Consider the following 83,414-nt stretch of genomic DNA (forward strand, 5'->3'; position numbering starts at 1 on the left):
ATTAATGGCTTCCTGTGAGGGCGATCCTTCTTTAATAGGGGAACCTACAACGATATCCGGGAACCCGAATTTTTTCGAATCATAGCGGTAGGCAAAGTCAGTCAGGCTGGTAATAAATAGAGTTGCGCCCTCAGGGAACATCTCGCCTATAAGCGGAGCAAAGTCATTGAAGGCAGCAGCTAAAGGGTGTATGCGTGGAAACATTATAATAGTACTGCCGACTATATCGTCCCCGTCAATTATGGGGTTGGCAATCATAAGCGCACGCGTGCCGTAAACACTGCGGGGGATATTTTCGCGTTCTTCTTTTTTATTTTGCATGCACTGGTATGGGGCTCCGCCGGTCCTTACTTTCACTCCAACTACAAACTTGGGAATGTCAAACGAAGCCGATGCCAGTTTCCAATTAACACATTCCCGGTCAGTGGTAGCAAAAATTACACCGCCAGGGATTAGATCAATCATCGAAGCAGCTAATTGTTTCCAAACTTCAGCTTTTTCCACTGTTATTATCATTGTTGATACCCCCTTAAATATTTATGTAACTAACCGAGAATCTTATCTGCGTTAAGCAGAATAAGAAGTCTGTTATCAAATCTGGCTACGCCTAAAATATATTCGATACGGATGCCGGTGCCGATATTATCTGCGGGTACAATACGTTCATCCGCAATGTTTATGACCTCTGATACCTCGTCTACGATCAGGCCTATCCTTTTGCCTCCTATTTCAATAACTATGATCCTGGTATCATCGGTAATATCAGAATCAATTAACATGAATTTTTTCTTGGTATCGACTACAGGAATTATACAGCCTCGCAAGTTAATGATTCCCAGGATATAATCAGCGGTATTGGGCAGCCTGGTTATGGCCGGCAGCCTGATGATTTCCTGTACCTTGCCTATTTCTATTCCATATTCCTCTTTTCCCAGGGAAAACACTACCGATTGCATATTTTTATTGATACCTGTCTGCATTTCTATTCCTCCCGGCATAAGCATTTTGGATTTATTGCCAAGATTGATTAAATCCTGGATACTAGTTTTTCATTACTTTAAACCACTGCCTTGTCGGACATTTTCTATAAAGCCTGGTTATGGTCTGAACCTCCTTTCAATCAGGGCAATAGGCACTCATAATCTGCAAGGCGTCAGCCTGGCAGTAACCCTGGCTTCCAGCAAAATCTTACCGCTCTTGATCATACAATCATCTTGTTAATACTAAAGAAAAAACCATAAACGTTCTTCTAAACGGTTTATTATTTCTAAAAGCTGTTCTATATTTATAGGTTTACGCAAATAAGCACATATCGTATTGTCAATATCCGAGGTCAATTCTGGTTTGTCATATCCTGAAATCAGGATTGTATTTACGGCTTGACCGCCGGGAGAACGTTTAATCTGGGATATCAGCTCTATTCCCGACATTGCAGGCATTTGAACATCACTGATAACCAGGTGAAATTTCTCCTGGCTGAATCTGTTCAGGGCCTTCATTCCATTGCTGCATTCTATGACATGGTGTCCGTTATTTTTTAGGAAACGGGCTATACTCGACCGGCTTAATTCATCATCATCAACTAAAAGTATTTTCAAATAACTCACCTCTCGATTTCGGCAACCGGTAACAATGTGGAGTGGGGATTTCATTTGTTTTTCATTAATTTAATAAAACTTATTGCAAAAGATATGCCAATAGTCACAAATAATAAAAGATGCCCACAAAATATGCGACCAACAAAAAAGGGACGTTAAATGTCCCCAATGTAATAGGTTTTTTTATGGTATAAAATTAGACAATAGGACAAAAGTTAACACTGTTATAGGCGCTAAGTCCTTAATCCATATGTTTAAGCCGGTAAACAAGAGAACTGCGCGAAATCCCGAGATAACGAGCTGTCTCGGTTTTGTTGCCATTATGCATATCCAGGGCCTTGCGAATAATGCGGTTGATGAACTGTTCCAATGGCAGACCCTGGGAAGGAAGTATAAAATGACTCTCATTAAGATTGAGAACAGCCTCGGACGCAGCTTTAGAATTTTGATGCTGAATACTATCAAGGTGGTGGAGTTTAAGCTTATTATCGTCCCACATTACAACCGCTCTTTCAATAGTATTTTTTAATTCCCTGACGTTGCCCGGCCAATTATACGATAATAGTACTTCACGTGCATCCCTGGAAATTGTCTTAAATCTTTTACATTTTTCACGGGCAAATTTAAACAGAAATGCTTCTGCCAGCGGGATGATTTCTTCTGTCCGTTCGCGCAGGGGAGGTATTATTATTTTTCCCGTATTCAGACGGTAGTAAAGATCTTCCCTAAAAGCTCTTTTAGCAACCATGTTTAGTATGTCACGATTGGTAGAACAAATAATACGCACGTCAGCTTGGATAACCTTCAGACCACCTACCCGGTAGTATTCTTTTTCTTCCAGAACACGCAGCAGTTTTGCCTGGTCTTCTGCCGGTATTTCAGTTATTTCATCGAGAAAAAGGGTTCCTTCTTGTGCCAGGTCCAGCTTGCCTTTATTTCCTTTAGGCAGACCTCCTGTAAAAGCACCCGCTTCATAACCGAACAATTCACTTTCAAACATATTATGGGGAATAGACGCACAATTAAGACCGATAAAAGAGGTAGTAACCCCGCCTTCACCATAATGTATATAACGGGCCACTACTTCCTTGCCAGTTCCAGTCTCGCCCTCGATAAGAACTGGTATGGAGCGGTCCTTATGTAATATGCTGGCCTGTCTGAATACCCTTTTCATAGTATCAGAAAAGACTACGATTTCATTAAGACCTATGGCCTGAGAATAAGCCTTGCGAAGTGTTAACAGTTCCGCTTTCGTTTCACGGGTAGCAACATCCACAGCAGCAGCAAAACGGGTGGTTAAAATTTCATTTTCTCGTTTCATAGACTGGTGTTCGGCTACCCGCCTGGTTAGTATGACCAATTCATTGACATCAATGGGTTTAAGCAGGTAGTCATAAGCCCCGGCCCTCAAAGCCTCAATGGCAGTATCCTGGTCGCTGTAGGCAGTGAACAGAACCACATATACATCAGCCAGGCCCGGTGTGCTGTGGATTTTTCTCATCAGGTCAATCCCTGACATGCCTGGCATACGATTATCAGTAAGAACGAGGTGGAATTCAGCCGTTAGCAAGGTTTCGAGGGCCGCGTATCCGTTTTCCCGATCAATAACCGTGTGTCCTAATCTTCGCAGGAACATAGCCAGATATTCTCTGTTAGTTTGTTCGTCATCAACAAGTAAAATATTCAACTGAAATCACCTTTTGGTTTTCTTTATGACTTATTTGGGGTGAATTCCTCCCAGACTGGCAGTTCGATATGAAATGTTGCTCCTCCTCTGTCATTGTTGAATACCCCGATCCTTCCGCCTATACTTTTTACAATAGATTCAACAATAGCCAATCCTAATCCTGTGTTTTCTCCAATATCTTTTGTACTATAAAAAGGCTGAAATATGCGGTCAATTTGTTCATTACTTATTCCCGTGGCATTATCAACAACCTCGAGAATCACTTTATTCTTTATCAGGCGGGTATTACAATGGATTTCCTTATCGGATTTTTTAACTTTATCCAATGCCTGTATGGCGTTTTCTAAAAGATTTTTAATCATAGTAACAAGCCAGTTAAGATCTCCAGGAACCTGGGGCAGGTTTTCCGACAAATCCAGTTGTACGCAGATTCCATCGGCGGATAACCGAAATTCAAATATGCTCACGGAAATATGTACAGCGTCATTTAAATTACAAGGCCTGAAATCCGCAACCTGCCTCTTGCGTGTAAATGAACGGATTTGAACAATGGTTTTTTCTATACGGTTTACCTCTTTGGAAATATACTGGAGGGTTTTAATTAACTCCATCGCGTCCGCTGAACCTTCAGTATTATAAAAATAAAGCATACTCTCAACCAGAAGCTTTATAGCGTTGACGGGCTGGGTAATCTCATGAATAATACCTGCTGATTCTGAGTTTAACATTAGTAAACGGTATACTTTATCTATTTGATCTTTTAATTCCTGTCTTTCTTCTGCCAGTTTAAATTGTTCGGTAATATCGGTTAGTATGCTTAAGAGACATGTTTCACCATTGATATCGATTTTTTCGGCAGAATATAGTCCCTGTCTTATCTCACCAGACTTTGTTACAAAAAGTATTTCCATATCCCGAACCGTATCGTTCTCTGTAATTATCTTTTTCATTTCAAAACGTTGATTTGGATCATACCAGAATCCCAACTCAGACGATGTTGTGCCTAATATTTCCTCTTTTGAATATCCAACAAAACGACAAAAACTATCGTTCACGCTGATAAATCTGCCCTCTTCAAAAGTTGTTATGCTCATTGTCAGAGGAACAGCATTATATGCCTTTGAGAAGCGGTCTTCGGAAAAAAATAAGGCTTCTTCAACCCTTTTGCGATCAGTCATATTTTCGCTGTCATTCATTGTGCACATCATACATAATCCCTTATTATTTCAATAGTTGGTATACATTTTCGATAATGATCGATTATTTCCTGCAATGTCCAGGTTATATCTTTTTGATTCGCAGCCAATAGAAAAAAATACACCTCTGTAATAAAGCAGAGGTGTATTGAATATGGAAAGACTGCAAGACACGGTTTCAACGCAGCACCAGCTGGTGGCTGCAGCCTGCGACCCTTTTTCGTTAATCAATACTGATACGGTAATTTTGCGGCGGAGTTTCCTCCAGCTTAGGCAGAATAATTTTCAGCACTCCGTCTTTATAGTCTGCCTTAACCCTTTTATCATCCACATTTTCCACATAAAAACTGCGCCGGAAAGTACCCATTCTTCTTTCTCGTCTTACATAATTATCCTTTTCTTCGTTAATTTCTTCTTTCTTTTCAGCAGAAATAGTCAAAGTATTGTCTTTCAGCTCTACTACAATTTCATCTTTTTTCATACCGGGCAATTCAGCTTCAACGATAAATTCCTGGCCGTTTTCCCTAATATCTGCTTTAAAAGAGGGAGCAAAATCAAAAAAATCGTTATCGAAGAACTCCCGTAACAGTGCACGGCCAAAATCTCCGCCAACCAAATCCCCTCTACTCCGTCTGAAAGGTGTCAGATCAAACATCTTATCGTCCTCCTTTTTAATTAATTATGTTTTCAATAATTATTATAAACAAAAGTCAAAGAAAGTCAAATAAAATATCCATAAATATTTCTTGCCTTTGTATAGTTTTTCCCCTGAAAGAAAAGAATATGAAGCAGCAATTTCAGGGAGTGATAGGAATTTGCGCAGAATTGGCAAGATTACGGGTATAATATTGGCCCTATTATTAATAACCACCTGTTTTAATCCCCAGGTTCACGCCTTATTAAGTCTGCCTGATCACCAGCAGATGGTGGTGGGAGAAAGCAGTCATATCAAAATACGGCTCCCTGCTCAGCTGGCAAACAGTCTGGTTATGCAGGTAATCAACCCATCGCGTAACGTATTCGCACCTCAAGAAGAACTGCCTGTTACAATAAATCGGGATGTTTCCGGCTATGAAATCGTTGCCTTGAAACCTGGCAAAGCAATGTACAACTGCGTTTATTAGGATATATTCCGTTAAAATCTATCTCCATAGAAACTTTGCCGCCACGGCGGGTTGTGGTTGGCGGCCACTCTGTGGGAGTGATGCTTCAGTCCCGGGGCATTATGGTAGTTGGATTTGCCCCGGTCATGACTGGCGCTGGAGAAAAGAACTACCCTGCTCGTGACAGCGGCGTTGAAATAGGAGATCTTATTATGAAAGTCGATGGTAAAAACGTAACCAGCGAAAACGACCTGGCCCAAATGATAGATTCCCATTCTGATGATAACCTGACCCTTACTATTAAAAGGCAGCAGCATTATATTTCACTGCCGGTTAAAGCTATACCTTGTAAGGAAACAGGACGCAAACGCATAGGTTTATTCGTCAGAGACGGCATAATGGGGGTGGGAACCTTAAGCTTTTGGGACCCTGAGAGCAATGCTTTCGCAGCCCTGGGTCATATAATAATCGATGCTGATACCAGGCAGGGTGTAGACGTATTACAGGGAAAGATTGTAAGCGCTTCTATCCAAACCGTAAAACCCGGCAAACCTGGACAGCCCGGTGAAAAAATCGGAATTTTTAACAGCTCTGGACCGATAGAAGGTAAAATTGAAAAAAATAGTTATTCCGGTTTGTTTGGAGAGACTACTCGAGAGGTTAATAACCCTCTGTTGAAATATCCCCTTGAAGTGCCTATGCACATCAGGTTAAGGAAGGGAGGGCACAAATCTACACAGTTATCAATGGTGATGATATAGAACGTTTTGACGTTAATATAGAAAAAGTCTATCCGGCCCGTAAGAATGGCAAAGGTATGGTAATCAAGGTTACTGATCCCAGGCTTTTAAGTATTACCGGGGGCATAGTACAGGGTATGAGCGGCAGTCCAATTGTCCAGGATTCACGGATTGTGGGAGCGGTGACTCATGTTTTCCTTAATGATCCCGAACGAGGTTATGGAATATTTATGGATAATATGCTGTCAGAATTAGATGAACGTCATGGTATGTTAAATAACTTTCGACAAATAGATGATAATAATAAACTCCATAAGATAGTCTCTTAAACGAATTTATATATATAAATTAACAAAAAGCTATACATTTCAATGTGTATTTATGTGTATCATTATGGTAAGCACTGAAAAATTATAGGTTAATTTGATAGAAAAAAAAAAGAGGAAAAGCCCGTCCTACCGTCGAAAAGCGTTAACTAATAGAATTTAGAAGCTTTATAAAGCGATGAGGGGGAATTAATCTAGATGTACGGAGAATCAAATCCAATTAAGGTTCTCATTGCCGATGACAACCGGGAATTTTGTGGAATCCTCAAGGACTATTTCTCCAACGACCCTGATTTTGAAATGATCGCAGTATGTGCCAACGGTATGGAGGTGCTTGATGTAATAGAAAAACAACCCGTGGAAGTTCTTGTATTAGACCTGATTATGCCCTATATGGATGGGATAGGGGTTCTGGAGAAAATTAATCAGCTGCACCTGGAAAAACGGCCTAAGATAATTATTCTTACCGCTTTCGGCCAGGAAAACATTACCCAGAGAGCAGTGCAACTGGGAGCGGATTATTACATACTTAAACCGTTTAATCTGCAGGTTCTGGGAGACCGGGTTCGCCAGGTCGCCAGGGATGTACGTCCGCGTACTGAGAATGTGTCTGCGCCTTCCACTTATCATTTGCCGACTATGCCCGCTAAAAACCTGGAAGTTGAAGTTACCAAGGTTATCCATGAAATTGGCGTACCGGCTCATGTTAAGGGCTATCAATATCTGCGTGATGCTATTATGCTGGTGGTAGAAGAGATTAATTACCTGGGGGCAGTAACAAAAGAACTCTATCCTACCATCGCCCAGAAGTACGATACGACCCCCAGCAGGGTGGAAAGAGCTATCCGTCACGCTATTGAACTGGCCTGGGACCGTGGTGACATCGATAAAATCAATAAGGTTTTTGGTTATGCTGTCAGCGGTGAACGCGGCAAACCTACCAATTCTGAATTTATTGCTATCATAGCTGATCGTTTGCGTCTAGAAAGCAAAGTAAGTTAAGGTTTGAATTTAACGGGGATTATTCAGGTTAAAGCTAAATACTGGATGGGTTCAGATTAAGGTTTCAATTTAGCACCATACCTCTTGTTTATTGCAGAAACTGTTATGTGCAATAAGCAAGAGGTTTTTTAATGTTTACTATAAGGCATAGCATACTTATTCATTTTTACGTTGTGCTTAATTGTGGTAATATTAGTTTCGAATAGACTGTTATACGGGTTATATTATCTTAAAAGATACTCTTATCAGTTGGTTATAGGATTTTAGAGGTGAAAACTAATGTTAGCAAAAGGTCGGGTTAAACTTGACCGGCGTACGAAAAATCTGGTTAAACGTTTGCGTAAAAACGACATAGCAGTTATTGATCATGATGATATCGATGAAGTGGCAGCCAATTCTTTGATTGATATAAGGCCGCAGGCATAATAAACGTGCAGCCATCTATTACCGGACGTTACCCGGCTAAAGGCGCATATAAGATATTGAAGGCTGGAATACCCATATTAGATGAGACCGGCCCCGAGGTATTTGAGAATCTGCGTGAGGGAAATTTGATAGAGATACGCGCCAATAAGGTCTATGCGGGTAAACGATGTATTGCAGAAGGACGGGAACTGTGCCTTGACGATGTGCAGTTAAAATTGAGACAAGCCAACGAGAATGCTCAGAGAGAACTGGACCGTTTTGTAGAAAACACCTTGGAATATGCTTTAAAGGAAAAAGATATTTTATTAGGTAATTTGGAAGTTCCGATACTTGATACTCATATCCTTAACCGTCATGTGTTGATTGTAGTTCGCGGCAGCAGTTATAAAGAGGATTTAAAAGCCATTAAGTGGTATATTGAAGATGAAAATCCGGTTTTAATAGGTGTGGATGGAGGCGCTGACGCCCTGATGGAATTTGGGCTCAAGCCCGACATCATCGTTGGCGACATGGATAGTGTTTCGGATGATGCTCTCCGTTCGGGAGCGGAGATAGTGGTTCATGCCTATGCTGATGGAAAGGCTCCTGGTTTGCAGCGGGTTGAGGAAATGGGATTAGAAGCCAGGATTATTCCTATGCCTGGTACCAGCGAAGATGCCGCCATGATCCTGGCGTGGGAATATGGAGCCAGTTTGATAGTGGCGGTAGGCTCACATTCCAATATGATAGATTTTCTGGAAAAAGGCCGCAAAGGCATGGGCAGCACGTTTTTGGTGAGGCTTAAAGTAGGATCAATATTAGTAGATGCCCGGGGGGTTAGCCAATTGTACAAACACAGCCTGCAGACCAGGTATTTGGCGCAATTGTTCGTAGCCGCCCTGGTACCTATTTCTATTATCTTATGGGTATCCCCCGCTACCAAACCATTTTTCCGTCTGCTGTCACTGCAGCTTAAACTGCTGTTTAGTTTATAGAGAACTTAATTTATGTAATTGGTTTGACATAAAATTGTTCTTGGGCGGGAGTGTTTTTATGATTGACCTGAAATATCATATTGCTTCAATTGTAGGTATATTTTTAGCCCTGGGTATGGGTATCCTTATCGGCAGTACCATTGTTGGTGATAATCTGTTGGTAGACCAGCAGAAAAAGGTCATTGACCGCCTCGAAGAACAATTTTATGCGCTAAGGTCTAAAGAAGAAGAAATGACCAGGGATAACCAGTATAAGGGAGAGATAATCAATAAATATGAGAACTACGGACAGGCTATGCTGCCGGTTCTGGTCAAAGGACAACTTAAAGACTACCGGGTTGCGGTTGTGGTCTCTGGCGACAGCGATGTGCCGCCGGGTATGCTGAATGCACTTTCCATGGCCGGAGCGCAGGTGGTTTCTAAGAGTGTTGTCTTATCTGAAATGAATCTTAAGAATGTTGATTTGCGAAACCGCTTAATTGATTATTACCACCTGGAGAAAAAATCGTCTTCTGATACACTGCGTTACCATGTAGCTGCCAGTGTGGGAATACTGGTGACGGGAGAGAAAGACCCTGAGCTCGGCAGTTTTTTACAGCAGAATGACCTGGTTAAGTTCAGCGGTGAAGGCGGTCCGGTTAATGCGGTTATATTGGTAGGGGGAGCCAACAACCTGTCGGCTGTATTTGCGGACAGTTTTGACCGCGGCTTGATTCAATCCCTGCAAAGCCAGCAAATTAAGGTATTCGGGGTGGAAAACTCACGGGTCAGCTATTCCTACATGGAGAGCTACCAGAAGGAAGATATTACTACTATTGATAATGTGGATTTGAGTCCCGGGCAGGTCTCGTTGATAATGGCTATGAACGGTCAGCCGGGACGCTATGGCATGAAAGCCAGTGCTCAGAAATTTATGCCGGCCCTGCCGGTAAATGCTGCTATTGAACAATAAATGGTTATGTACTATACTTTCTCGCTCAAATTTGCATCAAATACGAAAATTGTGTTATGCATAGGTAATGGTAATGAACTATATAATAATGGGGGCTTGTGGTGTCTTCAATAACTGTGGTGATTCCAGCCTATAATGAAGAAGCTAGAATAGCTGCTACCATACGGGCAGTGCAGACCATACCCGGTGTTGAGCAGCTTTTTGTCATAAATGACGGCTCAACTGATGATACTTCACTCATAGCCAGACAGGAGGGGGCTGCAGTAATAGACTTATATCCTAACCGGGGTAAGGGCGGGGCTATGAACGCATCCCTGGACAGGATTGACAGTGATATAGTGGTGTTTTTGGATGCGGATTGGGGAAGGCTGCAGCTGAAGCACATAAAATTATCCAACCGGTTTTAGAAGGCAGATGCGATCTGGCAATAGCCGCTTTTCCTCCTCCAACTAAAAAGGGGGGATTTGGCTTGGTAAAAGGAACTGCAGGCTGGGCCTTAAAACGTGCGGGACTGCCAAATTCTACTGCCCCTTTAAGCGGGCAGCGGGCCATGAACCGTCAGGCCCTGAAAATTTTGGCTCCATTTTATGAGGCTTATGGGGTGGAACTGGGTATGACCTTAAAAGCTTTGCGTTATGGACTGCGGGTGATGGAAGTATCCACAACCATGAGCCATAAAGAAACCGGACGTGATTTGCAGGGTTTTTTACATCGGGGAAAACAGTTTAAGGATGTAATTAAAGTCCTTCTGGCGGTTAGGAGGGATAAAATTTGAACATCTCCATAAACCTTTTATGGGCATTGGCAGCAGGGCTGCTGGTGGAGGTTATCGTCCTGCATTTTTTGATGGGGATGCTGGAACGCAGCGGAGCGGTCAGGGCTAATTATCTGGGTGTGGATATTCCGGTTAGTGCTGGTATGAGTTTCCCTATAACCATAATCGTTGTGTTTATTTTATTTGCTTTGTTTTCATGCTACCAACCGAGATACCATGTTTTTATATTTGGCCTGACAGCCATAAGTTTTTTGGGTTTTATTGATGATATGTTGGGACGTCGTGATACCCTGGGATTTAAGGGACATATCGGCGAACTTTTGCGGGGTCGCATGACTACCGGCGGGCTGAAAGCCACGGGTGGCTTTATAATAGCCTTTTTTATTGCCTTCTTCAGTTCACACGGGATGTTATCCATTTTATTAAATACATTACTGATTGCACTTTTTACTAATCTGCTTAATCTCTTTGATCTTCGGCCGGGCAGAGCGGTAAAGGCATATCTGTTTTTCCTCCTGGTTATTTTATTATCAGCGCACTTTCAAATCGATTACTTAATATATGTTCCCCTGCTGGGGGCGGTGCTCTGGTATTTTCGTTATGATCTTAAGGCTCGCGTAATGATGGGGGATGCGGGGTCAAATGTACTGGGCCTGGCTCTAGGTTATTATGCCATGATAGCATTGCCGTTATCAATGAGAATAGGGATGCTGGTTTTTCTGATTGCCATACACATCTATACGGAAAAATATTCCCTTACATCCACCATAGAGAAAGTATCTTTTTTAAAGTGGTTGGATAATCTGGGAAGGAAAAACTGGGGTTGATTTGAGTCAAGATCTGTATTGATCAAGCGTTAATACCATATTTATTTGGGAGTGATACAGGATGATTAACCAGGACAGACTGTTAAAAAGCTTTATCCAAATGGCGGAAACCGGTTCTCCATCGGGAAAAGAGGGCAGATTCAGGGATTTGTTGATAGAGGAATTTGCCTCCGGGGATTGAAGGCTGAGGAAGATGGGCTGGTAAGGTTTTAAATGGCGAATCCGGCAATTTACTGGTCAGGATAAAAGGCAATACCGATAAGGACCCTCTGCTTTTCGTTGCTCATATGGATACGGTGGAACCGGGTCAGAATATTAAGGTTACAGTTGACGAAGGAATAGTTAGAAGCAGCAAAGACAGTATTTTAGGAGCAGATGACAAAGCCGCGATAGCCGCCTTACTGGAGGTTGTGGACGTGCTCAGGGAAAACGATCTGCAGCATCCTCCCCTGGAGTTGCTTTTCACAGTGGGAGAAGAACAGGGCTTGCAAGGCGCCAGGCTATTTGATTTCAGTCGGCTGCAAGCAAAAATGGCTTATGTGCTTGATTCCGGAGGATCACCTGGAAGCATAGTGATAAAATCACCCTGCCAGAATGAGATAGAATATAGAGTTCACGGGCGAGCCGCTCATGCCGGGATAAACCCGCAAGACGCATAAACGCCATTCAGGCGGCAGCCAGGGCACTGGCTGCTATGCCCTGCGGGCGCATCGATGCTGAAACTACCTGTAATTTTGGCCAGATCGAAGGGGGAACAGCCCGTAATATTGTGGCGCCTTTCTGCCGCATTAAGGGTGAAGCCCGCAGTTTGCAAAGAGACAAACTGGATAAACTGACTGAAGAACTGAAAAGCATTTTTATAAATCAGGTTGAGGAGCTTGGAGGGCAGGCTGAAGTAGAGATAACATTTCTGTATCCCGAGATTCAACTGGACCCAGGTGAAGAGGTAGTTGCCCTGGCGGTTAAGGCCGCCCAGAGCATAGGCCTTAAGCCCCAATTAATCAGCACCGGCGGAGGCAGCGACGCCAGTATAATAAATGGAGTCGGCATACGCTGTGCTAATCTGGGTACGGGCATGAGCGCTGTGCATACCTGTGATGAATACATCAGCATCAAAGATCTGGTTGATAATGCCCGGCTGGTTTTGGCGATATTAGGTGAATTTAACCAGGGTAAACATTAGACAAAGATTAACAATGGTTATAACAGACTTGCAACTGTGGGGTAAGACAAAAAGCAGAATATGAATTGTATTGACATGGAGGCAGAATGATAGAGGTAGGAAAAGGCACAATTATAAAAGAATTATTCAGCCGTCCGGGGATAAGGGCATTTTCTGTTGAAGTCGCAGGGCGGGAAGAAAAGTGCATCTTATATCCGGATTTAACCGGAGAAGTACAGCCGGGAGATACAGTGCTGTTGAATACTTCTGCAGTATCCCTCGGACTGGGAAGCGGAGGCTATCATTATATAATAGCCAATTTAAACGGTCAGACAAAATCTATGCAGGCCGGCGGGCATATAATGAAACTGCGTTATACCCCAATGCAGGTAAAAGTACTAAGCGTAGAGGAGGAAGAGAGCCTCATCACCTTGACATGCTGGCTGCTGACAGTCTCGAATCTACGCCGGTTCTGGTGGCGACGCTTCATTCCATGCTGGCTCCAATGTGCATCCATCTCCATGACCTTGGTTTAAGAGTTGTCTATGTGATGACAGATGGCGCCGCACTGCCGATTTCTTTCAGCCAGAATGTAGATTGGCTGAAGCGGCAAGGAATCCTGGCAGCAGCTGTTACCTGCGGGCATGCTTTCGGCGGGGACCTGGAAGCGGTGAATATTTATTCAGGTTTACTGGCGGCCAGGAAAGTCGCCGGGGCTGATGTAATAATTGTCAGTATGGGCCCGGGAATCGTTGGTACTGGAACCCGCTGGGGATTTACGGGCATCGAACAGGGTGAAATACTGAATGCGGCAGATACCCTGGGAGGAAAGCCTGTAGTTGTGCCGCGTATTAGTTTTGCTGATCCGAGGCCCAGACACCGGGGAATCAGCCATCATACCCTGACGGTGCTCTCCAGGGTGTGCCGAACAAAGGCGGTTTTGCCGCTGCCTGAATTAGAAGAAAACAAGATGAGTATGGTTTTGGGGCAGCTTCTCAATGACAGGCTCTTTGAACGTTATGACGTGTGCCTGGAAAATACGCCGGAGTTGCTGAAACGGCTGGAAACATGCGGCCTGCGCATCACTACCATGGGCCGCAATGTTGAGGAGGAAAAGGAATTCTTCTTATCACTGGGCGCCGCAGCTCAGGCCGCTTATCGTTTATTTAAGGGTGAAAACCTGCGCAAGATCAACCTGGCGTAGGGCCGAATTGCCACTGTTTGCCCTCATCTGTTGTCCATCTGTGGCTGATTAATTCCTAATTCAAAGATAAGCGCAGATATTCGGCCAGGGTTATATGACCGGGCCATTGGGAAATAAAGTCTTTGAATTCCCGGACCGTACCATGAAAGAGTAAGCCCTGCTTTTTAACATAATATACCAATTGTTATCACCTCGATGGCAGTTTATGCAGATCGGGACTATCCTATGCCTGTTTAACTTATCTTTTGTGAAAGGGGTTAGGAGATGAACTTTACCGAAAAAACCAAAGACTCAAAGGACATATTCTCGGGACGAATCATTAAGGTTCGCGTTGATACAGTAGAACTCCCTGACGGAAGAGAAAGCACCCGGGAGATCGTAGAACACAGCGGAGCGGTAGCTGTTCTGGCCGTAGACGATAAGAAAAACCTTATTATGGTGCGGCAGTACCGCAAACCGTTGGAACGGGTGCTTTTGGAAATCCCGGCTGGAACTTTGGAAAGAGATGAAGAACCACTTTTGTGCGCTCAGCGGGAATTGGAAGAAGAAACTGGATTTCTCGCGGAAAAATGGGATTACCTTCTTTCGTATTATAGTGCTCCGGGTTTTTGCGATGAACAACTGCATTTATATATTGCCCAAGGTCTTAAGACAGGTGTGGCCAGGCCGGACGGCGATGAATTCTTGGAAACGGTTGCAGTTCCAATAGAAGAAGCATATGATATGATTTTCCAAGGTCATATTATCGATGGCAAGAGTATTATAGGAATACAATACGTCTATAATTTGATGGTGGAGAGATAAATTGCGGCGTATTTACGGCGATCTTCATATTCATATCGGGCAGGCGGGAGGAAAACCGGTAAAAATAACCGCTTCTCGCAAACTCGATTTGTATTCGATTCTGTTTGTCCATGCTCCCCGCAAGGGATTAGAGATGGTGGGGGTAGTGGATGCTGGCAGCCCCCTGGTTTCCTATGAAATAACACAAATGCTGGCTGACGGAGTTTTGAAAGAACTCCCCGGAGGTGGTTTTTTAGCCAGCAGCGGGGTTTTGCTTATTGCCGGCAGTGAGGTGGAAAGCCGCGAAGGCATACATTCTGTTCTTTATTTCCCTACCCTGGCCAGTATACACAAGTTTCAGCAATATATGCAGTCAAGAATCAAGAACATGAGTTTGTCCACACAGAAAGCCAGGGTTTCATTGCCGGAGCTTATCAACCTGTCTATTGTCTTGGATGCTGCTTTTTGTCCCGCTCATGTTTTTACACCGCACAAAGGAATATATGGCGCCTGGACTGCACGAATAACACAGGAATTAGGCCGGGAGGCCGCCATGATTAAGACTATTGAATTGGGACTGAGCGCTGATACAGATATGGCTGATCTTATTGCAGAAACCAGGGGTTTTACCTTCATATCCAATTCCGATGCTCACTCGGGTGACAAGATTGGGCGTGAATATAACCTTTTTCGTATGGGGGACAAGAATTTCCTGGAATTAAAATACTGCCTGGAAAACCACAATGAGAGGCGGATACTGGCCAACTACGGGATGGATCCGCGTCTAGGCAAGTACCATCGCAGTTATTGCCCGGCTTGTGACTTGATTATGGAATCCCCTCCTCCAGTTTTGACATGTCCGCAGTGTGGCAGACAAGGTTTGGTTACAGGGGTTCTGGACAGGGTTGTCAGTATATCTGATTATGATGAATCCCGCCATCCGGTGGGGCGTCCACAATACAATTACCGGGTGCCGTTGCGCGAACTTCCAGGGGTTGGACCTGGATTGGAGCAGAAGCTGCTTGCATTTGCCGGGAGTGAAATTTCGCTGCTGGAAGAGGCCAGCCTGGATGATATAAAGCGATTGGCCGGAGAAAATGTTGCCGCCATGATAGGTAAAATGCGTCTGGGTCGTTTGGAAATTATTCCGGGAGGAGGAGGCCGGTATGGAAAGGTCAAAAAGGATAATTGTCAGCAGTGATGCCAGCGGAGCCTTTCACGCGGCTCGTGAGGGCTTTCTGGTGGTTGTTGTCGATGTTATTGATATGTCAACTACTCTGGAAAGCGCTCTGGATTCGGGAGCTTATGCGGTATTGGGTGCCAGTCCGGATTTTACCCGTGCTCCGGTTAACGTGGCTCCAGAGAAGATTGGGCGGGAAGCGGCTCAGCTCGCCCGTGAGGCAGGGAGCGGTATTATAGTGATTTCTGAACCCCGGGTTGGAAAAGATAATGAACGCCTGGCCCGCTGTCAGAAGCTTATTCGAGGCATAGAACAGGAAAAGGGATTTGTAGAAGCCGTATTACCCAATCTGGGAGCGGAAACACCACGGCTTTTGGAGATGAAAGGCCGGGTGGTAGTGGCGGTAACGGATACCGGGGGGGTTGCTTATGACGCGGCCTATACAGCCGGAGGCCGGGTTACAACAGGTACCATTGCCCGGACCTTAAAACATAAAGGAACCCAACCTGCTCAGATAGCCGCTCGCCGCGCGCAAGAACTGCTAAGGGATGATGACCCCGGAATTGCAGTAATCGCGGCCAGCAGCAATTCTTTGGAGGACGTTTTGGCAGCTCAATATATAGCCAACCTGCTGCTGCCAAGTTAACAGCCCAATTTAATACAGCCTCAACTACGATTTGACACAGTATGCGGCAAAGCGGAAAGATATACAATTTATATCCGCTGCGAAACTAATAATATAGCGGTAAAACCGGAGTTAAATAAACTCCGGTTTTCTATTTTCTGCATAAATCTAGTGGGATTTAAATATTATTTGGCATAGAAAATTTACGGTTCCATTCGGTAAAAACATTAAATATAACCTACGGCCGGCAAGGAGACAGACTATGAAACTCAAAACCAGGATAAAACAACATCTGAAAGAAAACCGGGTGCAGTATTTCATTGTTCTCTTCTTTTTTATTGCCGGGATTTTTTGCGGGGACTATAGAACTGCAGATCTGGACGGAGGAGTAAGATTACACCTGCTGAAGCTGATTGAAGATTACTTGAAAGGGGGAATACATGGGAGCACAGGCGGGAGCGGGATCTTATGGGCGGCTTATTTGTCTCAGGTTAAAACCCTGCTGGCGGTATGGTTTCTGGGTTTGACTGTGATTGGTCTGCCTTTAATATTGACAGTTATTCTGCTTAGAGGATTTTCCTTGGGATTTACCTGGAGTTTTCTAATACATGAACAGGCCCAAAAAGGAATTGCTATCGGGGTTCTATCTATACTGCCGCAAAACCTGGTGTATATTCCTCTGCTGCTGGTGTGGTCGGTAGCAGCTTTGAATTTTTCAGTATTTATTATCAGAAACCGCAATGCGAACCTTTTGTCTTTGTGGCGAGGGGTGATCGCCTATACCATGCTAATGTTTGTTTTTTCAGGTATTCTTCTGATTGGTTCATTTATCGAAGCCTACCTGTCACCGTGGCTCCTGTCCCTGGTTCTCAGTTAAGCAGGGGAAATGGGCTTCAATTTTTAGAGATGATTAGAAGGGATGATTAGGATGATTATTGTAGTGGGTGAATGGAAAAAGAAAGCTGCCAAAATCCTTGCAGTATTGGTTATTATCGGGGTATTTACCGCTTCCGTGCCTTTTTTAACCGGTAAACTGCATAAACATGTTCCAACTGTTGGGGCCTGGTTCAAGGATGAACACCCCAGCGGCAATCCTATGCGGGTGGAAAAAAAGATTGATAAAAATAACCGGCAAACAAGTGACAAAAAAAAGTTTGATCAAATACTGGATCAGTTTGTTTTTAAACTGCAGGATTTTTATCAGGATAAATAAAAGCAGGAAAATACGCCTCGCCTGTCAAAACTAAAAAAGATACAGGAGGGGCTCATGGATAAAATTATATCAGGCTTTATTGATTATTTGAATTTTGAAAAAGGATTGTCAGCGAATACGCTGGCTGCCTACCGCCGGGATCTGGAGAAATTCGGTCGCTATTTGCAGGCAAATGATGAAAGTATTTCGCTGCATGAAGTGGAAAAAAAAGACGTTATGGCTTTTTTATCCTGGCAGCTTGATCAGCAGGCGTCCTATGCCACTGCGGCCAGAAGCCTTTCCAGTCTCAAAACCTTTTACAAATACCTGCTGATGGAGAACCAAATCAGCAGTAACCCTACGCAGGACCTGGAGACGCCCAAAGTAAAACGCAAGCTTCCCATGGTTCTTTCCATAGAAGAAATAGACAGGTTGATGCAGCAGCCAATGTGGTTCTGCCTTTGGGTTTACGGGATCGGGCCATGCTGGAACTAATGTATGGTACAGGTATAAGGGTTACGGAAATGCTTAACCTGCAGATTGAAGATTTGCATGCTATGGCAGGCTTCCTGCGTTGTTTTGGCAAGGGCAGGAAAGAGCGGATTATCCCGGTTAATCAGACTTCCATAGATTGGATACAAAGATATCTGACGCGGGGGCGAAATCTTATAGTTAAAAACCACCTGGAGAGGACCCTGTTTTTAAATGCCCACGGGCGTCCTATGACCCGCCAGGCTTTTTTAAGATTTTAGCTGCCTATGCCCACAAGGCTGAGTTCACCCAGGAGGTTACACCTCATACCCTGCGGCACTCGTTTGCCACGCACCTGCTGGAAAACGGGGCGGATCTAAGGGCTGTACAGGAAATGCTGGGTCATGCCGACATATCTACCACGCAAATATACACTCATCTCACCAAGTCCCGCCTGCGGGAAGTATACCATCTCTATCATCCCCGAGCGTGAAGGGCCTGGGGAACGATTCAACACAGATGAACACAGATTCAGCCACAGATTCACACAGATGTGATATTAATGGGTTGATTATGCAGTTTTATTGTCTTGTTGTCGTTCCGCTTGCTTGTTTATTTTATCTGTGGTTATCTATAATAAATCCGTAATATCTGTGCCTATCAGCTTTTCTGGAGGTTTAATTATGCGTAGACGGGTAATATTAATTGTCCTGGACAGCGTTGGCATCGGCGCTGGTCCTGATTGTGAATTATACGGCGACAAAGGCTGCAGCACTTTAAAAAATACAGCTTTGGTTGCGGGCGGGCTGAATCTGCCTAACCTGGCTGTATTAGGTTTAGGCAATATCGAGGAAATACCTGGGGTGAAACCCCAAGCCCAGGCCGCGGGAGCTTATGGCAAAATGCAGGAAAGATCTAAAGGCAAGGATACGACTACCGGTCACTGGGAGATGATGGGACTGGTTTTGCAGCAGGCTTTTCCCACCTATCCCAAAGGATTTCCTCTTGAACTGATTCGGGAATATGAACTGCGCATCGGACGCCGCACCCTGGGGAATAAAGTGGCTTCCGGGACGGAGATTATTGCCGAACTTGGCAGTGAACATATGGAAACCGGATACCCTATAGTCTATACTTCGGCTGACAGCGTATTTCAGATAGCTGCCCACGAGGATATTATTCCCCTGGAAAAACTGTATGAGATGTGCCGTGTAGCCCGGGAAATGCTTACTGGTGAACATGCAGTAGGCAGGGTGATTGCCCGTCCCTTTATAGGAGAGCCCGGAAGCTTTGTGCGTACCGCTCATCGCCATGATTTTTCCTTGCAGCCTGATAAAAATGTGCTGGATTTTATTCTGGAAGCGGGGCAGGAGGTTATTGGCATAGGTAAGATAAAGGATATATTCGCGGGATGCGGCGTCAGCCAGAATTATCCCACTGAAAACAACCAGGATGGAATCAATAAGATCCTTAAAGTTATGCAGGAAGAATTCAAAGGGCTGATTTTTGCCAATCTGGTTGATTTCGACCAGCTCTGGGGTCATCGCAACGACGCTCATGGTTATGCCAAAGCCCTGGAGGAATTTGACAGACGCCTGCCTGAAATTTTATTAAAAATGAAAGATGAGGATATTCTAATAATTACCGCTGACCATGGGTGTGATCCCACCACTCCTGGCACCGATCACACCCGCGAATATGTTCCCCTGCTGGTTTATGGGAAGAATCTGCAAAAGGACGTTAATTTAGGAACCAGGGAAAGCTTTGCCGACCTGGGGGCAACTGTAGCGGACTACTTGCAAGTTGCGGTTTCGGGCCTGGCAGGACAAAGCTTTCTGAAGGAGCTGAGCAAATGAATCTGCAGGATCTGATTATTAAAAAACGCGATGGCCTGGCACACAGCCAGGAAGAAATTGAATATTTGGTTAAAAACATAAGTGAAGGTACGATGCCGGATTACCAGGTGGCTGCCTGGGCTATGGCCGTTTTCTTTCAAGGAATGAACAAAGAGGAAACCAGAGATTTAGCTCTGGCTATGGCTTATTCCGGAGAAGTAGCTGATCTGACTTCAGTCGAGGGTATTCCGGTGGATAAACACAGCACCGGCGGAGTAGGCGATAAAACCACCATGGTAGTTATTCCTCTCGTAGCCGCAGCCGGGGTCCCGGTAGCCAAAATGTCAGGGCGGGGCCTGGGACATACCGGCGGGACCATTGACAAGTTTGAATCTATCCCCGGTTTTCAAGTGGAAATGGAACACCGGGCGTTTATAAAACAGGTTAATGATATCAAAGCCGCGGTAGTAGCTCAGAGCGGGCGCCTCGTGCCTGCCGATAAAAGGCTGTACGCTATCCGTGACCTCACCGGCACCGTGGAAAGCCTGCCTTTGATTGCCGCGAGCGTGATGAGCAAGAAAATAGCATCGGGCGCCCAGGGGATAGTACTGGATGTAAAAGTAGGCAGCGGAGCCTTTATGAAAAACGAAACTGAAGCCCGGGCCCTGGCGCAGGCCATGGTGGATATCGGCCGCGGGGCCGGAAGGGAAGTAGCGGCTTTGCTCTCCAATATGCAGCAGCCATTAGGAAGGATGGTGGGCAATGCTCTGGAGGTGCGGGAAGCAATCGATACCTTAAAAGGTGAAGGCCCGGCTGATTTAACCGAAATATCAATTCTTCTGGCTGCATATATGCTAATGATCGGCGGGAAATTTAGCGATCTTCAATCAGCACAGGCCTGCGCCGGTGAGATGCTTAATACAGGACTCGGACTTAAAAAATTCCAAGCCATGGTTGAGGCCCAGGGCGGCATTCTGGACTGCAATATACCAGGCTATGGGCTGAAACAGGCCAGTATGCAGCAGGCCGTTATGGCTGAAGGCGAAGGTTATGTCAGCGGGCTGGATGCGTTGGAAATTGGAAGAATTGTGATGCATCTAGGGGCCGGCCGTGAAAAATTAGGCGATATAATCGACCACGCGGTGGGTATTGAACTGGTTAAAAAATATGGTGATGCCGTTAATATTGGTGATACCCTGGCTGTAATACATGCCAATGACAAGGATAAGCTGGAAATTGCCGCTGTAAACCTGAAACACGCCTTCCAAATCAGTTCCCAGGTTCCCGAACCCAAACCGCTGATACTTGGGGTTATAAAATAAAACCAATAATTTCCGCGTTTGCCCCCTCAAATAAATCTGTAGCAATCTATGGCTATTTTCTGGAATAAATCCTCATGTATGCCAATATAATTCACTAGAAAAGCCTGCTGTCTAAGCATGGCCGTTTATTCTCGTAGATCAAATACGCATCATGGGGAGGTATCGTTTCATGGCCCGAATAAACAGGTTAATTTGGCTTCTACTTATGGTTTTCACTTTTACTGTTACCGCTGCGATCCCTGTTCGGGCGGATACACTGGATCTAAAATCAGAATCCTACGTTTTGATGGATGCAGATTCCGGTAAAATTCTTTTAAGTAAAAACCCGGATAAAAGACTGCCCCCGGCCAGCATGACAAAACTGATGACTTTAATTCTGGCGGCCCGGGATTTGGAATCGGGCAAAATTAGTTTGCAGGACAAGGTTCAGACCAGCGAAGATGCATCCAAAATGGGTGGTTCTCAAGTTTATCTGGAACCAGGTGAACAGATGAGCCTGGAAGATATGCTTATTTCAATAGCTGTAGGTTCCGCCAATGATGCTTCAGTAGCTGTGGCGGAGTACCTGGAAGGCAGTCATAAAAATTTTGTCAACAGGATGAATCAGGAAGCTAAAATGATGGGTTTGAGAAATACACATTTTGTTAATGCTTACGGGCTGCCGGCTCCGGATCATTACAGTTGTGCCCGTGATATGGCAGTGATCGCCCGTTACGCTTTGAAACATCCCAAAGTACTGGAGTATACCTCGATTAAGGAATACAATCTTCGTCAGGGCGCTTTCAAATTATATAACACCAATAAATTGTTGTGGTGGTATCAAGGCGCTGACGGGTTTAAGACCGGGTGGACCAATGAAGCCAAACATTGTCTGACCGCCACCGCAAAACGGGATGGACTGCGTCTCATAGCGGTTGTTATGGCAGCTCCCGAAACGCACGGAAATTTCAGGGATGCGATGAAGCTGTTCAACTATGGTTTCGCCCGTTATGCCTATAAAAACTATTCTCCTCGGGGCAGCTGTGTGGAGTCGTTAAGGTAGGCAAAGGAGTAGTGGATGATGTTGAAGCTGTAGCCGAAGAAGATGTGGGAGCCATCTTCAACAAGGGTGATGAGAAAAAACTGCGGGCAGAAAAGAGCCTGGTAGCTTATATTGACGCGCCCGTTAAAAAAGGTCAAAAGTTAGGAGAATATCAGGTATATAAAAATGGAGAAATATCCAAACAGGTTAATATCGTTGCTGCTAATGATGTTCCCCGTGCCGGTTTAATTAAACAAATCCTGAAGGTATTTGCCGAAACGTATCTCTTATAAATGGAATTTTGTGGAAGGAATTTATCCCCTCCTTGTTGAATCTCTATTGGAGATGACAGGGAGGGGATATTTTTCTATGAACTATGAATTAAAACAGGTCAGGAACACCCTGGTAGTCAAATTAAAGGGCGAGATGGATCTGCTGATCGCGGATAAGCTTCGTAAAGAAATTGACATGCGCCTGGAAGAAAGCAACATTAAAAATCTGATTATTAACCTGGAGAGGGTTAGTTTTATCGACAGCTCCGGGCTGGGGGTTATTTTGGGCCGCTATAAGAAGATTTCTTCCGCCAGCGGGCGCATGTTCATAGTTGGGGCCAATCCTGCTGTGGAAAAAATTCTCGTGTTTTCCGGGATCAACAAACTGGTACCCATTTATACAAATGAACAGGATATAATAAATATTTAAAGGAGGTGAAACCGGCCGGAGGCTGGGTCCTGTTATGAATATTAAGAATTACATTCGATTCGAATTTCCGAGTCTGCCTGAAAATGCAGCACTGGCCCGAACCTGTGTGAGTTCTTTTGCGGCGCAGCTTAATTGCACCCTGGAGGATATCGAAGAAATCAAGCTGGTGGTTTCTGAAGCCGTCTCCAACTGTATTATTCATGGTTATGAAAACCGCAGTGACGGGAAGATAGTAATTGAATGCAGCATAGATGACAATCGCAGCCTGGAAATAAACATAATAGACTATGGGAAAGGCATAGATAATCTGGAACAAGCTATGCAGCCGGCTTATTCCAGTGTTCCATCCAGGATGGGTCTGGGCTTTACCTTCATGAAATCATTTATGGACGAAATGGGGGTTACAAGCAGTCCCCACGAAGGAACCAGCGTAAGACTGAAACGCAGTTTCCTTAAACGGGAACAGGAAGCCTATGCTTGAGAGGGGGCAGGGGCAAGATGAATTCCTATGAGGAAAATGAAGCCCTGCTCATCAAGCTCGTGAAGGGGATAACGAAGCCCGCAATACGTTGTTTGAAAACAACCTGGGACTAGTATATATGGTCCTGGAGAGATTTAAAAACACCTCATATGATTACGAAGACCTTTTTCAAGTAGGGTCAATAGGCTTACTTAAAGCCATAGATAAATTTGATTTCTCATTTAATGTGCGTTTCTCAACCTATGCTGTACCTATGATCATCGGGGAGATTAAGAAATTTCTGCGGGACGATGGGATTTTAAAGGTACAGCGGGGGGTTAAAGAAAACTATTCCCGCATCCGCTGGGCTCAGGAGAAACTGCGCTCCGACCTTGGCAGGGAACCGGTGATTAATGAGATAGCAAGCCTCCTCGAAATGGATCGGGAAGATGTGGTAGTAGCTATAGAAGCGTGTCAGGCTCCGGCTTATATTCATGATATTATGCCCGGAGACGATAAAGAACAGCTTTCGCTAATAGATAAACTGGCTAATGACGAGACCACTGGGTCTATATTAGAAAAAATGGCATTGCGCGAGGCTCTGGAGAAGCTGAGCGTTCGGGAAAGAGAGGTGATAATCGGACGGTTTTTTAAGGATGAAACCCAATCCAGCATTGCAGAACGCCTGGGCGTATCCCAGGTGCAGATTTCTCGTATTGAGAAAGCCGCCATACAGAAAATGCGTGGTGTACTAAACTAAATAAAAAGAAAGGAAGGTTGGTGAAAACAGGAGAACACCGCAGGTGTTCTCCTGTTAGTTTGTGGATAAGCATTAGTTGTGATTCTTTTTAGATGGCTGCGTAGCTAACCATCCTTGCAACGAGCGAAAATAGCTTAGTTGTTATTACGAGGCGACGGCGCGGCAATCTTTAGATAATTTACTTTTTAAAACCCTGATAGGAGGACACTAAAATGTTCTCCTCTTTAATTTGTGGGAGACAGTGTTTATCACCCGGTAACAAAAAAAGGCCATATTCATATATTGGAATTATAACTCTGGCTTAATCTGTGCTAGGAGGCCTTCCATGGATGTCAATAGGCAGGTAAAAGTTCGTGTTAATAGAGCAGGAACTATTAGGGTTAATGCCAATTCGGCCCAGGGCTACAGCAACATAAGTGTTGCGGGCAGACGGGTGTCATTTAAGGTAAACCGCTATGGAGCAGCGGAACAACAAATACCAGGAGTCTCTGTAATCACGTGTACCAACCGTTCTGATAGTTTGGACAGAATTATGGCCAATTACCTGCGCCAGGTTTATCCCCAAAAAGAATTAATAATTATTGTGAACTCTAACAGTGTTGATATAGGTGAATGGCTGCACCGGGCAGGAGGCCACCCGGATATTCGCATATTTCATGTGGATGCCGAAATGCATCTCGGTTATTGCTTAAACTATGCTGTTGACCTGGCCGGATATGAGTATATAGCCAAGTTTGATGATGACGATTATTATGCTCCCAACTATTTAAGCGATGCTTTGCATGTATTTCCATCAGTTTATGCCGGGATTGTGGGCAAATGTGCGATGTTCGTTTACTTTGAGGCCAGCAAAACCCTGGCCATAGCTTTGCCTAACCATGAAAACGTATATGAACACGGAGTAGCGGGCGCGACTATGATAATACGCCGGGAGGTTTTCAAAAAGGTAAGATTCCCGGATGTGACCGAGGGAGAAGATAGCATGTTCCTGAGCAAATGCCGGGAACAGGGGATAGGCATATATGCCACTGACCGCTTCAATTTTGTGGCCATCCGCCGCTCCAATGTGGATTCACATACCTGGAAGGTAGATGAAAACGAGTATCTGAAATACTGTGAATTTGTTGTCAGAACCGCTGATTTTGTTCCGTATATTACGCGGTGACAATCCGGTTCGTAAATTAAGAACCTGGCTGGGGAAGGAACATGAGAATGGCAGGCAAACCTAAAAGAGCTCTGGTTACAGGGATAACCGGTCAAGATGGATCATATTTGGCAGAATTCCTGTTAAACAAAGGATATGAAGTGCATGGAGTTATCCGCCGGGCCTCAACCTTTAACACGGAAAGAATTCAGCATATTTACCGCGATCCCCATGATGATAATTGCGGCTTTTTTCTTCACTACGGTGATTTGAATGACGCAACCGGTTTAAGGCGAATACTGCACCGGGTAAAACCGGATGAAGTATACAACCTGGCCGCACAATCACATGTGAAAGTATCATTTGAACAGGCGGAATATACGGCTGACACGGTGGCCACCGGAACTCTGCGGCTGTTCGAATCCCTGCGTGATTATATTGATGTATCGGGTTGTCAGGTGAAAATATACCAGGCCGGGTCCTCTGAGATGTTTGGGGCTTCGCCCCCGCCTCAAAATGAAGACACACCTTTTTATCCCCGCAGTCCCTATGCCGTTTCCAAGGTGGCAGCTTACTGGTATGGGGTTAACTACCGTGAAGCTTATGGAATGTTTATTGCCAACGGGATTCTCTTCAATCATGAATCACCCCGCCGCGGCGAAACCTTTGTAACCAGAAAAATAACCAGGGCTGCATCCCGCATAAAGCTGGGGCTGCAGAACGAACTCTTTTTAGGGAATTTGGCGGCCTTTCGTGACTGGGGTTTTGCCGGGGATTACGTGGAAGCTATGTGGCTTATGCTGCAGCATGAAAAGCCCGGTGATTATGTTATAGCTACCGGAGAAGCCCATTCCGTACAGGAGTTTGTAGAATTGGTGTTTAATCTGCTGGAGCTTAACTGGCGCGATTACGTCAAAATTGACCCGCGTTATTTCAGACCCAGTGAAGTTGACTATCTCCTGGGAGATTCCACCCGGGCCAGAAATCTTCTGCAGTGGAAGCCCCGGGTGAGTTTTGAACAATTGGTGCGGATGATGCTGAATCACGATCTGGAGATGGCGCGGCAGGAAAAAACTCTGCGGGAAGCCGGACACAAGGTGGAGCCGAGGGGGGTGCCGTTTGGATAAGGAGGCCAGAATATATGTAGCCGGGCATGAAGGCTTGGTGGGTTCTACTATTACCCGGCACTTGCGGGAGCAGGGATTTAACAACCTCATATTAAAACCCCGGGATTCACTGGACTTATGTCGGCAGGAATCCGTCAAAAATTTTTTTGCTTTTGAAAAACCAGAATATGTTTTCCTGGCTGCCGCCCGGGTGGGAGGCATAGCCGCCAACCAGCAGCACCCGGCAGACTTTATCCGTGACAATCTGCAGATTCAGACCAATGTGATCGATTCCGCTTATCGTCATGGGGTAAAAAAACTGCTCTTTTTAGGATCTTCTTGTATTTATCCCCGGCTCGCCTCCCAGCCCATCCATGAAGAATGCTTGATGGGCGGTTATTTGGAATCAACTAACGAACCTTATGCCGTAGCCAAAATTGCCGGTATTAAAATGTGCCAGGCCTATAATCGCCAATACGGCACTGATTTTATATGTGTTATGCCCGCCAATTTATATGGACCCGGCGATAATTTTGATTTGGAAAACGCACATGTTCTGGCGGCCTTGATGCACCGTTTTCACCTGGCCAAATTAAATGGAGAAAAGGAAGTGGCGGTATGGGGAACAGGAAAGCCACGGCGGGAATTTTTGCATGTCGATGACCTGGCAGCAGCTGTCATATTGCTGATGAATATATACTCAGGCAGTGAAATTATAAATATTGGCAGCGGTAAAGATATCAGCATTGCCGAAGCCGCGCAGCTGCTTAAAGAGGTAATCGGCTATTCAGGAGCTATAGTATATGATACCGCCAAACCGGACGGAACTCCCCAAAAACTGCTTGATATAAATAAAATAAAGGCCCTGGGCTGGCAGCCGGTGATAACCCTGGAGGAAGGCTTAAGGTCCACCTATAAATGGTTTACTGAATACTATAGGAGGCATGCCCGTGATTAAAGTCAAATTGAGCACAGATTTACCTTATGAGCCAATTATTCGGCAGACGCCAGGTTCATCAGGAATCTGGGAAAATTTTCAGTTTTTTATTGACCAGGAAGTGGAAGATTGCGATTACTGGGTGGTTTACAATGGTTTGACCCAGCGGGAAAGCTGCTATTGTCCCCCGCAAAACACGATTTTTATTACTGCCGAGCCGCCGGATATTAAGAAGTATAACCCTATTTTTCTCAGGCAGTTTGCACGGATTTTAACATTTCACCGGGATATCATTCATCCCAAGGTTGCCTACGGCCAACCGGGCTTAAACTGGCATGTGGGGCGCATTCTCCTTGACGTTGAGAACAGGCGCAGCATTGTAACCAAAACCTACGATGACTTTAAAGCCATGCGGCACTTTGAAAAACACAGACTCCTATCAGTAGTCAGTTCCAATAAGGATTACAGCGCGGGACACAGAAAAAGGCTGGAAATGGTGCAAAGGCTCAAGGAGCATTTTGGTGACTCCATAGATATATTCGGACACGGTATACGTGACATTGATGACAAATGGGACGCTATCGCCGGTTACAAATATCATGTTGCTATAGAAAATAATTATCTGTCCCATTACTGGACTGAAAAACTGGCTGATACCTATCTGGCTGGAGCCTACCCTATATATTACGGCTGTCCCAATCTGAAACAGTATTTTTCTTCTGATGCATATACGGCGATTGACATAAATAATCCTGAGCAGGTTATTAAGACCATTGAACAATGCATAGACAGCAATCAATATGAGCGGTCCCTTCACGCTATAATGGCTGCCCGGGATAAGGTCCTGGATGAATACAATATGTTCCCTATGATAGCTGATTTTATTAACCGGGGAGGACGCAAAAAGATAACCATCAGACCGGGAGCGCAGTTTACTAGTGTAGTATATCGCCTGCCTATGCCGGGTTCGAAAAGGCGCATCACCATTAGTCCCTAAAAGGGGTTGAATAAACAACTTAAGTTAATAGGCCTGTTGTTCCAGATTTAGAAGCCCATTTAATAGGCGTAAATTTGCGTTCGTTAAATGGGCTTTGTAAATACTGTCACCCTATGCTGCAGGCCACAACCTAAGTAAAAATCTTTGTATTAATACTATAATGCGATTCGAGTCGAACGTGATCGCACATATATTTTGTTGTTAGTGGGGGTAGTGAGGGGTTCACGCTTAGATGGATTAATGCGGGCAGATATAAAGGAAAGGTAATGACTGGTGTGAGCTATCAGATGTGAACGGGACAGAAGTACTTCGTCACTGTCCTGCCAGAGATGGGTGCTTATGTCTCCTCGCCTGATGCCAACGAAATCCTCTTTAGAACTGGAGTAAATCGGGAGACCTTTTTCCTTGCACAGAGACAGGAATTCCACATCTTCTCCCGCGTTGCGTTCCGGGAAAGTGAATTTCTCAAACGTTTCCTTTTTAATTAACAAGGTGGCTCCGGTTACATAATTTACGAAACGGTTTTCCTGATCGGGATTATAAACGGCCAGGCTCCTATTGGCCTCAAAATACAGGTAAAAGCTGGCTTTGCCCACTACTGAGGCATTATTATCCAGGAGCGCCTGCATTTGTCCCTTCAGATATCCGGATGCATAGTAATCATCATCATCGAACTTGGCAATGTAATCATAATGCGCCTTTGAAACGCCGTAATTAAGCGACTTGCCCAGGGACCACGATTCGTCCGCCTGTATTAATTTGATGTCTGGGTATTTTTCGAGGGCTTGCTGCCATTCTTCCAACAGCATCGCATTATTGTTCAATACAATGATCAACTCACGGGGATGATAATCTTGACGCTGGTAGTTGGCCAGGATTCTATCCCTGTAATTTAAACGGTTTGTAACTGTAATTATGGATATGCCCGGCCCGGTATCTTGAATGGGTTCCATCTGTTGGTTAACGTGATGAAACGGTGACCGCTCCGTATACACCTTAATCATGTTTTCTCTCCCCAACGCGAATTTTCATATATTGATGTTTATTTTTATGATATGAACAGGAATTAGTCTTAGTGCCTATAAGTTAAGCGTACAAGTTTGTTTCTTTTGCTGCATAAGGCCGGGTGAAAACGCAATACTAATATTGTTAAATAACATAAAGGAGGTTTTTTATTTGCAGGTAAAGGTAGCTGAATTTGTAGGCGAATCAACTCGCAGCTGGCAGGATGCCATAGAAAATGCGGTTTATGAAGCTTCCAAGAGCTGCGGAAGTGTTACCGGGGTCGAGGTTTACAACTGGACCGCCGGCTGCCGAGACAACAAAATTATTGAATATAAGGCTAATGTGAAGATTGCTTACGTAGAATAGCTTTAAAGACCAATGGGTAAAATGGCACCCTTATGGAGGGTGCCATTTCGTTTTTTGCATAGTACAGTATCTTTTGTCAACGGTTATGGATAAGTGTGGTCAGATCGTTGGCAAGTAGTTTGAAAAGTCATCTTAATTGGAAATATCACCGCCTGTCATTGCAGGCGCAGCGAAGTAAGTTGGAACACCGCAACCGATTGCTCCGCCGGGCGAAATTGTTATCGGCATAGCATAAAAAGACTGTTCAATGCCCATAATATGCTACCAGGAGGACTAAGCATGACGGAAAAAAGCCAGGAACTAAAAAATATCGAAATGCAAGAATACGATGCCATGGTACAGCGCGTGAAACCGAAATCCCAGGTATTTAAACATTGCATTTGGGCATTTATAGTTGGTGGTCTCATTTGCGTGCTGGGCCAGATGCTCACTAATTACTTTTTGAGCCAGGGCTTTAAAATAAACGATGCCGGTTCCGCTACCGCAGTGGTACTGGTGTTTCTGGCAGCGCTTTTTACAGGCCTGGGAATCTATGATGAACTGGGCAAACGGGCCGGAGCCGGTTCCATAGTGCCTATAACCGGTTTTGCCAATGCTATTGTAGCTTCGGCGCTGGAATTCAAACGCGAGGGCTATATCTTCGGGGTAGGGGCGCGCATATTTAGCGTAGCTGGACCTACCTTGCTATTTGGTTTTGTGGTCTCAACCTTAATTGGTTTGATTAAGATTGTGCTGCGGTAGTCTATAAATGTTATAGATTTGATAATGGCAGGGGGGCGGCAGCTTATGGCTGGGGAAAAGAAAAGGGGCATGCAATCAGTATTATTCAGCTATCCTCCGGTATTAACCGCCTGGGCGTCCACAGTTGGTCCCAAGGAGGGGGAAGGCCCCTGGGCTAATGATTTTGACCAGGTTATGCCTGATTATCTTAACCATGAAGATACCTGGGAAAAAGCTGAACATAAAATGCTGCGTGATACCGTCAAAATAGCCCTGGCCAAAAACAGTCTTCTTCCCCGGGATGCAGAACTATTATTAGCCGGAGATTTGTTAAATCAAATTGTATCGTCTAATTTTGCGGCCCGGGAGCTGGAAATACCATTTATGGGTCTATACGGGGCATGTTCGACCATGGCTCAAGCTTTAATTACCGGTGCTATGCTCCTGGATGGCGGGTTTTTTTCTCGTGTGGTCAGCTCAGCCTGCAGCCACCACTTTACGGCGGAACGGCAATTCCGGTTTCCTACCGAGCAGGGTACTCAGCTATTCCCAGTTCCCAATGGACCGCAACCGGCGCGGGTGCTGTTGTTTTGCAGACTATGGGCGAAGGACCGCGTATAACATGTGCCACTGTTGGCAAGGTAGTGGATTTAGGACAGTCAGATACCAATGATATGGGCAGTGCCATGGCTCCTGCCGCTGTAGACACTATAAAAATGCACCTGGCTGATTTGAACCGGCCGGCTGATTATTATGACCTTATTGTTACCGGTGATCTTGGCAAGGTGGGTATGGCAATGGCCGGGCAGCTTTTTGTGAAAGAGGGTATTGTTCCTGTAAACACTTACAGCGACTGCGGAGTATTATTATACGATGGTCAGCAGGACGTTAACTCGGGCGGCAGCGGCTGCGGCTGTTCAGCCGTCATGTTATGCGGTCCCCTCCTGAAAAAAATGATAAATGGTGAAATAAGAAAAATGCTGCTGGTAGCTACCGGTGCGCTTATGAGTCCCACCACTTCTTTTCAAGGCGAGACTATTCCGGGAATAGCACATGCGGTTGCTATTGAGATGTGAGATGTAAAGGTTACAGAGTAAGGAGAAAAGCAGTCCTATTCGGTGTAAATGGTCAAGTAAAATTACCTGAAGGAGGGGTTATAAGTGGGTTCATTATACATGGCGTTTTTAGTTGGGGGAATACTTTGCTTAATAGGACAGTTGATTATGGATTTAACTAAAAACAGCATTACACCCGGCCACATCCTGGTAGGATATATCACCGCCGGCGCAGTTTTAAGCGGTCTGGGACTATATCAACCCCTGGTGAATATCGGGGGGGCTGGGGCTACAGTACCCCTTTCCGGTTTTGGACACCTGCTCACCCAGGGAACCTTAAAAGCCGTAGAACAAAAGGGTTTACTGGGGGCTTTCAGCGGAGGAATCGAAGCGGCTGCAGCGGGCATTGCCGCAGCCATCATTTTTGGATATTTGGTGGCCGTTATATTTAATCCCAAAGGCTGATTATAATTTTTCACAGATTAACAGTGATTAGTGCTGATTTATCCAGAGCGGAGGTAAAAATGAAAGTTGGCATCCCGAGGGGACTTTTTTTCTATTATTACTATCCATTATGGAAAACCTTTTTTAACGACCTGGGGGCCGAAGTTATTGTTTCACGTGAAACATGCCGGTTTACAATGGACCAGGGAATAGAAATGTCTGTAGACGAGATATGTTTGCCGGTAAAGGTATATTTCGGACATGTCAGGGAGCTTTGCGGGCAGAAACTGGATTATCTATTTGCTCCGCGTCTGGTAAGTGTGGAGCCTAAAGCTTATATATGTCCCAAGTTTATGGGAATACCTGATATGCTTGCTGCTTGTATAAAAGGGCTTCCTCCCTTAATAGACATTACCGTTGATGTTAGCAAAACCAACAAGTATTTGCAGCGTGATATAGAAAGGATCGGAGCCTTGTTTAACTGCAGCAAGCGTCAGGCGGAACGGGCTTTTGCACATGGCCGCTTTGAAAATTACCGCTGCCTTAAAATCGCGCAGCAGGGATATACTATGGCAGAGGCCATACGGATATGGGAGGGTCAAGAGCGGCCTGTAAGTCAAAAAGGAGATTTGAATATTTGTGTCCTGGGACACGGTTATTCACTATATGACGACCATATCAGCATGAATCTTATTTCAAGATTAAGGAATATGGGCTGCAATATACACATGGTGGAAACGTTTGCAGCAGATGAAATTGAAAAAGAAGCAGCCCATATGCCCAAACGTGTCTTCTGGACGCTGGGCAGAAAATTAGTCGGTACGGCTCTGCACATGGAAAAAAGACCTGAAATAGATGGCATAGTATACCTGGCTTGTTTTGGATGCGGTCCGGATTCGCTGATTGGAGAAATTATAGAACGCAGAGTGCAAAATAAGCCGTTTATGTTGGTGACAGTGGATGAACACACCGGTGAAGGCGGGGTTTTAACACGCCTGGAGGCCTTTTGTGATATGCTGCGGCGAAGGAGGATGCAGGATGAAGGTAACCTTTCCCCACATGGGGAATGCTTATATTCCCATTAAAGCACTTTTGAAAGGTTTAAAGCTGGATGTGGTTGTGCCTCCTCTGGTCAGCAAAAGGACCCTGGAACTGGGAATGAAATATTCACCGGAATATGCCTGCATGCCATTAAAAATAAACATGGGTAATTTTATCGAGGCCATGGAAAATGGAGCTAACGCGATTGTGATGGCAGGAGGATGGGGGCCTTGCCGTTTCGGTTATTACGCCCAGGTGGAAAGAGATATTCTGCGTGATCTGGGTTATGATTTTAAAATGATCGTTTTGGAAGCCCCTGACTCAAAATTATCAGAACTGCTTAAACAGGTAAAAGCGCTGGGGGAAAACGTCAGTATGCGCCAGGCCTACCAGGCGGTTAAATTTGCCTGGTACAAGCTTAATGCGGTGGAAGCATTGGAACGTAAGTTGGAATATTATCTTCCCAGGGTGATCGATAAAACCACATGTGAAACGATATACGAACAAGGCCTGCGGGATATTGATCAGGTTTCTGCCCGCAAGGAAGTTGATATTTGCCTGCGTGAATCATTAAAGAAGCTGGAAACCCTGCCTCAGCATCATGAACCGGTTTTGCGCCTGGGTTTGATAGGTGAAATATATACCATTTTGGAACCGGGTGCCAACTATCATGTTGCTCGTTCATTAGGGCGTTTAGGGGTTGAAGTAACCAGATCCATTTATTTAAGCGAATGGGTGAATATTCACCTTACGGGCGGATGGCTAAAGAAGAACCGGCATCGCGAGATTATAAAAATGAGCCGTCCTTATCTGAATTACTGGGTTGGGGGCCATGGCAGAGAAACGGTTGCATATGCGGTGGATTTTGCCCGCCAGGGATATGACGGACTAATCCAAATCGGTCCTCTGACCTGTATGCCGGAAATTGTAGCACAATCAGTTTTGGGCCGGGTTAGTGATGTTGAGGGCATTCCCTGTATGACCTTGTACTTTGATGAACACGATGGGGCCGCTGGCATAAACACCCGCCTGGAGGCCTTTGTGGATATGCTGCGCCGTAAAAAGACTGTCCCCGCCTACGATGCCGGCAGATTAAGCGTATCGGTTTAAAACAATTAACCACCGATGAACACAGATGACTATCCATTAATTTATTAAAACTCAACTTTGGCAGTTGACAGGTTAGTGCGGCACAGAAACGCTTGCTGTGCAATTATGTTATTACGAGCGACAGAGCGGCAATCCAGGATACAATTATCTGTATCAATCTGTGTAATATCTGTGGTAAACGTTCCTGGCTCTTTGTTAATCAGTGGCGAATCAAAAAGGAGGAATTTGTTTGCATTATTATTTGGGAGTTGATATTGGCTCGGTAAGCAGTAACTTCGTGCTGATCGATGAAGGCTGTCAGCTTAAAGATAAGGTTTACCTGCGCACCCAGGGCAATCCGGTCAAAGCCTTGCGGGATGGATTTGGCATTATTAATAAATCTCTGGCCGGAAGCGATGTCCAGATCCGGGGAGTAGGCACTACCGGCAGCGGACGCTACCTGGCCGAGGTTTTATTGGGGGCGGATGTAGTAAAGAATGAGATAACCGCTCATGCCGTGGCAGCATCATATTTGTATCCAAATGTTAGGACGGTTATTGAAATTGGCGGGCAGGACTCAAAAATTATATTTATGAAAAACGGCATAGTCAATGATTTCGCCATGAATACAGTTTGTGCTGCCGGTACGGGATCCTTTTTGGATCAGCAGTCAGCCCGTCTCAGTATTCCTATCGAATCATTCGGGGAATATGCACTGAGGTCAAACCAGGCTGTAAGGATAGCGGGGCGCTGCGGCGTATTTGCCGAATCGGATATGATCCATAAACAGCAAATGGGTTATCCCGTGGAAGACATTATTATGGGTTTATGCGAAGCCCTGGTGAGAAATTATTTAAACAATTTGGCCCGGGGCAAAAAACTCGAAGAACCGATTATTTTCCAGGGCGGAGTTGCGGCCAACCGCGGTTTGCGTAAAGCCTTTGAAAAGGTGCTGGATCAGACGGTGCAGGTCCCGGAACATTATGAAGTTATGGGAGCCATGGGGGCGGCGCTGCTTGCCAGGGAACAAACGCGGATGCAGAGCCTTGGCACTAATTTTAAAGGCGAACAATTCATCTTAGAGGGTGAATTTACTACGCGCAGTAATGAGTGCAAAGGTTGTCCCAACTTCTGCGAGGTGGTATGCATTAAAAGGGACAATCAACCCCTGGCTTACTGGGGCGATCGCTGCAAAAAATGGGAAGGTTCTCTGCAGGAAAGACTGGCTTAGTATATTTTGCTTGCTGCGGTTTACATTATCATATATAATGCAAAAAAACATGACACTGGGGGGGCCTCATAATCCGAGGCTGAGATAGCGGCGGTAGCCGCTGACCCTTTGAACCTGATCTGGCTCGTACCAGCGGAGGAAAGTGTTTTACTTGTTTAATTTCAGGTGAACTGCTTGGCTGGTTCACCTGTTTTGCTTTGAGGAAAGTATTGACCACAGATAAAAGCAGATAGACGGTTTGGAGATCATGACATTAAATACACAACACGGGTTTGTGTATAAGGAGTTAGGGGGATAGAGATGAAACATATTCTAACTATTGCGGGGTCGGATTCCTGTGCCGGGGCAGGAATTCAAGCCGATCTGAAAACGATATCGGCTTTGGGAGCGTATGGTCTGAGTGTAATAACCGCCGTAACCGCACAGAACACCAGAGGGGTAACGGGGGTTCAGGAAATAAAACCTGAAATAATAAGGGCGCAATTAGAAGCTGTTTTTGCCGATGTGCGTGTTGATGCGGTTAAAATAGGCATGCTGGGCAGCAGTGCCACCATTCAGGTGGTGGCCGCTTTCTTACGCGATCTTATGGCGGACAAGCTGCAAGACGTGCCCGTTAATTATGAAACAGGCCGGCTGCCGCTGGTCTTAGACCCGGTTATGGTGGCCAAGAGCGGCGACCGGTTACTGGAAGATGAGGCTGTTAACAGCTTGATAAATGACCTGTTGCCAATGGCAATGGTATTAACCCCCAATTTGCCGGAAGCCCAAACCTTGCTGGGGTCGACTATTAAAGACCCGGCGGAAATGGCCGAGGCGGGCAAAAAACTCGTAGAAATGGGGCCTAAATGGGTAGTGGTAAAAGGAGGACACCTGCCGGGCGAACCAATCGATTTGGTTGTCGGACCTGATGAAGTTTACGAATTACCGGGAAGGAGAGTTGCCGGCCATAATAATCATGGCACCGGCTGTACTTATTCTTCGGCTATTGCTACCTATTTGGCTCTGGGGCATCCTGTCTCTGAAGCTATTCGCAAGGCCAAGGGTTATGTTGAAGCTTCGCTGGTAAACGGATTCTCCATTGGACATGGGGTGGGGGTGCTGGATCATTTTACAGGGGTGAGAAGCGCCATGAAATAGATTCAGCGACTCTGTCTTACCCCACAGTTGAAAATCTGTGAATTAGATTTGGGAGGGGATAGGGATGTTAAAACGGTGTGCCGAGATTTGGGATGAAGTGCGAAATAAAAAGCCTCTGGTGCATTGCATGACCAACTATGTAACCATGAATGACGTGGCCAACATAATTTTGGCGGCCGGTGCCTCGCCGGCCATGTGCGACCACCCTGAGGAAGCTCCTGATTTTGCACGCTTGGCCGGTTCGCTCTATTTTAACCTGGGGACCCTGACTTCGGAAAAGAAGGCGGCAATGATAGACGCAGCCGTGGTGGCCCGGGAAACCCAAAAACCAGTCCTGATTGATCCTGTAGCCTGTGGAGTAATTGCTCGAAAAAAGGAGGTCACATATCGACTTCTTTCCATAGGCAGCATAGGTGTTATTAAGGGTAACGGGGCGGAGATCAAAAGCCTGGCCGGGATGGAAAGTCAGGCCCGCGGGGTGGATTCTATCGATAAGGGTGAAGGGACCGAAGAAGCGTGTGCAAAGCTTGCCGCTACTCATGGCCTGGTGGTGACAGCCACTGGTGAAAGAGATGTAGTGGCGGCAGCCGGAAGGGCGGCTTTGCTTGCTAATGGGACTCCGCTTTATCAAGAAATTACCGGCGCGGGCTGTATGGCCGGAGGAGTTATGGCCGCCTGCCTGGCGGTTGCTCCCGGTGAGGCATGGGCTGCCAGCGTCAGCGGGCTGACAGCCTTTAATATAGCCGGTGAAAGGGCTGCCCGCCTGGCTGGTATGAACCCCGGCACTTTTAGGACCCTGGTCTTTGATCAGCTTTATAAGTTGCGGGGGCAGGACCTGGTAAAGGAGGGGCGGGTTGAATGGTAGACCTCGATTATTCACTTTATCTGGTTACCGACCGCGGATTGCTGGAAGGCCGCGATTTAATACAGGAAGTAAAAAAAGCGGTCAATGGCGGGGTAAGCCTGGTGCAGCTGCGGGAAAAAGAGGCCGGCAGCCGTGATTTTTACGAATTGGCCCTGGCTTTAAAAAAAGAACTTGCTGCTCGCCGTGTCCCATTAATTATCAATGACCGATTGGATATAGCCCTGGCTATAGAAGCAGACGGTCTTCATATAGGGCAGGAAGACCTGCCTTTGTCAGCCGTGCGCAAAATTACCGGACCAGATTTTATCGTGGGGATTTCTGTGGGCAACCTGGAACAAGCCCGCCGGGCTGAAAAGGAAGGGGCCAGCTACCTGGGCGCGGGACCGGTTTTTTTAACCGTCACCAAAGCTGATGCCGGGGAAGCCACAGGTCCTGAGTTCATTCAAGTATTGAAACAGGAATGCGCATTGCCCGTCATAGCTATAGGCGGAATAAACGAAGATAACCTGGCCGGGATAAAATCGGCCGGAGCTGATGGAGCAGCGGTAGTCTCCGCTCTAATGGGCCAGAATGACATAGAGGCCGCCGCACGGAGGTTAAGGAATTTATGGGAAAAAACCTGATATTCTTTGTGGACTTCGATGGCACCGTGGTCTCCCAGGATATCTGCGCCAGCATGGTTAAACAATATGCCGGCAAAGGCTGGGAGGAACTCAACCAGCTTTGGGAACAAGGCGAATTGTCTACGGGCGAATGCGCCCAGCAAACCCTTAATCTTATGCAAGTTAAACCAGAAGAACTGCATGCGTTTTTCGGCAGGTTTGAACTTGATCCGGGTTTTAAATCTTTTGCGTCCTGGACTGCAACCAATAATCATCCTGTATATATCTTGAGTGATGGTTATGACAACTATATTGATCTAGTTTTTAGAAAGTACGGGTTGAACATACCCTATTACGCCAATCATCTGGAATTTGAGGACGGATGGCGCTTTGTCGCTCGTCACCAGAACGGCGAATGCGATAAATGCGGGGTTTGCAAAAAACAAATAATAGAAGAAAAAACACCTCTCGGTTGGACCAGGATATATATTGGGGACGGATATTCGGACACCTGCCCGGTCTCGGTCTGCGATATGGTTTTTGCAAAGAACAGCCTGGCGGATTACTGCCGGAGCGAAGGGATTGCTTTTGAGCCCTATCAAGATTTTAACGATATTACCAGGAAACTTGACGAAGTATTTTTGGAGGGGAAGAACGATGAATTACAAGACGCAGCGCGAAGCAGCAAGTAAAGCAATTATCACCCCTGAAATGCAAAGGGTTGCTAAAGAAGAGAAAATGGATCCCGGGGATTTGTGCAGCAGAATGGCGGCAGGGCAGATTGTCATTCCCGCTAACCACAATCACCGCTCCTTGGAGGCCCGTGGCATAGGAGCAGGCCTTAAAACCAAAATCAATGTAAACCTGGGTATCTCCCGGGATTGCTGCGACTGGGCCATGGAATTGCTAAAGGTTGAGACGGCGCTTAAGATGCAAGCTGATGCCATTATGGACCTCAGTTCCTATGGCGACAGCAGTGCTTTCCGGCAAAGACTGATAGCCATTTCGGGAGCGATGATAGGAACGGTGCCCATTTACGATGCCATGGCCGTTTTTGGAAAACCTGTCTTTGACCTGGCCTCTGGTGATTTTTTGCGCCTGGTAGAGATTCATGCCCGTGACGGGGTAGATTTTATGACTATTCATGCCGGTCTAAACCTGGCCGCGGTGGAAAGACTTCACAAAAACCGGAGGCTGACCAGTATAGTATCCCGAGGCGGTTCTATGCTTTATGCCTGGATGAACATAAATCGAGCTGAAAACCCTTTTTATGAACATTTTGATGAGTTGTTGGAGATCTGCCGGGAATATGACGTAACCCTTAGCCTGGGAGACGCCTGCCGTCCGGGATGTCTGCATGACGCAACCGATGCGGCTCAGGTGGAGGAGCTTATAAGTCTGGGCGAATTGACTCTGCGCGCTTGGGAAAAGGATGTGCAGGTAATCATAGAGGGGCCTGGCCACATGGCTATAAATGAGATAGCAGCAAATATGGTTCTGCAGAAGAAATTGTGCCACGGAGCGCCATTTTACGTGCTGGGTCCGCTGGTTACCGACATCGCTCCTGGTTATGACCATATCACCAGCGCCATCGGGGGTGCTATAGCGGCTTATAATGGAGCTGATTTCCTATGTTATGTTACGCCGGCTGAACATTTGAGGCTGCCCAACCTGGAAGATATGGCTGAAGGAATAAATGCTTCACGTATTGCTGCCCATGCTGCGGATATTGCCAAGGGGATTCCCGGAGCAGCGGAATGGGACTATAAAATGAGTGAGGCGAGAAGCAGATTGGACTGGGAAACGATGTTTGCCCTCGCGCTTGATCCCGATAAGGCGAGCCGCTATCGGGCTGAATCAGGCAGCCCCAGTGAAGAAACCTGCACCATGTGCGGCGAACTCTGCGCGGTGCGGACCATGAAAGAATTTGTATAGGGGAACGATTGAATCCAGATTTGATCACTAATTTTATAAGGATATATCCACAGATTTTTAATTAATTTGGCAAGCGACTATTTTCATTTGTGACAGCTGCCTGAGCCGCGTCAGGTTACAAATTTGTAATCAATATCATTTTGAAACAATCTATAAAAATTGTGGCTGTTTATCAATCAAATATAAAAGGCCCGGTTTCGGGTAATATAGGGTTTGAAATTATTGGTGTTGGCCACGAATTCGCATTGAGCCAGGTAAGACATATCGTCAAAATTAAAGGTGTGGGTCTCGGTATCGGGGTGGCGAATAGTAACGTAGTTATATTTATCTATAGAAAATATCTTATAACCATTTGCCAAACAGTCATTTTGAAACTCGCTGTCTTCCCCGGCAGTAATATTTCTAAATCTTACCCGTTTAAAAATGTGCTTCTTAAAAACCATGGTAGCGCCGACCACATATTGTGCTGGCATGTGTTCCAGACCGCTTCCGCACAGAGCCAGGGTGGAGCTGCTTTCAAAATATACGTATCGACACAGTTTACCGATAATGTCCGCATCGCAATCCAGAAAAGCCAGCATGGCATCGGCTAGACATTGCGGGGCATAATAGTCGTCATCATCAAACTTGGCGATATAATTATACTGGCTTTGTTCTACCGCAAAATTATAACACTCGCCCAGAGAAGTATTTCCTTCTAACCTGAAAATCCTGATATCCGCATAAGGGGACGCTTTATACTGCCAGTCTGCAATATCAATATTATCGTTGTTCACCACGATTATCAGTTCTTTTAAAGGATAGATTTGACGCAGGTAATTTTCTAATAATCTATCCAGGTAAACCTGACGATGGGTACAGGTAATAACAGAAACACCATCGCCAGGGAGCTTGGGAACTTTGGTGCGACCTTTCTTAAGGTTAATGCTTGTGCGCCGTTTTGATTTATGGCCGCTTAATGCTTCATGGCCTCCGATACTTATATTTTTCCGCAAATCTATACTGGTGGATGACCTATTATTCACGATTACAGGCATTCCATCACCCCGTGATATAAATTCTATATTCAGTATATTGATGTCTGGCAACGGCTGGTTACTGGAAGATAATGCATTTATAAACGGCAACTCACAGGCAGACAACAAAACCTCGCGCCAGGCATACATATATCAATAAAAGGTCATATGAGCCTGAAAAAAGGAGGATGATTCTGTTTAAGGTATCTGTGCTTATTACCGCATTTCAAAGGCCCCACCTGCTGAAATGGAACCTCTTTTCATTAGCGCGGCAGGAAATTCCCTTTTCTTATGAAATTATCGTATTAAATGACGGGATTGCTGATGAGACGGAAACATTATGCGCTGTATATCAGAAGAGATTAAATATAAAATACGTTTTTACCGGTCAAAGGAACCGGCAGGGTGAAATGAAATACAGGGTGCCGGGTTTCGCTTTAAATATCGGGGCTAAACTTTCCAGCGGAGATGTACTTATTATTTCCTGCGCAGAGATGTTTCATTTAAATGAAACCATAGCACATCTATGCAAACCTGTAGTTATTGATCCTAAATTTTTGGCGACTTCTATAGGTATGGATGATCAGGATGCATCCTTTTTGGATTATGTGGAGAGCAACGGCGGAGATTTTGATTATGAAGATTATCTGCATAATTACCCGCTTTTGAACACAAGCTTGCCTTTTCTCATGGCGGTGAAACGCCGGGAGTTTTTTGCTATCGGCGGTTACGATGAGGACTTTGTCGGTTTTGCCTATGATGATAATGACCTTATTTCCCGCCTGAGCAAAAACGGCTGCCGCCTCTGTCTTACCCAGGCTCAGACTATTCATCTCTACCATCCCGCCATGATGACGACTATGTTCAAAGCCCGGAGATGAAGCTGAATCAAAGTCTATACCGTGACAGGGAAAATCAAGTAGTCCGTAATATCGGACGTGATTGGGGCAGTATCGAAAACGAGTAAAACATAACAACAGGAGGTGACAGGATGAAATTCGACTCCTTGGAATCGGTTCAATTTGCCAGTACCTCAGAGTGGTCTCCTGAGACTAATTTAACCACCGTTGACCCGTCCGCTCTGTACGCTGGCCAGTTTATGCAGCCCGGAGATTCTTTTCGCTCCTATCTGCAATTTGACTTGAGTTACAGGGAGGAAAAAACTGAAATCAAAGGCGTGGAAACATACCTGCAGTTATTTATTTACAGAAACGAAATACCTTCTGGTACAATAGCCCTTAATCTGTATCCGCTGTCTGAACCGTGGAACCAATATACAATTAACTGGAACAATCAAGCAGCTTATAGGAAAGATTTAAATTGCCAGTTTGTTATCCCCAGTATGTGGCAGGGATTTATTATGCTGGATATAACGCCGTTGGCACAACGGTGGCTGCAATACCTCATACCTAATTATGGGCTGGTTTTAATCGGCCATGAATACCATAACCGGGTTTTAGCCTTCGCCAGCCCCGAATATCCCGAAAGGGATAAAATTCCTAAACTTATCGTTGCCTCAAAGGAATAATTCCCAAAGGTTTCAAAAGCCGCAGATTGATTGCCTGTTACCTGCGGTATATCATACGGTTATGTTCTCGTAATACAAAATGCCTATTCATTAATTGAGTAATCTTTACAGGGCGCAATGTTCGAACAGATTGCCCAGGTTTATAAGTTTGAGTTTTGAATCAGTGAAAGCGCTGGTTGGCAGGATGTTTCTGGTGTCAAAAAGCAACGATGTACGCATGTGACTGGCAAGCTTATTATAATCCAGGGATTTGAACTCATCATGATCGGTTAAAATTAAAATCATATCCGCATCTTTTACCACCATATAAATATCGTTTTCCACATCAGGCTGTCAGCATGCGGCTCATAAAGAGACAAAGCATAACCAGCCTCGCGCAGCAGTGTCACTATTTTCAGAGCCGGGCTTTCGCGCAGATCACCCACATTGCCTTTATAACTTAGACCCAGTACCGCTATTTTAGGATGATTTAATCCCGTCAGCAGCCGCTTCACAGCGTTGTATACATATTCCGGCATTTCATTATTAACTATTCGCGCCCTACTAATCAGCCGTGCCAGTTCAGGAGCCTTTTCAATAATAAAATAGGGATCTACAGCCAGGCAGTGCCCGCCGACTCCCGGACCGGGATTTAATATATTGACCCGGGGGTGCTTATTTGCCAATTCGATTGCTTTGAGCGGATTAATGCCCAGACGGTGGCATAGCAGTACAAGTTCGTTTGCGAGAGCAATATTAAGATCACGATAGGTGTTTTCTATTAATTTAGTCATTTCTGCCGTTTTGCTGTCGGTTAACAGTATTTCTCCCTTAACAAAGCTGCGGAATATATCAGCCGCTATTTGAGCACAGGCGGGGGTACAGCCTCCGACAATACGGTTGTTCTCTACTAATTCCTCTACAATGCTGCCGGGCAGAACCCTTTCCGGGCAATGCGCCAGGTATAAATCCCGGCCAATGGTGTAACCAGCAGACTGCAAAAGGGGCTTGATAATTTCCTCACAAGTCCCCGGAGGAACGGTAGATTCAAGGATTACGATATTTCCCGTCTTAATATGAGGGATAATACTGTTTACAGCCTGCAAAACATAAGTCAAATCACAAGATTTGTCGCTTAGAATTGGCGTAGGTACGGCAATAAAAAAGACATCAGCAGCTTTGGGCTCAGCCCTGAAAACCAACTTATTCTCTTTGACAACTTGCTGAAAAACCTCGTTTAGATTGGGTTCCTCAATATGAATGGCGCCCTGGCCAAGCTGCTGTAAAATATTTATATCAATATCTACCCCGGTTACTCGATGCCCGTAAAAAGCCAAAAGCGAAGCAGTGGGAAGCCCGATATATCCAAGTCCCACCACGCATATTCTGGACATGGATTCAACTCCTTCATAGTATATAGGGTACTATCAGGTTATTCATTTTTTATCAGGGGTGTTCCGCATTCGTAGTTCATGTGGAAATAAATATTCCTCAAATGGCACCATTGGAAGGCCTTAATCATAATATGAGTAGAGTAAAATCGTAATTTTCTTATTGGATACCCTCTATAAATAGCGGAGGTGCGGTTCTTGAAAATTTTGGTTACGGGCGGCAAAGGGGTAGTCGGTTCCAGTTTGGTCAGAGAACTCCAAGCAAGAGGCCATGAGGTATGGCTTTGCGACTTGAAACACAGTCACGAAACAAATTACTATCGCTGTGATGTGGCCAAATATAGACCTTTGCATGAGATTTTTCGGCATCACAGCTTTGATTACGTTTATCACTTGGCGGCCGAATTTGGACGCTGGAATGGTGAGGATCACTATGAAGAACTATGGATGAGCAACGCGGTGGGCACGAAAAACCTGTTGCGTCTGCAGGAAGAATTCGGCTTTAAGATGGTTTTTACCAGCAGTTCCGAAGTATACGGGGACTATGATGCGGTAATGCAGGAAGATGTGATGGATAAGCAGGAAATCAGGCAGATGAACGATTATGCCATATCAAAATGGGCCAACGAACTGCAGATTATGAATGCCGAAGCCATGTCAGGCAACCAGGTCGTCAGGGTGAGGATTTTCAATACTTACGGACCTGGTGAATACTATACCCCCTACCGCAGCGCCATTGCCATCTTTTGCTATAAGGCTGTTTATGGTCTGCCTTATACGGTGTATCTTAACCATAAAAGGACTTCAGTATATACTGATGATTGCGCTGTTGCCCTGGCTAATATTGCGGACAATTTTAAGGCCGGTAAGGTTTATAATATCGCCGGTTCTGAACTGCATGACATGAAAAGCGTTTCCGATATGATTTTGCAGTACCTGGGCAAATCCGATAAACAGGTTTTATATGTTGATGAAGAGAGATTCACAACCCGGATCAAAATTCCCGATATATCCCGGGCCATAACGGACCTCAACTATCAACCCTCAGTGTCTTTAAAAGAAGGGATTCCCCGGACGGTTGAATGGATGAAAAAGGTATACGGGCGGTGACAGGTATGTCTAATATTATTAACCTGGATTATTCTTTTTGTTCGCAGCCGCGCTATGGATACGGGAAACCTCGCCACCAGAAGTTAAATGAAATTCTAAACCGCAGCCGCCAAGTATATATAAAATACATGTCCTTATTTATGCAGTATAGTGAATTGTTTATAAAAATACCTCAAAACCTGCCGGAAAGCGACCCTGGCCCCCGGTGGCAAAACGAATGGATATCCGGCTTTGATTTAATTTCGCTTTGCGGGTTCCTGTTAACCAGCAGCCCGCACCGTTACGTGGAGATAGGTTCGGGCAACACCACCAAATTTGCCCGTGCCGCTATAGATTTCGGTGGCTTGAATACTAATATCACGTCCATTGATCCTCATCCACGGTCAGAAATTGATGCGCTTTGTGACAATGTGATAAGAGAACCGCTTGAGACTCTTGATGTTAATGTTTTCAAAATTTTACAAGCAGGGGATATATTATTTGTCGACGGTTCACATCGAGTTTTTATGAACTCCGATGTAAGTGTCGTGTTTCTTGACATAATGCCTGATTTGCCATCCGGTGTCTTGCTCCATTTTCATGACATATTTTTGCCTTGCGATTATCCTCCTGGTTGGGCGGAACGCTACTATTCCGAGCAATATCTATTAGCCGTTCATTTACTGGCGGAGGGGGATAGTTTTGAAATACTGCTGCCTAATTTTTTTATTAGTGAGGATGAAGAGTTAAAACAAGTATTGAACCCGCTTTGGAGTCAATTGCCGCATGTAAGCAGACACGGCGCCTCGTTCTGGTTAAGAAAGAAATAGACGGAGTGGAAGGATTAGAATACAGGATATGATAACTGCCTTGAATAATAAATATATAATCTAGCTCCGGTATTTATAGGTTTTCTCGTCCATTGTCACCCCGCCAGGCTTATAATCGATTTTTACCATCGAAAGAACCCGGTTGGCGCCTGCCGCAACACAAATCAGCTGGGCCCGTTTAACCAGATCCAACAGATCGTCAAGGTTTCCTTCTATAGTGGTTTCCATTGGACCGACCATATAATTCAGTCCCGAACTCTGTATCAAATCAATTACCTGATCTACAACCGCATATACATTTTCTTCAGCCACCAATGGTATGACCTGCAGGCTAAGATTAGCTTCAGGCAAAATAACACCTCCCCAATAAGCGGCTGCTTTTATTGACCTCAGCCGGATGGCTTCAGCTCCTCTATGTTACAGATATTCTATGGTTCTTACTGAAGAAGGTCAAGTTTGATTTATCCTTGTTTCTAAAAACCCTGGAGCTTATTCAGTATTGCCCAACCATAGTCCGTGAGAAATCATTGTGTTATACTATAAAATAAATCGCGACTAACGCAAGGTTTGCTTGCGTTGACGCGCCAAATATTTATCATGGGGAGTTTGGATTTGCAGGCCAACAGATTTTACATAGACATCGCAATCCAACAGGAAATGTTATTCGAAACAGCCCAGGCTAACCTGCAGCGTTTTCAACCTTTCGCTGCGGTTATCATAGGGATTGAGTCGGTTTTATTAATCCTACTGTTAGTATACAGTCAGGTAAGCGCCAGTTTTAAATATAGCTGGTATGCTTTTATGTATTTACTGATGATTATCATCACCGGCCTCACCTGGATATTTTTTTCCCGTTTGCGTCACAAACTGGATCATGGTTTGCCAGAGATTAAAATGCTTGATTTGGCAATAATAATTTACCTGTGTTTCCTAATGACCTGGGGTGCGGTTATTTCTCTTATTGACCAGGATTTGTACGGCAATATTGCCGCATTTCTTATCAACCTTCTGGCCGGTTCTTTTATGTTTTACGTAAATCCCAAACGTATCATGATTCCGCTTTTCCTGTCCGGTCTGGTCCTATTTATTGGCCTCCCTGTTTTTCAGCCTTCGCGTGATGTTTTAGTCGGGCATTATACCAACGCCACCATTTTTATAGTATTATCCTGCTGGTTGCCCGAACTAATTATCAAGCTTTTGTGGAAAATTATACAAACCGTAAAACAATCAAGGGAAAATCACAAGAGTTGATACAAATTAATGAAGACCTATTAAAAGAAATTGCTTCTCGTGAACAAATACAACTGGATTTGGAAGCAGCTAACCAGCAGCTTGCCGCTATTTCTTCACTGGACGCCTTGACAGGTATTCCCAACCGGCGCAGACTGGACGAAGTCCTGCGGGATAAGTGGGATAAGGCTGTGATAGGCCATATACCTGTGGCCATAATAATGATTGATATCGATCTTTTTAAACTTTACAACGATTCCTACGGGCATTTGGAAGGTGATTATTGTTTGCGGCAGGTGGCCCGTGTCATAAATGAATTCCGCCGGGGTGAACAAGACCTGGTGGCCCGCTATGGCGGGGAAGAATTTGTGTTTGTGGCTGTGGATATTGATAAAAATGACGCCCTGCGGCTGGCCGATAAAATCAGGTCGGGAATAGAGTCTTTGTGTTTACAACATAGCCGTTCATTCATAGGGCCATACCTTACCGCCAGTTTGGGCATAAGCTGGCAGATCCCGCAGAGCATCGATTCCCTGACTGAATGTATAAATCGTGCGGACCGGGCCATGTATCAGGCGAAAAATGAAGGCAGAAACCGGGTAATAATGGCAGAATAAATGGGGAACGGCTTGTCTGTCGACTGCGAAAGGGTTATGATTCTAGATAAGCCTGCGTTTAAATAGCGTGCAGCGCTTATTTCTGATACGGAGGTTAACCAATGGGTCCTGGAGATAGATTCTGTAAGGAAAACGTAAAAAACCTGGCGCCTTATGTGCCAGGATACCAGCCCGAGGCTGGGGAACCGATTTTAAAACTGAATTCCAATGAAAATGCTTATCCTCCATCTTCATACGTACTGCAGGCGATGAGAGATCATTTGCATGAAAACCTGCGCCTTTATCCCAATTCGCGCAGCGCGGCTTTAAGACGCAAACTGGCGGAATTTTACGGGATGAAAGAAGAACAAATATTTTGCGGCAACGGCTGCGACGAAATAATATCTTTAATATTCAGAACGTTTGCCGAACGCAGCGATAAGGTAATAATGCCCTATCCCACTTATACGCTGTATAAAACCGCCGCTGAGATTCACGAAGTCCCGTATGAATTTATTGATACCAGTGATGATTTTGAAATAGAGCTTGACGAATATCTTAATCGTTCCGCCAAACTATGTTTCCTGGCCAACCCCAACGCCCAGACCGGTATTCTGTTGCCCCTGGACAAAATAGAAGGTTTTTTGCGGGAATACCCGGGGCTGCTTGCGCTGGACGAAACCTATATAGACTTCGCCCCTGAAGGCAGCAGCGCTTACCGCCTGGTGGATCGTTATGATAACCTTATCGTGATGCGGACCTTTTCCAAGTCCTCTTCACTATGCGGAATCAGAGTAGGTTATGCCTTTGGTCATCCCGAGCTTATCGAAGCCCTGGACAAAACCAAGGATTCGTACAATATTGCTTATCTAAACCAGGTGGCGGCTGTGGCGGCTTTGGAGGATTACAAATACGTCCAAAACAATGCCCGCGAAATAGCAAAGACCAGGGATTGGCTGAGCCATGAACTCAAGGAATTGGATTTTAATGTGATTCCTTCAGCGGGCAACTATATTTTGGCCAGACATTCACTGGTAGCGGCCAGGGATATATATACCCGGCTGCTGGAGCAGAATATCTTGGTGCGTTATTTTAACGACCGGCGCCTGGACGAATACGTGCGCATCAGCATAGGCACCCCGGAACAGATGCGGCGGGTCTTAGCTGCTATTCACAAGATAGTAAAACCAAAATGACTAAGTACAATATAGGCTCAAGGGACCTTTCCTAATCTGTGATAATCAGTGTTAATTTGTGGCTATTTTATAGAAAAGGGGAATAGAAATGATAGCGGAAAAAATACGCAACGACCTGGGAAATTCCTCCTGGATCAGGGCTATGTTTGAAGAAGGCGAGAGATTGCGGCAGATTCACGGTACTGATAAGGTATATGATTTCAGTCTGGGCAATCCCGATTATGAACCGGCGCCCAGGGTACAGCATCTTTTGCGGGAATTGGTCTCTGGAGAAACACCGGGCCTGCATCGTTATACCCCCAATGCTGGAGATGTGGAAGCGCGCGCGCGGATTGCCGCCGCGGTTGCAGAAGATTGCGGCTTACCGTTGGGGCCGGAACATATTGTTATGACATGCGGAGCCGCCGGGGGATTGAATGTGGTCTTAAAGGCCATTCTAAATCCAGGTGATGAAATCATAGTACTATCACCCTTCTTTGTGGAGTACCTTTTTTATATAGACAACCATGGCGGAAAGAGCGTAGTGGCGCCAACGACCACAGGTTTTGAACCCGATCTGGAGACTTTGGATTCCGCGATTGGTCCGCGCTGCCGCGGGATAATCCTGAATTCGCCAAATAACCCTACCGGCGTAGTCTACAGCCAGGAAACCCTGCAAGCCTTGTCTATTTTACTGGAAAAGAAAGAAAAAGAGTTTGGGACGGAAATACTGGTTATTTCCGATGAACCTTACAGCAAACTGGTTTATGATGACGTTAAGGTTACATCGGTGTTAAAAGTATTTAAAAACTCGGTGGCGGTTAATTCGTTCAGCAAGTCCCTGGCCCTGCCTGGGGAACGTATCGGGTATATTGCCGTCAGCCCGGCCATAAATGAAGTGGATATGTTTATTAACGGTCTGGTGTTTGCCAACCGTACCCTGGGTTTTGTTAATGCTCCGTCATTATTTATGAAACTGGTTTCTATGTCGCTTGATGAAGTACCGCCAGTGGAAGAATACAAAAGGCGGCGCGATTACTTCTATGATATGCTGGCAGGACTGGGATTTAAATGTACCAAACCGGACGGAGCCTTCTATCTCTTTCCGCGTTCACCCCTGGCTGACGATGTGGAATTTGTACGGCGGGCTTTAAAGTATAATCTGTTGCTGGTGCCGGGCAAAGGATTTGGCTGTCCTGGATATTTCCGTATTGCTTATTGTGTCAGTTTCGATACCATCAAAAATTCCCAGCCTGCTTTCGAAGCCCTGGCGGCGGAACTCAATATGAGAAATTAAGTCCGATAAAAAGAATATTAGCCACAGATAAAAACACATTGAACACCGATATACACGAAGTTCATTTTGGAGAAACATGGTTTAATAAGATTAGTCTACAGCCTATTCAGTGATGCTGGCGGTTGAAGGGTCCAAGGAAGCGGTCGACCAGTGTTTGGCCTTGGCCCGGACCCTACTGAAAGAAAAACCCCTTAACGTTCCCAGGCAATCATGCAAGGAATGTGGGGCCAGCCCCTACTGAGCATTTAAAAACCAACCGGCCTGATGTCCAACCGGGGGGTGTTCTTTACCCCCGGTTGGGTCTATCATCACAGTTGTTACCGGTTTAATGCAAGTGTTTGACCCGCAATTCCTCGGCGGTTTGTCCCCATTCCAGGGCATAGGCCTCCAGTTTTTTGGCCATCACGTTAACATCCATGTTGTCTTGTTGGGTGCAATGAGCACAACTCTCGTTTACGCATTCCGCCAGCGCCTGTGGGTTGTCGATAAAGGGACAGGGGCGCAGCATGTTCTTGTTAAAGGGGTATTTACGTTGATAGGCCCTGAACAACGGAGTTTTTAAGGCCTCACGCACACTCATTTCATGGATATTGCCGTTGGCATAGTGGATAAACGCACATGGCTCCACCTCTCCCGCAGCATTGATATGGAAGTAACGCCGGCCGCCGGCGATACAGCCGTCAGTAGCCTCCCCGTCGTTCCAGAAGTCAGCAATAAAGATTGGCTTGGTTTGCCGCATCTCATGGATTCTCTCATAGGCGTAGGCCCGCTGGGCGGGGGTAGCATAAAGTCCAGGTCGGAATCGGCACCAATCGGGATGTAGGTAAAATACCAGCCAAAGCGGAAACCTTTTTCGATCAGCATATCGATGTAGGCCTCGGAGCAGACCTCCTCCACATTGTTGCGGTGGTAGGTAGTTGAAAAACCATAAAATAGGCCATACTGCCTGAGTATATCCACCGAGTGCATTACCTTCTGGAAGACCCCCTGGCCGCGGCGGCTATCGGTGGATTCCTCGAAGCCGTCCACACTTATGGCAAAGGTGATATTGCCGGCTTCCACACATTTAGCGGCGAATGGTTCATCGATCAGGGTTCCGTTGGTAAAGATATGGAATACCGAGTCGTGATGTTTCCTGGCCAGCCTGACGATATCATCTCGGCGCACCAGGGGCTCGCCGCCGGACAATACATAAAAGTGAATATGCAGTTCCTCACCTTCAATTATAATTCGGTCCAGTAAGGCATAATCCAAGTCATTTTTATGGGTATACTCACCGGCCCAGCAACCCTTGCAGCGGAGATTGCAGCGATCGGTCGGGTCAATGAGTATGGCCCAGGGAACTCCGTGACCCAGTTTGGCTTCCAGTTCGCGCTGCTGCGGCAAACCCAACAAGGCCGAATGCACCAGGAAGTTTACCATCAGCCGGTTGCGTACCCTGGGATCAACTCCGGTCATGGTGCTGAGATACAGCTCGCGCCAGTTGGAATCAGGGTCCACGAGCAGCCTTTGTACGTCATTGATCTGCCTTTTATGTTCATCGGTTATAGCCAGTTTATAGAGCATATTGGTAACCTTTACAATATTGCGTTCCGGGTTATGACTGAGGTAATGGCTGAGCTGACCCACAAACTTGTCTCCTACTACTTTTTTAGCTCCGTCAAACATAATAAATATCCCCTCCTTAAACGTCGCATTCTCCCCAAATGAATTAAAGCCTGTTGGTTGACCTGCTGACTAACTGGCCATCTGCAGCCAGAAGTTGTTTATAATGGCCTCGGCCTTGGTTTTCAACAGTTCAGTATCAAATATCTCCGACATAAAAAATATTCCTTCAATCATAGTTATCAGGGTCAGGGTCAGGGCTTCGGGGTCCAAATCAGGTTTTATAATACCTTGCTCCTGGGCCTGTGCAAAATTGGCCAAAACCAGTTCATAGAGGTTCTGGTACAGCTTGATTACCCGGTCTTTCAAGTAGTCCATGCGCTTCATGGAATCATACATCAACAACAAGAAGGAACCGTATTCTATCCCTTCCTGCTGATTAAAATCCAGCTTGTTCAAGATAAGAGCGGCCGCGGCCTGTATCTTGTCCCTGATCTCAATCTGCTGTGAGGATATTACCGCGGCAAACTCGTACAGGAAATTAAAACAGTAGGCCTCGATGATTTCAATAAACAGGGCGTCCTTGCTCCTGAAATAGTAATAAAAGGCCCCCTTGGTTATACCCAGTTCCCGTACGATTTCATTAATAGAAACGTCCCGATACCCGGCCCTTAAAAAAGCCTTAAACGCGGTCAGCAGGATCTTTTCCTTGGTGCTTTTGTTTTCCATTTTCCCCTCCTCGAACCATACCGACCGGTAGGTATGTACTTTTGTACTATTTTAGTACCTTTGTACAGAATGTCAATCGATTTTTATTAGCTAGAAAACGATAAAATAAAAAGCCCTGGCCTGAAACGGGCAGAGCTTATGGCAACCATTTAAATACCCAATATATTTTTCGTATTTAACGTCTTTAACCTATTTGGCCATCGCCTGAGCTTTCAATTCCTTCGGCATCTTTTCAATTGCATAGCGCAAGGAGGTCCGAGGCATGATCTGCTTGTTTTTCATTATATAATCAAAAATCTCGGTCTGGTGACAACGACTGGCCTCTTTGAGCATCCAGCCATAACCCTTGCGCACCAGGTCATCACCATCGGTCAAAAGCATATCAGCTATACCCATGACCTCATCCAGAAACTTACCCTGTTTGGCCGGTACGATAAGCGATACGGCAGCGGCGCGGCGCATCCAACGATTATCTGACCTGGCCCATAGTATCAGCTCGGGCAGATAATCGGGGTACATTTGAAGAAAATCACCTACGGTGTGATTGCACAAGGTGTCACAGGTGGCCCAGTTGCTGACATAATTCTCCACCCAGCGCTCGAACACTGCGAAATCCTCAGGTGTATACTCCAAGTGCCGGTAGTAAGACCAGTTGCATGCAATAAAGGCTTCTTCCATATAACCTGATTTCCATAGTTCTTCACAAAGCTGAAAAACTTCGCCTTTGCTCAGAGATTTTATCTTTTTGTAGTAGGCCTTGCCGATCTTGGTGACCAGAGCAGTACTGACACCATAAACACAAATAGCTTCCTTGAAATAGTTCTCTGCCCCAACCTTCTTTTCTTCATCGGCGTTGGTTTGCAGTTCGCTGCGAATCTGCCGGATTATATCGTCCATATTTCAACCTCGCAATTATTTTTCTTAGTTCAAATCCTAACAAATCCAACTATTGGTGTCTATTGGCCGCCCCTGTTTTAGTGTATTAATCTTCGGTATTAAGGAATAATCGGGTTTTCTTTGGCTGTATCGGTTTAACCAGATCGCTCCCGACCGCAACGCTGAACCTTTTTTCCCTATAGCCATAAAACAAGCAACCCGAGATTTAATTCAAATAATCTCGGGTTGTTTTTTCCTAGAATAGGCGCAATTTGGATAAAGTGCGTCTCCATACATATCATTTTCTGATTAGGCCCAAATAAATGTCAGCAAAGCCGCTACCAACGTGAAGATGGCTGCTATTACCACCGCCATTTTGATTACTTCCGATTCTATACCCAGGCTGTCAATTGTCGCCGCGGCGTTCTGTAATTTGGCCGGGGATATGACACTGGCCAATCCCCCCGCTATAGCCGTTCCCGCTGTTACTACCAGTCCATTCACATGCAGCAGGTTTGATGTGAGCAGGTTGTATTTGGTAAACAGAGCGATGGTTGAAGCCTCACTGCCACTGACGAAACCGCCCAGGAGTCCCAGAAAAGCCGCAACCATCGGATAGAGATCTTTGAAGAAGGCGGCTGAACTGCGGCCAGAATCTGAATCATATTGTAATCGGGTATGGATAAGGCCCAAATACCATCTTGAGGGGCAAAACCAGAATACATCATGACATAGGCAATAGCGAAGAATATGGCGGCGGAAAAGGTAGGCCGGGGCGCGCGGGCCAGCCATTTGCGGCCGATTTCTTTCCATTGAGCCGAACTTGGTTTCATGAATGGCACGGCTAAAAAGGTGCTGATTAAAACCCAGGCATAAGCATTCCAAAGCATGCGAGTATTTATAGGCTTGCCGCCAGGAATAATCTGCAAAGACATGGCCAGATCCTTGAAAAGATAATTGTAAAGCGGGGGCCAAAAGTTTATAATCAAACAGCTTATTATCAGTATCAGCCAGGGACCGAGCGCTTTCCAAAGCGACATGGACTGCTCTGTTTTTATGTCATCAGCAGTAAGACCGCCACGGTCGATAATGTTTTCGCTCTTTAGTTTGAGGAAGAGGAGCATCATTATAATAGTTGCCAGTCCGCCGATTACCCCTGTCAATACAATTCCCCGCCCTGCATGAGCTACACCGATGGCTGTCATTCCCATGGTGAGGCCGGCGAGTAAGCAGGGTACGAAACCTTCTTTAATTTTGGCAAAGCCTCCTACTATGTAGAGCATACCAAACCCTATCATGGTTGATATTACCGGCATGAATTGAGAGAAAACCAGGGCAGAAGTATTTAACGGAGTTCCGGTCATGTCTGAGAAAACCACCAGGGGAGCGCCGAGAAGGGCGTAGGTGCAGAGTGAATCAAAACCTAAAGCGGGAAGGGCCACGGCTACAAAAGCCGAGTAACCCAGAGCCAGCATAATGGGAGGAAGAATGGAAACCGGGGTGGCGCCTACTGAAACCAGCAGAGTGCCGATGCCCATATTAATAATCATTATCTGCACGGCATGGTTGCTGCTGGCCAGGGTTTTGACAAAAACAACTATACGTTTTAAAGCTCCGGTAGATTCTAAAAACGTAATCTGCAAAATGGACGCCGCCACCATTAAGGAAACGGGAAAAGAGGCAATAATGCCTGCCAAACTGGCAGTAAGGGAAACCTTAAGCGACGTGTGGAAAAAGAAAAAACTGATAGCGGTCACTAATAACCATCCGGTTAAACCACTCAAATCGGCCGGCATTTTGGCAGGATAAGCAGTAATAACACTGCGATAATCGGCAATAAAGTTAATAATACGTCCATTTCCAACCATCCTTCCGTACTGCCAAGCCAGCAAATACGATATTTTGTCGAAAGACACAAATTGATTTTAACAAATAACAAACGGGAAATGGAAGGGGTAAGAGTTTTTAAAGATATTTAGAGATATATATTGGACAATAATATTAATATCATGAATTGCGCATAAAAAGGATGATAAGACAATGTCAATCGGTTATGCCTGTATAGCGCTGGGCTTGAAAGACAGTGCCATGCGGGGGTGTGTTTTAAAAAACGCCCGGCCCGAGAAACTAAATGAATTAATCGCGATGAACCTTAACACCCTGGGACGCATTCTGGAATACAACCTCTACAACGGCATCAGGCTGTTTCGTATCAGTTCAGGTATTATCCCCTTTGGTTCGCACCCGGTAAATCGAAGTCGCTGGTGGGAGATGTATGAAGAAGATTTACGGCAGCTGGGGGACAAGATTAAAAGATGGGGTATGCGGGTATCGATGCATCCCGGGCAATATACAGTCTTAAATTCTCCTGATAAAGATACGGTACAGAAAGCCATATCTGACCTGGAGTACCATGGCCGCTTCCTTGATTCTCTAGGGCTTGGCCTGCAGCATAAAATTATCCTGCATCTTGGTGGGATATATGGTGATAGAAGCATAGCCATGAAGAATTTTATCAATAACTACGGGCTGCTCTCAGAAAACACTCAAAAAAGATTGGTTTTAGAAAATGACGAGAAATATGATGTGCGAGAAGTATTGACGGCAGCGTCATTCCTTGATATTCCAGTGGTGTTCGATGTATTTCACCATAGCGTCAATCCAGCGCCGGAATGTACAGGAGAATACGAATGGATAAACGCATGCCGAAACACCTGGAAAGCGGAAGACGGGCGGCAGAAACTACACTATTCGCAGCAGGAGCCGGGCCTGAAAGCCGGAGCACATTCCCGCACCATTCAAATAGATGAGTTTATAAATTTTTATAAAGGACTTCCCATACCGCAGCCGGATATTATGCTGGAAGTAAAGGATAAAGATTTGTCGGCCTTAAAGTGTATAGCCGCTATAAACCAAATAAAAGGTGACTAACCGGTATAATCTTGAGGCTTTCAAATAATGGGGGTATCTCGTTGACAAATTACATAGTAAAACTATACACTATACAAATAAACTGATATGGGGGGTGCTGGTAACGAAACAAGCTGAATCTTTAATGAAAATAAGTGAATTAGTTGCCGCTTCAGGGGTTTCCAAGCAAACCATACACTATTACCTGCGCGAAGGGTTGTTGAGTCCGCCGGTAAAAACCAGCCGCAACATGGCTTACTACGATGACAGGCATATTGCAGAGATTTCCTTAATTAAAGAGCTTCAGGAAAAACGCTATTTTCCTCTGGCTGTAATAAAGGTAATCATGGATGGCAGACGCGAGGGCAAAGATATGGATGCTGCCGATCATCTGCGAGCCATTGACGAATTATTTGTTGGTGAAGGGCCTGATAGCTCAGAACGTTGCTTAACTCAGGCTGAATTCATTAACGAAACCGGGCTGACTGAATCAGTTGTGGAGATATTAATAGAACAAGGCTTGATATTGCCTAATTCTAATATGAATCACGGGCTTTTTACGGGGAACGATTTGCTGCTTGGCAAATCGTTTAAATATTTACTGGACCTCGGTTTGAAAAGCGAGGATTTGGTTATATACGGGGAATATCTGAGATTGATCCGTACGGAGGTCTCTTTGGTCCATGATAGAATCATCGATAATCCTCATAAGCAGCCTCATCCGCCCCTTGATGATATTAAGAGGGGACTGGATAATATCAAGCTGCTATTAGTCAAAAAAGCCTACCGCGAACTGATCCTGGAACATCGCCATGCGGAAACAGAGGAGGAAAGGGGGCAAGATGATGATTAACGTTTATCTCGCTCATAAAACAGGATTCTGGTTTATATCCCTGACCATGACAATAGTTTTGTGTGCTGCTCATTATTCTATATTTGTTAAACGTCAGGTTAAACCAGGATCTTCAGCTAAGGAATTGATTACGCGTTTTAATTTCAAGGAGGTAATTTTCCACTGGTTGAGAATCATTATGTTCTTTATTCTGTTTTTTACTGGGATAGAAATGTTATATAAAAGCGAAGCGCATTTGGGACCTCATCATGGATTTATAGGAGTGGCATTTTTAATTATCGCGATTATCAATCTGGCATTATGGCGGCGGGACGTTGCATTTCGCAGCTACGATTGGATATGGATAAAGTCGTGCGGGGGTTATCTCTCGACAAGGTCTATGCATCTGCCCGCAGGGCGTTTTAACGCCGGGCAGAAGATTTATTACTGGCTGATGTTAATTGCAGCTATTGCTTTATTCATTACGGCCACGGCAATGGAACAGGGAGCGCATCATACTCTGGCTGGTCGTCAGAATATCGCCTGGGGTTTACACGGTTTAATAGGCTGTTTTTCAACCATTATGGTAATAGGACACATCTATCTCTCAATACTGGCCAATCCTGAGACCGCACGTGTGGTCATTGACGGCAAAATCAGCCGGGATTACATTGATGAACATCATTCGCAGTGGTTAAATTTGTAAACCACATAAAATCGGGGGAGTGAAGGAAAATGCCATTTATTTATCATCAAAATGGACGTCGTGGGGGCGGCACGCATCAACTCCGCGGCCATTTGAGCACCAAGTATATTACTATCCAAAGCCAGAACTGTACGGCTTGTGGAAGTTGTATCAGCCAATGCCCTAAAAATGTAATTGGCAAGGTCCATTTTTTGAGGCATGAACACGCGCATATCGATAATGCGGATAAATGTGTAGGCTGCAGGAAATGCGTCAAATCCTGCCCGAATCAGGCAATATTTGAACTGCCGCAGATAGATTTTTCGGAGCCGCCGCCCCAAATACCATCTAAAATGGGCAATCTCGGGATGGGTAAAAGAAGGTGCTGTCTAAATCAAAAGGCAAGAAACGAAATCGAATCATTGGTGACTTGTTGATGTAAAGTTTTTTATTCTCTCCAGAATTCAGGCAGGAACAAGACCAGCAGGGGGAAAATCTCCAGACGCCCTACCAGCATTAAGAAACCCAGAGTAAACTTACCCCCGTCAGTAATAAAGGCATAGTTCTGGGTAGGGCCCACCAGACCAAACCCCGGACCTATATTTCCCAGACAGGCCGCGGCAGCGCTCAGGCTGCTCATAACATCCAGCCCCGCTGCATTCAGTATTGCCATACCTGCCGCCAGTAAGAAAATGTAGAGAAAAAAGAACTGCAGTACATTTGTGACCAGTGCTTCTGGAAGGGCTTTGCCTTGATAGCGCAGGGGATACATCGCCCGGGGATGGATCATTTTCTTAACCTCAATTAAGGCTCGTTTAAAAAGGATTATATAACGCCCCGGTTTTATGCAGCCCCCAGTCGAACCGGCACAACCTCCTGTGAAAAACATCAGGAAAATGACTCCGCTTGCCAATGCCGGCCATTTGTCATAATCAGCGGTGGCAAAACCGGTGGTCGTCATTATGGATACTACCTGGAAACAGGCATCCCGGATAGGTTTTTCCCATCCGGGCATAGTTTGGGTGTTATGCAGGCTGATGGCTGCAGCAGCTGCAGCCATCAGCGCTATAGCTGTGTAGAATCTGAACTCCGCATTTTGCCAGTAAACCATGAATTTTCTTTTGCGCAAAGCAATGAAGTGAAGTGAGAAATTTACTCCTGATAAGAACATGAATAAAATGATTATCCAATGAATGGCCGGATTTGTGTAATAGGCTATACTGGCGTTTTTAGTGGAAAAGCCTCCGGTAGCCAGGGTGGCGAAGGAATGACACATAGCATCAAAAGGCTCCATTCCGGCCAGAATCAGAGAAAATACGCAGGCAGCGGTTATTAAAATATAAGTTTTCCAGAGACTTTTGGCTGTTTCTCGTATACGTGGACTTATCTTATCGGCGGTGGGGCCCGGAACTTCCGCTTTGAACAACTGGTTGGCTCTGACCCCAATGCTGATTATAGCTACAAACAGTGCTATAATGCCCATACCGCCTAACCAGTGGGTCATACTGCGCCAGAATAACAGACCCCGGGGCCAGGATTCCACATCAGTAACTACGCTGGCGCCGGTGGTTGTAAAACCTGATACGGTTTCAAACCAAGCATCGGCTAGGGATGGCAAGTATCCGGTAATTATATAAGGCAAACTGCCGAATACAGATGCTACCAGCCAACCCAAACTTACAACTGCCAGGCTTTCTTTATAGCTCATGTCTCCGCTTTGAGAACCAAGCTTAGTGAATATAAATCCTACCACTATGGTAAACAAGGTTGCATAAGCTATACCGAAACCTGATTCTTCCCTGTACAGAACAGACCAGAATAAACAACTTAACATGGCCAGCCCGGTAATCAAAATCATTCGACCCAGGTTGCGCATGAGTACCCTGGGCCTTATCAATACTTCTTACCTCCGTTAAGAAATAGTTTTTCAACTTTGTGTATACTCCGGGCCAAACTGAAGACTATGAGACGATCATGGGGTTTTATGCGAAAACTGCCGTCCGGAATATATACGTTGTTTTCGCGGACTACTGCGCCAATAACAGAACCAGTCGGGAATTTTATATTCTTTAGCTCCTTGTCTACTGCCACAGCACCAGGCTGTGCGAATAATTCCAAGATCTCAGCACGATCTTCATCAAATACCGTTACGGAAATAATATCTCCAACCCTAATATATTTAAGAATTACTCCGGCAGTGAGCAGGCGAGGGCAGAGAATAGTATCAATTCCCAGCTGCTCAATCAGAGGCAGGACATCGGTGCGTTTAACTTGACAGGCGGTTTTTTTCACTCCCAGATTGCGGGCAATAAGAGCGCAAAGCAGGTTTATCTTATCATCATCGGTTACGGCGGCAAAGAAATCTGAGGCGCCAATATTCTCTTCCTCTAAAAGCTGATAGTCGCTTCCGTCCCCATTTATTACCAGACTGTGTTTAAGTTTGTTGGAAATTTGACGAGCACGTTCCCGATCTCTTTCAATAATCTTTATATTAATAGACGGATTCTGCTTCTCCAGAATCTGAGCCAGATAATAACCTGTTCTGCCTCCGCCCATTATAGTAACATTTTCTACCTTGCGGGCATGAAATCCCAGCAGCCTTTCTACTTTGGCCATGTCTACTGACCGGGCCATAACGTTTATATGGTCCCCTTTTTCGAGGCTGTCCTCACCTCCGGGCACCATTATAGAGTGCTGGCGATGGATTGAAACGATATTATAAGGTACACTGCTGTCAAGCTGTTTAATCTTTTTACCCAGTAAAGGTGAATCTGCTCCCACTTCAAGTTCCACCAGCTGGACCTTACCGTCAGCATAAAAATCAACATTCAGGGCTTCGGGGTTTTGAACTATTTGGGCAATTTCCGTAGCGGTTACCCGTTCGGGGTTGATAATCATATCTATGCCCATAGCCTCATTCAAAGAAAAGGCTTTGACTTCCAGGTATTCGGGATTGCGTACCCGGGCTACGGTGGTTTTTACCCCATACTGCTTGCCCAACAAGCAGGAAACCATATTTAATTCGTCAAATTCGGTAACTGCCAGGAGCATATCGGCCTGGCGCACCCCGGCAGCTTCCAGTACCGAGGTGGAAGAACCGCTGCCTGCCACTACCTGAATATCCAGTTCTTCCTCCAGAACCTGCTGTCGGTCTGGATCTTGTTCTACCACGGTTACATCATGATTTTCCCGGGATAGCAGCTGCGCCATGCTAAACCCGACTTTTCCAGCGCCAATGATAATGATTTTCATATTCGTTGATACCTGCCAAATTATGCTTTGATGTGCGGTGTATTAAGCCCTATTTTAGCAATTGTACAATGAAAAAGCTACCTGTAGGCAGGAGTTCTAATAACTTATCTTGGCTGTTGCTGGACTTGAATAGTCACCAGATGTAAAAATATTAACAACAGTGTAAGAATAATAACCTTTTGATTGTCTATATATATGACGAACTTCACAATAGGGGGGAGTCATTTGGGACGCCTCAACCAGGATCAAGCGCTTGAATTCTATAATCAGGAATACCCCGCCCTGTATCGTTATGCCTTGTACCTGTGTTCGCAACGGGAAACGGCGGAAGAAATCTGCCAGGAAACATTCCTGCGCTGGTTCAGGCTGGACAACCAGGGTGAGATAGAGTATCCGCGGGCCTGGTTGAAAAAGGTGGCCGGCCGCCTGGCTATCAATTACGGCAGACGGCACACCTTGATTGCCAGTCATGAGATACTGCAGGATCCTGAAACAATTAGCCGGGAAAATAATACCGAACAGCAGATAGAACGTCTTGAAGTAGAAGATATCCTATCTCGTCTGTCCTGGAGGGATCAGATACTGTTGAAAATGAAGATGGCAGGAGAATCATATCAAAGCATAGCGGAGGCTCTGGATATAGCCCCGGGTTCGGTGGGAACGCTTCTGGCGCGGGCTATGACTAAGTTTAGGGAAGAGTATATGGGAAAGGAGGGGGAGCATAACCATGAAATGTCAGGACGAAGGAAAACTTCTACTATATCTGGAACATGAACTGTCGGCTCAGGAGATGAGGATAGTTCAAATCCATGTAAATAGCTGCCCCCGCTGCGCCCGCAGATTGATGGAAATTCAGCAGGCCCTTGCGTTTGGCCAGGAAAAGCTGCAGCCAATTCTTGAGAGTATGGAAGTAATAGAGCCAAGAGGACAGGATCGGGTGTGGCGTAAGATTCAATCAAGTTTAAAGAAGGATAAAGGAGGATTTTTCAGCATGAAAATGAAACGTTGGTCAGCGGTTGCCGCTTCAATAGTGCTGGTGGGCATGATGGCATTTTTGCCTTCAGTGCGGATGGCAGTGGCCGATTTCTTACAGGTTTTTCGGGTGGAAAAATTGCACAGCATCAGCATCAGTCAAGATGATATCCAGCAAATACAACAGGCCCTGGAAAAGGGTGATCTTAAACTGGACATAGCCAGTCTGGGCGAAATCCGTACAGATGGACCGGGTGAAGAAAAAACCATACAGGCTGCTGAACTAAGCCAGCTTTCTTTTCAGCCCCGCTTGCCGGCTGCCGAAGCCCAGAGTATAGAATTGCAAAAAGTACCGACAATGTATATTACTCCAAAAGTCAAAGAAGTAAACCAGATTCTGACTACCCTGGGAAGTCAGGCATTATTGCCGCAAAAACTAGACGGGCAGACTGTGGTTGTAAAAATGGGTAATTACATCAATGCAACATATTCAGAATATAGGGTATTCGTAGGCCCGGCTCCCGAAGTGCATGTCCCGTCAGGAGTAAATGTACGCGAAGCAGCCGCAGCTCTGGTGAATCTGCCTCTTTGGCCGGAAACAGTCAAACGGCAGCTGCAGGCCGTGGATGACTGGGAACATACTCTGGTAATACCAGGAGAAAGTGTAGAAAAAATCAAAGTTCGCGGGCAGGAAGCAGTTCTGGTTACAAACAACGGTCATCCTTCTCTGATGTGGGAGGAAGAGGGACTTATCTACTCGCTGGAACCTTTGCTGGGTCAGCATCCAGACCTGCGGGAAGTAGCTGAAAGCTTGCAATAGCTGGCAGAAATATCATTACTGGAGATTGGATATGCTGCTTGAAGCCAGAAACATAACCAAATATTACGATTCTATTTTAGCTTGTCATGAAATCTGCCTCTCCCTGGGGGAGGGGCAGGTTTTTGGTTTGCTCGGACCCAATGGCGCCGGGAAAAGCACCCTGGTTAAAATCATGCTGGGTTTGGTTCATCCCAGCAGCGGAGAGGCTGTTATCAAGGGGCGTCCGGTTAGTGAGGTTAAAAATCGCAAAAATATAGGTTACCTGCCCGAATTGTTCCGTTTGTATGGCTGGTTGACAGCCTATGAATGGCTGCGTTTTAATGCGAGGGTTTATGATATACCGGCAAATCAGGAACGTCAGGCTATTGAACGCACTCTGGAACTAGTCGGGCTCAAGGGAAGGGAAAAAGAAAAGGTCGAGGGTTATTCCAAAGGTATGCAGCAGAGATTGGCCCTGGGAGCAGCGTTGATTCACAGACCTGTTCTGGTGTTCTTGGACGAACCCACATCAGCATTGGACCCGGTAGGCAGAATAGAGGTTCGAGATATTATTTCACAGCTTAAAGCAGAAGGCACCAGTGTTTTTTTAAACAGCCATCTTTTAAGTGAAGTGGAGATGACCTGCAGCCATTTGGGATTCATCCGTAAAGGTAAGATGGTGGCCTCAGGAAAGATTGAAGATTTCATGCAGGAAAGCCATGAGATCCAGATCGAGGCTGAGGGGGTTCCGGCAGAACTCCTGCAGCGATGGGAAAAGCAGGGGCGATTGCTGCAGCGAAATGGTTCAAACTTTAACCTGTTGATAGATCACCGCCAGGAAATTCCCGAAATTATTGATGAATTAAAAGGCTGCAAAACGCGGGTTTATCGGGTCGACACTGTTAAAGGCGGTCTGGAACAGGTTTTCCTGGATCTGATGAAGTGAGAAGCATTGGCCTTATAGATTTTGACGGGGGTAAAAATGAAACATATTTTCAGGCTTACTATAAAAGAAATCGCCAGTAAACGCTTGTTTTATTTGGGTTTGGTTTTTACGCTTATGTACCTGGGGCTTATCGCCCTGGGCGAATACTATGCTGCAAGGGATATGAGCCAAGGACCGGTAAGCAGCATGATGGTAACCGTATGTTACCAGTTTATGTGTTTAGGCTGGTATATCTCAACCTTGATGATTGGAACCCTGTGTATTGCATTGGCCAGTGGAAGCCTGTCCCGGGAGATAGAAAGCGGAACCATACTGGGTTTGGCCTCCCGCCCCCTGGGAAGGGGTTCAATACTTATCGGCAAGTTTACTGCTTATTTATCTGTTATGGTTCTCTACAGCGTCATTTTGCTGCTGGCCATCTCCCTAATCAGCAGTTACTATTTTAAAATGCCCCTGGAAACCCTTTCGATGATTAAAGGCATAGGGATATTCATAATGTATCCTATGGTGCTGCTGGCTTTGACTTTTTTTCTTTTCGGCCAGCTTGAGTACTATGGCGGGCGGGGTAACATGTTTTATGCTCCTCATCGTGGCCATTATCGGAGGCTTTATCGAGCAGGTGGCTGCAATTATGCAGAGTAAGAATCTAATTAATGTGGGAATCCTGAGCAGTCTTATTAATCCATCTGATTCGGTTTACCGGCTGGCGATCAGTACGGCCAGCGGCAAACTGGGGCAGGGTGTATTTAATGGATTTGATCCTTTTGGTGCGGCCCTGGTACCCAGCGGCTGGATGACTCTGTATACCGTTATTTATATTACCGCCCTATTGATCCTGGCCTGGCGGAATTTCTCCCGCCGCGATTTCTAAGCAAACAAGAACCCTAAAAGAATATCTGCTTTAACTATATAACTAATAGCTTGTTGTTATTTACATATCATCTGCTGGAACTTATTAAGGATCAAAAAAAATGGACAGGATATTTTAACGTTTGGAAGTCAATATATAAAAAAAGGCCTTGGTTTATAGAAAACCAGGCCTGGCCAGGGAAATTTTTGAGGGGTAATCCCTTAATATCTAAGCATAACAGGCAATCTTGTTGCTGGGCTGCCAGATTTTCATCTCTTCAGCCGCTTTTACCAGCTCATCACGAAAATCAGGGTGGGCGATATTAATTAACGATTCAGTTCTCTCCCATATGGAACGCGCTTTCAAGTTTACCTTTCCATATTCGGTAACAACCCAGCTCACCATGGTGCGGGGAACCGTAACCGCAGCCCCGGGTGTTAAATATGGCTTAATGCGGGAGAGCATTTTGCCGTCTTTGTCGGTAAAAGTAGAAGAAAAAGCCAGGAAACTCAATCCTTCCCGAGATTCAAAAGCGCCGATAACGAAATCAAGCTGGCCGCCAGTACCGGAAATCTGTCTTAAGCCGCTGGATTCCGAGCAGACCTGACTCAACAGGTCAATTTCCAGAATATTATTTATGGAAACCATGCGATCATTGGCTCTGACCCTGGCCGGATCATTTGTATAAACAACCGGACAGGAGGCCAGACGGGGATTGTCGTGCAGAAAATCATAGGTTTCCTTAGTGCCCAGTGAAAAGGTATAGGTTGATTTAAAGCGGTCTACGGCCTTTTTAGCATTTGTGATTTTACCTGCTTCATACATAGCCACATAGGCATCACAGAACATTTCGCTCTGGATACCCAGATCTTTCAAGTCTGATTCAGCCAGCATCATACCGATGGTGTTAGGCAGAGCGCCTATTCCTAACTGAATACAGGATCCATCCTTTATTTCCTCGACAATATATTCAGCAATCTTCTTTTCTGCGGCAGATGGCGCTGGTGATGGAGGGGTGGTAAAAATCGGAGTGTTAGAACCCTCAATGATATAGTCTACCTCACTGATGTGGATGCTTTCCTCAAAACCGCCCAGGCAACGGGGCATATTGTCATTAACTTCAACTATACGGATTTTGGCGTTTTTACCCATTGAGTAATTATGAGAACTAGCCAGACCGAAATTGAAGCACCCGGCTCCATCCATAGGAGAAACCTGTGCTACCCATATATCCACCCAGCGGTGCTGGTAACAGGGATTGTATCCAATATTGTTGGCTTCATGGTAACTAAATGGGTAGTGAATACATAGCCCCAGGTCTGACATTTTACGATCCAGGGCAGTAAAATACCAGCTGCCGTAATAGAATGATTTGTGCTGCGGGTCATTTTTAACTACTTCGGGGATGGGCAATACGCTGCCGGTTGCTCTTATATTAACATTTGTCAAACCCTCTTCTCCGGCTCTTGCCCCCAAGGCGCGGTCAAAGTCTACCGGTTTGGTGGCAAATTGTCCATACTCAATGACATCGTTGGCATGAACTAACTGCGCAGCCTGTTCCGCAGTAATTCGTTTGCTTCTGTATTCATCCAGATACGTCCTCATATTTTTTGAAACCCCCTTTTATTTCTCTGGCTGTTTATTAAGCAATAATGGTGCCAGGCAGGGGCGAAAAGCGTAAAAAAGATAAGAGATGCAGCCAAATAGGTAGTTGGTATATATTGCTGAAGGGATTGAGGGTTAAGATCATCTGCCTATTCTCACAGCAATATGTTGCGTTTAATCAACATTCAAAGAGGGGATGATTAATAGGAAATGAATAATAAACGCGCCTGGGTCGTAAGGAGAGAAAGAACGTGGTTGACAAAACAAGGTGTTGCGATAAGACAACAAAATGTTGATAAAACAAATCCATTATTCGTTTAGCAGGTCATATTTCTTCATTTTGGCCCAAAGAGAAGTGCGATGAATGCCCAGTATCTGTGCTGCCTTATTCCGATTCCAGCGCACAGATTTGAGAACATTGGCGATAAACTCCCGTTCGACTTCATCCAGATGCTCCTGTAAATTCATGCTGGCAGGTTCATGTTTCTGGTTTATGAACCGGGCTGATTCGTTAGGGATATGGTTTATCCTGATGATATCTGATCCCGCATTTAAACAGGCTCTCTGGATAACATTGCGAAGTTCGCGAACATTGCCTGGCCACTCATAATTTGCAAATGCCTGTAATACGCGCGGGTCGATGCCGGATACGGCGGTTCCCAACTCATAGTTGCAGGTATTGATAAAATGCTCGCTTAGCAGGGGAATATCCTCCAACCGTTCTCTTAAAGGAGGTATTCTTAAGAGCAGGGCGTTAATACGATAAAGCAGATCAGGACGGAATTGCTTTTTTGCCACCATTTCTTCCAGATTGGCGCTGGTAGCACTGATAACCCGGGTGTCAACATAACTGACTTCAGTTCCTCCCACACGGTCGATTTCTCCTTCCTGCAGCACCCGCAGCAGTTTAGCTTGAACGTGGTTAGGGAGTTCATTAATTTCATCCAGAAATATGGTGCCGCCATGAGCAAGTTCGAATTTACCAGGACGGCCTCCTTTGCGGGCTCCGGTAAATGCTCCTTCCTCATAGCCAAAGAGTTCTGATTCGCTGAGGTTATCTGGAATACTGGCACAGTTTACCCGAATAAAGGGACGGTCACGCCTGGGGCTGGCCTGGTGTATGGCATGGGCGAATAGCTCCTTGCCGGTGCCGGTTTCACCGGTTATCAGTACCGGGGCCTTGTTCTTGGCCATTTGTTGAGCATGGCTTTTGGCGTTAACAATAGGCAAACTGGTTCCAACCAGAGCGTCAAAGGAATAACGTGCTCCCGAGAGTTTGCGAACCTGCGATTTATAATATTCCAGTTCCTGATCCAGGCTTTTCATACGTTTGGCAAAACTCCGGGCTTCATCCATGTATCTGAAAACGCTTACTGCTGCCGCGCCGATGATCCGTCCATTTGATGTTATCGGTACCCGGGTTACAAATACGGTTTCTTTGCCTGCTTCCCATAACTCGGCGAAAATAGGTTTGCCGGTTGCCAGGACTTCCATCATGCGGCTCTTGGGAAAAACCTCCAGGACATGCTTGCCCTCTACGTCCTCTCTATTAAGCCCGCATACTTCTGCATAGTTTTCCGTAATTGTAATGATCTGTCCCTTTTCATCTACTATTAAGGCCCCGTCAAAACCATTGAATATAGTGCTGATTATGTCAACCGTTTTTTTGGGAATTCTGGCCAGCTTCATCAAGCAATCCCCCTTCATCTATCAGAGGTGTCAGGTTATTACTTAATACATACCATAAAAAAGACTTTGCCGCAAAAGACAAGCAGATGGTAATAAAATAAAGCGCGATCAAGCGATTAACCGAATAAGCCGCTTACGAAGTCACGGGTCCTGGCCTGTTGCGGAGAGGAGAAAATATTTTCTGCAGCTCCTGCTTCGATAAGCTGTCCATTTAGAATGAAAACGATTTCGTTTGCAATCCTGCGTGCCTGTGCCAGGTTATGGGTTACTATTATTACGCACAGTTCCGATGCCAAACCACGCAAAGTGTCCTCCACCTGTTGTGTTGAAGCGGGGTCAAGACTGGAGCAGGGTTCGTCAAGTAAGAGCACCCGCGGTTCTACAGCCAAAACCCGGGCTATAGCCAGTCGCTGTTTTTGCCCGCCTGATAAGTGGGAGGCCGGTCGCTGCAGCCGGTCCTTAACCTCTTCCCAGAGACCCACCTTGCGCAGGCAGCTTTCTACCAGTTGATCCTGTAAAGCCCGGCGGCGCAAACCATAATAACGGGGCGCAAAGAGTATATTTTCACGGATATTGAGCGGCAGAGCCACAGGAGTCTGAAAAACCATACCTGCCTGGCGCCGTACGGTATAAGCATCCAGGGCGAATATGGAAGTCTCGAACAAATGAATATTTCCGGTGCAGCTGTAGCCGGGTTCCAACTCGGCAGTGCGGTTTATACTGCGCAGCAAAGTGGTTTTCCCACAGCCGGAAGGACCAATTATGGCGGTAATTGCCTTGCTGGAAAAAGTTAAAGATATGTTTTGCAGTACGTCCTGCTGGCCGTAGCGGCTGCTGAAGTTTGTGATTTCTATGGCTGTGTTTTTCATCCTGCCTGTTTCCTTTCCTGCCAGCTTCTCAGATAAAGTGCCAGAGCATTTATTAACAACAGTAGTATTAACAGTACCAGAGCTGTGGCATAAGCCTGCTGCATCGATACATGTTCATTAAAAAGGATATAGAGGTGATAAGGCAGAGCCATGACGGGCTGAAATAGACTTTGCGGAGCAGGAGCCACGATAGCGGCGGCGGTTACCATGATGGGAGCGGTAGCTCCGGCGGCATAACCCATCGCCAGGAGAAAAGCGGCCAGGATCCCGGGCACAGCCTGGGGAAGAATAATCCGTCGCAGGCTGTAGGTCTTTGAGACACCGAGAGCAGCAGCTGCCAGGCGGGTTTGAGAATCTACTGCTCCAAGAGCTTCTCGGATAGATACGACTATAACCGGAAAAATCATTAAAGCCAAAGCCATGCTTCCTGCCAGCAGTGATATGCCCCAACCCAGTCTGACCACACATAGGGCATAAATAAACAACCCGGTTATGATGGACGGGACCCCGGCCATACTCTGCAAGAGCAGGTTCATCAACCGGCTGCTTCTTCTCTGCGGACCGTATTCGTTTAAATATATGGCGGCAAAGAGTGCGGGAAGACCTGCTGCCAGCAAAGCTATAGCCACCAGCCACAAGGTGCCCATTAGAGCAGGCAGGATGCCTCCTTCGCTGCCCAGAGGGGAACCCTGGGGACGCCCGGTGAGAAAGTCAAGACTTATAAACGAACCTCCCTTATTGAAAAGGTAAAGGATAATACATCCCAGTATTATTAGTACGATAATTGCAGAAAACCATAGACCGAGAATAAAAAGTTTATCCCGCAAATACATGTTTTTTATCAAAAGGGTTTCACCCCTTTTTCGTCCGGCCCCAATAAGCGGTTTATAAATAGATTTACCAGGATAACAACCATCATCAAGACTAGGCCTGCAGCAAATAGGGCCTGATAATGAAGGGTTCCAGGTGAAGCGCTGCCCAGTTCCAATGCAATCAAAGCCGGCAGCGGTTCTCCTTGATTAAACCAGGAACCAGGCATAAGCATAGTATTGCCTGCCATCATTAAAACCGCCATAGTTTCTCCGGCTGCCCGTCCAAAGGCCAATACCAGCGCAGCATCATACCCCTGCGAGCCGCAGGACACAAAACCTTCACTACATAATAAGGTCTTGATACACCTAAAGCCAGACTGGTATGGCGATACTCGGCAGGAATTGATCGAAGCGCAGCTTCACTGTTTGCGGTTATAAAGGGCAAAACCATGATGGCCAGCACTACCGAAGCGGCAAAAAGCGACTCGCCGCTGGGCAAATCAAAGGAGACTTCAAAAAAGTTTACCAGTATGGAGGCGCCTAGAAAACCATATACAACTGAGGGAATCCCGGTAAGAAGGTTAAGCACCGGGCGTATTACAGCCGCCAGCAACCTGGGAGCGAATTCAACCATAAAAACCGCACAGGCAAAACCAAGCGGCGCAGCCAATAGCAATGCCCCGCCAGACACCCAAATGGTGCTTACCAGCATGGGAGCAACCCCCACCTGTGGAGAAACTGACAGAGGCAGCCAGGTTTGACCGCTGATAAATTTCCAAACTCCAACCTTGGTCCATACCGGCCAACTCTCCAGCAATAGGAAAAGCAACAGAGATGCCAGCAATAAAACACAGAACAAGGCGGTAAGAAAAAAGATCAGCCCCAGACCAGCATCGGTTTTACAGGACTTATGTTTCAGTGCCGTCATACAAGTAACCTCATTTAAAATTAAAAACAAGGGGCAGGAAAACCAACCTGCCCCTTAAGAGAAGGAGTGATTATTTAGCAGCCTTAATATAGCCCATTTCCTCAACTACAGCCTGGCCCTTTTCCGAGCTAAGATAATCTACGAACAATTTCTCGCGGATATCAAACTTATCTTTGCTCAGTACCAGCAGGGGGCGGCCAATAATGTATCGGCCCGATTTGATATTATCCAGGGTGGGAGCTACGCCATCTACGCTAATCGGCACCAGTTTATCTGGGTTCTGATTGACCAGCCCTGACGAAACATAACCGATTACGTCAGCGTTATCCATAATCTTGGCTGCCAGGGCGCCCATGGAGGGAATCTGCTGAGCTTTAGGCGAGATAGGAGTTCCTTTCATAACCGCCTTGTCAAAAACCTCGCTGGCGCCGCCGCCGATATCTCTGACCGCTACTACGATTTCTTTATCCGGCAGTTTGGGGTCCAGCTGCTTCCAGCTCGTTATTTTGCCTGAGAAGATATCTTTTAATTCCGCGCTGGTAAGATTAGGTTTTACCTTTGCCGCAGGGTTCTGCGGGTTGACCGCGATATCCAGAACATCCGAACCTATTTGTACTATTTCTCCTTGAGCAAAGGGGGCTTTTTCATCATCCTTCAAGCTCTTGGAAACCAGGCCGATATCAAAGGTTCCGTCCTGGGCCGATTTTAAACCGAAGCCCGAACCTCCTGTGGAAACAAAGATAACTATAGGTTCTTCTGGCAGACTGGCATCTACCTTGTTCCAGGTCTTGAATTCTTCCGTAAAATTATCAGCGCATTTGGCTACTATAGGAGCGAGGGTGCTGGAACCGCCGATCTTGATCGAAGTTTTCTGAGGCTCGGCTGGCTGCTTGTCAGCTTCGGGTGTTTGTTGGGTGCAGCCGGATACCAGCAACGCAATTAATAAGGATACGAGCAATAAACTGATTAGAGACCTTTTCTTCACTATCATTCCTCCCTAATAAATATTTTCCATTTGTATTATAAATAATAAAATGTCAGATTAAAAATAACATTTAGTAATATATAATTATTGACTCGTATTTTGTTGTTCATTTAATAATTTCTTGCAGTCAGGATATTTATTTTGATAATAATGATCTGCTAGTATAATTTAACATGAAGAAATTCACCATTAGGGAGGGCAATCATAATGAAGAAAGGAAATCTCTCTAAAAATAAGAGACCGATTTTTAAAATTGCCAATTCACCGTTGGACTGGCTGGGTGAATTCCTGGCCCTATTGGGAATTTTGATAATGGCGGGAGCCATAGCCAGGTATTATCCGCAGCTTCCCGCGACTATTCCCACCCATTTTAACGGCGCCGGTCAGGTAGACGGCTGGGGAGGCAAAAATACCCTGTTTATGATGCCCGCTCTTGGCATACTGCTTATTTATCTGCCCATGACCATAATGCAACGCTTTCCCCAAATCTATAACTACATGTGGGCGATTACAGAGGAAAATGCCCGGGTTCAATACCAGATGGCCCGAACGTTTATGATATGGTTAAAGACTGAAACCGTCTGGATGTTCACGGTGATTTCCTGGTACACGATTCAGATGGCCTTGAAAAACTACCATCAACCCAACATCAATTATTTCGTTTTCCCTATGTTGGCGATAATGGCGTTTACCATCGCTTTATATATGTATTTGGGGAATAAAGCGAAATAGGACAGATACGGCACAATCATGCGGTTAATCTGCACCGTTTATTGAAGGCTAGGGATTACAGGCCAGGAGAGATGGTACTGGCTTAATGCGGTCGGTTTTAATCGAGGGCGGAACCAACGCCTCCTTTTAAACATTTGATTTTGAATCTTTGTAATTATATAAAGTGTAATGAATTTGGGGCAAGAACGCCAATTTGCCTACAGTATGGGTGACATTAGCCGGAACAGACCTTCCTTGAATCTGACGCGCAGAGGTCTGGAAAAATAGACTTCGGGGGTAATTTCTACGCAATCATTAATATCGCGCAGGAACTGTTCGGTTAACTGCTGGCCGATATCCTGATCATATATGAAAGCGTTTATTTCGAAATTCAAATCAAAGCTGCGGATATCCAGGTTGGCAGTTCCAACAGTACAAGCAAAACTGTCACATACTATGGTTTTGCTGTGCAGAAACCCGCGCTGGTACATATAGCAGCGTACGCCCGCTTCCAGCAATTCTCCCACGTATGACAATGAAGCCCAATAAACATAGAAATGATCAGGTTTGGCAGGCAACATTAACCTCACATCGACACCAGAGAGGGCGGCGATTTTAAGAGACTCCAATATGCTGTTGTCCGGAACAAAATAAGGTGTTTGAATATAGACCGTTTGGCGAGCTTTGCTTACAAGTTTGATATAGCCGTTTTTGATGGCTGAATAGGTCAAATCGGGACCGCTGGATACTATTTGTACCGCTAAGGTGCCTTCTCCCGGTTCGCGTTCGGGAAAGTACTTAATTATCTGCAGCAAGGGATCTTGAGCAGCATACCGCCAATCCAGCAGGAAGCGCATTTCTATGGCGTCAACTGCGCTGCCCTTAATGAGCACATGACTGTCGCGCCAGTATCCAAAGCGATGTGACAGTCCCAGGTATTCATCCCCGATGTTAAAACCGCCTATATAGGCTTCTTTGCCGTCAACAATGCAGATTTTGCGATGGTTGCGGTAGTTAATGCGCAGGTTAATATAAGGCAAAAATGGTTTGAAGAATACGGCACTTTTTCCTCCGGCCCGATTAAGTTTATGAAAAAAATTGCGCGGCAGGCGTATACAGCCCATTCCGTCATAAAGAAATTTAACTTCTACTCCCTCGCTCGCTTTTTCAGTGAGCAGTTTCATTACTCTCCGCCCCAGTTTGTCATTGCGTATAATAAAAAATTCGATATGAATATAGTTCTGGGCTGTTTTCAGGCTAGCCAGCATCTGTTCGAAGAGTTCGTTGCCATCATCAAAAACCGTTACCTGGTTGTCCTGGGTTAAAAGCGACTGATTGCTGTTTAACTGCAGGTGGATGAGGTCCTGGTATTCCTTAACTCTGGGATCACGGCAGACCAGGCTGTTGGTGTGTATACTGGCTTCCTGCTGGGCCAGGACAGGTAGCAGTTCCTGTTCTTCTTCTTCCTTAAGGTAAAAAATCTTCTTCTTGCGCAGCTTTGCCCCAAAAACACATAAAAAATAAATCCAATTACAGGCATAAAGACGAGCAGGAGAATCCAGGCCAGGGTAGCGGTTGGGTTGCGCCGCTCGAAGACCACTACTGCCAGAACCAAAAACAGGTTTATGAAGAATATTATGTCGACAATTCTCCAGGCAAAATCCGCAGGCATAACATCCTCCGTTACTTGTGAACTGTGGTTATTTTTTTTAATATCTAAAAAAAATGCTAAATTGTAAAGGTAAATTTAATGTTGGGAAAAACGCAGTATTGGATAAAAGTATTCTTCTGAGTATTGGCGGCGCTACAATACACCTACGCTTTAAGATTGCTTGCCATTTAGCAAGTCAGAAAATTTTCTATATAAACACCAGAAACGACACGGTGTAGAGAAAGAAGAACATTATAAATGGGAGGGAACGGAAATGGGAGGCGCCATAACTATATACTAAACGGTTACCTGCTTGTGTGACCGTTTTGCTTGTGTTACAATTTCTTTCAAATAAAAATTTAAAACTAGAGAGGAGATAAGCGGAGATGAGCAGAGATGAGCTCACTAAAATTATGCTTCCCGAAGAGAAAATTCCCAAGTTCTGGTATAATGTCCAGGCAGATATGCCCACCCTTCCGCCTCCAGGACTGAATCCTCAGACCATGCAGCCCCTGGCTCCGTCTGACCTGGAACCGATATTTGCCAAAGAGTTAATTATGCAGGAGGTTTCACAGGAGAGATGGATTGAGATTCCTTCTGAAGTCAGAGATTTGTATAAGCAATACAGACCGTCGCCTTTGTTTCGCGCGCGTCAGTTGGAAAAAGCCCTCGATGTGAACTCCAAGATATATTATAAATACGAAGGCGTAAGCCCTGTAGGCAGTCATAAGTTTAATACTGCTCTGCCGCAGGTTTTTTATAATAAAATCCAAGGCATAAAAAGAATTGCCACCGAAACTGGAGCAGGTCAATGGGGAACGGCCTTATCTCTGGCTTGCAAGCTTTTCGGGTTGGAAGCCATGGTATATATGGTCAAGGTGAGTTTTTATCAAAAACCATACCGGCGTTCTATTATGGAAGTCTATGGCGCCAAATGTGTACCCAGTCCCAGTAATCTAACCGAAGCCGGCCGCAGTCCTGGAGAAGAATCCGGACAGCAATGGCACTCTGGCTATTGCCATCAGTGAAGCGGTAGAAGACGCGATCAAAAGAGATGATACCAATTACTCGCTTGGCAGTGTTCTGAATCATGTATGCCTGCACCAGACAGTTATTGGCCAGGAAGTAAAAATGCAGCTGGAAATGGTGGATGATTATCCTGATGTAGTTATAGCCTGCTGCGGGGGTGGAAGTAATTTTGCAGGGATTACCTTCCCGTTTATCCCTGATAAAATAGCCGGTAAAAATATAAGATTGGTAGCAGTTGAACCTGCTGCCTGTCCTACATTAACCCGGGGCGTGTTTGCTTATGATTATGGCGATGTAGCCGGCATGACTCCAGCTAGTATGATGTATACCCTGGGCCATGATTTTATGCCTTCGGGAATTCATGCGGGAGGTTTGCGTTATCACGGCGATTCGTCCCTGGTTAGCCAGCTTTATCATGATGGCTTGATTGAAGCCGTAGCGGTCATGCAGAATCCTACCTTTGAAGCGGCGATGCTGTTTGCGCAGACCGAATCAATAGTACCGGCTCCTGAATCTGCTCATGCTATCAGAGTGGCTGTTGATGAAGCATTGCAAGCTAAAAAGGAAGGGGTAAGCCGGACTATAGTATTTAACCTGAGCGGGCATGGATTCCTTGACCTAGGTTCGTATGACATGTATCTTTCCGGGAAAACGGAAGACGTGGCACTATCCGATACTGAACTGCAGGAGAGTCTGAAATCTCTTCCCCGGGTTTAACAGAAAATAAATAATATTTGAAACAGGGGGACGTTCTTTGTGCTTGATTTAAAAAGTGAAACACAAAGAACGTCCCCCTGTTCCCTGTTTGTGTCTGCTTGCGATTAAGTTTGTATTCATAGATAATGAGGAAAAGCTTAATCGGGGGATTTCATGTTGACCAAACGCTTATTGGCTGTCAGTCAGTTTGTTTCACGCGATACATCATTGGCGGATATCGGTTCGGATCATGCTTTACTGCCCATTTATCTCCTGCAACAAAATCTGGCGCAGCGAGCATCGTCAGTGAACTGGGGAACGGGCCTTACGAGCGTTTGCGCACCGCGGTTGCCGAGAGTGACTGCAGCAGTTTAATAGAAGTCCGACAAGGAGATGGTCTTCAGGTGTTATCTCCTGGTGAGGTCCATACGGTTGTCCTGGCTGGTATGGGCGGGGATACCATGGCTGCTATTCTGGCTTTTGACAAATCAAAAACCGCTTCATTTGCAGAGTATGTTTTTCAGCCCATGAGTAAACCCTATGTATTGCGCCGGGAAATGGCCCGGCAGGGCTTAACCATAAATCATGAGCTTGTCATAAAGGAAAACCGCAAATATTACGTAATTATTCATGCAAAATATCAAGGCAGGGTCTTTCAGCTCAGCGATTTGGAAGCGGACATCGGGCCAATAATTCTTTATAACAAAGACCGGCTGGATAGAGAGTACCAGATGCAATGGTTAGAAAAATACCGGCGGGTTGTGGATAATGCGAGAAACGCACGGAACAACCCAAAGATAAATATTGAAGCATACTATGCTAAGATTGCGGAATTGGAGGGATTGATAAATGCAGGCCAGGGTTAAGGACATTATAGCCATTTTAGAACAGCATTTCCCGCCTGAATTAGCTGAATCTTGGGATAATGTCGGGCTTCAGATAGGCTCTCGGGAACAGAAGGTCAAACGGCTGATGACAGCTCTGGATATTGATAATGAGGTTTTACATCATGCCCAGGCGGAAAAAATCGATTTGATTGTTACTCATCACCCTCTTTTCTTTAAGCCATTTAAGAAAATTGATCTTGATACTCCATCTGGGCGAATAATAGGCGAGCTGATCAGAAACAAGATAAGTGTTTATTCGGCCCATACCAACCTGGATGCGGCTGAAAACGGCTTGAATCAGATACTGGCAGAGAAACTGGGTCTTATTAATATTGAACCTTTGTTTCCGGCCGTGCGTGATGAATTGTTTAAGATAGTGGTGTTTGTTCCAGTAAGCCATGCAGAGATGGTGCGCGAAGCCATGAGCCGGGCTGGCGCTGGCTATATAGGAAACTATTCCGACTGTAGCTTCCGGGTTCGCGGCACGGGCAGTTTTCGCCCCGGCGCGGATGCACACGCTTATATCGGCACGCCGGGTATTTTAGAAGAGGTGGATGAATATCGGCTTGAAACCATTGCATACCGAAAGGACATAAATACAATATTGAAGGCTATGTTTGACAGTCATCCTTATGAAGAACCCGCTTATGATTTGTACCGTCTGGAAAACGAAGGCCGCAGTTATTGTCCAGGCAGAAAAGGCCTGCTGCCCAGGGCATGCAAGGTGAGCGATTTGGCGGAGATGATTAAAGAGTGTCTGGGTTTGGACAGTGTGCGCTTCACGGGGTTGCCGGAGAAAATAGTGAGAAAAATAGCGGTTGTCAGCGGCGCGGGGGCAAGTTTTACTGGCGAGTGTGTAAAACAGGGGTGCGAAGTGCTGGTTACGGGCGATTTAAAATACCATGAAGCTCAAGATGCGAAGGCTGCAGGTCTTTCTATAATAGATGCCGGACACCAGGGAACAGAACAAATCGTAGTTCCGTTCCTGGATGAATTACTGTCAAATGCCTGCAAACAGCGGGGTTTTGATATAAATATTATTACCGCCAGGTTAACAAATTGTTTTTATAATGTATAACAGCTGTAATTTATTGAGCAATAAATTAAAGGAATAATAAGTATTTTGTAGAATAGAATAGCCATGTGCAAAATCTGAAATATTTGAGGTGTTGGCTGTGCTGAGGATAAATATAGGCAGTCTGAAACCTGGAGTTAAGCTGGGTAAAGATATTTTTACATCAAATGCCCAACTTCTTCTTCCCGCTGGTACAGTAATAAGTAATGAACACCTGCAAAGTTTTAAATCTCGAAATATTACCGAAGTTTTTATTATGGAGGCCAGCCCCAAACTCAAATCAGAGAAGAAATTTGATGATGTCTATAGCGATTCGCTGACGGTTGTAAAATCGTTTATGTTGGAAGCCAAGCTGGGTAAACCGTTAGAGATGGATGAAATAAGCGATACTACCAATTTGCTGTTAGAACAGGTTTTTGACGCTGGTGACCTTTTCCGCCAAATGAGGCTCATGAAGGATAAGGATGATTACCTGTTTACCCACTCTGTAAATGTGGCCCTGCTCTGTATTTTGATAGGCCGCTGGCTAAATTATGACAAGGAAACTATTAAGGAACTTGGTGAAGCGGGACTGGTTCATGATATAGGCAAGGTTTTTATTCCCGATCATGTCTTAAATAAACCAGGCAAATTAACCAATGACGAATACGAAGAAATGAAGAAACATACAGTGATGGGGTACAACCTGCTGATTCAGAGCGAAGCGGTCAGCAATAATATTGCGACTGCTGCTTTAATGCACCATGAAAGGGCTGACGGGTCAGGATATCCAATGGGCAAAAAAGGTTATGATATAGGGCTTTGCAGTTCTGTTGTGGCTGTGGCTGATGTTTATGACGCAGTTACCTCCACGCGGGTTTATTCCACCAAGCGTTCGCCGTATATAGCGGCAGAGATTCTTTGGGAGGAATCCTTTGGCAAGCTGGACCCACGTATAAGCAAAGTTTTTTATGACAAGGTTACGAATTTCTATGTGGGTAATGAGGTGCTGTTGTCAAATAATGAACGGGGATTGGTAATATACGTTGACCCGACTCAACCGACTCGCCCGGTCGTAAAGGTCGGAGAAAAATTCTATGATCTTAACAAAGACCGTTCTCTGACGGTAATGGAGATTATTGATTAGTTACGCTATGAAATGGAGTTTATCTTATAAAAGTCCCGTAAATTAGGGAATCCGATGCATAAAGTCAGACTAAACTGGCAATATATTAGTATAGCAGCCCCAAAAAGAAAAAAAATTCAAAAAAATTTTTTAAATTAGCAGGAATTGCCCTTTTTTTGGGGAATGTAAAATATGGTTAAATTAACTTAAAGGGAGGACTTGTCGTGAACAAATCGGAACTTGTGAAAGCTCTGGCGGAAAAAGCGGAAATTACCCAGAAAGACGCTGCTAAGGCACTGGATGCAATGGTTGACACCATTCAGGCTGCTCTGGCCAAGGGAGATAAGGTCCAGATTATTGGATTTGGCAGCTTCGAAGTTCGTGACCGCAAAGAGAGAAAGGTCATCAGTCCTGCTACCGGACAGGAAATTAAAGTTCCTGCCACCAAAGTACCGGCATTCAAACCTGGCAAATCTCTCAAAGAAGCAGTTGCAGTAGAAGTTAAGGCCGCCAAAGGCAAAGCACCCAAAGCCGCTGCTAAAGGTAAAAAGAAATAAGAATTTGAAAAAAACGCAGGAGGTATGCCTGACGGTATACCTCCTGCTTGGTTTTCTGCTCTAATATAGCGAGATCCAGCACATTTGCGGGTTGGCCTTTCGTTCCTGTGAACGCAGGCGGCCAGCTTCAAATTCCTGTTTTTCCAGTTCATTTTCCAGTATCAATGGCGGGACCTGAGCGGGTTTCATGTCCTGTCCTAAAGCAACAAAAGTAAAATACGCTGTCATACAGCATTGCTTGGTTCCCTGAAGGAGGTCTTCAGCGTCTATGCTAACAGCGATTTCCATAGAATGATTGGAGACATAAGTCAGGTTGGCATGACATGTAGCCAGGTTGCCCATGAAAACGGGGGCATGAAAACAGATATTATCAATGCCGGCCGTAACAACGATACTGCGCGAGTGCTTTGTGGCGCAGGCGCCGGCACAGTTATCCATCATCTTTAACAGTTCGCCTCCATGTGCTGTTCCCGCAGGGTTGGTTTGTGAAGGCAGGATAATCTGGCTTAGCGTGGTAGCGGTTTCTGAGATAGATTTACCTTGTAATTCCATTATAGGGTCACCTCCTATTACAAAATATTCTAAAGAAGTTTTAGAGGGTTTTCAATAAATATCCGTTAAATGGTTAATAAAGAAGAATGATGCCAAAATAATTGATAGACTTGCAAATCCAGAGTGCTATAATAACAGTTTAGAAATGTGAGATTAGCTGACAGGGAGCAATCGATATGAAAAACAAACAGTTTGCCGTTATTGGCATAGGCCGTTTTGGAGAAAGTCTTACCAGGGAACTGACCCGCATGGGTTATGAAGTCCTGGCCATTGATGTGGATGCTGAAAGGGTAAATGATGCGATTGAATATGCTACACATGCTGTCCAGGCCGATACCATGGATGAAGCGACCTTAAAAGCTTTGGGTATACGCAATTTTGACGTGGTAGTGGTTTCCATCGGCAGCAATGTGCAGGCTAATATTTTAACCACAATAATGCTGAAGGAAATGGGCGTTAAAAAAATTATAGCTAAAGCTCAAAATGCGCTCCATGGCAAGGTTTTGGAAAAAATCGGGCTGATTTGGTCATCTATCCTGAACGGGATATGGCCATAAAGCTGGCGCGTTCTCTGGTATCCGCCAACTTCCTGGAGCAGATTAGTTTGTCGCCTGATTATGGCATCATTGAATTTTTTACTCCCCAGGCTTTTGTAAATAAAACCCTGGCAGACATCGGTCTCCGTAAACGTTTGCGTGTTACCATTTTGGCAATCCGGCGCGGCAAAGATATCATCGTAGCTCCAGCCCCCGAAGAAAAACTGCTGAATGGAGATGTTCTGGTTGCATTGGGCAGCAATAGCGGATTGGAACAACTCCGTGCCATAGAATAGATTAGTGTGACGAGAGGGTTTAATCCATGGGGTCTAAAAAGATAAGCGCCGCCCAATGGCTGACTTTAAGCTTTCTCATATTAATATTGTCCGGAAGCATATTACTTTATCTCCCCTGGGCTTCGGCTGATGGTCATACCAACTATATCGACTGCCTTTTTGTGGCTGCTTCCGCTACCTGTGTCACCGGTTTGGTGCCTGTAGACACAAGTACGAACTGGACCCTCTTCGGTCATATAGTCATCCTGCTGCTTATTCAGGTGGGAGGACTGGGGGTAATGGCCTTCGCGGCCTTTTTTGCCTTGCTGTTAGGACAGAAGATCCAGCTCCGTCAAAGGCTGGTTATGCAGCAGGCTATAAATGTATCAGCAGTAGGTGGTGTAGTCAGGGTTTTCAGGTATCTTCTCAGGTTCACTTTTCTGGCTGAAGGTTTAGGCGCATTGATACTGACATTACGCTGGTCTGGTGATTTTGGCTGGGCCAAAGCTGCCTGGTTCGGCGTATTCCATGCCATTTCTGCCTTTAATAATGCAGGATTTGATTTAATGGGAGGATTTAAAAGCTTGACCGATTACAGCGGCGATGTAACTATTAATTTGGTCATTTCGGCACTGATTATCCTTGGCGGCCTGGGTTTTTATGTTACATATGAACTGTACAATTACCCCCGAAAACGATGCTTATCTATTCATTCCAAGGTTGTGCTGATCATGACCGCGGTACTAATTCTTGTCGGTACATTGCTTCTGTTTATAGGTGAATATAACCATGCCCTGAAAGGAATGCCGCTAAACACCAAAATTCTGGCATCTTATTTCCAGAGCGTTACACCGCGTACAGCCGGGTTTAACACAATAGATATCACCAAATTATATCTAACTTCCAACCTGGTTATTATTTTACTAATGTTTGTGGGGGCCTCGCCTGGTTCAACCGGGGGAGGCATCAAAACATCAACATTTGCGATCATATGGCTGGCTATTTACAGCCAGCTGCGCGGGAAAAAAGACACCGAGATTTTCGAACGCAGACTGGAAAACCAGGATGTTATGCAAGCCTTAACTGTGTTTATGTTGTTTACGTTTACCCTGGTAATAATGACTTTCCTGGTTTCTCTGAGTCATCAGCATGACCTGGTGAAGGTGCTTTTTGAGGTTGCTTCTGCGTTAGGCACAGTTGGTTTGACCCTGGGCCTGACTCCTGACCTCACTGTCATGGCAAAGGTGTGGATAATAATAACCATGTTCTTAGGAAGGGTAGGACCGCTGACTTTGGGATTTGCCCTGGCATATAAGGAAAAACAACCTGAAATACATTATCCTATAGGCAAGATTATGATTGGATAAAACAACTGAGACAGGTAAATTATATCTACATTGCTGAAGCCGATTCGATTTTTTCGAGTTCGCTGCGCGGACCGACCAGAATCAAGGTATCGCCGGCACGAATATGATCGTCTCCGCGTATATTCATCAGAACTTCATTCGCCCGGATTATGGCTATGATAGTAACCTTCCTGTCATTTCCGAATGCAGACCTGATCGGATGGTCAACAAGCGAAGAAGAAGAAGTAATGTGCATTTCCTCCAGCTGCAGCTGCTGGTTGCTGGAAGTAAACAGCGTGTCTACCATATCAACCGTAACGGGTTTGACCATAGCCATGGCCAGTTGATATCCGCCGATTTGCGTGGGGGAAATAACCTTATCAGCCCCGGCTCGAAGGAGCTTCTGGATAGTTTCGGGTCTTTCTGCGCGGGATACAATTTTTAGACCTGGGTTCATGTCACGTGCACTCAGGGTGATAAAGAGGTTAAAGGCATCTTCTGGCAGAGCACATACGATACCTCGTGCCCTTTTTAACCCCAAGCTCAGCAGGACTTCATCCTGAGTGGCATCACCGTGTACCACCAGGTAATTTTCACTTTCTAAAGCATCAATTATCTCCTGATCATGATCTATGAGAACAAACGGAATGCGTTCTCCTTTTAGAACCTGAGCGACACTGGCCCCAACCCGTCCTGCACCGCATACAATAATATGATTTTCAAGTTTTGCTATTTCTTTCATTACCTTGTCACGTTCCATAACTCTTCTTACCTGTCCTTCCACCAGAATTGTAATAATGGTCATAAGGGAATAGGTTACTATCCCCACTCCTGCCAGTAAAATCGTGAGCAAAAAAGCCCTGCCCCCGGCAGTCATCGGCACAATGTCGCCGTAACCGGTGGTAGTAATGCTTACCAGGGTTACCCACAGGGCATCAAACATGGACCAGTGTTCAAAATAAGCCAGTCCCATTGTGCTTATTAATGTTACCGCCATTAGTGAAACAACAGCGGTAATCAGTTTAAGTTTTGCTTCCAAACCAGGACCCCATCTACTTTCGTAATAGTTTATTGTCGTTTTTTGCTTTTAAATTCAATTATATCAAAATACTAAAAATGTGCCATTAATATGGTTAATGCTTGGGGATATTTTAACGATAAAATATTGGAACCATAAAAAACGGGATTATTGATGAAAATTATGACATTATGCCCAATCTTAATGATATAATTATGGAAAAGCGTGTTGTATAATGTAAAAATGACATACAACATGCTAAATAGTGTAGCAAATCCATACACAGGCAGTTATTAACAAATACACTGAACTCAGAAAAACAGGCAATTATTGTGTTTGGCAAGTAGAAAATGCAACAAACGGCAAAAAATAAATGCAGCACCCGGGATGGTATTACTGTTTAATTATGGAATGCTCCAGTCGGTAACTTTTGCCGCTGAATACTAATAAGTGACTGTAATGGACCAGACGGTCAATAATAGCACTGGTCAGCTTTTCATCAAA

Annotated in this window: 91 protein-coding genes, 7 pseudogenes and 1 riboswitch (1 of these 99 cut by a window edge); of the genes and pseudogenes, 67 read left to right on the forward strand and 31 right to left on the reverse strand. The window is 45.4% G+C overall.

Annotated elements, in window-relative coordinates:
• The 6 genes from JCM14374_RS01865 to JCM14374_RS01895 form a co-directional block, all read right to left on the reverse strand.
• Positions 1 to 516 carry the beginning of a methyl-accepting chemotaxis protein gene (locus tag JCM14374_RS01865; RefSeq protein WP_054692736.1) on the reverse strand. The gene continues 627 nt to the left of window position 1, outside the view, so 516 of the gene's 1,143 nt are visible here — the first part of the coding sequence; the start codon lies at positions 514 to 516; its stop codon lies beyond the left edge, outside the window.
• A gap of 29 nt (positions 517 to 545) precedes the next feature.
• Complete coding sequence (locus JCM14374_RS01870; RefSeq protein WP_054692740.1) at positions 546 to 980, reverse strand: chemotaxis protein CheW; 435 nt, start codon at positions 978 to 980, stop codon at positions 546 to 548.
• A 243-nt stretch (positions 981 to 1,223) separates the two neighbouring features.
• Positions 1,224 to 1,598, reverse strand: coding sequence for a response regulator (locus JCM14374_RS01875; RefSeq protein ID WP_054692743.1), 375 nt, complete (start codon positions 1,596 to 1,598; stop codon positions 1,224 to 1,226).
• A gap of 241 nt (positions 1,599 to 1,839) precedes the next feature.
• Entirely contained in the window at positions 1,840 to 3,285 is a 1,446-nt protein-coding gene (locus tag JCM14374_RS01880; protein WP_054692746.1) for a sigma-54-dependent transcriptional regulator, read from the reverse strand.
• Between the two features lie 23 nt (positions 3,286 to 3,308).
• A complete protein-coding gene (locus tag JCM14374_RS01885) occupies positions 3,309 to 4,481 on the reverse strand; it encodes a PAS domain-containing sensor histidine kinase (protein WP_172674122.1) in 1,173 nt (390 codons plus the stop codon).
• A 223-nt stretch (positions 4,482 to 4,704) separates the two neighbouring features.
• Positions 4,705 to 5,136 (reverse strand): Hsp20/alpha crystallin family protein, encoded by a 432-nt coding sequence (locus JCM14374_RS01895; protein WP_054692755.1) that lies wholly within the window; start codon positions 5,134 to 5,136, stop codon positions 4,705 to 4,707.
• A 160-nt stretch (positions 5,137 to 5,296) separates the two neighbouring features.
• On the opposite strand from JCM14374_RS01895, the gene JCM14374_RS14280 reads away from it, so the two are divergent.
• The 29 genes and pseudogenes from JCM14374_RS14280 (at position 5,297) to JCM14374_RS02030 (ending at position 28,507) form a co-directional block, all read left to right on the forward strand.
• Positions 5,297 to 5,605: a hypothetical protein gene (locus JCM14374_RS14280; protein ID WP_054692758.1), complete on the forward strand. Its 309-nt coding sequence runs from the start codon at positions 5,297 to 5,299 to the stop codon at positions 5,603 to 5,605.
• Between the two features lie 191 nt (positions 5,606 to 5,796).
• A pseudogene (spoIVB, locus tag JCM14374_RS14285) lies at positions 5,797 to 6,653 on the forward strand (SpoIVB peptidase).
• A 195-nt stretch (positions 6,654 to 6,848) separates the two neighbouring features.
• Positions 6,849 to 7,652, forward strand: coding sequence for a sporulation transcription factor Spo0A (gene spo0A, locus JCM14374_RS01915; protein WP_054692767.1), 804 nt, complete (start codon positions 6,849 to 6,851; stop codon positions 7,650 to 7,652).
• A 279-nt stretch (positions 7,653 to 7,931) separates the two neighbouring features.
• Positions 7,932 to 8,078: a hypothetical protein gene (locus JCM14374_RS15525; RefSeq protein ID WP_369397264.1), complete on the forward strand. Its 147-nt coding sequence runs from the start codon at positions 7,932 to 7,934 to the stop codon at positions 8,076 to 8,078.
• 5 nt (positions 8,079 to 8,083) lie between these two features.
• On the forward strand, positions 8,084 to 9,052 hold the full coding sequence (steA, locus tag JCM14374_RS01920; protein WP_369397265.1) for a putative cytokinetic ring protein SteA: 969 nt from the start codon (positions 8,084 to 8,086) through the stop codon (positions 9,050 to 9,052).
• Positions 9,053 to 9,110: 58 nt separating this feature from the next.
• Positions 9,111 to 10,004, forward strand: coding sequence for a copper transporter (locus JCM14374_RS01925; protein WP_054692770.1), 894 nt, complete (start codon positions 9,111 to 9,113; stop codon positions 10,002 to 10,004).
• Between the two features lie 101 nt (positions 10,005 to 10,105).
• Positions 10,106 to 10,411 carry a glycosyltransferase family 2 protein gene (locus JCM14374_RS15530; protein ID WP_369397266.1) on the forward strand — a complete coding sequence of 102 codons (306 nt, stop codon included), beginning with the start codon at positions 10,106 to 10,108 and terminating at the stop codon, positions 10,409 to 10,411.
• 62 nt (positions 10,412 to 10,473) lie between these two features.
• Positions 10,474 to 10,779 (forward strand): hypothetical protein, encoded by a 306-nt coding sequence (locus JCM14374_RS15535; RefSeq protein ID WP_369397267.1) that lies wholly within the window; start codon positions 10,474 to 10,476, stop codon positions 10,777 to 10,779.
• Positions 10,776 to 11,606, forward strand: coding sequence for an MraY family glycosyltransferase (locus JCM14374_RS01935; RefSeq protein ID WP_242848775.1), 831 nt, complete (start codon positions 10,776 to 10,778; stop codon positions 11,604 to 11,606). Before JCM14374_RS15535 ends, JCM14374_RS01935 begins: the two co-directional genes overlap by 4 nt.
• 287 nt (positions 11,607 to 11,893) lie before the next feature.
• Positions 11,894 to 12,265, forward strand: coding sequence for a M20/M25/M40 family metallo-hydrolase (locus tag JCM14374_RS13310; protein ID WP_054692777.1), 372 nt, complete (start codon positions 11,894 to 11,896; stop codon positions 12,263 to 12,265).
• Positions 12,266 to 12,300: 35 nt separating this feature from the next.
• Entirely contained in the window at positions 12,301 to 12,789 is a 489-nt protein-coding gene (locus JCM14374_RS13315; protein ID WP_054692778.1) for a M20/M25/M40 family metallo-hydrolase, read from the forward strand.
• A gap of 86 nt (positions 12,790 to 12,875) precedes the next feature.
• Positions 12,876 to 13,972: pseudogene (locus JCM14374_RS01950) on the forward strand (DUF3866 family protein).
• A gap of 264 nt (positions 13,973 to 14,236) precedes the next feature.
• On the forward strand, positions 14,237 to 14,776 hold the full coding sequence (locus tag JCM14374_RS01955) for an NUDIX domain-containing protein (RefSeq protein ID WP_054692779.1): 540 nt from the start codon (positions 14,237 to 14,239) through the stop codon (positions 14,774 to 14,776).
• A gap of 1 nt (position 14,777) precedes the next feature.
• A complete protein-coding gene (locus JCM14374_RS01960) occupies positions 14,778 to 15,956 on the forward strand; it encodes an endonuclease Q family protein (RefSeq protein WP_054692782.1) in 1,179 nt (392 codons plus the stop codon).
• Entirely contained in the window at positions 15,922 to 16,581 is a 660-nt protein-coding gene (locus JCM14374_RS01965; protein WP_054692785.1) for a type 1 periplasmic-binding domain-containing protein, read from the forward strand. Before JCM14374_RS01960 ends, JCM14374_RS01965 begins: the two co-directional genes overlap by 35 nt.
• Positions 16,582 to 16,822: 241 nt before the next feature.
• Positions 16,823 to 17,437: a stage II sporulation protein M gene (gene spoIIM, locus JCM14374_RS01970; protein ID WP_054692788.1), complete on the forward strand. Its 615-nt coding sequence runs from the start codon at positions 16,823 to 16,825 to the stop codon at positions 17,435 to 17,437.
• Between the two features lie 51 nt (positions 17,438 to 17,488).
• Positions 17,489 to 17,773 carry a hypothetical protein gene (locus tag JCM14374_RS01975; protein ID WP_054692790.1) on the forward strand — a complete coding sequence of 95 codons (285 nt, stop codon included), beginning with the start codon at positions 17,489 to 17,491 and terminating at the stop codon, positions 17,771 to 17,773.
• A 54-nt stretch (positions 17,774 to 17,827) separates the two neighbouring features.
• Entirely contained in the window at positions 17,828 to 18,247 is a 420-nt protein-coding gene (locus JCM14374_RS15540) for a site-specific integrase (RefSeq protein WP_157048909.1), read from the forward strand.
• Positions 18,247 to 18,716 (forward strand): annotated as a pseudogene (locus tag JCM14374_RS15545) (tyrosine-type recombinase/integrase). Before JCM14374_RS15540 ends, JCM14374_RS15545 begins: the two are co-directional and overlap by 1 nt.
• Before the next feature lie 190 nt (positions 18,717 to 18,906).
• Positions 18,907 to 20,079 (forward strand): phosphopentomutase, encoded by a 1,173-nt coding sequence (locus JCM14374_RS01985; RefSeq protein WP_054692791.1) that lies wholly within the window; start codon positions 18,907 to 18,909, stop codon positions 20,077 to 20,079.
• On the forward strand, positions 20,076 to 21,380 hold the full coding sequence (locus JCM14374_RS01990; RefSeq protein WP_054692793.1) for a thymidine phosphorylase: 1,305 nt from the start codon (positions 20,076 to 20,078) through the stop codon (positions 21,378 to 21,380). The genes JCM14374_RS01985 and JCM14374_RS01990 overlap by 4 nt, the downstream gene beginning before the upstream one ends.
• A 169-nt stretch (positions 21,381 to 21,549) precedes the next feature.
• Positions 21,550 to 22,694: pseudogene (locus JCM14374_RS01995) on the forward strand (D-alanyl-D-alanine carboxypeptidase family protein).
• A gap of 76 nt (positions 22,695 to 22,770) precedes the next feature.
• Positions 22,771 to 23,103, forward strand: coding sequence for an anti-sigma F factor antagonist (gene spoIIAA, locus JCM14374_RS02000; RefSeq protein ID WP_054692795.1), 333 nt, complete (start codon positions 22,771 to 22,773; stop codon positions 23,101 to 23,103).
• A gap of 34 nt (positions 23,104 to 23,137) precedes the next feature.
• On the forward strand, positions 23,138 to 23,584 hold the full coding sequence (gene spoIIAB / locus JCM14374_RS02005) for an anti-sigma F factor (protein ID WP_054692804.1): 447 nt from the start codon (positions 23,138 to 23,140) through the stop codon (positions 23,582 to 23,584).
• A gap of 88 nt (positions 23,585 to 23,672) precedes the next feature.
• The gene (locus tag JCM14374_RS02010; RefSeq protein ID WP_083453811.1) at positions 23,673 to 24,323 is read left to right on the forward strand and encodes a SigB/SigF/SigG family RNA polymerase sigma factor; all 651 of its coding nucleotides are present in this window, start codon (positions 23,673 to 23,675) and stop codon (positions 24,321 to 24,323) included.
• Positions 24,324 to 24,648: 325 nt separating this feature from the next.
• Entirely contained in the window at positions 24,649 to 25,488 is an 840-nt protein-coding gene (locus tag JCM14374_RS02015) for a glycosyltransferase family 2 protein (protein ID WP_054692807.1), read from the forward strand.
• Positions 25,489 to 25,529: 41 nt separating this feature from the next.
• On the forward strand, positions 25,530 to 26,594 hold the full coding sequence (gmd, locus tag JCM14374_RS02020; RefSeq protein ID WP_207641565.1) for a GDP-mannose 4,6-dehydratase: 1,065 nt from the start codon (positions 25,530 to 25,532) through the stop codon (positions 26,592 to 26,594).
• Positions 26,587 to 27,531 (forward strand): GDP-L-fucose synthase family protein, encoded by a 945-nt coding sequence (locus JCM14374_RS02025; protein ID WP_054692810.1) that lies wholly within the window; start codon positions 26,587 to 26,589, stop codon positions 27,529 to 27,531. The genes gmd and JCM14374_RS02025 overlap by 8 nt, the downstream gene beginning before the upstream one ends.
• Positions 27,524 to 28,507: a glycosyltransferase family 10 domain-containing protein gene (locus JCM14374_RS02030; protein WP_054692813.1), complete on the forward strand. Its 984-nt coding sequence runs from the start codon at positions 27,524 to 27,526 to the stop codon at positions 28,505 to 28,507. The genes JCM14374_RS02025 and JCM14374_RS02030 overlap by 8 nt, the downstream gene beginning before the upstream one ends.
• Before the next feature lie 155 nt (positions 28,508 to 28,662).
• Here JCM14374_RS02030 and JCM14374_RS02035 read toward each other — a convergent pair whose 3' ends face one another.
• Positions 28,663 to 29,511 carry a glycosyltransferase family 2 protein gene (locus tag JCM14374_RS02035; protein ID WP_054692815.1) on the reverse strand — a complete coding sequence of 283 codons (849 nt, stop codon included), beginning with the start codon at positions 29,509 to 29,511 and terminating at the stop codon, positions 28,663 to 28,665.
• 172 nt (positions 29,512 to 29,683) lie between these two features.
• On the opposite strand from JCM14374_RS02035, the gene JCM14374_RS02040 reads away from it, so the two are divergent.
• The 12 genes and pseudogenes from JCM14374_RS02040 to thiC all read left to right on the forward strand — a co-directional run bounded on the left by JCM14374_RS02040 (position 29,684) and on the right by thiC (position 39,997).
• Positions 29,684 to 29,878, forward strand: coding sequence for a dodecin family protein (locus tag JCM14374_RS02040; protein WP_054692818.1), 195 nt, complete (start codon positions 29,684 to 29,686; stop codon positions 29,876 to 29,878).
• 279 nt (positions 29,879 to 30,157) lie between these two features.
• Positions 30,158 to 30,619 (forward strand): stage V sporulation protein AC, encoded by a 462-nt coding sequence (gene spoVAC / locus JCM14374_RS02045; protein WP_054692821.1) that lies wholly within the window; start codon positions 30,158 to 30,160, stop codon positions 30,617 to 30,619.
• 69 nt (positions 30,620 to 30,688) lie between these two features.
• Positions 30,689 to 31,674 (forward strand): annotated as a pseudogene (gene spoVAD, locus JCM14374_RS02050) (stage V sporulation protein AD).
• 99 nt (positions 31,675 to 31,773) lie between these two features.
• Positions 31,774 to 32,118, forward strand: coding sequence for a stage V sporulation protein AE (gene spoVAE, locus JCM14374_RS02055; protein WP_054692976.1), 345 nt, complete (start codon positions 31,774 to 31,776; stop codon positions 32,116 to 32,118).
• Positions 32,119 to 32,177: 59 nt separating this feature from the next.
• On the forward strand, positions 32,178 to 33,182 hold the full coding sequence (locus JCM14374_RS02060; RefSeq protein ID WP_054692824.1) for an acyl-CoA dehydratase activase-related protein: 1,005 nt from the start codon (positions 32,178 to 32,180) through the stop codon (positions 33,180 to 33,182).
• Positions 33,136 to 34,248, forward strand: coding sequence for a CoA protein activase (locus tag JCM14374_RS02065; RefSeq protein ID WP_054692827.1), 1,113 nt, complete (start codon positions 33,136 to 33,138; stop codon positions 34,246 to 34,248). The genes JCM14374_RS02060 and JCM14374_RS02065 overlap by 47 nt, the downstream gene beginning before the upstream one ends.
• Before the next feature lie 229 nt (positions 34,249 to 34,477).
• Positions 34,478 to 35,458, forward strand: a complete 981-nt coding sequence (locus tag JCM14374_RS02070; RefSeq protein ID WP_054692830.1) for an acyl-CoA dehydratase activase — start codon at positions 34,478 to 34,480, stop codon at positions 35,456 to 35,458.
• Positions 35,459 to 35,505: 47 nt separating this feature from the next.
• Positions 35,506 to 35,616, forward strand: a riboswitch (TPP riboswitch).
• Positions 35,617 to 35,758: 142 nt separating this feature from the next.
• Positions 35,759 to 36,595, forward strand: coding sequence for a bifunctional hydroxymethylpyrimidine kinase/phosphomethylpyrimidine kinase (gene thiD / locus JCM14374_RS02075; RefSeq protein WP_054692833.1), 837 nt, complete (start codon positions 35,759 to 35,761; stop codon positions 36,593 to 36,595).
• Between the two features lie 64 nt (positions 36,596 to 36,659).
• Positions 36,660 to 37,460: a hydroxyethylthiazole kinase gene (thiM, locus tag JCM14374_RS02080; protein WP_054692836.1), complete on the forward strand. Its 801-nt coding sequence runs from the start codon at positions 36,660 to 36,662 to the stop codon at positions 37,458 to 37,460.
• On the forward strand, positions 37,454 to 38,083 hold the full coding sequence (thiE, locus tag JCM14374_RS02085; protein WP_054692839.1) for a thiamine phosphate synthase: 630 nt from the start codon (positions 37,454 to 37,456) through the stop codon (positions 38,081 to 38,083). The genes thiM and thiE overlap by 7 nt, the downstream gene beginning before the upstream one ends.
• Positions 38,068 to 38,754, forward strand: a complete 687-nt coding sequence (locus JCM14374_RS02090) for an MtnX-like HAD-IB family phosphatase (protein ID WP_054692842.1) — start codon at positions 38,068 to 38,070, stop codon at positions 38,752 to 38,754. The genes thiE and JCM14374_RS02090 overlap by 16 nt, the downstream gene beginning before the upstream one ends.
• Positions 38,720 to 39,997 carry a phosphomethylpyrimidine synthase ThiC gene (thiC, locus tag JCM14374_RS02095; RefSeq protein WP_054692845.1) on the forward strand — a complete coding sequence of 426 codons (1,278 nt, stop codon included), beginning with the start codon at positions 38,720 to 38,722 and terminating at the stop codon, positions 39,995 to 39,997. Before JCM14374_RS02090 ends, thiC begins: the two co-directional genes overlap by 35 nt.
• A 176-nt stretch (positions 39,998 to 40,173) precedes the next feature.
• Here the strand turns inward: thiC and JCM14374_RS02100 are convergent, their stop codons facing one another.
• Positions 40,174 to 41,124: a glycosyltransferase family 2 protein gene (locus tag JCM14374_RS02100; protein WP_172674123.1), complete on the reverse strand. Its 951-nt coding sequence runs from the start codon at positions 41,122 to 41,124 to the stop codon at positions 40,174 to 40,176.
• Positions 41,125 to 41,201: 77 nt separating this feature from the next.
• Between JCM14374_RS02100 and JCM14374_RS02105 the strand changes: the two genes are divergently transcribed.
• Both JCM14374_RS02105 and JCM14374_RS02110 read left to right on the forward strand, forming a co-directional pair.
• Complete coding sequence (locus tag JCM14374_RS02105) at positions 41,202 to 41,894, forward strand: glycosyltransferase family 2 protein (RefSeq protein WP_054692851.1); 693 nt, start codon at positions 41,202 to 41,204, stop codon at positions 41,892 to 41,894.
• A gap of 110 nt (positions 41,895 to 42,004) precedes the next feature.
• On the forward strand, positions 42,005 to 42,541 hold the full coding sequence (locus JCM14374_RS02110; protein ID WP_054692854.1) for a DNRLRE domain-containing protein: 537 nt from the start codon (positions 42,005 to 42,007) through the stop codon (positions 42,539 to 42,541).
• 105 nt (positions 42,542 to 42,646) lie between these two features.
• Here JCM14374_RS02110 and JCM14374_RS15075 read toward each other — a convergent pair whose 3' ends face one another.
• The gene (locus tag JCM14374_RS15075; protein ID WP_278279212.1) at positions 42,647 to 42,865 is read right to left on the reverse strand and encodes a UDP binding domain-containing protein; all 219 of its coding nucleotides are present in this window, start codon (positions 42,863 to 42,865) and stop codon (positions 42,647 to 42,649) included.
• Positions 42,838 to 43,914 carry a nucleotide sugar dehydrogenase gene (locus JCM14374_RS02115; protein WP_278279213.1) on the reverse strand — a complete coding sequence of 359 codons (1,077 nt, stop codon included), beginning with the start codon at positions 43,912 to 43,914 and terminating at the stop codon, positions 42,838 to 42,840. Before JCM14374_RS02115 ends, JCM14374_RS15075 begins: the two co-directional genes overlap by 28 nt.
• A 195-nt stretch (positions 43,915 to 44,109) precedes the next feature.
• On the opposite strand from JCM14374_RS02115, the gene JCM14374_RS02120 reads away from it, so the two are divergent.
• Together JCM14374_RS02120 and JCM14374_RS02125 are read left to right on the forward strand one after the other, a co-directional pair.
• Positions 44,110 to 45,021 (forward strand): NAD-dependent epimerase/dehydratase family protein, encoded by a 912-nt coding sequence (locus JCM14374_RS02120; protein WP_054692857.1) that lies wholly within the window; start codon positions 44,110 to 44,112, stop codon positions 45,019 to 45,021.
• Positions 45,022 to 45,026: 5 nt separating this feature from the next.
• Positions 45,027 to 45,830, forward strand: a complete 804-nt coding sequence (locus JCM14374_RS02125) for a class I SAM-dependent methyltransferase (protein WP_054692860.1) — start codon at positions 45,027 to 45,029, stop codon at positions 45,828 to 45,830.
• A gap of 60 nt (positions 45,831 to 45,890) precedes the next feature.
• On the opposite strand, the gene JCM14374_RS02130 is transcribed toward JCM14374_RS02125, so the two are convergent.
• Positions 45,891 to 46,181: a thiamine-binding protein gene (locus JCM14374_RS02130; protein ID WP_054692863.1), complete on the reverse strand. Its 291-nt coding sequence runs from the start codon at positions 46,179 to 46,181 to the stop codon at positions 45,891 to 45,893.
• Between the two features lie 261 nt (positions 46,182 to 46,442).
• Here JCM14374_RS02130 and JCM14374_RS02135 point away from each other — a divergent pair, with 261 nt between their 5' ends.
• The 4 genes from JCM14374_RS02135 (at position 46,443) to JCM14374_RS02150 (ending at position 50,128) form a co-directional block, all read left to right on the forward strand.
• The gene (locus JCM14374_RS02135) at positions 46,443 to 47,081 is read left to right on the forward strand and encodes a hypothetical protein (RefSeq protein ID WP_054692866.1); all 639 of its coding nucleotides are present in this window, start codon (positions 46,443 to 46,445) and stop codon (positions 47,079 to 47,081) included.
• Complete coding sequence (locus tag JCM14374_RS02140; RefSeq protein ID WP_172674124.1) at positions 47,030 to 47,677, forward strand: GGDEF domain-containing protein; 648 nt, start codon at positions 47,030 to 47,032, stop codon at positions 47,675 to 47,677. The genes JCM14374_RS02135 and JCM14374_RS02140 overlap by 52 nt, the downstream gene beginning before the upstream one ends.
• Before the next feature lie 101 nt (positions 47,678 to 47,778).
• Positions 47,779 to 48,852 carry a histidinol-phosphate transaminase gene (gene hisC, locus JCM14374_RS02145; RefSeq protein ID WP_054692873.1) on the forward strand — a complete coding sequence of 358 codons (1,074 nt, stop codon included), beginning with the start codon at positions 47,779 to 47,781 and terminating at the stop codon, positions 48,850 to 48,852.
• A gap of 88 nt (positions 48,853 to 48,940) precedes the next feature.
• Entirely contained in the window at positions 48,941 to 50,128 is a 1,188-nt protein-coding gene (locus JCM14374_RS02150; RefSeq protein ID WP_054692876.1) for a pyridoxal phosphate-dependent aminotransferase, read from the forward strand.
• Positions 50,129 to 50,453: 325 nt separating this feature from the next.
• On the opposite strand, the gene JCM14374_RS14300 is transcribed toward JCM14374_RS02150, so the two are convergent.
• The 6 genes from JCM14374_RS14300 to JCM14374_RS02170 all read right to left on the reverse strand — a co-directional run bounded on the left by JCM14374_RS14300 (position 50,454) and on the right by JCM14374_RS02170 (position 55,206).
• The gene (locus JCM14374_RS14300) at positions 50,454 to 50,756 is read right to left on the reverse strand and encodes an SPASM domain-containing protein (RefSeq protein ID WP_242848779.1); all 303 of its coding nucleotides are present in this window, start codon (positions 50,754 to 50,756) and stop codon (positions 50,454 to 50,456) included.
• On the reverse strand, positions 50,705 to 51,796 hold the full coding sequence (locus JCM14374_RS02155) for a radical SAM protein (protein WP_242848780.1): 1,092 nt from the start codon (positions 51,794 to 51,796) through the stop codon (positions 50,705 to 50,707). The genes JCM14374_RS14300 and JCM14374_RS02155 overlap by 52 nt, the downstream gene beginning before the upstream one ends.
• 69 nt (positions 51,797 to 51,865) lie before the next feature.
• The gene (locus tag JCM14374_RS02160) at positions 51,866 to 52,462 is read right to left on the reverse strand and encodes a TetR/AcrR family transcriptional regulator (RefSeq protein WP_054692879.1); all 597 of its coding nucleotides are present in this window, start codon (positions 52,460 to 52,462) and stop codon (positions 51,866 to 51,868) included.
• Between the two features lie 189 nt (positions 52,463 to 52,651).
• On the reverse strand, positions 52,652 to 53,359 hold the full coding sequence (locus JCM14374_RS02165; RefSeq protein ID WP_054692883.1) for a DNA alkylation repair protein: 708 nt from the start codon (positions 53,357 to 53,359) through the stop codon (positions 52,652 to 52,654).
• A 288-nt stretch (positions 53,360 to 53,647) separates the two neighbouring features.
• Positions 53,648 to 53,950, reverse strand: a complete 303-nt coding sequence (locus tag JCM14374_RS15550) for an L-lactate permease (protein ID WP_369397268.1) — start codon at positions 53,948 to 53,950, stop codon at positions 53,648 to 53,650.
• On the reverse strand, positions 53,839 to 55,206 hold the full coding sequence (locus JCM14374_RS02170; RefSeq protein ID WP_369397269.1) for an L-lactate permease: 1,368 nt from the start codon (positions 55,204 to 55,206) through the stop codon (positions 53,839 to 53,841). Before JCM14374_RS02170 ends, JCM14374_RS15550 begins: the two co-directional genes overlap by 112 nt.
• Before the next feature lie 172 nt (positions 55,207 to 55,378).
• Here JCM14374_RS02170 and uvsE point away from each other — a divergent pair, with 172 nt between their 5' ends.
• The 4 genes from uvsE (at position 55,379) to JCM14374_RS12980 (ending at position 58,202) form a co-directional block, all read left to right on the forward strand.
• The gene (uvsE, locus tag JCM14374_RS02175) at positions 55,379 to 56,269 is read left to right on the forward strand and encodes a UV DNA damage repair endonuclease UvsE (protein ID WP_054692885.1); all 891 of its coding nucleotides are present in this window, start codon (positions 55,379 to 55,381) and stop codon (positions 56,267 to 56,269) included.
• 94 nt (positions 56,270 to 56,363) lie between these two features.
• The gene (locus JCM14374_RS02180; RefSeq protein ID WP_054692887.1) at positions 56,364 to 57,101 is read left to right on the forward strand and encodes a MerR family transcriptional regulator; all 738 of its coding nucleotides are present in this window, start codon (positions 56,364 to 56,366) and stop codon (positions 57,099 to 57,101) included.
• Positions 57,094 to 57,786: a cytochrome b/b6 domain-containing protein gene (locus tag JCM14374_RS02185; RefSeq protein ID WP_054692889.1), complete on the forward strand. Its 693-nt coding sequence runs from the start codon at positions 57,094 to 57,096 to the stop codon at positions 57,784 to 57,786. The genes JCM14374_RS02180 and JCM14374_RS02185 overlap by 8 nt, the downstream gene beginning before the upstream one ends.
• Before the next feature lie 29 nt (positions 57,787 to 57,815).
• On the forward strand, positions 57,816 to 58,202 hold the full coding sequence (locus JCM14374_RS12980) for a 4Fe-4S dicluster domain-containing protein (RefSeq protein WP_083453816.1): 387 nt from the start codon (positions 57,816 to 57,818) through the stop codon (positions 58,200 to 58,202).
• Positions 58,203 to 58,213: 11 nt separating this feature from the next.
• Here JCM14374_RS12980 and JCM14374_RS02190 read toward each other — a convergent pair whose 3' ends face one another.
• Together JCM14374_RS02190 and trkA are read right to left on the reverse strand one after the other, a co-directional pair.
• A complete protein-coding gene (locus JCM14374_RS02190; protein WP_242848781.1) occupies positions 58,214 to 59,641 on the reverse strand; it encodes a TrkH family potassium uptake protein in 1,428 nt (475 codons plus the stop codon).
• Between the two features lie 17 nt (positions 59,642 to 59,658).
• Positions 59,659 to 61,017 carry a Trk system potassium transporter TrkA gene (gene trkA / locus JCM14374_RS02195; protein WP_054692896.1) on the reverse strand — a complete coding sequence of 453 codons (1,359 nt, stop codon included), beginning with the start codon at positions 61,015 to 61,017 and terminating at the stop codon, positions 59,659 to 59,661.
• 225 nt (positions 61,018 to 61,242) lie between these two features.
• On the opposite strand from trkA, the gene JCM14374_RS02200 reads away from it, so the two are divergent.
• The 5 genes from JCM14374_RS02200 to JCM14374_RS02220 are packed head-to-tail and all read left to right on the forward strand — an operon-like array spanning position 61,243 to position 64,605.
• A complete protein-coding gene (locus JCM14374_RS02200) occupies positions 61,243 to 61,791 on the forward strand; it encodes an RNA polymerase sigma factor (RefSeq protein WP_054692899.1) in 549 nt (182 codons plus the stop codon).
• Positions 61,745 to 62,809, forward strand: a complete 1,065-nt coding sequence (locus tag JCM14374_RS02205; RefSeq protein ID WP_054692902.1) for a zf-HC2 domain-containing protein — start codon at positions 61,745 to 61,747, stop codon at positions 62,807 to 62,809. The genes JCM14374_RS02200 and JCM14374_RS02205 overlap by 47 nt, the downstream gene beginning before the upstream one ends.
• Positions 62,810 to 62,840: 31 nt before the next feature.
• A complete protein-coding gene (locus tag JCM14374_RS02210; RefSeq protein WP_054692906.1) occupies positions 62,841 to 63,734 on the forward strand; it encodes an ABC transporter ATP-binding protein in 894 nt (297 codons plus the stop codon).
• Positions 63,735 to 63,770: 36 nt separating this feature from the next.
• The gene (locus JCM14374_RS02215) at positions 63,771 to 64,376 is read left to right on the forward strand and encodes an ABC transporter permease (protein ID WP_054692909.1); all 606 of its coding nucleotides are present in this window, start codon (positions 63,771 to 63,773) and stop codon (positions 64,374 to 64,376) included.
• On the forward strand, positions 64,366 to 64,605 hold the full coding sequence (locus JCM14374_RS02220) for a hypothetical protein (protein WP_054692912.1): 240 nt from the start codon (positions 64,366 to 64,368) through the stop codon (positions 64,603 to 64,605). Before JCM14374_RS02215 ends, JCM14374_RS02220 begins: the two co-directional genes overlap by 11 nt.
• Positions 64,606 to 64,812: 207 nt before the next feature.
• Here the strand turns inward: JCM14374_RS02220 and JCM14374_RS02225 are convergent, their stop codons facing one another.
• From JCM14374_RS02225 to JCM14374_RS02255, 7 genes are all read right to left on the reverse strand, one after another.
• Complete coding sequence (locus JCM14374_RS02225) at positions 64,813 to 66,189, reverse strand: acetyl-CoA hydrolase/transferase family protein (protein WP_054692916.1); 1,377 nt, start codon at positions 66,187 to 66,189, stop codon at positions 64,813 to 64,815.
• A gap of 309 nt (positions 66,190 to 66,498) precedes the next feature.
• A complete protein-coding gene (locus JCM14374_RS02230; RefSeq protein ID WP_054692919.1) occupies positions 66,499 to 67,878 on the reverse strand; it encodes a sigma-54 interaction domain-containing protein in 1,380 nt (459 codons plus the stop codon).
• A 116-nt stretch (positions 67,879 to 67,994) separates the two neighbouring features.
• Positions 67,995 to 68,747, reverse strand: coding sequence for a phosphate ABC transporter ATP-binding protein (locus JCM14374_RS02235; protein WP_054692923.1), 753 nt, complete (start codon positions 68,745 to 68,747; stop codon positions 67,995 to 67,997).
• Positions 68,744 to 69,592, reverse strand: a complete 849-nt coding sequence (pstA, locus tag JCM14374_RS02240) for a phosphate ABC transporter permease PstA (RefSeq protein ID WP_242848782.1) — start codon at positions 69,590 to 69,592, stop codon at positions 68,744 to 68,746. The genes JCM14374_RS02235 and pstA overlap by 4 nt, the downstream gene beginning before the upstream one ends.
• Positions 69,589 to 69,822, reverse strand: a complete 234-nt coding sequence (locus JCM14374_RS14305) for an ABC transporter permease (RefSeq protein ID WP_054692926.1) — start codon at positions 69,820 to 69,822, stop codon at positions 69,589 to 69,591. The genes pstA and JCM14374_RS14305 overlap by 4 nt, the downstream gene beginning before the upstream one ends.
• Positions 69,810 to 70,487, reverse strand: a complete 678-nt coding sequence (locus JCM14374_RS02250; RefSeq protein ID WP_054692929.1) for a PstC family ABC transporter permease — start codon at positions 70,485 to 70,487, stop codon at positions 69,810 to 69,812. The genes JCM14374_RS14305 and JCM14374_RS02250 overlap by 13 nt, the downstream gene beginning before the upstream one ends.
• A gap of 70 nt (positions 70,488 to 70,557) precedes the next feature.
• A complete protein-coding gene (locus JCM14374_RS02255; RefSeq protein WP_054692932.1) occupies positions 70,558 to 71,472 on the reverse strand; it encodes a phosphate ABC transporter substrate-binding protein in 915 nt (304 codons plus the stop codon).
• Positions 71,473 to 71,679: 207 nt separating this feature from the next.
• On the opposite strand from JCM14374_RS02255, the gene JCM14374_RS02260 reads away from it, so the two are divergent.
• Positions 71,680 to 72,204 carry a DUF1648 domain-containing protein gene (locus JCM14374_RS02260; RefSeq protein ID WP_054692934.1) on the forward strand — a complete coding sequence of 175 codons (525 nt, stop codon included), beginning with the start codon at positions 71,680 to 71,682 and terminating at the stop codon, positions 72,202 to 72,204.
• Positions 72,205 to 72,401: 197 nt separating this feature from the next.
• Here JCM14374_RS02260 and cls read toward each other — a convergent pair whose 3' ends face one another.
• Together cls and JCM14374_RS14310 are read right to left on the reverse strand one after the other, a co-directional pair.
• Positions 72,402 to 73,745 carry a cardiolipin synthase gene (cls, locus tag JCM14374_RS02265; protein WP_369397272.1) on the reverse strand — a complete coding sequence of 448 codons (1,344 nt, stop codon included), beginning with the start codon at positions 73,743 to 73,745 and terminating at the stop codon, positions 72,402 to 72,404.
• A pseudogene (locus JCM14374_RS14310) lies at positions 73,736 to 73,855 on the reverse strand (hypothetical protein); the annotation flags it as partial. The pseudogene JCM14374_RS14310 and the gene cls, both read right to left, overlap by 10 nt.
• 365 nt (positions 73,856 to 74,220) lie before the next feature.
• Here JCM14374_RS14310 and JCM14374_RS02270 point away from each other — a divergent pair.
• From JCM14374_RS02270 to hbs, 5 genes and pseudogenes are all read left to right on the forward strand, one after another.
• Positions 74,221 to 75,580: pseudogene (locus JCM14374_RS02270) on the forward strand (TrpB-like pyridoxal phosphate-dependent enzyme).
• A gap of 125 nt (positions 75,581 to 75,705) precedes the next feature.
• Positions 75,706 to 76,425, forward strand: coding sequence for a tRNA (adenine(22)-N(1))-methyltransferase (locus JCM14374_RS12985; RefSeq protein ID WP_083453819.1), 720 nt, complete (start codon positions 75,706 to 75,708; stop codon positions 76,423 to 76,425).
• Positions 76,409 to 77,524 (forward strand): Nif3-like dinuclear metal center hexameric protein, encoded by a 1,116-nt coding sequence (locus JCM14374_RS02280; protein ID WP_054692940.1) that lies wholly within the window; start codon positions 76,409 to 76,411, stop codon positions 77,522 to 77,524. The genes JCM14374_RS12985 and JCM14374_RS02280 overlap by 17 nt, the downstream gene beginning before the upstream one ends.
• Before the next feature lie 97 nt (positions 77,525 to 77,621).
• Positions 77,622 to 78,647 carry an HD-GYP domain-containing protein gene (locus JCM14374_RS02285; RefSeq protein WP_054692942.1) on the forward strand — a complete coding sequence of 342 codons (1,026 nt, stop codon included), beginning with the start codon at positions 77,622 to 77,624 and terminating at the stop codon, positions 78,645 to 78,647.
• Positions 78,648 to 78,850: 203 nt separating this feature from the next.
• On the forward strand, positions 78,851 to 79,183 hold the full coding sequence (hbs, locus tag JCM14374_RS02290) for a non-specific DNA-binding protein Hbs (RefSeq protein ID WP_054692946.1): 333 nt from the start codon (positions 78,851 to 78,853) through the stop codon (positions 79,181 to 79,183).
• 60 nt (positions 79,184 to 79,243) lie between these two features.
• On the opposite strand, the gene JCM14374_RS02295 is transcribed toward hbs, so the two are convergent.
• Positions 79,244 to 79,735 (reverse strand): acyl-CoA thioesterase, encoded by a 492-nt coding sequence (locus JCM14374_RS02295; RefSeq protein WP_054692950.1) that lies wholly within the window; start codon positions 79,733 to 79,735, stop codon positions 79,244 to 79,246.
• A gap of 176 nt (positions 79,736 to 79,911) precedes the next feature.
• Here JCM14374_RS02295 and JCM14374_RS15555 point away from each other — a divergent pair, with 176 nt between their 5' ends.
• The 3 genes from JCM14374_RS15555 to JCM14374_RS02305 are packed head-to-tail and all read left to right on the forward strand — an operon-like array spanning position 79,912 to position 81,913.
• Positions 79,912 to 80,292, forward strand: a complete 381-nt coding sequence (locus tag JCM14374_RS15555) for a potassium channel family protein (protein WP_369397270.1) — start codon at positions 79,912 to 79,914, stop codon at positions 80,290 to 80,292.
• Positions 80,283 to 80,567, forward strand: coding sequence for a cation:proton antiporter regulatory subunit (locus tag JCM14374_RS15560; protein ID WP_369397271.1), 285 nt, complete (start codon positions 80,283 to 80,285; stop codon positions 80,565 to 80,567). The genes JCM14374_RS15555 and JCM14374_RS15560 overlap by 10 nt, the downstream gene beginning before the upstream one ends.
• A gap of 26 nt (positions 80,568 to 80,593) precedes the next feature.
• Positions 80,594 to 81,913, forward strand: a complete 1,320-nt coding sequence (locus JCM14374_RS02305; RefSeq protein WP_054692956.1) for a TrkH family potassium uptake protein — start codon at positions 80,594 to 80,596, stop codon at positions 81,911 to 81,913.
• 25 nt (positions 81,914 to 81,938) lie between these two features.
• Here JCM14374_RS02305 and JCM14374_RS02310 read toward each other — a convergent pair whose 3' ends face one another.
• Together JCM14374_RS02310 and JCM14374_RS13935 are read right to left on the reverse strand one after the other, a co-directional pair.
• Positions 81,939 to 82,931 carry a potassium channel family protein gene (locus tag JCM14374_RS02310; RefSeq protein WP_054692959.1) on the reverse strand — a complete coding sequence of 331 codons (993 nt, stop codon included), beginning with the start codon at positions 82,929 to 82,931 and terminating at the stop codon, positions 81,939 to 81,941.
• A gap of 372 nt (positions 82,932 to 83,303) precedes the next feature.
• On the reverse strand, positions 83,304 to 83,402 hold the full coding sequence (locus tag JCM14374_RS13935) for an ATP-binding protein (RefSeq protein WP_278279216.1): 99 nt from the start codon (positions 83,400 to 83,402) through the stop codon (positions 83,304 to 83,306).
• Positions 83,403 to 83,414: the final 12 nt, after the last annotated feature.

Origin of the sequence: Syntrophomonas palmitatica JCM 14374 (assembly GCF_001311885.1) — a bacterium.
Lineage (GTDB): Bacteria > Bacillota > Syntrophomonadia > Syntrophomonadales > Syntrophomonadaceae > Syntrophomonas_A > Syntrophomonas_A palmitatica.

Bases quoted from the DNA above. Each gene is read 5' to 3' on its own strand.
- JCM14374_RS01870 (WP_054692740.1), bottom strand. From the start codon at position 980: ATGCAGACAGGTATCAATAAAAATATGCAATCGGTAGTGTTTTCCCTG.
- JCM14374_RS01885 (WP_172674122.1), bottom strand. From the start codon at position 4,481: ATGAATGACAGCGAAAATATGACTGATCGCAAAAGGGTTGAAGAAGCC.
- JCM14374_RS01895 (WP_054692755.1), bottom strand. From the start codon at position 5,136: ATGTTTGATCTGACACCTTTCAGACGGAGTAGAGGGGATTTGGTTGGC.
- spo0A (WP_054692767.1), top strand. From the start codon at position 6,849: ATGTACGGAGAATCAAATCCAATTAAGGTTCTCATTGCCGATGACAAC.
- JCM14374_RS15525 (WP_369397264.1), top strand. From the start codon at position 7,932: ATGTTAGCAAAAGGTCGGGTTAAACTTGACCGGCGTACGAAAAATCTG.
- JCM14374_RS01925 (WP_054692770.1), top strand. From the start codon at position 9,111: ATGATTGACCTGAAATATCATATTGCTTCAATTGTAGGTATATTTTTA.
- JCM14374_RS13310 (WP_054692777.1), top strand. From the start codon at position 11,894: ATGGATACGGTGGAACCGGGTCAGAATATTAAGGTTACAGTTGACGAA.
- JCM14374_RS13315 (WP_054692778.1), top strand. From the start codon at position 12,301: ATGCCCTGCGGGCGCATCGATGCTGAAACTACCTGTAATTTTGGCCAG.
- JCM14374_RS01955 (WP_054692779.1), top strand. From the start codon at position 14,237: ATGAACTTTACCGAAAAAACCAAAGACTCAAAGGACATATTCTCGGGA.
- JCM14374_RS01965 (WP_054692785.1), top strand. From the start codon at position 15,922: ATGGAAAGGTCAAAAAGGATAATTGTCAGCAGTGATGCCAGCGGAGCC.
- spoIIM (WP_054692788.1), top strand. From the start codon at position 16,823: ATGAAACTCAAAACCAGGATAAAACAACATCTGAAAGAAAACCGGGTG.
- JCM14374_RS01975 (WP_054692790.1), top strand. From the start codon at position 17,489: ATGATTATTGTAGTGGGTGAATGGAAAAAGAAAGCTGCCAAAATCCTT.
- JCM14374_RS15540 (WP_157048909.1), top strand. From the start codon at position 17,828: ATGGATAAAATTATATCAGGCTTTATTGATTATTTGAATTTTGAAAAA.
- JCM14374_RS01985 (WP_054692791.1), top strand. From the start codon at position 18,907: ATGCGTAGACGGGTAATATTAATTGTCCTGGACAGCGTTGGCATCGGC.
- JCM14374_RS01990 (WP_054692793.1), top strand. From the start codon at position 20,076: ATGAATCTGCAGGATCTGATTATTAAAAAACGCGATGGCCTGGCACAC.
- spoIIAA (WP_054692795.1), top strand. From the start codon at position 22,771: ATGAACTATGAATTAAAACAGGTCAGGAACACCCTGGTAGTCAAATTA.
- spoIIAB (WP_054692804.1), top strand. From the start codon at position 23,138: ATGAATATTAAGAATTACATTCGATTCGAATTTCCGAGTCTGCCTGAA.
- JCM14374_RS02015 (WP_054692807.1), top strand. From the start codon at position 24,649: ATGGATGTCAATAGGCAGGTAAAAGTTCGTGTTAATAGAGCAGGAACT.
- gmd (WP_207641565.1), top strand. From the start codon at position 25,530: ATGAGAATGGCAGGCAAACCTAAAAGAGCTCTGGTTACAGGGATAACC.
- JCM14374_RS02035 (WP_054692815.1), bottom strand. From the start codon at position 29,511: ATGATTAAGGTGTATACGGAGCGGTCACCGTTTCATCACGTTAACCAA.
- spoVAC (WP_054692821.1), top strand. From the start codon at position 30,158: ATGACGGAAAAAAGCCAGGAACTAAAAAATATCGAAATGCAAGAATAC.
- spoVAE (WP_054692976.1), top strand. From the start codon at position 31,774: ATGGCGTTTTTAGTTGGGGGAATACTTTGCTTAATAGGACAGTTGATT.
- JCM14374_RS02060 (WP_054692824.1), top strand. From the start codon at position 32,178: ATGAAAGTTGGCATCCCGAGGGGACTTTTTTTCTATTATTACTATCCA.
- JCM14374_RS02065 (WP_054692827.1), top strand. From the start codon at position 33,136: ATGAAGGTAACCTTTCCCCACATGGGGAATGCTTATATTCCCATTAAA.
- thiD (WP_054692833.1), top strand. From the start codon at position 35,759: ATGAAACATATTCTAACTATTGCGGGGTCGGATTCCTGTGCCGGGGCA.
- thiM (WP_054692836.1), top strand. From the start codon at position 36,660: ATGTTAAAACGGTGTGCCGAGATTTGGGATGAAGTGCGAAATAAAAAG.
- thiE (WP_054692839.1), top strand. From the start codon at position 37,454: ATGGTAGACCTCGATTATTCACTTTATCTGGTTACCGACCGCGGATTG.
- JCM14374_RS02090 (WP_054692842.1), top strand. From the start codon at position 38,068: ATGGGAAAAAACCTGATATTCTTTGTGGACTTCGATGGCACCGTGGTC.
- thiC (WP_054692845.1), top strand. From the start codon at position 38,720: ATGAATTACAAGACGCAGCGCGAAGCAGCAAGTAAAGCAATTATCACC.
- JCM14374_RS02105 (WP_054692851.1), top strand. From the start codon at position 41,202: ATGATTCTGTTTAAGGTATCTGTGCTTATTACCGCATTTCAAAGGCCC.
- JCM14374_RS02110 (WP_054692854.1), top strand. From the start codon at position 42,005: ATGAAATTCGACTCCTTGGAATCGGTTCAATTTGCCAGTACCTCAGAG.
- JCM14374_RS02115 (WP_278279213.1), bottom strand. From the start codon at position 43,914: ATGTCCAGAATATGCGTGGTGGGACTTGGATATATCGGGCTTCCCACT.
- JCM14374_RS02125 (WP_054692860.1), top strand. From the start codon at position 45,027: ATGTCTAATATTATTAACCTGGATTATTCTTTTTGTTCGCAGCCGCGC.
- hisC (WP_054692873.1), top strand. From the start codon at position 47,779: ATGGGTCCTGGAGATAGATTCTGTAAGGAAAACGTAAAAAACCTGGCG.
- JCM14374_RS02150 (WP_054692876.1), top strand. From the start codon at position 48,941: ATGATAGCGGAAAAAATACGCAACGACCTGGGAAATTCCTCCTGGATC.
- JCM14374_RS02155 (WP_242848780.1), bottom strand. From the start codon at position 51,796: ATGTTTGACGGAGCTAAAAAAGTAGTAGGAGACAAGTTTGTGGGTCAG.
- JCM14374_RS02160 (WP_054692879.1), bottom strand. From the start codon at position 52,462: ATGGAAAACAAAAGCACCAAGGAAAAGATCCTGCTGACCGCGTTTAAG.
- JCM14374_RS02165 (WP_054692883.1), bottom strand. From the start codon at position 53,359: ATGGACGATATAATCCGGCAGATTCGCAGCGAACTGCAAACCAACGCC.
- JCM14374_RS15550 (WP_369397268.1), bottom strand. From the start codon at position 53,950: ATGGTTGCGGCTTTTCTGGGACTCCTGGGCGGTTTCGTCAGTGGCAGT.
- JCM14374_RS02170 (WP_369397269.1), bottom strand. From the start codon at position 55,206: ATGGTTGGAAATGGACGTATTATTAACTTTATTGCCGATTATCGCAGT.
- uvsE (WP_054692885.1), top strand. From the start codon at position 55,379: ATGTCAATCGGTTATGCCTGTATAGCGCTGGGCTTGAAAGACAGTGCC.
- JCM14374_RS02185 (WP_054692889.1), top strand. From the start codon at position 57,094: ATGATTAACGTTTATCTCGCTCATAAAACAGGATTCTGGTTTATATCC.
- JCM14374_RS12980 (WP_083453816.1), top strand. From the start codon at position 57,816: ATGCCATTTATTTATCATCAAAATGGACGTCGTGGGGGCGGCACGCAT.
- JCM14374_RS02190 (WP_242848781.1), bottom strand. From the start codon at position 59,641: ATGCGCAACCTGGGTCGAATGATTTTGATTACCGGGCTGGCCATGTTA.
- trkA (WP_054692896.1), bottom strand. From the start codon at position 61,017: ATGAAAATCATTATCATTGGCGCTGGAAAAGTCGGGTTTAGCATGGCG.
- JCM14374_RS02205 (WP_054692902.1), top strand. From the start codon at position 61,745: ATGAAATGTCAGGACGAAGGAAAACTTCTACTATATCTGGAACATGAA.
- JCM14374_RS02210 (WP_054692906.1), top strand. From the start codon at position 62,841: ATGCTGCTTGAAGCCAGAAACATAACCAAATATTACGATTCTATTTTA.
- JCM14374_RS02215 (WP_054692909.1), top strand. From the start codon at position 63,771: ATGAAACATATTTTCAGGCTTACTATAAAAGAAATCGCCAGTAAACGC.
- JCM14374_RS02220 (WP_054692912.1), top strand. From the start codon at position 64,366: ATGCAGAGTAAGAATCTAATTAATGTGGGAATCCTGAGCAGTCTTATT.
- JCM14374_RS02225 (WP_054692916.1), bottom strand. From the start codon at position 66,189: ATGAGGACGTATCTGGATGAATACAGAAGCAAACGAATTACTGCGGAA.
- JCM14374_RS02230 (WP_054692919.1), bottom strand. From the start codon at position 67,878: ATGAAGCTGGCCAGAATTCCCAAAAAAACGGTTGACATAATCAGCACT.
- JCM14374_RS02235 (WP_054692923.1), bottom strand. From the start codon at position 68,747: ATGAAAAACACAGCCATAGAAATCACAAACTTCAGCAGCCGCTACGGC.
- JCM14374_RS14305 (WP_054692926.1), bottom strand. From the start codon at position 69,822: ATGGCGGTTTTAATGATGGCAGGCAATACTATGCTTATGCCTGGTTCC.
- JCM14374_RS02250 (WP_054692929.1), bottom strand. From the start codon at position 70,487: ATGACGGCACTGAAACATAAGTCCTGTAAAACCGATGCTGGTCTGGGG.
- JCM14374_RS02260 (WP_054692934.1), top strand. From the start codon at position 71,680: ATGAAGAAAGGAAATCTCTCTAAAAATAAGAGACCGATTTTTAAAATT.
- JCM14374_RS12985 (WP_083453819.1), top strand. From the start codon at position 75,706: ATGAGGAAAAGCTTAATCGGGGGATTTCATGTTGACCAAACGCTTATT.
- JCM14374_RS02280 (WP_054692940.1), top strand. From the start codon at position 76,409: ATGCAGGCCAGGGTTAAGGACATTATAGCCATTTTAGAACAGCATTTC.
- JCM14374_RS02295 (WP_054692950.1), bottom strand. From the start codon at position 79,735: ATGGAATTACAAGGTAAATCTATCTCAGAAACCGCTACCACGCTAAGC.
- JCM14374_RS15555 (WP_369397270.1), top strand. From the start codon at position 79,912: ATGAAAAACAAACAGTTTGCCGTTATTGGCATAGGCCGTTTTGGAGAA.
- JCM14374_RS15560 (WP_369397271.1), top strand. From the start codon at position 80,283: ATGGCCATAAAGCTGGCGCGTTCTCTGGTATCCGCCAACTTCCTGGAG.
- JCM14374_RS02305 (WP_054692956.1), top strand. From the start codon at position 80,594: ATGGGGTCTAAAAAGATAAGCGCCGCCCAATGGCTGACTTTAAGCTTT.